The following is a 115343-nucleotide window of genomic DNA, read 5'->3' as shown; positions in this document are numbered from 1 at the left end:
GTCGCGCCATGGCATGACGGAGCGGAGGATGGGCTTGGCTCTGGCTTCATTCGGGAGGTCGGCAAAGACGACCCCAGCTGGCCGGTTTACGACAGGGGGGCTTCCAGAACGGCGGTTCCGGCGCGCACGCCAATGGTCAACATGTCCTGGATGATATCGGGGACCTCCGGATCGTCCGGGGGATACAGGGCGCACTGTTTCATGCATGCGCGCACGTTGGGGGTCTGGCCGAGGTATTCGAAAACGATCTGGGTCGCGGCCGGCGGGTGAGGGGCTCTGGCGGCGACGCCCGACAGGACGCCGCTCAGGTATCGAATGCGATTGTTGTAGCTCGGGTAGAGGATGATCTGCATGGCTTCATTGCGCGTGAGCATCTCCATCACCGTGAGGAAAATCCGGTCTCCCAGGACGAAACAGGCGCCTTCATACTTGCAGGTGAACTCCCGTTTGCCCTTCAGGCCGATCGACTCGACGGTCTTGGCGTTGACGCCGAACGGTGTTCGGTAGATGCGCGTCAATGAGCGCAGGAACAGGCCCGGGTGGGAGAGGGAATTGTAGTAGCTGAAGTAATAGCCGAGATAGGGATCGAGCTGTTGCACGGAGCTCAGGCGAATCTCTTCACCGACCGCCGTAATCACGTTTCTTTCGGCTCTCGCGCCCGATCTTTGCGGCTTCAGTGTCACGAGATTGGAAAACCGGCCCTTGGGCAACAGGATTTCCGACTCCTCGACGCCGAAGAAGTCGCAGATGCGTCGCATCGTCCTGAGCGAGGGAAAGGTTTCTCCGCTCAGATAGCGGTTGAACTGAGAGCGGTTGATGCCTAGCGCCTCGCAGACCTCTGCGATCGATCTGTGGTAGCTGCACAAGAGACGGAGATTGACGGCAAAGTCGCTGGACATGCGGCTGACCTTCGCTAGTTGACGCTACATATGTATCATGTGGTGCCACCCGTATGCGACCCCGCAAAGCGATTTCAGGAATTTAGATGTGTAAGGTTCTCGGGTCCGGCACTCGATGTATCCGTTGCACGGTTTACTTCGAAACAGCCTGAAAATTCGAATTGAGGGGAATAAAGCACAATGGAATTTATTGAAGCGTTCTTTGGCGTCATAGGCGATCTGACCTGGGGGTGGTCCCTGATCCCCATTCTCGTCGTCTTTGGCCTGTTCATTACGATTACGACCGGCTTTGTCCAATTCGAATTCTTCGGACGCATGTGGCGCGTTTTGTCCAGCAACAACAACGCGGCAGATCCGAATGCTATCTCGGCACGAGAAGCGCTTCTCGTTTCGGTGGGTGGGCGTGTCGGCGGCGGCAATATCGCCGGCGTTGCGGTTGCTATCACGCTTGGTGGTCCAGGTGCCGTGTTCTGGATGTGGGCGATTGCCCTTGTCGGCATGGCAACCAGTCTTGTTGAGTGCTCGCTGGCGCAGTTGTTCAAGAGGCGCACGGGTGAAAACGAATGCCGCGGCGGGCCTGCGCGCTCAATCATCCATGGCCTTGGAGCAGACTACAAATGGCTGGCAGTGATCTATGCCATCTGCCTGATTGCGGCCTTTGGTCTTGGCTTCAATGCCTTTCAGGGGAACACGGTTGCAGGGGCCGTTGAAGACAGCCTCGGGATCAGCCGTTTGTGGACCGGTATCGGCCTTGCCATCGTTGCCGGCTTCATCATTTTCGGCGGTATTCACCGGATCGCCAAGGCGGCTGATGTGGTCGTCCCGATCATGGCAATCGGATATCTCCTGATGGCCGCAGTCGTGATCCTGATCAACATCGCAGATGTTCCGGCCGTTTTCATGTCGATCGTCAGAAACGCCTTCGGTTTCGAGGAAGTCGTGACCGGCGGAATGGGTGCGGCAATCGCACAGGGTCTGCGCCGCGGCCTCTTCTCCAATGAGGCTGGTCTCGGCTCGGCGCCGAATGTCGCGGCAACCGCCGAAGTCCGTCACCCGATCAGCCAGGGCATCACCCAGGCATTCTCGGTCTTCATCGATACAATCCTGATCTGCTCCTGCACGGCGTTTGTCATCCTTCTGGGCGATGTCTACGTACCGGGCGCGGAAGGTATTGATGGCGTGGCATTGACGCAGCAGTCCATCGTCTCGCATCTGGGCGGCTGGGCGCAGTACTTCCTGACGGCGGCAATCCTGCTGTTTGCCTTCTCCTCGATCATCTACAACTACTATCTCGGCGAGAATGCCCTGACGGTGATGACCGAGAGCCCGATTGCGCTGAACGTTTTCCGTGTTGCGATCATGGGCATCGTTTTCCTGGGCGCTGTCGCCCCGGGCGCAACGGCGGTGTTCTTCTTCTCGGATCCGATGATGGGCATTCTGGCGCTCGTGAACCTGCTTGCGATCATGATGCTGTTCCCGGTCGCCATGCGGTTGCTGAAGGACTTCCGTCGTCAGCTCAAGGCCGGGGTGGCCCGTCCGGTGCTCAATCCGGATGACTACAAGGATCTGGATATCGATCTTGACGCCTGGAAGGGCACTGCGCCGGCCGAGGCCAGCTGATCCAGGCATGGCGGCGGACACTCGTCTGCCAGCCAAAGCAATCTGCAAGGGGCCGCCACTGGTGGCCCCTTCGCGTTTGAGTGCCAGTTAACTCTCTTTGGTGTCAGGCCTGAAAATGTGGTAAGCGCCAGCCAAACAACATCAGGAATGCACCAGTGAGCGAACTGACCGTGGCGGATGCGACGAACCGCATCTATGAATCACTCCAGGCGGACAATGAGGACATCGATCTTCATATTGCGGCTCTCAAGCCAGCGTTGAAGCGCGAAGGCTTGAAGGAAGTCGTTCTGGATCCGTCCCGGCTTGTCCAGAACAACCGGTCCGGCCGGAAGCTGCTGCAGGCCTACTTTCGCCAGCGCGGCGTGAAGGTGTCCTTCGCGTCTTCGTGAGGCTATCCCCACGCGCGCTTAGACCGTGGTTGGAGCTTCTTTCAGAGACTTTCGACCAGGTGATCGATGAATCTTCGCACGCGCGGCTCCAGGAGGCGGCGGTGAGGATAAAGCGCCACGATCGGCACATGGGCGATGTTGATGTCGGGAAGCACCCGTTCAAGGCGGCGCTCGGCCAGATCGACCTCAATCATGAGGCGCGGCAGAATGGCGATGCCCATGCCGGCAAGGGCCGCGTCGCGCAGCGCTTCGCCGCTTTCTAGACGCAGGCGCCCACGGCCCTGCACGCGCACCCAGGTGCCATCGGCCTCTTGCAGACGCCAGCCCTGGCGTTCGCCTCTGCTGGCAAACTCCAGCGTGTCATAAAGATCCAGCTGCTCGACCCGTTGAGGGCGTGAGCGGTCCTGGAAAAAGGTCGGCGCGGCGCAAAGAACCGGTTCGTCGGTGAGCAGGGTGCGGGCGATCAAACCATCGGGCGGTGAGGTGAGCCCCACCCGAATTGCCAGGTCGAAGCCTTCATCAACCAGATTGTCGACGCGGTCGGAAAAGCTGATTTCGATCTGGACCTTCGGCCATTGCTTCAGGAATGCGGGCACAACGGGGAGCAACAGGCGCCGGCCGATGGCATCGGGGGCCGTGATCCGCAAGGTGCCCTGGGGCACGCCGGGCTTTCCGGACATGGCCTCATCGGTTGCTTCCAGCGCCGTGCGCAGTGTCAGGCCTCGTTCGTACAGCGCTCGACCTTCCTCGGTGAGGCTGAGGGAGCGCGTTGTCCGATTGAGCAGCCTTGCGCCATAGTGGTCTTCGAGGCGCGCCACCGCCTTGCCGGCTGCGGAGCGCGAGAGGCCCAGGGTTTTGCCGCCGCCAGCAAAGCTGCTGGTTTCGACGACCATCAGGAACAGCAGGATGTCGTTGATTTTCGAACCGGCCATGCGTTCAGATTGTTTCCCATTGCGCGCCACTGAGACGATCTCTAGTCGCCATGACTATTGCCTAGGTTCTGGCAGCAGACAAGCAATGAAGGGACGATGCCATGACCAACACGATTGAACGCTTGAACCCGAGCGACCTGCCTGATGCAGGCCAGGTCGGCTATTCGCAGATTTCCATCGCGGAGCCGGGACGGCTGGCCTTTGTGTCCGGACAGGTTGCCTGGACCGCGGACGGGGGAGCTGTTCCAGGGTCAATCGCGGAGCAGACGAAGGTTGTCGTCGCCAATCTGGACCGCGCGCTGCAGGCGATTGGTGCAGGCACTGCCGATATCGTGCAGATGCGGATTTACGTGGTCGATCTGGACTCCGAGACACAAGGACAAGCGATGGGGCCTCTCCTGGCGTTTCTCGATGGGGCCAGGCCGAGCCTGACCGGTATCGGTGTCAGCGCATTGGCCGGCCCGGATCCGAAGATCGAAATCGAGATGGTTGTCAGGCTGCCGGATTGACGGCGGTCAGGACCTGCATTCACGCTGCCTTTTCAGACCCTGCGGCGACGATCTTGACCACGTCGGCCATGATGTCGGTGAGCTGGAAGTCCTTCGGCGTGTAGACGGCGGCGACGCCCATGGCTTTCAGGCTGGTGGCGTCCTCATCTGGGATGATGCCGCCGACCACGACCGGAATGTCGTCGGCGCCGGAGGCCCGCAGGCGGTCCAGGACATCCCGGACCAGGGCCAGATGCGAGCCGGACAGGATCGACAGGCCGATGACGTGGACATCTTCCTCGATCGCCGCATTGGCAATCTGGGCCGGGGTCAGGCGGATGCCTTCGTAAACCACTTCCATGCCGCAATCGCGGGCGCGCACCGCAATTTGTTCCGCGCCGTTGGAATGCCCGTCCAGCCCCGGCTTGCCGACAAGGAATTTCAGGCGGCGGCCAAGCCTGGACGAAACGGCTTCGACATCGGCGCGGACAGTGGCCAGATCTCCGGCGTCGTCGCGTGCGGCCTGTCCGACGCCGGTCGGCGCCCGGTATTCGCCAAAGACCTCGCGCAGGGTGCGGCCCCATTCGCCGGTGGTCACGCCTGCCTTGGCGGCGGCAATGGAGGGCTCCATGATGTTGCGGCCTTCGCTGGCGGCCTGTTTCAGCTCTGCAATCGCCGTGTCGACAGCCGTCTGATCGCGGTTGTCGCGCCAGGCCTTGATCTTTTCGATGGCCTCTTCCTCGAAGTGCTCGGGCACGGTCAGAATGCCGCCGTCCTCGCCTGAGGCCAGGGGGGAGGGTTCGCTCTCGGTCCATTTGTTGACGCCGACAACGATCTGCTCACCGGCTTCGATGGCGGCAAGGCGGGCGGAGTTGGATTCCACCAGCTTGCGCTTCATGTAGCTGGATTCAACCGCGGCGACGGCCCCGCCCATGTCGTCGATCCGGGCGAGTTCCTCGCGGGCTTCTTCCTTCAGGGCCTCGACCTTGCGGGTGATCTCGGACGATCCGTCGAAGATGTCGGCATATTCCAGAAGGTCGGTCTCATAGGCGACGATCTGCTGCATCCTGAGGGACCATTGCTGGTCGAAGGGACGTGGCAGGCCGAGGGCCTCGTTCCAGGCCGGCAGCTGAACGGCGCGGGCCCGGGCGTTCTTGGACAGGACCACGGCCAGCATCTCGATCAGGATGCGATAGACGTTGTTTTCCGGCTGCGGCTCGGTGAGGCCGAGCGAATTCACCTGAACGCCATAGCGGAAGCGCCGGTATTTTTCTTCCTCGACGCCATAGCGTTCCCGGCAGATCTCGTCCCAAAGCTCGGTGAAGGCGCGCATCTTGCACATCTCCGTGACAAAGCGCATGCCCGCGTTGACGAAGAAGGAGATGCGGCCGACGGCGCGCGAAAAATCGTCTTCCGGAATGGCGCCGGAGGCCTTCATGCTGTCGAGAATGGCAACCGCTGTGGCAAGGGCAAAAGACAGTTCCTGAACCGGCGTCGCACCAGCTTCCTGCAAATGATAGGAGCAGACGTTCATTGGGTTCCACTTGGGCATGTTGGAATAGGTCCAGGCGATCACATCCGTGGTCAGCGCCAGGGAGGGCGCCGGCGGGAACACGTAAGTGCCGCGGGACAGATATTCCTTGATGATGTCGTTCTGGGTCGTGCCGGACAGCAGCTTGCGATCCGCCCCCTGTTCGTCGGCGACCGCGACATACAGCGACAGCAGCCAGGGCGCGGTGGCGTTGATGGTCATGGAGGTGTTCATGCGCTCCAGGGGAATATCCTGGAAGAGCGCTCGCATGTCGCCAAGGTTCGATACGGGCACGCCGACCTTGCCGACCTCACCGCGGGCCAGAATGTCGTCGGGGTCATAGCCGGTCTGGGTTGGCAGGTCGAAGGCAACCGAGAGGCCGGTCTGCCCCTTCGTCAGATTGGTCCGGTAGAGCTTGTTGGATTCGGTCGCCGTGGAATGACCGGCATAGGTGCGGAAGATCCACGGGCGATCGCGCTCTGCAGCTGCCGTGGGCGCGGAATTGTCCGGCGTGCTCATTGTCGTGTCCCTCCTCCAGGCAGCTTCGACGCAATGTCTACAGGCATGAAAAATCACGCCTTCGCCGTCTGGTGCTTCCGTTAACGGAAATCATGCCTTTTTCTCGCGGGCGTGGAAAGCCCATTTATATGCAATGCAAAAAGCTCCTTGGCCCAAAACGCAAGTTAAGCAATAGTCGTATAGATATGATGCTCTTTTCGCATGATAGTTGCGCAAATGCGGTCTCGAGCCCGATTTTGCCTTTTGCGCTGCAGCGGCAGTGGGTTGGCGAAACATGGCGAAGATCAAGCGCGGGGCTGCCGCAAGGGAGGAAAACATGACAAGCGCGACAGCTGAGGCCAACGACAATCGAACGCCGGAGGCGGCACCGATGAAAGATCTTTACGAGCCGGGCGAGATCCCGCCGCTGGGCCATGTTCCCAAGAACATGTACGCCTGGGCGATCCGACGGGACCGTCACGGCCCGCCGGAAGAGGCCATGAAGCTGGAAGTGGTGCCGACATGGGAGCTGGACAGCCACGAAGTTCTGGTTCTCGTGATGGCCGCTGGCGTCAACTACAACGGCATCTGGGCCGGTCTCGGCGAGCCGATCAGCCCTTTTGACGTTCACAGGGCGGATTATCATGTCGCCGGTTCCGATGCGTCGGGCATCATCTGGGCCGTTGGCGACAAGGTGAAGCGCTGGAAAGTCGGCGACGAGGTTGTCATTCACTGTAACCAGGACGATGGCGACGATGAGGAGTGCAACGGCGGCGATCCGATGTATTCCCCGACCCAGCGTATCTGGGGCTATGAGACACATGACGGCTCCTTCGGCCAGTTCACCCGGGTGCAGGCGCAGCAGTTGATGCCGCGGCCACAGCATCTGACCTGGGAAGAAAGCGCCTGTTACACGCTGACGCTGGCAACGGCCTACCGCATGTTGTTCGGTCACCATCCGCATGAGCTGAAGCCGGGTCAGAATGTTCTTGTGTGGGGCGCATCCGGCGGGCTCGGCTCCTACGCGATCCAGCTGATCAACACGACAGGGGCCAATGCCATCGGCGTGATCTCCGACGAAGACAAGCGTGACTTCGTCATGGGCCTTGGCGCAAAGGGAGTGCTCAACCGCAAGGACTTCAACTGCTGGGGTCAGCTGCCGACGGTGAATTCGCCGGAGTACAACGAGTGGTTCAAGGAAGTTCGCAAGTTCGGCAAGGCGATCTGGGACATCACCGGCAAGGGCAACAACGTCGACATTGTCTTCGAGCATCCGGGCGAAGCGACGTTCCCGGTCTCGACCTTCGTCTGCAAGAAGGGCGGCATGGTCGTGATTTGCGCCGGAACCACAGGGTTCAACTGTACCTTTGACGTCCGCTACATGTGGATGCACCAGAAGCGGCTGCAGGGTTCGCATTTTGCCCATCTGAAGCAGGCGTCTTCGGCCAACAAGCTGATGATCGAGCGCCGCATCGACCCGTATATGTCTGAGGTGTTCCCGTGGGATCAGATCCCCAAGGCGCACACCAAGATGTGGAAGAACCAGCACGCGCCGGGCAACATGGCGGTGCTCGTCTGTGCGCCGACGACCGGGCTCCGGTCCTACGAAGATGTGCTCGAGGCAGCCAAGCGCTGATCCTCATTCAAGGCTCCCAGGAGCTCAAGTTTCTTGAGCGGCCTACCGATGACCAACCCGCCCCGGCGGGTTGGTCTTTTTTTTGACACGGAAGCTGACTAGCGCGTGTATCCTTCGTCGGAGTGTGACAGAACCGGCCTCATCTATCGCTTCTTATGCGGGGCGATCGTGTCGGGGACGCACAACAGGGACCGAGCTGCATCAATGGCACTGCTGCCCTTTTTCAGAATTGTCTGCCTTGTCGTTTTCACGGGTCTGGGCGTTGCTGCGGCCCCCGGGCAGGAAAACTACGGCGTTCTGGGCGAGAGTGGCGAAATTCTTCCCGGCGCAGAGAATTCGAAGGCGTCCGAACAGACGCCAGCCGAGGCTGATGCGCGCCGAATTAGCCCGCTGCAGACAAACCCTTCGACCATCCGGATCACGCCCAATGCGCTTTTGGATCTGGAAGAGCGCGATCGCGTTCAGGCTCGAATCGATGGCCTCTGGTCCCGGCTCAACACCATCGAGGCTGCCGTTGACCGCGGCGGCCTGAACGCGCCAACACTGCAGGGCCTGGAAAACCGGGTGAACGCCCTTCGAGATGCCGCCGATCAGCTCAGGGCGAGCATCAACACACCGCTGAGTTCGGTGGAGCGCAGCCTTCTTGACCTCGGGACGGCGGAGCAAGGTACCGTTGAGCCGGCGAGCCTGAGTGCCCAACGGGAGAAATATCAAGCGGCGCAGCAAGTCCTGTCCGGGCTGTCGCGGCAGGCGCGGATCGTCAGCGCGCAGGCGCAGGACCTTTCTAGCCGCATTGCGTTTCAACGCCGGGAAGTCCTGAGAGCCTCGCTGTTGCACCGGAACGACAGCATTTTATCACCGGATCTCTGGGCGCGCGCCATGACCGACCTGTCGACCGCGACCACGGCGCTCAAGGCTCAGTTTCAAAACTGGGTTGCGACGGTCGAGGCACAGCTTGGCGTTTTCGGCGTGCCGGCACTTATTGTCTACTTCTTTGCAAGCATTCCACTGATCTGGTGGTTGCGCCGCTGGCTCCTCGGCAAAGCGTCACGAGATCCGGACATTGAGAACCCTGACTGGGGGCTCAAGTCGCGTGCTGCCGTTTTGATCGTCATCTCTTCGGTGCTGGCTCCGTTGGCGATCGGAGTGACCTTCTTCTGGGTGGTTCAGCTGCTGGAGGTTTCCTCCGATCAGCTCAATGTTGCAATGATCGCGATCTTCGGCGGTATCTTGTTTGCAACCTTCACATTCGGCGTGTCGAGTGCGCTGCTCGCGCCGTTCCGGCCACAATGGCGGATCGCCGACATGAGTGATGAAGATGCCAACAGCGCCTATCGTTTTTCTCTTCTGGCGGCCGTGATCTATGCCGTCTTCGTGGCGTTCGTCATTGTCATAAAGGCTGTTCCCGAGTTCCGCAGTCTGAGCGCTGTTGTTGCCGGTGTTCTTTCCATCGGCGTCGCCGTTTGCACCTTCCAGATCCTGCGCAGCGTCAGCGAGGTTGAGCGGGAGGTCGAGAATGAGGACGTCATCAGCGTCGATGGGCTATGGTCCTGGGTGAAACCGGTGGTGTGGGTCGGAACGCTGGTGGCTTTCCTGGCGCCCTTTGCCGGCTTTTTCAGCCTTGGCGGGTTCGTGTCGACCCAGATCATCTGGACGATGCTCTCGCTTTTCACCTTGTCGCTTCTGCTTCGTTTCGTGGAAGACTGGTTTGCGCCCAATTTCGCCATCGACAAGTCGATCGGCAGCGTTTTGCACGACGCCCTTGGCCTTCGCGCCAGCACGCTGGAGCAAATTGGGGTCATTTTAAGCGGGATCGCCAAGCTGGGTCTTTTGCTGCTGGTGGCGGTCGGGCTTTTGCTGCCCTGGGGCTACACCACCGGTGATCTCCTCGGGTTTGCTGACCAGATCTTGTCAGGTCTCCAAATCGGCTCCGCCGCGATATCGCTCACGTCCGTCGTCGGCGCCATTTTGCTTTTCATCGGCATTGCCTTTTCGACAAAGGCCTCCCAGCGCTGGCTGGAGCGCAAGTATCTGCCGAAAACGCAGATGGACATCGGCCTGCAGACGTCGGTGACCACGGGCTTCGGCTATGTGGGCTATATCGTTGCCGGTCTGGTCGCCCTCGCATTTGCCGGCCTGAACCTGCAGAACATCGCGATTGTCGCCGGCGCGCTGTCCGTCGGCGTCGGCCTTGGCCTTCAGGGGATCGTGAACAACTTCGTGTCCGGCCTCGTCGTGCTGGCGGAACGGCCGGTCAAGGTCGGGGACTGGGTGATCATCGGCGCGGACCAGGGCTATGTGCGGCGGATCAACGTTCGGGCGACCGAAATCGAGACCTTCGACCGGTCCACGGTGATCATTCCGAACTCCAATCTGATCTCGGGTGTGGTCAAGAACTGGATGCACAACAATTCGACCGGCCGGATCACGGTGGCAGTTGGCGTGTCCTACGACAGCGACCCGGAACAGGTGCGCGAAATCCTTGCCGATTGCGCTGCAAGCCATCCGGGCGTGATGTCGTTTCCAGAGCCTCAGATCTATTTCATGGCCTTCGGCGACAGTTCGCTGAATTTCGAAATTCGATGCTATCTGCCGAATATCGAGCGTTCGCTACAGGTCGGTTCGGAGCTTCGATTTGCCGTGTTTCGGAAGCTGCGCGAAGCCGGGATTGAAATCCCGTTCCCGCAGCGCGATCTGCACATCCGGTCGGGGCTGCCCGCCGGCGGTTTTGACCGGGGCTCGAACAACGCCCTTCCTCCACAGACACCAGGCGACACGGTTGGTGACGCATAATGGGGACTTCATGAACAAGATCCGCTTGACGCCGCTTGTCGGCCTTTTGGCTGCGCTGCTGGTATCTGCCTGCGCGCCGAACAACGGTGAGGTGCCGGCCTTCTACAAGAGCATGGCGCGGCTGGACGCATCGGTCGACCAGGCTATCGCGGCGCAGATGATCTCCCAGTACAGGGTGAACAACGGTCTGCAGCCGCTGACAGTCGATCCGGCTCTCGGCGCGATTGCCTTGAGCCAGGCGCGGGCGATGGCCGCAGCCGGATCGGTCAGAACGTCCCTGGGCAAGGAGCAGAAACTGTCGGCGCGCATGGCATCGATCGGCGAGCCGGAGACCCATGCGGTTGAAAATGTCAGCGGCGGTTACCGGACACTGGCGGAGGCTTTTTCCGGATGGCGGGAATCGCCCAAGCACAACAAGGTCATGCTCGATCCGGCGGCCACACGTCTTGGCCTTGCCACTGCCTATTCCGCGCGGGCCAAGCACAAGGTGTTCTGGTCGCTCGTCATGGCCGGGCAAAAGCCTTGAGTTGACTTGCTCTTGGAACGGTCAACCCGGAAGCGTGATGACCTGAGGGCCGTTGCGTGTTGCGATGACCGTATGTTCGAACTGGACGGTTGGGGCCTGTGGCAGGCTGTAAAGGGTCCAGCCGTCTTTGCCTTCGTCTGCCCATTCGGCGCCTCGAGACAGGAAGGGTTCGATCGTGAAGACCAATCCTTCGTTCATCACCCGCCGTTCCGATTTGTTCGGCCATGTGGCAATTTCGGTCGGACATTCATGCAAGGATCGGCCGACACCGTGGCTGGCGAGGTTCTTGACCAGCGTGTACTTGTTTTTCTTTGCGAATTCCCCGACTGCCGCGCCAATCGAAGCTAGCGGCGCACCTGCTTTTACCTGACGGATGCCGGCCCACATTGCACGCCGGCCATCTCTGCACAGACGTTCGATGTGGGGTGCCACTGGAGGAACGGTGAAAGAGGCGCCTGTATCGGCGAAGAAGCCATTTTTTCCGCGGAGACATCAATATTGACGAGATCGCCGCTTTCAATTCTGCGGGGGCCGGGAATTCCATGAGCGATTTCCTCATTCACGCTGATGCAGGTCGCTCCGGGAAAATCGTAACATTTTTCCGGTGCTGATACGGCACCTGCCTCGGCGAGCACCCGCGCACCTATCCGGTCGAGTTCTTCTGTCGTGATGCCCGGTTCCAGTGCATGGCGCATGGTTTCAAGCGCATTGGCAACGATTTGCCCGATTTCTTTTAATGCGGTGAGTTCGTCTTCATTCGTGATGGTCATTGATCTCGGGTCTTTGAGAAAGAGGCAATTGGGTTGCGCGTTGTTCAAAGATATAAGGATATTGGAGGATGTGTCATCCTTACAGAAGCTTTCCGCCGGCATTGCAGACCAACCTTGCAATGCCCCAGATTCCCAACCATTCTCGCCGCAGAGTTGATACAGGGGGAATTTTGTAGTGCGATTGAATAGTCTTCTGCCGGTTTTGGGCGTTTTGATGCTTGCGTCCTCTGCAGCCGTGGTTCCGGCAAAGGAAGCAGAAGCCGCAGATCTGCATGCGGGCTACTATTATCCCGCTCCGCAGACACATGAGGTCTATGTTGCCAGCGTGCCGGTTGCCGATGACGCCGAAGAAACCTCACGGGCCGCTTTTGTGATCGGGCTTGCCGCCCAACAGCTCCAGCAAAATCATGCGCCGGGCTATCACCTCTTTGCCAAGGGCGAGAGGCTCGAGAAGATGATCATCGTCGCGACGGGGGATGGCCGTTACGATACGCTCTATCGCATGCGGGCGCTGCTGGCATCCCTGACCTCCATGGCCAGGGCGACGCCGCTGTTCACCCAATCGGCGGAGCCTTATGAGCTCAACTTCCTGGATTTCTGCAAGCTGCTTGGTTTCACCCAGGTGACCGTTAGCGACGGGCGGGCCATTGCGCACCAGATAAAGATACGCTGAGCCTGCACGTCGCAGAAGTTGGTCGAGGCTTATTCAGCCGCCGTAGGAGCGTCTTCTCGCTCCGGTGCAGGCGGCGCGTCATAGCCTTCAAGCCGGTCAAGCCAATCGAGACTCTGGAACCAATGGCTGCGCATGTCGCCAAGGGTGCCGTTGGCCGTGTTTTCCATCAGCCAGGCGTTCAGAAAGTTGACGAAACGCTCGCTGCCCGGGCGCACGGCCATGGCCTGCAGGGTTGACACCAGGGGTTCGGCTTCCGCGGCAAAGCGGTCAGGATCGCGCGACACGATGAACTCGGGATAGGGCGTGGGGACAATCACGCCTTGAACATCGCCGTCGAGAAAGGCGTCGCGCAGATCGCCGTTGTTGTCATAGCGCATGACTTCTGCCAGCTGAAACTCGCTCGATGCGGCATAGTCGGCGAGCGTGTCTCCGGCAACGCCGAGTTTCATGCCCTCGACATCGAAGCCGTTGTCTTCGGCGCCCTCCGGCAATGCGGTCTTGTCCACCACGACGCTGAAGTCCGTGCTGGAATAGGGGGCGGTGAAGAGCACTTCACGCGCGCGGTCCGCCGACACGGACATGCCTGAGATCACGACATCCAGCTGGCCGATGGTAAGGCCGCGCAGCAGCTGGTCGAAGGGCATCTCGACAAATTCCGGGGTGAGTTGAAGCGCGTCTGCCACGGACGTTGCGACGTCGATCTCGAAGCCCATGCGACCGCCGCTCTTGTCGTTAGCCAGCCAGGGAACGAAGTTTTCCTCGGCGATGCCGACGCGCAATGTGCCGCGGGAAAGGGCGTCCTGCATGGTGCCGGCGCTGGCTGGTGCATTCGAAACAGCAACGCCGATCAGTGCTGCGACGGCAAGTGATACAGGGAATTTCATGTCACAAATCCTTCCGGGTCTGGCCGGGAAACTTTAAGTCGGGCGGCTGGTCAGCGGCGGCGGCCACCGCTGGGCCGCGACGGACGTCCGCCACTTGGCCGTGACGGGCGCGCTCCGGGACGGGGACGATAGCTCGGCGGCCGCGCGCTGGGTGGTCTGGCGCTGGGCGGTCTTGCTCCCGGTGGCCGTGACCCGGGAGGTCTGGCGATCGGGTTGGATGGACGCGGCGGGCGAACACCCGGCGGCGGACGGTTTACAGGGGGGCGCGCGATCGGGGGTGTCGGCTTGGGCGGCCTGTATCCCGGTGGACGGTTTCCGGGAGGGCGGTTGCCCGGTGGCGGACGATAGCCCGGATCATAGGGCGGGCGCGGGCGGTAGATCGGATAGCTGTGCCAGATCAGCGGCAGGCCGATATAAACCCCTGACCGGTAGATCGGCTGGCCGTAATAGGTGCCGCTTCCTGCGTAGGCGAGATATTTGCCAGAGGCCCAGCCGCGCTGGCCGGCATAGTCGATATCACACCAGCCGTAGCCTTCCGTGCAATTGAACACGGTGACAATTCGGCCGTTGGGAATGGACCCGATGATCTCATAGTTGGTGCCCGGTCCGGCGCGGAAATTCAGATTGGTCGTGGCGCTCGCCTGATAGGAGGACTGAGCCGACGCGGCAGAGCAGATCGTTAGGAAAAACAGAGCCAAGGGGGCGGCAAGACGAAACCCTTTGCCAAATCCAAGCATCAAAACCTCCACGCGATAACTGATGTGGAGTATGGCACAGGTTGATGACATCGCAATGATCGATGTCATTCCCCGCTGGTGTTGGGGCCCGGCTGGCGTTCGGACCCGGGCCCGGCTTTGCTGCCGGGTATCGTCTCTCTAGCGCTCCAGCTCGCCCTTCAGCCATTTCCGGAACTGGGACTTGCTGCCGTAAAAGACATTCCGGTCGACGTTGCCGTCGATGCCCGGCACGTCGCCTTCGGCGGTGTACTGCCAGAAGTACCAGTCGTCGCGGTCCGTGTAGATGTGGTTCGGGTAGCTCGCCACCGAGCGCAGCCAGAATTGTTCGTCCTTGAATGCGCCGACCATACGGTCGCGGTGGAAGTCGACAGAAGAATAGATGACGGGCCGCTTGCCGTAGTGCTTTTCGACCTCGTCCAGGAAGTACTTCATGTCGCGGACGATTTCCGACCGTGGCGGGCGGATGCGGCAGGTCTTGGAATGGGCGTTCCACTCCATGTCGAGCACCAGCGGCAGGGCCGTCGGGTCTTTCGGCACGTTTTTAAACACCCAGTCCACCTGCTCGTGCACCGGGCGGCAGAAATAATAGAAGTGATAGGCCCCGCGGGGGACGCCCGCAGCCTTTGCACCGTACCAGTTGTCGAGGAAGCGCTCATCGGAATGGTCGCCGCCTTCCGTCGCCTTGATCCAGGCAAAGGCAACGCCGCCCCGCCGGGCTGCTGCCCAGTCGATGTCGCCCTGATACTTGGAAATATCAATGCCATGGACCGCATAGTCCTCGGGCGTGGGGTCCGGAAAATCGTAGCCGGAGCACGATGTCAGAAGGACGGCGCCAAGGATTGCGCAAAAATGACGGGTCAGATCGAGCACGAGAGATCTCGCTTGGTTAAGGGTGTGCGAACAATTCGGCTCAAAATGGCGCATTATTCCTAACGAAACATGGAGATCTCGAAACTGTGATCTGGTGTGGATGACGTTGGGAAAAGTTGAGTTCAGTTGCGCTGCGTCAAGGACTGGCGCCGGCTTGTCATGACCCAATTGCCGCCATGGATCATGCGCTCACATTCATTGGCCTTGGACTGCTTTTGCTGGTTGGAATGGCCGCCGACGAAATCGGCCATCGCACCCGCCTGCCGCGAGTTACCTTGCTCATTCTGTGTGGCGTCGCAGCGGGACCGTCCGGGTTCGATCTCTTTCCCGAAACCTTCTCTGCCCTTTATGAGCTGATGTCGGTCCTTGCGCTCAGCATGGTTGCCTTCCTTCTGGGCGGTAAGCTGACCAGGTTCAATCTGCAGAACAGCGGCAAGTCGATTGCCATTGTCTCCGTTGCGGTTGTTCTTGTGACAGGTCTGATTGTCGGTGCCGGACTGACCCTCATCGGGCTTGCCCTGGCGCCGGCCCTGGTTCTGGCCGCCATGGCGACGGCCACCGATCCGGCCGCCACCCAGGATGTCATGCGCCAGAGTGGCTCGAGGGGACACTTCACCAATGTGGTCACGGGCATCGTGGCGCTGGATGATGCATGGGGGCTGATTGTTTTTGCCTTCTGCCTGGTCTGGGCGCAAAGCGTCGAGGGGTTGGGCGCCGATGGGCACCTGCTGGCAGCGACAAGGGAAATCGTCGGTGCGGTGGCGATCGGCGTAGCGGTTGGCCTGCCGGCGGCCTTCCTGACGGGCCGGTTGCGGCCGGGCGATCCAACCCTTTCCGAAGCGCTGGGCGTGGTCTTTCTGGTCGCGGGGCTGGCGATCTGGTTCGAGGTCTCGTTTCTCTTGGCGGGAATGACCTGCGGTGTGGTGATCGCCAATTTCGCCAAGCATCATTCGCGCGCTTTCCACGAGATTGAACACGTGGAATGGCCGTTCATGACGCTGTTCTTCCTGCTGGCTGGCGGGATGCTTGACGTCGGCAGTTTGAGCGAGCTCGGCCTTCTGGGGTTCGGCTATGTTGCTTTGCGTCTTGTCGGACGGTTCATTGGTGGTTGGATTGGGGGTGCCTTCACTTCCTTGAAGAAGCCCGAAAGAGCCTGGATGGGGATGGCGCTGGTTCCGCAGGCCGGTGTTGCGCTCGGCATGGCGCTTGTGGGCGTCGAGGTGCTGCCGCATTGGCGGGATCAGATCCTCACCATTGCAATCGGTTCAACGGTTGTCTTCGAGCTGATCGGTCCGCCCATGACCCAATTTGCGCTGACGCGGGTCGGAGATGTGAAACGCTCCTGACTTGGGTGTAGTCAGAGCAGAGCGCATGAAATTTGGTCTGGTCGAGGGCCGGCAAAGCCCTTAAGACAGGTCATCTTCCCGTGCCGATTCTTCAAGGGTTCCGATGACCGATCGTCTGACAATTGCCACCTGGAACATCAACTCCGTGCGGCTGCGCATGCCGATTGTCGAGAAATTCCTCGAAGAAGTGCAGCCGGACGTGCTGTGCCTCCAGGAAACCAAATGTCCAGACGCCAACTTTCCCTTCGCTCCGCTGCGCAAGGCTGGCTATGAGCACATCGAGATCAACGGCCAGAAGGGCTATCACGGGGTTGCGACCGTCTCCCGGCTGCCACTTGCCAATGTGGAGAAGCGGGAATTCTGCCAGATGGGCGACAGCCGCCATGTGGCGGTTGATGTTCCGTTCAATGGCGGCGCAATGCGGGTGCATAATTTTTATGTGCCTGCGGGCGGTGATGAACCGAACCGGGAGATCAATCCGAAGTTCGGGCACAAGTTGGACTTCTTTGCCGAGATGAAGGGCTGGCTGCAGGGCGCCGAAACGGCAAAGCCAGCGGTTCTTGTGGGCGATCTGAACGTCGCGCCCTATGAGCACGATGTCTGGTCGCACAAGAAGCTGCTGAAGGTCGTCAGCCACACGCCGGTCGAAGTCGATCTCTTTGAAGATGTGCGCGAAAGCGGCGGCTGGATCGACGCCATGCGCCGTTTCACCCCGATGGAAGAGAAGATCTACACCTGGTGGAGCTATCGCGCCAAGGACTGGTCCGCCGCCGACAAGGGCCGCCGACTAGACCATGTCTGGGTGTCGAAAAGCCTGGATGACCACATCAAGGGCACCCGCGTCCTGCGGGATGCACGCGGCTGGGAAAAGCCCTCCGACCACGCACCGGTGATCGCAGAGTTTTCCATCTGATCTGTTATCTGAAGCGCGGGCCCTAAGGCGTCAGGATGATCTTGCCCTGAACCTTGCGTTCCGCAATTTCGGTGAGGGCTGTGGCGATCTCCTCAAGCGGATAGACCGCGTGAACATGCGGCTTCAAGGTGCCGTCCGCGACCCAATCAAGAAGTTGCGCCATATTTTCGCGGTGGCCTTCCGGATCGCGGACGACCGCTTCGCCCCAGAAAACACCCTGAACGTCGCAGCCCTTAAGCATGACGAGGTTGAGCGGGATTTTCGGAATGTCGCCCGCCGCAAAGCCAACCACAAGATACCGGCCTTCCCAGGCCGTGGCGCGAAGCGCCTGCTCGGACAGGCCTCCGCCAACCGGATCATAGACAACATCGACCCCCTCGCCGTTGGTCATGGTCTTGAGGGTTTCCTTCAAGGGGAGCTTTGAGTAGTCGAGGGTCTCTTGCGCGCCAAGGCGTCTGGCGAACGCAAGTTTTTCTTCCGACGAGGCGCAGGCGATGACCTGAGCGCCCATCAAAAGAGCGATTTCGACGGCCGCCTGGCCGACACCGCCCGAGGCCCCCAGGACCGCGACCGTCTCGCCGCTGGTCAGTTTTGCCCGGTCACGGAACGCATGAAGGGTGGTGCCATAGGTGACGGTCAGCCCGGCGGCATCCTCAAAGGAAATGCCGTCCGGCAGTCTGACCAGATCGTCTTCCGTTGCGATCACCAGTTCGCGGGCTGCGCCCCAGCGGATGTAGCCCATGACGCGGTCGCCAGCGGCAAACTCGCTCACGCCCTCGCCAATCGCCTCGACGACACCGGCGAACTCGGCGCCGGGAGAGAACGGCATCTCCGGCTTGTATTGATATTTGCCCTGAATGATCAGCGTATCGAAGAAGTTCAGGGCGCATGCCTTGACCCGCACAAGCACCTCGCCTTCGGCGGGCTTGGGGTCGGGCAGATTTTCGATGACGAGGTCGGATGCTTGTCCGGGGGCTTTGCAGAGGCAGGCTTTCAAGGAGGTCTCCCGAACAATGTATGCTTTAAATGGGAGGCTTTGGTAACACGGGTTTACGAACGGGGAAATGGGCCATGAGGCGAAATTGCAACCGGTCTTGAGCTTGAAGTTGCATGTCCTTGGCGGTTAGAAACGCCAAACGTTCGGCCGGGACAGGCCGGTTGAAAAAGGACAAGAAAAATGCGCGGTTATTTTGCCGTCGGCGCCGAGGGGCTGTCCAAGAGGATGAACCTTGGAAACCTGATGCGCTCTGCTCATGCCTTTGGCGCCAACTTCTTCTTCACCGTCGATGCGGAGAAGAACCTGCGCAAAGCGCCGCCGTCCGACACGTCAAAGAGTCCGGGCCACCTGCCGCTGTTTTCCTGGGACAGTGTCGAGACGATGGATCTGCCGCGCGGGTGTCAGGTCGTCGGGATTGAGTTGACAGATGATGCGGTGGATCTGCCGAGTTTCGGACATCCCCTGCAGGCAGCCTATGTGCTCGGTCCGGAACGCGGATCCCTGTCGACGGCGATGCTTGAGCGCTGCGATCACGTGGTGAAGATCCCGACCAAGTTTTGCATCAATGTGGCCATGGCTGGAGCCATCGTTCTTTATGACCGTCATCGTGCGCTCGGCCGCTATGCGGATCGCTCGCTGACGGCCGGCGGCCCGAGCGTTGAGGTTCCCAAACATGTCTCGGGCGGACCGATCAGCCGGACGGGGCGCGTGGTCCCCGGTCAAGACAAGTAGAGCCGGCGGAAGCTAGTCCACGTCGACCGCGTCATCGGCCTCGATGGCCTGGCGCAGACGGGCGAAGGCGAGGCGGATGCGGGATTTGACGGTCCCGAGCGGCAAGCCGGTCTCGTCTGAGATCTCGCTGTGGGACAGGCCGGTGAAAAACGCCAGCTTGATCACCTCTGCCTGCTCGTCCGGCAGGGCGGCGAGAGCGATCCGCACCCTTTGATCGCGCAGGCGTGCGTCCATTTCGACAGCGACATCGGGCACGCTTGCCGGCTGGAGTGCAGGCTCTTCCGGGTTGAGTTCGGCAGTCTTCCTGCGGCGCAGCCGGTCGATGCGCCGGTTGCGGGCAATGCGATAGAGCCAGGTGCTGGCGGAGGATTTGGCCGGATCGAAGAGATCGGCCTTGCGCCACAGGGTGACCATCACTTCCTGGGCAATTTCCTCAGCTGCCCCGCCGTCGGCGCCCTGCTGCATCAGATACCCTTTCAGCCTGGGCGCGAAATGATCGAACAATTCCGCAAATGCGGTTTTGTCCCTTTCATTCGCCACCTTGACGATCAGGTCCGAATAGTACTTGAGCTGCTCCACCGAACAGGAACTCCTTGTTTCCAACCTTCTTATCAGGTTCGACGGATTTCGGAAGTGCCCACGCCACACTCTCGCCTGATTTATCCCGCCAGCGTGCGGCCGAGGAAAGGGGCCTTAAAAACATGGAGCAGAAAAGCTCTTTTTTGAGCCTAAACCCTTTCGTAACCAGCTTTAAGTTATCATTAAAGCAAGGTTTATATGTCACTTGGCATTTGATTAGAATGCGACGGACATTCACAAGCATAGACGGTGTGAAGATGATGCAAGCAAAAACGCTGGTTATGGCCTTTCTCGGCCTTGTTCTTTCGAGTGCAGCGGCTTTCGCACAGACTCCAACGTTGCTGAAGCAGCACAAGGACTGGGCAGCCTATTCCCATGCGAGCGGCAGCGGAAAGGTCTGTTATGCGTTGACCAAGCCAACGCAGATGTTGCCCGGCGACAGGAACCACGGAGATGTTTTCTTCTTCGTGTCCTCGCGGCCGAGTGAAGGCGTCAGCGCCGAGCCGAGCCTGTTGGTCGGCTATCCGCTGAAGGATGGCTCCACGGTCACGGTCGATGTCGACGGCAAGATTTTCAACCTGTTCACCAAGAACGATGGTGCATGGGTCGAGAACGCGGCAACGGAAGCTCAACTGGTTGCGGCCATGAAGGCTGGGCGGCAGATGTCGATCAACGGCGAATCCAGCCGCGGGACCAAGACGTCCTACAAGTTCTCTCTGTCGGGCGTAACCGCTGCGATCGATACGGCAGGCAGCGCCTGTCGCTAAGTCCCGGCCGGTGTCTCGTAAGGGGCACTGAGGGCATTGCGTTTGAAAGGGCCGGCGTTTCGCCGGTCTTTTTGCATCTGTGCAAGGCACACATGCGCGGGCGAAACTTGATTTTTCGCCGTTTGTATGGTTTTGACACCACTTGATCAAAGCGCCGGCCCGAGCCGGACTTTCCAGACAAGGCCAATTGCCGAGAGGTTGATCCGATAAGGATCACGTGCGCGGCCATTTCTGGCCAAGAGACGCGACAGTCCGCAGCGGCTCCGAGCCCTCGGATGGAAATACAACGGACCAGACCATGGCAACGACGCTCGACATTGCGCGGGACAATCCGAATGCGCAGACGATTACGCCTTTGAGGCCTGTGGAGGTCATGGGCGAGGACAAGCCGACGCTTGTCGGCTTGAATCGTGAAGAGCTCGCCGAGGCCATGGCAAGCATCGGCATTGCGGAAAAGCAGCGCCGGATGCGCGCGTCCCAGCTGTGGCACTGGCTCTATGTGCGCGGCGTGTCGGACTTCTCCCTGATGACCAACATCGCCAAGGACCTGCGGGCGAAGCTGGCGGAGACCTTCTCCATCGCGCGTCCCGAGATGGTCGATGAGCAGATCTCGGTCGACGGTACGCGCAAATGGCTGTTCCGGTTTCCGCCGCGCGGCGCCGGCCGTCCGGTTGAGGTCGAAACCGTCTACATTCCCGAAGAAGGCCGCGGCACGCTCTGCATTTCCTCGCAGGTTGGCTGCACGCTGACCTGCACCTTCTGCCATACGGGCACGCAGAAGCTGGTTCGCAACCTGACATCGGAAGAGATCCTGTCCCAGATCCTGATGGCACGCGACCGTCTGGGCGATTTCCCCGATGCGACCACGCCTCAGGGCGCAGCTGTTCCCTCCGAGGGCCGGCTGGTGTCCAACATCGTCATGATGGGCATGGGCGAGCCGCTCTATAACTTCGAGAACGTCAAAAAGGCGCTTCTGATCGCTTCCGATGGCGACGGTCTGTCGCTGTCCAAGCGCCGCATTACCCTGTCGACCTCAGGCGTGGTGCCGGAAATCTTCCGCACTGGCGACGAGATCGGCTGCATGCTGGCGATTTCGCTGCATGCCGTGCGCGATGAAGACCGCGACATTCTGGTGCCGATCAACAAGAAGTGGAACATCGAGGCGCTTCTGGATGCCTGCCGGAATTACCCAGGCCTGTCGAACGCCAAGCGCATCACCTTTGAATATGTGATGCTCAAGGACATCAACGACAGCAATCAGGACGCGCTGGAACTGGTGCATCTGCTGAAGGGCATTCCGGCCAAGATCAATCTGATCCCGTTCAACCCCTGGCCGGGGTCGCAATACGGCTGTTCCGATTGGGAGCGGATCGAGGAGTTTGCGGACATCGTCAATCGGGCAGGTTATGCCTCGCCGATCAGGACGCCACGCGGCCGTGACATTTTCGCCGCCTGCGGTCAGCTGAAATCCGCTTCCGAGCGCATGCGCAAGAAAGACCGCGAAGCACTTGCAGCCGGATAGGTCGCGACCCGAAATGCGATGGGGTTTGACTGCCAACATCACGTTGGCGGCTATCGGCTACGTTGGTGCCGTCTTTGTATCTACGAACGTCTGCGCTGTGATCATGACGGTCCAGGAAGCGTTGGCACCGTCGACCGGCTCAGCCCCTCCAGAATTTTTTTACTACCCCGTCATTCTACTAGCGGTGGGCATGCCCCTTACCGGAGCGACTGCCTGGCCTGGATTTGTTTTGACGCTCCTGGTCGGCGCGCGGCATGGGATTGACCACCCCGCCTATTTCCTCGTGGCGGGAATTGCCACCGCCATTTTCGCGGTCGCTTTATGCGGCCTGCTTGGCGCGGAGCGTGAGATTATGGCAAATCTGTTGTTTCAGAACTTTTTCGTCTATGCCGGCGGTGCGGCTGGCGGGCTCGTATATGGGCTGTACGCGAGAAAGCTGAGTGTCTTCCTTCCTCGCTGACGAATTCCAGCTGATCGCATCGGGCTGCGGCTCAGGGCTTGTTCAAACCCTGCGCCAGCTGGTTCAGCTTTGGATGAAGGCAAGCAGGTCCGCATTGACACGATCGGGATGGGTCGCAAAGAACCCGTGTGACAGGCCCGGGTAGGTCTTCAACCTTCCATTCTTCAGCAGCTTGACGGCCTTGTGAGCGGAATTGGTGATCGGGACAACCTGATCGTCTTCGCCGTGCAGGACCAGTACCGGTACGTCGATGGCTTTCAGATCTTCGGTCTGATCGGTCTCCGAGAAGACTTCAATGCTCCGGTAGTGTGCCAATGCGCTGCCCATCATGCCCTGGCGCCACCAGTTCTGGATCAGGCCCTGACTGACTTCGGTGCCTGGCCGGTTGAAGCCGTAGAAGGGGCCAGAGGGAACATCCAGAAAGAACTGCGTGCGGTTGGCAGCAAGTCCGGCCCTGAGGCCGTCAAAGACCTCCTGCGGCACACCGTCCGGATTGGCAGAGGTCTTCAGCATCAGCGGCGGAATTGCGCCCAGGAGCGCTGCCTTGGCGACACGGCCAGGTTCTGCCCGGGCCACATAACGCGCCGCTTCGCCGCCACCGGTGGAATGACCGATGTGGATGGCGTTCCTGAGGTCGAGTTCACGAACAAGGTCTGCAACGTCGGCCGCAAACGTATCCATGTTGTGACCCTGATCGGTCTGCTCCGAGCGGCCATGGCCACGTCGGTCATGTGCGATCACGCGATAGCCCTTGGACAGGAAGAACAGCATCTGGTTGTCCCAGTCATCGCTGCTCAATGGCCAGCCGTGGTGAAAAACAATCGGCTGAGCGTTCTTCGGGCCCCAGTCCTTGTAGAAGATGCTGGTCCCGTCCGTTGTCTTGAAAGTTGCCATTTTAAAGTCTCCTTTGAGGTTTGATTGCGCTTGCGCGGTAGTGAGGCCCGGCAGGGTCGCCACGGCCAGCATTGCGGTGCCGGTCTGGAGCAGTTGACGCCGGTTCGGGGTCTGCCCGTTCAAATTCGTCATGGTCTTTGTCCTCTTGCCTTTGGTCTCTGCCGTGTTTCGACATGGACAGAGGTAGATCGTGCGCGATATAATTATGATTGGCGAAAATGACATCTTTCGAGGCAGAAGTGACAAAGCAGCAAAAAGGGTGCGTGGCCGAGGTTGCGTTGCTGATCTATCCGGAGTGTCAGCTGGCGGCGATCTACGGCCTGACGGATCTCTTCGGCATTGCGAGCCAATGGATCGGTGAGGAGCCGAAGCCCTGGATCCGCGTGACGCACTGGCAGATCCCGGATGGGGCGGGTGGGCGTCGAGGCGCGCCACACTGCGTCTGGGACAGTCATCCGGGCGAAGAACACCGGTTGGACTACGTCATTCTGCCGCCAAGTGTGGCGATGCCCGAGAAAATGCGCCCGATGCCCGAAGCTGCAGACTGGCTAAAGGTCCAGCATGGGTCGGGGACGCGGGTGTGCTCCGTTTGCGCGGGCGCATTTGTGTTGGCGGAAAGCGGCTTGATCGACGGGCGGCGGGTGACGACCCACTGGGCCTTTGCCGAGCAGCTCTCGGCACGCTTTCCGAAGATCGATGTGGCCGAAGAGCACATGGTCCTGGATGACGGCGACATCATCACCGCAGGCGGCATTCTCGCCTGGACAGACCTGGGGCTGACGCTTGTCGACCGGCTGATGGGCCCAAGCGCGATGCTGGCAACAGCGCGGTTTCTGCTGATCGATCCGCCGCGGCAATTGCAACGCCCGTTCAGCCAGTTCCTGCCGAAGTTCGACCATGGCGATGAGCCGATCCTGCGGGTCCAGCGCCATGTCCATGCCCGGATGGCAGAGCCGCATAGTCTTGAGGAACTTGCCGGAATTGCGGGCCTGGGCACGCGCACCTTCCTGCGCCGGTTTTCCAAGTCCACCGGGCTCAAACCGACCGAGTATGTTCAAAATGCGAGGGTGGCCAAGGCGCGCGAGATCCTGGAACTCACCGGCAGAACGGTTGAACAGATCACCTGGGAGGTTGGCTACACGGACCCGGCGGCTTTCCGAAAGGTGTTTCAGAAACTGACGGGGCTTACCCCAAACACCTATCGCCAGCGTTTCGGCGTCGGCCAGAACCGGACAGACCTGAGCTGAGGCCTTCGCTTTCCGGCCGAGCAACTTGGTCCGGTGCTGCAGAAAACAAAGAAACGGGCCCTGTGAAGGACCCGCCATTTGTCACTCAAACAGAACTGTCGAAGCTATTTGGCAGTGAGCTGCGCCATGACGGCCTTGGCAACGCCCGCGGAGGATGCCGGGTTCTGGCCGGTGGTCAGGTGGCCGTCGATGACCACGTGGCTGCCCCAGTCTTCACCCTTTTCATAAATCCCGCCACGCTCCTTGAGCATGTCCTCGACCAGGAACGGCACAATGTCGGTCAGGCCGACGGCGGCTTCCTCTGAGTTGGTGAAGCCCGTCACTTTCCGGCCCTCGACGAGCGGCTTGCCATCGACCGTCACGTCGCGCAGGGCGCCGGGCGCATGGCAGACCAGAGACACGGGCTTGTTCGCCTTGTAAAAGGCTTCGATCAGGGCTGCCGATGTCTTGTTGTTGGCGAGGTCCCAGAGAGGGCCATGGCCGCCTGGATAGAAAACGGCGTCGTAGTCTTCGTGAGACACGCTGTCGAGGGTCACGGTCGAGGCAAGGTCAGCCTTTGCGTCGGCGTCGTCCTTGAAGCGGCGGGTCGCGTCCGTCTCCGAGTTGGGATCGTCGCTGCGCGGATCCAGCGGTGGTTGTCCGCCCTTGGGAGACGCGAGGGTCACATCAGCGCCCGCATCGCGGAAAATATAGTAGGGAGCCGCGAATTCCTCGAGCCAGAAGCCGGTCTTCTCGCCGGTGTCGCCGAGTTTGTCGTGGGATGTCAGGACGAAGAGAATTTTCATTTCAGATCCTTTGGGTCACGTGCACGTTGTTTTTTCGGCCGCCGTCTTGCCGCCGATGTCGTTGTTTGAGTTGTCGTGAAAACGCGGAGCTGCGGCGTTCGTTCCGCCGGGATTTGCCCGCGGCTTTGTTTTTCGATCGCATTTGCGTGATCAAGGCGCGCTTGCAGCTTACGGTCATGTGATATGCGCGGAGCAGGTTTCAAACCCATATCGGTTTGTGCCGGAGGATTTTCTCCCTGTTGTTCTGCCGAACAGAACCTAAGGAACCCATTTCATGAGCATATCGACCACAAGCCCGTCCAGTTCCCTGTTTCCGCCATTGACCCTCGCGACGCTTTTAACGGCCGTCTTGGCCGGGTTTGCTGCCGACGTGACCTGGGAATTCTGGGCGCGCGTTCTGACGCCCTTTTGGGTCGGCGGCCCGCTTCAGCCCGCCGCACTGGTGCAGTCTGTCTTTGGTTTTCAGAACTGGCCCCTGGCCGAGGCGATTCATGCTTTCGTCGGCATCGTGGCCTATCCGCTCGGGTATCTGTTCGTCGCTCGTCCCATCGCCCGCGTTGTCACGCCGTTCCTGCCGTGGTGGGTGGTTGGTATCGGCTTCGGCACCGGCCTTTGGGTCTTCGCGCTCTATGTGATGGCTCACATTTTTGCAGGCTTGCCCCCTTTCCTCGGCTTCGGTCAACTGGCCTGGGCGTCTCTGGTGGGTCACGTTCTCTTCGGCATCGTCGCTGCCGGGGTTGTTCGCTGGCGCGGTGTATAAGCGCTGAGCCTGATCCGTTTTCGCAGACAAAAAGGCCGGGCACGTCGCCCGGCCTTTCCTGTTTTGGGAGCGTGTTTGATGACTAAGCCAGGTCGTGTTTCGACAGAGGCAGGTCGGTAATCCAGATGTCCTTTGCCGCGGCGATGGCATTTGCAACCGCCGGGCCAATCGGTGGTGTGCCGGGCTCGCCGGCGCCTGACGGGGCCTCTTCGGACGGCACGATGTGCACATCGATCTCGGGCATGTCGGTCATTCGGATCGGCAGATAGGTGTCGAAGTTCTCCTGATCCACAATGCCGTCGGTCAGGGTGATCTCGTTTCTGAGAACAGCGCCCAGACCATATCCGATGCCGCCTTCCATCTGCGCCCGGATATTGTCCGGGTTGACCGGAATGCCGCAGTCGACCGCGCAGGTGACCTTCTCGACCTTCACCGTTCCATCCTCGCGGAAGGAAATCTCGGCAACTTCCGCAACGAAGGAGCCGAAGGATTCCACGGCAGCGATGCCGCGATAGCGACCCTCTGGCAGAGGTTTGTCCCATCCGGCTTTTTCCGCCGCCAGCTTGAGAACGCCGGCGAGGCGGTCATGCTTGATGTGCTTCAGGCGGTAAGCAAGCGGATCTTCGCCGGCCTGTTTCGCGAGCCGGTCCATCATGGTCTCGGCGACATAGCCGGTGTGGGTGTGACCTACGGAGCGCCACCAAAGGACGGGAACCGCCGTCTCTGCGTTGTGCACTTCGGCCTGGAACGCCGGCATGCTGTAGGGCAGTTCGCCGATCCCTTCCACGGAGGTCGCGTCGACGCCATCCTTGACCATGAACTGCTCGAAGGACGTGCCCTTCATGATCGACTTGGTCGCGATGCGATGCTGCCAGCCGAGGACATTGCCGTCCTCATCGAAGCCAACACGGGCTTTATGGGCAACCATCGGGCGATAGTAGCCGCCCTTGATGTCGTCCTCGCGTGTCCAGACGACCTTGATCGGCTGAGGCGGGTTGCCAGCTTCAAGCCGGGCCTTTGCGATCAGAGCAGCTTCGGCGAAGTAGTGGCTGTCCGGCTGGGCGCGCCGGCCAAATGAGCCGCCGGCCCAGGTGGTGTTGATGGCGATCTTGTCCGGGGTCAACCCGAGGACGCCTGCCGTCACCATTTGGTCGATGGTCTGGAACTGCGAACCCGTCCAGAAGGTTGCCGTCTCACCATCGTAGAGAACCGTGATGTCGAGCGGTTCCATGGGTGCGTGGGCGAGGAACGGGAAGGCGTAGTCGACTTCGATGACATTGGCAGCCTGTGCCAGGGCGCCATCCGCATCGCCTTCGCCGCCGGGCACGGGCAGACCCTTTTCAGAGGTCATGGCCGCAAGCTCTTCGGCCATTTCCGCGGTGCTGCGGCTTTCTGCTACAGCTTCATCCCATGTCACCTCCAGAAGACCGCGGGCATTGATCGCCGGCCAGGTGCTGGTTGCAAGAACGGCAACGCCGCTGGGCACAGAGACAACATCGACTACGCCCTCGATCTTGCGCGCCTCGGCATCGTCAAAGCTGGTGGGAACCGCGCCAAACTTTGGCGGGCGGGCCAGGACGGCAACCAGCATGTTGTCGGCCTGGTGGTCCATGCCGTAGAGGCCGACGGCACCTGAAGATTTGGCCGGAACATCCACGCGGGCAAAGGACTTGCCGATGTAGATCCAGTCTTCCGGTTTTTTTAGCGCAGGTTCGGCGGGAACCTCCTGAGCGGCGGCAAGGCCGGCGAGCTCTCCGAAGGTTGCCGACTTGCCGCTGGCGTGGCTGACAACACCCCTGGAAACGGTGACCTCGGCGGCAGGAACATCCCATTCACCTGCAGCGGCAGCGACGAGCATGGCTTTTGCGGCTGCGCCTGCGGTTCGGTACTGCAGGAAGGAATTGGCGATGGCGGTTGAGCCGCCTGTTCCCTGGACGCCGAAGGCCAGGTTTTTGTAGAGGTCGACGTTGGCTGGGGCGAAGTCGGTTTCGATCTGAGCGGCATCCGCATCCAGTTCGTCAGCGACCAGAGTTGCAAGGCCGCTGGCCGTGCCCTGGCCCTTGTCCAGGTGCTTGATCAGCACAATGACCTTGTTGTCCGGGCGAATGTGGACAAAAGGCTGTGCAAAATCTCCGGCGTTGCTGGCGGCCCTGGCCGTGCCCGGCATGCGCAGGGCAAGCATGAGGCCGCCAAGTGCGCCGGCGGACATCTTCAGAAAACTACGGCGTGATGGCCTTGCCGCTTCGAGCGGCTTTTCAAGCAAATGCAACATGGATCAGGCCTCCATCTTGTCGGCGGCGACGTGGATTGCCTTGCGAATACGGGCGTAGGTCGCGCAGCGGCAGACGTTTCCGTCCATGGCATAGTCGATGTCTTCGTCAGTTGGTTTTGGCGTTTCTGTCAGCAGCGCTGTCGCCGCAAGTATCTGACCAGATTGACAATATCCGCATTGCGGAACATCGAGTTCGGACCATGCGGCCTTGACAGCCTCGGCAGCCTTGCCGTTCACGCCTTCGATGGTGGTGATGCTCGCGCCCTCGATGTCCTCGAGAAGGGTCTGGCAGGATCGGATGGGGTCTCCATCGAGATGGACCGTGCAGGCGCCGCACTGGGCAATTCCGCAACCAAACTTGGTCCCGGTCATTTTCAGGTCATCGCGCAGGACCCAGAGAAGCGGAGTTTCCGGATCCGCATCAATGGTCCGGGGCGTGCCGTTGAGCGTAAATGTAACAGACATCCTTGGCGAGGCTCCCTTGGCTGGTGTAGAGTGGCTAGAGGGTAAACACTTGAGTACAAGAAACCGTCCTGTCCGACGCAGCATTTCGGGCAGGTTGGGTAAACTACTCGGTTTACTTGGGGCGGGGGCCCTGCAAGGACAAGTGACTTGGAGGAATAAATTTGCGATGTCGCTGATGGAACAAAAGAACAAGCAAATAATACAAGCTGCAATCGCCGAATTTCAGGAACGCGGATTTGCCGGTGCCAGTATGGACCGGATTTCGGAGCGGGCACAAGTTTCCAAGCGTACGGTCTACAATCACTTCGAAAGCAAGGAAGTGCTGTTTCAGGCGATCAATCAATGCCTGCTGGAACAGCTGCAGCTGACGACGGATGTACCCTTTGACGCGAGTGCCCCCATCCGTGACGAGCTGATACGGCTCGGTTGGCAACAGGGGCGCCACCTGACCGACCCTTGCGCCATGAACATGGCGCGCATGGTCATGGGCGAGATCCTGAGGGATCCGAAACAAGCGGAAATGATGAACAAGCGCATGGACATGGTTCGCCAGGTCAAACGCTTTCTCGATGCCGCCGTTGCCGCCGGAAAATTGTCGGTCCCCGATACATGGGTTGCCGCGGAACAGTTCCTTGGCCTGATCAAAAGCCGCGGCTTTTTCCCCAAGCTCTTCGGCGAGGCTCTTGCGACCGAGCAGGAAGTTGCCGCGATCATTGATGACAGCGTTGACATGATGCTGAAGAGCTATGGCGTCGAGGGTGAGAAAGTTCAGGCGGCGGACGTCGCCTGATCTGCGTATTCGCGCTTACAAATCGAAGCCTTCTACCCCTTGCGTTGCGGTATTTACCGGCTAAATTGCGCCGGACTTAAATACGGCTGCCAAGCGGCCCCCACACAAGACTTCGAACGGATTTTCTTTCCATGGCGCATGGTGACATCAAGAAGGTCGTGCTCGCCTATTCCGGCGGCCTCGACACCTCCATCATCCTGAAATGGCTGCAGACCGAATATGGCTGCGAGGTGGTGACCTTCACCGCCGACCTGGGCCAGGGCGAGGAGCTTGAGCCTGCGCGCAAGAAAGCCGAGATGCTCGGCATCAAGGAAATCTACATCGATGACCTGCGCGAAGAGTTCATCCGCGACTTCGTGTTCCCGATGTTCCGCGCCAATGCCGTCTATGAGGGCGTCTATCTCCTCGGCACATCCATCGCGCGGCCGCTGATCTCCAAGCGTCTGATCGAAATCGCCGAGGAAACCGGCGCAGATGCAATCGCACACGGCGCGACCGGCAAGGGCAACGACCAGGTTCGCTTCGAGCTGTCCGCCTATGCCCTGAACCCGGACATCAAGGTCATCGCTCCGTGGCGTGACTGGACGTTCAAGTCGCGCACCGACCTGATCGAGTTTGCCGAACAGCACCAGATCCCGGTCGCCAAGGACAAGCGCGGAGAATCTCCGTTCTCGGTCGATGCCAACATGTTGCACTCGTCGTCTGAAGGGAAGGTCCTCGAGGACCCGAACGAAGAAGCGCCGGAGTATGTCTTCCAGCGGACAGTCGACCCGACCACGGCGCCTGACGTTGTCACCGAGATCGAAATCGGCTTCGAAAAGGGCGACATGGTTTCGCTCAATGGCGAAAAGCTGTCTCCGGCAACAATGTTTGCCGCGCTGAACGATCTTGGACGCGACAATGGCATTGGCCGTCTCGATCTGGTCGAGAACCGCTTCGTCGGCATGAAGAGCCGCGGCATCTATGAAACGCCGGGCGGCACGATCCTTCTGACCGCGCATCGTGCGATGGAGTCCATCACCCTTGATCGCGGTGCTGGCCACCTCAAGGATGAGCTGATGCCGCGCTATGCGGAGCTGATCTACAATGGCTTCTGGTTCTCGCCGGAACGCGAGATGCTGCAGGCCTTGATCGACAAGAGCCAGGAACATGTCACGGGCACGGTCAAGCTGAAGCTCTACAAGGGCAATGTCATGGTCGTCGGCCGTGCCTCGCCGTTCTCGCTCTATTCTGAAGAGCTGGTGACCTTCGAAGATGATGAAGGTGCCTACGATCAGAAAGATGCGGCTGGCTTCATCAAACTGAATGCTCTGCGCCTGCGGACCCTGGCCAAGCGCGACCGTCTCGGCTGAGTTCAGTCAAGTTGCTGACTTGAAGGGGCGCCGAAAGGCGCCCTTTTGCGTTTGACGCCCCTAGCGTCGACTTTTGGGCGTAGACTTTTGATGCTTCAAGAGCGAGTGCAACGCGAACCTGGAACCAAGCCAGTTTCCAGATGTTTGCCAAGACTTGCCAAACAACAGAGTGATACAGATGGAACGTTGGTTCGGTCTTGCCGTTTTTCTTTTCGCCGTCGTTGGTGGCGGGCTCCTGATTGGGGCAACCAACCTTCCGGGCGAGTGGTATCTCGCGCTGGAGAAGCCGGCCTTCACGCCACCTGGCTGGGTCTTCGGGCCTGCCTGGACGACGCTTTATCTCCTGATCGCGATTGCAGGATGGCGGACGTGGTCGCGCACTGGCCACAGCGCAGTCTTTTCTCTCTGGGTCCTGCAGATGGGGCTGAATTTCGTCTGGAGCCCGATAGTCTTCACCGCGCATGGCCTTGGCGCTGGCCTTGCCGTCATCCTGGTGATGCTGGTCACGATCCTGGCGTTCATCCGCATGAGCTGGGGCCCCGACAGGCTCGCAGCACTCTGCTTCGTGCCCTATGCGCTCTGGGTCGCCTTTGCGAGCTATCTCAACGCCGGGCTTTTTCTGCTCAACTAGATGTCTTGATGCCGCTAATCAGTCGGCGAGTTTCTCAACCCCATCCTGATCCGGGCAGGTTTCCAGCGCTTCCGCAGCCGTCTGTCCGCCGCCAATCGGCGCGTCCGGCCAGATTTCGGCAAGCGGGATGAGCACGAAGGCGCGCTCGCCCATGCGTGGATGCGGAACGGTGAGATTGTCCTCGTCCACGGTCTCTGTTCCGTAGATCAGGACATCGATATCGATGATGCGCGGACCCCAGCGAATATCCCGAATGCGGCCGAGCTCGCGCTCAACCTCCAGGCAACGCTCAAGCAGCGCGCGTGGCGACAGGGTCGTTTCGACGGTGATGCAGATGTTGCGATAGTCATCCTGCGGCACTGGGCCCCATGGCGGGGTGCGGTAGTCGGATGACCTCGCAGTGACCGAAATGCCCTGGCTGGCATTCAGCGATTCAACGGCCGCATCGAGATTGGCTTTGGTGTCGCCCATGTTGGAGCCAAGGCCAAGTGCTGCCCGAGTCGTCAAGGTCATTCAGCGTGTTCCTTCAAGGTGGCTTCCAGGATCCGGGCGGCGTCCGCGTGAGGACGGACGTCATGAACCCGGACGATCGCGGCGCCCTTTTGCATGGCCAGAAGATGGACCGCCATTGATCCGAAAAGCCGCTCGTCCGTTTCCACGTTCAGGACGGCACCGATCATCCGCTTGCGAGAGGCGCCCGCCAGAACGGGAAGACCGTGTTTCAGGAGGCTTTCGAAGCGGTTCAGGATCTGGAAGTTCTGGTCGATGGTCTTGCCGAAGCCAAAGCCCGGATCAAGGATCTGCTTTTCGCGGGGGATGCCGGCCTTGTCTGCGAGCTCCATAGAACGTTCGAAGCTGCGGTCGATGTCCGCCAGGATGTCGATCTGCGGATCGGCGACGTCGCGGTTGTGCATCATCACGACATGCGCCCCGGTCGCAGCTGCTGCATCGGGCATGGCGGGGTCTTTCTGCAAGCCCCAGACGTCATTGATGATCACCGCGCCATTTGCACAGGCCCGACGTGCGATTTCCGCCTTGTAGGTGTCGATCGAGACGGGAACGCCCAGATCGGCCACGGGCGCAAGGACCTGGGCGATGCGCGCCCATTCGTCTTTCAGGGAGACAGGCGCAGAGCCGGGCCGGGTGCTCTCGCCGCCAATGTCGACAATGTCCGCGCCTTCGTCGATCATCTGGCGGGCATGGGCCACAGCCTGATCCACGGCGTTGTGCCGGCCGCCATCGGAAAAGCTGTCCGGCGTCACGTTCAAAATGCCCATCACATGCGGACGGCCTGCGCCAACAAGATCGGGCAGGTGGTAGCTGGCAGCTCGAGACATCTTCGACGGCAATCCTTCTGTTCAATCGGCTGTGTGCCGGTTTAAACAGTCAGGGTCAAGGCGATAGCAGGGGGCAAAATTCTGGCCTAGTCGACAGCAGCCTGTGCGATCCGATGCCGTTGTCCGAGGATCAGGTACAGAAAGACGCCAATTGCGGGCATGGCGGGGATGATGGTTGCCATGCCGAACAGCGGATCTCCGGTCGCGGCGATGGCGAGACTGCCGAGAATTCCGCCGCCGAATTGCATGAAGCCGGTCAGTGAGGAGGCGGCGCCTGCGATCTGCGGGAAGTCCTGCATTGCGGAGGTCAGCGTCTCGGGGAGAATGAACGCCATAAAAAAGGCGAAGACGCCTACAGGTCCCATGACGCCCAGATAGGTGGGTTCCTGGAGCCTGAGGATGGTGGCCATCAAGACGGCTGCGAACAACATGCCGGCCATGCCGAAGGGCAGAAGTTTGCGTGCTTCTGTTTTCTTCAAGAGCCGTCCGGCCACGAGCGTGCCGGTGATGAAGCAGATCGACTGAAGCATCATGCCCAGGCCGAACTGCGCGGGCGTGAGGCCAACTTCATGAATGAGCACGAAGGGCTGAACCGTCGCCATGGCATAGAGGTTGCCGAGGCTGAAGGCGAGGAGCAGACTCGGGCGCATGAACCTGACGTCGCGCAGCAGGGTCAGGTAGTTGATCGCCAGCCGCTGCGGATGGATGTTGCTGATCGACTTGTAGGCATTGGTTTCGCGCTGAAACAGTGCAGCGCCAATCATCAACGCGACCCCATAGACAATCATGCAGATGAAGATCTCGCGCCAGCCGAAGAGTTCCAGGATCACGCCACCAAGGGTCGGGGAGACGGCGGGGCCGAGCGCCAGCATGCTGCCGATGGTGTTCATGATGCGCGCCGACTTCTGACCGGTGAACTGGTCGCGGACAATGGCGCGTGACGCTGAAATGCCCACCGCCGCGCCGACGCCCTGGATCGCTCGGGCCACCATCATCCAAGTGACATCGGGCGCGAATGTCGCGACGATTGTCGACACGAGGTAGAGCGTCAGAAACGCAAGGGTCACCGGTTTGCGCCCGAAGGCGTCCGAGAGGGGCCCGCACAGCAATTGCGTGATCGCAAAGCCGGCGAAATACGCGGTCAGGGTCAGCTTGATCATGGATTCGGTCGTGCCGAATTCAATGGCGAGCGTGGGCATGGCCGGTGTGTAAAGCGCCATGGTGATGGGGCCGATGGCGACAAGGGCAGCGCCCAGGATCGCCGTCCGGCGCTCCGTCATGACCGGTTCGGCAGCTCTTACTTCACGCACTTCCCGGCTTCCCCGTTCAACAGGTTGTCTTTCATGGTGCCCAGGATGGCTTCCATCTCGTCGCGCTGGCGTTCGCTCATGCCAGCCAGCGTTTCGGATCGCACCTCAATGATTGCATCCTCGATTTTGCCAATCACCGGATCGGCTGTATCGGTCAGCGTGATCAGCTTGGCGCGGCGATCGGCCGGATCAATGGTGCGCTTGATCAGGCCAGAGGTCTCAAGGGAATCCAGGTAGCCGACCAGGGTCATGGGCTCCACGCTCATCCGCTCGGCCAGCGCCGCCTGCCGCAGGCCCTGATGGCGCCAGATGAAGGTCAGAGTGCGTGCTTCGGCGACCGTCAGGCCGGTGTCGACATGCGTCAGGGCGATTTCAAAACGTTTGCGCAGCAGTCTTGCGATGTCCACGATCATCAACGTGACAACGCTTTGCGGAACCGGTGGCTTCATGGGGGTCTCTTTTGTAAGGATGCCTTACTATATAGAGGCCGGAGTAATCATGTCAATCACAGGCCATCTCTTCGCATTGCACATAAGGCCGCTTCAGACTATATAGAGCGCAAATTTCGGCCGTCGTGGCCGATTTCCGAACAAACGTGAGCCAAGACATCCGCTGCGGGCCCTCCGGCCCGCAAATGTCTTTTGGAGCCCTGAAATGAACTTGCGCAATATCGCCATCATCGCACACGTCGACCATGGCAAGACAACTCTCATCGACGTGCTGTTGAAGCAGTCCGGAGCATTCCGCGAAAATCAGCGCACGGAAGAGCGCATGATGGACTCCAACGACATCGAACGTGAGCGTGGTATCACCATTCTTGCGAAGGTGACGTCGCTGGTCTGGAAAGACACTCGCATCAACATCGTGGACACCCCGGGCCACGCCGATTTCGGCGGTGAAGTGGAGCGTATCCTTCACATGGTCGACGGCGTGATCCTGCTCGTGGATGCTGCCGAAGGCCCGATGCCGCAGACGAAGTTCGTGCTCGGCAAGGCCCTGAAGCTTGGTCTCAAGCCGATCGTTGCGATCAACAAGATCGACAAGCCCGAGCAGCGTGCCGACGAAGTTCTCGACGAAGTCTTCGATCTCTTCGCATCTCTGGATGCCAACGAAGATCAGCTCGACTTCCCGGTCCTCTACGGATCTGCCAAGCAGGAATGGATGGCGACCGAGCCGGAAGGACCTCAGGAAAACATGGACGCTCTTCTGGACATGGTTGTCGAGAAGGTTGCAGAGCCTGTTTCCGAGGAAGGCTCTTTCAAGATGCTGGCGACGACGATCCAGTCCGACCCCTTCCTGGGCCGCATCCTGACGGGCCGCATCGCTGCCGGAACGGCTCTCCCGAACATGGCTGTCAAGGCGCTGTCCCGGGATGGCAAGACGGTCGAGACCGGCCGTATTTCCAAGATCCAGGCTTTCCGTGGTCTTGAGCGCACGTCGATCGAACAGGGCGAAGCCGGCGATATCGTTTCCATCGCAGGCCTGACCAAGGCGACCGTTGCCGATACCATCTGTTCGCCGGATGTCACCGAGCCGATCCAGGCACAGCCGATTGATCCGCCCACGCTGTCGATGACCTTCCGGGTCAACAACAGCCCGCTGGCCGGCAATGAAGGCTCCAAGGTCCAGTCGCGCGTGATCCGCGAGCGCCTGATGAAGGAAGCCGAGGGCAACGTTGCTCTGAAGATCGAAGAGACAGATGAGCCGGATGCATTCATCGTTTCTGGCCGCGGCGAATTGCTTCTCGCGATCCTGATCGAAAACATGCGCCGTGAAGGCTTCGAGCTGGGCGTTGGCCGTCCGCGCGTTGTCTTCCAGAAAGACGAAGATGGAAAGCTGCTGGAGCCGATCGAAGAAGTCATCATCGATGTTGATGAGGAATTCTCCGGTGCCGTGGTTCAGAAGCTTCAGGAACGCAAGGCAGACCTGCTGGAAATGCGCTCTTCCGGCGCAAACCGCAGCCGCCTGGTCTTCCTGGCCCCGACACGTGGCCTGATCGGTTACCAGGCCGAGTTGATGTCCGATACGCGCGGATCTGCCATCTTCAACCGCCTGTTCCATGGATATGCGCCTCACAAGGGGCCGATCCAGGGCCGCCACACCGGCGTTCTGCTGTCGAACGGCAATGGTGAGGCCGTGGCCTTTGCACTGTACAACCTGGAAGACCGTGGTCCGATGATGATCGATCCGGGCACCAAGGTGTATCAGGGCATGATCGTCGGCGAACACACCCGTGGCAACGACCTCGAAGTCAACGTGCTGAAGGGCAAGCAGCTCACCAACATGCGTTCGTCCGGCAAGGATGACGCGGTCAAGCTGACGACGCCGATCCGTCTCAGCCTCGAGGCTGCACTGTCCTACATTGCTGATGACGAACTGGTCGAAGTGACGCCGGAATCCATCCGTCTGCGGAAGTTCCTGCTTGATCCGAACGATCGCAAGCGCGTCAGCCGTGCGGCCAACAAGGGTGCGGTTGCAAGCTAAGCCTGTGGCATCACCGGGAAAATTGAAAAGCGGGCCTCGGCCCGCTTTTTTTGTTTGAACACATGAGTCAGGATGGCACACAGTGTTTACGAAGCGTAAAGCTTTGTTAATCTTTTCTTGCCAGACTTTTTGACGGTGCTGCCAGAAGGGCGCATCGTAAAAGCTGGCCAGGAGGCCATTATGCCAACGACGATTGAAAGGCCACCTACGGCCCCCGTCGTGGCGCATGCGACAGAATACCCGCCGGACCGGGAGCGCCGGGACGACCCGCGGGATGAGCACAACAGTAAAGAGTCACGCGCGCAGCGCCATGATCCAGACAGCGGTTCCTCCGACGAGGCGCCGGCCGTTCTTGTTGATGCCGAACACCACGAAGATCACCGTCTTGACGGCGTTGCTGCCTATCGGGCAACGGCGCAGCATGTTCTCGACCCGAAAAAGACGACGGTGCGGCGCCCGAGTACGCTCGGTGTGCCGGAGCATCAGGCTCCGGAGACCGTGCGCCATGCCTATGAGGATCATGGCGGACAGGAAGAGAGACATAGTCTCAACGTTTCGACCTGAGCTGCCGTAGATCGGCCTGATCGGTTCAGAAGCCGCGGTGACGCTTCTGCTCGAAGCTTGCCGGGGCTTTCAGGGCTTGTGAGGGTGTCCGGTGTTCTTTATATGGGCGGGAGCTATGTAGTTTCCCGTATTCGCTGTTTCCGAAAGTGAGCGGGCTTTTGGGAAGAATGGCGTGCTGGATACCATCCTTAGCCTTGCGGCGACCAATCTGTTGTCGCCGATTATCCTGTTTTTCGTCCTCGGGCTGGTCGCTTCTTTCTTGCGATCCGACTTGTCTGTTCCAGAGGCCGCGGCGAAGGCCCTTTCGATCTATCTGCTCTTCGCCATCGGCTACAAGGGCGGTGTGAGCGTAAGTGATCACGGCATTGATGCCAGCCTGGTGCTGACGCTGATTGCCGGGCTTTTGCTTTCGTTTGTTCTGCCACTCGTTGCCTTTGGGCTCTTGAATGTCATGACCGGTCTTGGCCGCACGGACGCTGCTGCCGTGGCAGGGCACTATGGCTCGATTTCGATCGTGACCTTCGTGGCCGCAACATCGGTCCTGCAAAGTCAGGGCATCGCGACCGAAGGCTATATGGTGGCCGTTGCCGCAGGCATGGAGGCGCCCGCGATCTTGTCCGCACTTTGGCTGGCGACCAGAGGTCAGGCCCAAGAACAGGGAACGGAAAGCGGGCTTTGGCGGGAAATCCTTCTGAACGGCTCCATCGTGCTGTTGATCGGCTCCTTCCTGATCGGTTTCATAACCGGCCCGAAGGGACTTGCCGACATCGAGAGCTTCATCGTTTCACCGTTCAAGGGTGTCTTGTGCCTGTTTCTGCTGGATATGGGACTGGTCGCGGGTCGAGGTCTGCGGACGAGCGCGAGCGTCTTGCGTCCCGGTCTTGTCCTGTTCGGTGTGATCATGCCGCTGGTCGGCTCCGCCTTCGGACTTGCAGCGGCTGTTCTGCTGGGACTATCGCCCGGCGGAACGATGTTGCTGATGACCCTGTCGGCGTCTGCTTCCTATATCGCGGTTCCCGCAGCCATGCGTGTTGCCTTGCCGGAAGCAAACCCCTCGATTTATCTGACGCTGTCGTTGGGGATCACATTTCCGTTCAATCTGACGCTTGGCATTCCGCTGTATCTTACAATGGCGACAGCGTGGGGAGGGTAGGCTGATGGAAACAAGCACCGCAAAACGGGTCGAGATTATCATCGAAAGCCCGATGGAATCGCGTCTGACGGATGCCTTGAGCGAGGCGGGTGTCACCGGATACACGGTGCTGCCGGTTCTGGGCGGCAGTGGCCGGTCAGGCCGCTGGAGCCGTGAAGGGCAGGTGTCGCGTGCCGGCGGTATGGTCGCTGTCATCTGCATCATTCGGGAAGAGCTGCTGGATGGTCTTCTGGATGCGGCATTCAAGGTTGTACAACGGCACATCGGAGTGGTCAGCGTCACCGATTGCCAGGTTCTTAGAACCGAGCGATTTTAGCAAACAACCTGCTTGAAAGCCGGACGCCCGCCTGCCCGCTCCTGGAGGCGTGGACAGCTGGCGTTGACTGCATGTTGGCATCGCCGTCCTGTTTCTCATATAAGCGATCGAGTCTTGTCGATTGTCGCTTACGGAGGCCGAAGTTTTGACATTTCCTGAAAGTCTGTTGTCCGGTTACGGTCGATACTTTGAAAAGGGCTTTGTCCGCCACAAGGAAACCCACGAACACCTTGCCGTTTATGGCCAGAAGCCCGAGGTCATGGTCATTTCCTGCTGCGATAGCCGGGTGACGCCCGAAGGGATCTTCCATGCGGGACCGGGCGAGCTCTTCGTGCTGCGCAACGTTGCCAACCTAGTGCCGCCTTACGAGGAAACCGAGGGACAGCACGGCACGAGTGCGGCCCTGGAATATGCGGTGACGGCGCTGAAGGTTCAGCATGTGGTTGTCATGGGCCACGCCAAATGCGGTGGTGTTCAGGCGTTCCGGGAAAATGCCAATGCGCCTGCCCTGAAGGGGGACTTCATCGGCCGCTGGATCAAGCTCTTGGAACCGGCCGCCATCGCCATGGCCTGTATGCCGGTCGACAGGATCGATGATCCGCAGCTGGCCATGGAATATGCCGGTGTGCGCCAGTCTCTCAAGAACCTGCACACATTCTCATTCGTGGAAGATGCCGTCACCAAGGGTGAACTGAGTCTGCATGGGGCGTGGTTCGACATCGGCTCAGGCGAGCTGAGGGTGATGGATCCTCACACGGAAAAATTTGAAACGGCGGTTTCCGGCACGCCAACCGAGTGATTTTCGGGTCGCATCTCGAACAGGTTCCGGGCGGGCTTAAGAGCCCTCCCAGACGGCGTCGAAGAATGCCACTTCAAGCGCGCACATGTCCTTGAAGCATTGGGCGACCCGTTGTCGTTCGGCCTCGCTCAGCGCATTGCCGACGACATCCATCTCTTCACGCAGCCAGCCGACGAAGCTCTCAAAGCCGGGGACTGCATGAAGGTCGATCCATTCGGCGAGGTAGAAAGCCTCGGGGCGTGGTTTTTTGGCTTCGCGCAGTCCCCAGGTCAGATACACCCATTCGGCGCAAAGCAGGCAGGCAAGGCCTTCGGCATAGGTGCCCTTGCCCGATGAGGTCAGCAGCAGGTTAGAAAACTGGCGGGTGACTGGCCCCTGGGCTGCTGTCCGATAAGTTGTCTCGGGGACATTCAACGCTGCAAAAGAGCGCTCGAAATAGTCGTTTTCCTCGGATGTCAGCAGCGCGAGAAATGCGCTTAGCCTCGCCTTGGATCGCATGGTCGGCGCTTTGGCGACCAGATAGCCAAGGGTCGAGGCAAGATCTGTGATGAAGGTATAGTCTTCGATCAGATACCGCACATAGGCCGGGGCGGGCATGGTGCCGTCGCCGATGGCCTTGGTGAACTCATGCTCGGTTGCGGCAGCCCAATCCGAGCCGGCCTGGAAAACCAGCCAGTCGCTGAAACGGGCTGATGGCGCCTGGGCCTGATCGTCCTGGAAGGAGGCTGCTTGCGTGACGGCCACGGCGGCGTCTTTCGTATGACTGGGCATGTGACCTGGAAGCTCATTGGATCAAGCGCACTCTGGTGAACGCGCTTGATCCATGAAGTCGTTAGGCCGCTGCCTTTTTCGGCTGGATCAGGCCACGGTTGACCAGAACTTCGGCGATCTGAACCGTGTTCAGCGCCGCACCCTTGCGCAGGTTGTCAGAGACCACCCACAGGTTCAGGCCGTTTTCGACGGTCGCGTCTTCGCGGATGCGGGAGATGTAGGTCGCATCTTCGCCGGCGCTTTCGTATGGCGTCATGTAGCCGCCGTCTTCCTGCTTGTCGATAACCAGGCAGCCTGGTGCTTCGCGCAGAATGTTGCGTGCCTCGTCCGCAGAGATCTCGTTCTCGAACTCAATGTTGACGCTCTCGGAGTGACCGATAAAGACCGGGACGCGGACGGCTGTGCAGGTGACCTTGATCTTCGGGTCGAGCATCTTCTTGGTCTCGGCCAGAACCTTCCACTCTTCCTTCGTGTAGCCGTCTTCCATGAAGCTATCGATATGCGGAATGACGTTGAAGGCGATGCGCTTGGTGAACTTCTCCGGCTCGATCGGGTCATTCACGAAGACGGCGCGGGTCTGGTTGAACAACTCTTCCATGGCGTCTTTGCCACCGCCGGAGACCGACTGGTAGGTCGAGACGACAACGCGCTTGATCTTGGCGACCTCATGCAGGGGCTTCAGCGCGACGACCAGCTGCGCGGTCGAGCAGTTCGGATTGGCGATGATGTTCTTCTTGGAGAAGCCGGTGATCGCATCCGCATTGACCTCGGGAACGATCAGCGGCACGTCCGCGTCGTAGCGCCAGGCCGACGAGTTGTCGATCACGACGCAGCCCTTGGCTCCGATCCGGGGCGCCCATTCCTTGGCGACCGAACCGCCAGCAGACATCAGGCAGATGTCAGTGTCGGAGAAGTCGTAGTTCTCCATGGCCTGGACCTTCAAGGTCTTGTCGCCGAAGGAGACTTCCGTGCCCTGCGAGCGGCGCGAGGCCAGTGCAACGACTTCATCGGCTGGAAAGCCACGCTCGGCGAGAATGTCGAGCATTTCCCGCCCGACGTTGCCGGTGGCGCCCACGATTGCGATCTTGTAACCCATGTTGAAATTCCTCATCCGTCTCCCCGCTTCAGCCGGTGTCCCGGTCCCAGGACCAGCCGGCCTTTCAGCGCCCCCCATCCCCGGGGAGCGGGACGAGCGGCACCGTTAAGCGGTGGTGGTCGTAGTCGGTTTGACGGTGGTTGTCGGAGCAGGGGTTGCGCAGGCAAAAGCGGCGCCGGTGAAAACCGTCGTCTGCTTCTTCGCGATATCGGCGCTGCGCCGAACCATGCCTAAGCTCCAGTTGCAAATTACCGGTGACTTTTGGCGCGGAAAGAAACCGATGTCAACTGCCCGCTTTGCGCCGGCCGAGCGACAGGGCGCAAGGTAGGCGGCCGGAGCAGGTTCAGCCGGTGATGTCAGCCGTTGAACAGGCGGCCTGGCCCTACGTCCTTCGTGGGCAATCCGGCGCATTGCAGAATGTGCCAGGCCAGAGCCTGGTTGCTGGTGATGACCGGCTTGTTCAATGCGGCTTCACAGGCTTCGATAACATCAAAACTGCGCAGGTTCGTGCAGGAGGCAAAAACCGCGTCGACGTCATCGCTCGCGCCGATCTGGCAGATCGCTTCCTGAAGTGAGGCCTGGGAAATGCGCGCAACGACGGCTTCCTCTTCCTGTTCGAAGGAGCCAAGCGCCGCAATCTCGAGACCGGCGGCCTCTAGATTGTCCTGTAGGGTCCTGGAGACAGATCTTGTGTAGGGAGACACGAGCGCCGGGCGTTTGACGCCGAGATGGGCGCAGGCCGCCAGCACCGCGCTCATCGGATTGGTGACCTTGGCGGAAGGGTGCTTGCTTTGAACCGCTGCGGCGACGTTGTCAGGTCCGATCACCGCGGTGCCCGATGTGCAGCAATAGGCGATGACGTCCATTGGCTGGGCATCGGGAAGTAGACCGGCTGCGCGTGGCAGTTCTTCATGCATGGATTGCAGGGTTTGCGGCGTGACGTCATGGGCGCTGGGGATCCGGGAGTGATAAAAGGCAACCCCCTCAAGTCCGGAGAGGGAGCGAAACTCGACCTCCAGCGTTTCGTCCGACTGGAGGACGATCAGGCCGATGGCCGCGCGCGATGCGTTGCCTGCGTCAGCCTCGAACGGCAGGTGTCTGGATTGCAGTTCCCTGAAGGTCATTGTGCGGGCTTTCTATAAAATGGGGAGTTCGGGAGCTGCCCGCCGTGACAAGAGCTGGGCTGGTCCGTCCCGAATAACGATATTTTCCTCATGGACCATCATCTTTCCCTCAGGCAGGTCCATGCTTGGTTCAAGGGTGATGACCATGCCCTCTTGCAGGATCGTCTCGTCGAAATCGATCAGGGACGGCGCTTCGGTAAGCTGCATCCCGAGCCCGTGGCCAAGGCGACCGACGTTGCTGCCCGTGCCGCCGGTCCGGTCGTTCATGAGTTTGAACAGGTCCGCGCAGGTCATGCCGGGCCGCGCAGCCTCGATGGCGGCCTCCGTTGCGTCATGGAGGCGGGCATAGGCGTCTCTGGCCTCAGAGCTTGCGTGACCGATGGCGAAGTTTCGATCGAAGTCACAGAAATAGCCGTTCAGGGTCGCGCCCGTGTCGAGCATCAGGACATCGCCGGCTTCAAGTGGCTTGTCGCTCGGAGGCGAGATGACATCGCCATAGCCGCCGGGGCCTGCGCCGCCGACAAGATAGGGCACGTCATCAGCGCCGCGTTGCAGAAGTTCGATCCTGAAGGCTCGAAAGGTGTCCTTCAGGCTCTGGCCTTCGCGGAACAAATTGGGCGCGTTTTCGAAAGCCTCGGAGGCGACCGCGCATATCTTCGATATGACCTCGATCTCGAGCTCGGATTTGACCATGCGCAGGGCCTGAACGAGCTCCGTCGCGTCACAGAATTCGGTTGCAGGCAGAGCGTTACGGAGACGTGTGAGGTCGTTCAGCGGCATGCGCAGGGAGGTCTCACGGCCCATCGGCATGCCGACACGCGCCCTGCCGTGCAGGGCAGAGGTTAAGAGCGAAAGCCCGTCATCATCGGCATGAGGCGAGGAAAATGTCCGGATGTCATCGATCCAGGTGGTTGCCATGAGATTTTCGCCGATGGTCGGGATGACGGCGATCGGTTTGCCCTCTGCGGGCACGATCAGAAACCACGGACGGGTGGGGCTCTGCCAGAACAGCGTTCGGAACCCGGTGAAGTAGCGCAGCTCGGCTTCGGTTGTGAACAGGAGCGCGTCCAGACGATGCTCGCGCATCGCGCGCTGGGCCAGTTCGAGGCGCCGCTCGTATTCCCGGGCCGGGAAATCTGGTGTTGTCATGAAAGGTCTCTTCCCGCAGCCTGACCCGGTCTCAACGGATGTTAGTCCGGTCAAGGCGCGAAAGGAAAGAGGGAAGGGCTTTGATCGCTGGCGGGAGGGCTTCCGGCTGTCAAGAAAACTTCAAACGACTGTCACCAATCCGCCATGGGCCCCGCCGAGCTTCGCGCTCGAATCTGGGGGTGTTCGAGGCACCCCGGAAAGACGCACGCCACCACTGTTTTATGAGCGGGCGAACTAACACAGTCCGGTCCTCCCAAGACCGACCAAAGAAAACGCCCGGATGCTGATGCCTGCATCCGGGCGTTTTCGATTTTCAGATTTGCCAAATGATCAGTGCGCGCGCCTAAAGCGATGCCGCTCAGGCCGCTTCGCTTTGGTTTGCCCGCTCACTGATTTCGACGAGGCCTCTTGTGAAGCTCTGGACCACCTCCGAAAGCTCGGTGCTAACGTTGGAAAGTTCGCTGGAAGTCTGGTCCACGACCGCTGAGCTGTCCTTTGTGCGGGCGATTGCGTCGGCCAGGCCTTCCACATTGGATGAGGCATTCCCGCTGCCGGTGGCTGCAAGCGAGATACTGCTGCTGATGTCTCCGGTGGCGGCGCCCTGTTCCTCGACCGCGGAGGCGATTGCGGAGGTGACCTCCTGAACATCCTGCATGCGAGTGCCAATTGCTTTAATGGCCTCGACCGCGTTCTGGGTTGATGCCTGAACGCCGGCGACCTGCGCTGCAATTTCGTCCGTTGCCTTGGCTGTCTGGGTCGACAGCTCTTTGACTTCGGCAGCCACGACAGCGAAGCCCTTGCCGGCTTCACCCGCGCGTGCCGCCTCTATGGTCGCGTTGAGCGCGAGAAGATTGGTCTGCTCGGCGATTGCCCGGATAATCTCGATGACCTCGCCGATTTTGTCCGCGGCGCTTGCCAGAGATGTCACGTCCTCATCCGTCGCGCGGGCCACATCCGCTGCCTCATTGGTGATGTCGAGTGCCTTGCCGGTGTGCTGAGCTATGTCCTGAATCGAAGACGCCAATTGTTCGGCAGCTGATGCGGCTGCCTCAACATTGTGGGTCGCATCTCCAGATGCAGACAGGGCCGTGTTCGCGGCGCTGGAGGCTTCCTCGGCAATGCCGACCATCGATTTTGCGGTGTTTGACATCGATCCGGTGCGGTCTTCCAGTCTTGACTGGATTGATGAGATCGTCTGATTGAAGCTGGCCACAAGCTGGTGCACTTCTTCCTGACGAGCGCGTTCCGCCTGCCTTTTCTCGCCTGCATTGGCCTCCAGCACCTTGCGCGACCTTGCACTGTCGAGGAACACCTGGACGGCGCGGCCCATGTCACCGATTTCGTCTTCGCGGCCCGCTGTCCTGATTTCAGTTTCAAGCTTGTTTTCAGCAACATCGCGCATGTCCGTCACCAGGCTGCTGATCGGCCGTGTGAAGGAAAGAGCGATGAGATATCCGCCAATTGCTGCAAGGGCAAACAGGACGCCTCCTGCCATCAGCATCCAGTTGCGCAAGATTGCGAGCGGCTCGGCGGCTTCATCCTCGCCCTGCATGGCGACGATGACCCAGTTCACACCCTCAAATTCAAAGGGGACCGCGGCTTCCTGAAACGCCATGTCGCGGTAGCTGGAATTTGTGCCGGTACTTTCCTTGCCCTCAAAGCCTTGCGTGATGGCTGTGCTGTCAAGACTGGTGGCCAGGATGTCATTTTGGTCCGAGAAGCCCGAGTCATTGCGGAACAGACGATCTTCGCCAAGAATGATGGCTTCTCCAGTTGCTCCGAGGCCCTCGTTGCGAGTCATGATCGCATTGATGTTGTCGATCGGCATTTGATAGACAATCACACCGACCTTTTCACCGCTGCTGAAGACCGGCCTCGACATGAAGCTTGCTGGCGCGCCATGGCTTGGCGCATAGGGCTTGAAGTCATAGAAGTGGATGGAGCCTTGTTGTCCTGCGAGACCGTCTCGATAGGCGTTTCCCAGGTCAGTTGCTGCCCATTCGCCGCCTCCTGCAAGGAAGTTGGTGGCGTAGTCTTCTTCCTTGAAGACGGTGTAAATCAGGTTCCCTGCGGTATCGAACAGGAAGATATCGTAATAGCCGCGGCCCTCAAGAAGCTCGCGGAACCAGGGATGGTATTTCGCGTGGATGGCGTCATACGACGTGCCTGTGGCGGCCGTGTCGAGCTTATGCTTCTCGCCGAGTGGATTGGGGTTGTCCGCGATGTAAGCGGTTTTGAGGACTTCGGTATGAGACCCGTCGATCTCATTCCATGCGGACCCAAATTCGCGAATTGCTTCGGCTGTATAGGGGAGGTCTGCGATGATCTCGAGGTCTGTTTCGATTGACTTGAGGTAGGACTCCATGCTCGCGCGGCGATCCTTCGCCACGACCATCAATCGCTGTTCGGTCAATTCCTGTGTCTCGACCGCTGCGGAATAATAACTGGCGAAGCCAACACCTGCGCCAACCAGAACAGCAAACCCAACGATGGCCAGAGGGACCTTCGTCCTAATCGTCAATTTGTTCCACATGATCATACCCTTTTGTTAAGGGAAGGATCGTGCGCGAAAGTTAATTATTGTCTAAAATTGAATATTTCAAAATTCGTATCTTACTAATTCGGTAGTCTAAGATCATGAATACATTATGATAGAATTTTTTTCGTGTGAATTTGCTGCGAGTTCATTGATAAATTTACTTATACTAATTCTTTCTTGAGATTGAGCGCGTTCTTCGGTGGCGGGGGTCTTGGGCATTCTACTGTGCGCGTTTGTAGACCGAGACATTGGTGAAGCTGTCGACGTCGACGAGATGGACGACCTGGGTCACCGTCAGCGTCTGACGGTCTGTGGAGAGCTCGCGGGTGGCCTTCATGATGGTCAGGCCGCCGCGGCGCGCTTCGGACACCAGCTTGTCGTCGCCGTCGAAGACCAGGCGCATGGCGTCGACCAGACCGCTCTTGCCCAATTTGACTTCCGGACCGTCCGGCAAGGCTTCAAAGCTGTCATTGGTGACTTCGCCGTCTGCGCTGACCGTGTTCATCGAAAAGACGGCCATGCCGAAGTTGTCCTCGATCTTCAGCGTCGCGCTCTTGGGCGGATCGCCCTGTTCGAACTCGCTTTCAGCTGCATCGAGGATCCAGGTGCCGAGAAAGGGGCCGATCTTGTCGCTCATGGTCGGGGTCCTGTCATCATCAGGGATAAAGGGCTTTTGGCGCTTATAAAGAAAACGGCCGCCAGGAGGAAACCCACCCCGGCGGCCGTTTGTGAAATAAACGCCGATCAGGCGCTCAGGGCATCCAGTTCTGCGACGATGGCATCGCCCATCTCGGCGGTGGAGATGGTGGCTTCGCCAGCCGCTGCGATGTCCTTGGTGCGCAGGCCCTTGTCGAGGGTGTTGGCGATGGCCTTGTCGAGCATGTCGGCAGCCTCCACCAGCTCGAAGGAATAGCGCAGCGCCATGCCGAAGGAGGCGATCATGGCGATCGGGTTTGCAGCGCCCGTGCCGGAAATGTCCGGGGCAGAGCCGTGCACCGGCTCATACATGGCCTTGCGGCGCCCGGTCTTGGCATCCGGTGCGCCCAGCGATGCGGACGGCAGCATGCCGAGCGAACCGGTCAGCATGGCGGCAACATCCGACAGCATGTCGCCGAACAGGTTGTCGGTGACGATGACGTCGAACTGCTTTGGCCAGCGCACAAGCTGCATGCCGCCGGCGTCGGCCAGCATATGTTCGAGCTGGACGTCTTCGTAGCCGTTGTTGTGGGTGTCGGTGACAACCTCGTTCCAGAGCACGCCGGACTTCATCACGTTCCGCTTTTCCATGGACGTGACTTTGTTGTTGCGGGTGCGGGCCAGTTCGAAAGCGACCTTGGCGATGCGCTCGATTTCGTAGGTGTCATAGACCTGCGTGTCGACGCCGCGCTTCTGGCCGTTGCCCAGATCCGTGATTTCTTTCGGCTCGCCGAAATAGACGCCTCCGGTCAGCTCACGCACGATCAGGATGTCGAGGCCCTCGATGATGTCCTTCTTCAGGGAAGAGGCATCGGCAAGAGCGGGATAGCAGATGGCAGGACGCAGGTTGGCGAACAGCTCCATGTCCTTGCGCAGACGCAGGAGGCCGGCCTCAGGGCGGTGCTCATAAGCGACATCGTCCCACTTGGGGCCGCCGACGGCACCGAAGATCACGGCGTCCGACGCCATGGCCTTGGCCATGTCTTCTTCGGAGATGGCCTGACCGTGCGCATCATAGGCTGCGCCGCCGACGAGGCCTTCGTCGCTTTCGAATGTGTCACCGCCACGGGCGTTGAACCAGGAAATGACCTTCTTCACTTCGGTCATGATTTCCGGACCGATGCCGTCGCCCGGCAGGAGAAGCAGATTATGTGTCGCCATGGGTGTCCGTCCCGTGTGTTCTTATGGATGAGAAACCAGATGGCGATTGGGTTAGCGCCTCTCCCTGTATCTGGCAAGGGAGCGAGGCTTGCAAAGAGTTCAACGATGGCGATGCAAAAGGTCAATCAAGCCATGAGAAGCCGGACAGCTTGCCAGACAAGATTGAGTGCAAGCAGGGTCATGATCAGCTTGAAGCCCTTCTTGAAGGTGGCTTCGGGCATCTTGTTGAGCAGCTTGCTGCCGGCAAGGGTTCCCAGAAAGCCGCTGGCGATCATCATGATGACAAGCGGTGCCCAAGGCGCGAAGGCAAAGCCAAGGAGACCAAAGGTGAGCACCTTGAATATATGCATCACAAGGGCAGTCACGGCCTGATTGGCGACAAAACTGTGCCGGGACAGGCCTAGGGTGCCGAGAACACTGGCGCCGATGGGGCCCGTCGCTCCGAAGAACATGGAAAGAAGCGTTGCCGCGAAGCCGGCGGCAGCCATGGCAGGCCGGCCCGTTTTTCCGAAGCGCGGAGGTCGTCCCCAAACCGCCCAGAGAACGAAACAGGCAATTCCCAGACGCAGGTAGGGCGCAGGCAGATTGATCGCGATCGAGCCGCCGATGGCAGCGCCAAGCAGAGCGCCCACCGAAAACCAGGCGAGGATCAGCCAGTCGACATGCCGGATCTGGACCAGGGCACGGCCTGCGTTGGAGCCCAGTTGGACAATGCCATGAATGGGCACCAAAGCCGCGCTGGGCATAACGCTCGCCATGATGGCGATCAAGGCAATGCCGCCGCCAAGACCCAGTGCAGCCGTCAGCGCCGACATCACGAAACTCACGGCGATCAGGCCAAGGCTCACAAACAGGGAGAGTTCAGAGGGGAAAAGTGCGGGAAGGCTTTCGATCAAGGCTCAGGACCACCTGCTGCGCGCATAGTTGATCGCCTCGCGCACATCCAGCTGCCGTGTGGAATTGCCGCTTCTGACATAAAACAGCGAGGACCTGCCGTCGGCCAGATGGGCCGCACGGGGCGCTGGCCGGATGATCACCATGGCGACATCCTTTTCCTCGACCTTGGCGAAGACCGTGTGGATGAACGGGCAAAGATCGCCGCCCAGGCTCTTGGTGACGATGTCGTTGAGCGTTCTTTCGAAACTGTCGAGATCGGGCTGTTTCAAGGTCGACAGGTCGTTGTCGAGCCCAAGGGGTGTGCCGGTGTCATCCACGCCGATGACGAGATAGCCGCCCTGCGCGTTGAAAAAGCCGGCGATGGTCTTGGCGATGACCTTCTCCAGGCCCCGGTTGATCCGGTTCTCGTTGACGTCCCAGCGCACGGATGACTTGAACTCGACGCGCGCGCTTTCGCCCTGGCGAATGATGTCAGGGATGAGGGCGATCTGTTCCTCGCGTAAAGACTTGTAGGCTTTGGCGGTGTTGACGTAGTTGCGCGTGAAAAGCCCGAAGGCGACGCCGACGATGGCGCCCATGATGGCGTAGGCGACGACAATGTCGAAGTGACGCGGGAAAAGGATCAACCACAACCGGCCGCTCATGAATTCCCAGAAGGTGGGAGCCGTTTCGGAAAAGCGGGACAGCTCCCACCAGACAACGATGAGATTGAGCGGGTGGATGACAAAGACGCCAACAAGGGCGCCGAGCAACAGGTAGGCTGTCATCAGGGACAGGCGGCTGCTGGCGAAACGAACCATGTCGATGTGCTTTGCCTCCAGGAACAAGGCGCCGGTGCATCGGCGCCTTGTTCTTGCATAGCCGGATCAGGCGGCGGCAGGCAATGCCGTTTCGGCCAGGCGGACCCAATAGGAGCAGCCGTAGGGGATGGCATTGTCGTCGAAGTCATACATGGGATGATGCAGACCGGCACTGTCGCCGTTGCCGGCGAAGATGAAGGCGCCCGGCCGTTCTTCCAGCATGTAGGCGAAATCCTCACCGCCCATCATCGGCGGCAGGTCGCGGTTGACCTTGCCCTGTCCGGCGACTTCCTCGGCAATCTTCGCCGCGAAATCCGTTTCCTCGTCATGGTTCACGACAACCGGATAGCCGAGGATATAGTCGATCTCGGCAGTCGCGCCCATGCCTTCGGCAATGGCGGTCACGATGGCCTTGAAGCGCTCTTCGGCAAGCTCGCGAACGCCGGGGTCAAGGGTGCGCACGGTGCCGCGCAATGTGGCTTCCTGCGGAATGACGTTGAAGGCATTGCCGGCTTCGAAGACGGTGACTGAAACCACGACGGATTTCAGCGGATCGGCGTTGCGGCTCGCGATGGTCTGCAGAGCTGTCACGATCTGCGAACCTGCGACAATCGGGTCAATGGTTTCATGCGGCTTGGCGGCATGGCCGCCGCGGCCGGTGATCTTGACGTGAAATTCGTCGGTTGCTGCCATCAGCGCGCCCTTGCGGATCGCGAACTCGCCGACCGGCATGCCAGGGTAGTTATGCATGCCGTAGACTTCGTCGATGTTCCAGCGGGTCATCAGGCCGTCGTCGATCATCGCCTTGGCGCCAGCGCCGCCTTCTTCGGCAGGCTGGAAGATCACCACAACCGTTCCGTCGAAGTTGCGGGTTTCTGCCAGATATTTGGCAGCGCCGAGCAGCATCGAGGTGTGCCCATCGTGGCCACAGGCGTGCATTTTGCCTGGAGTCTTGGACGCATATTCCTTGCCGGTGATCTCGTTGATCGGCAGGGCGTCCATGTCGGCGCGCATGCCGATGGTCTTGCCGGCGCCGCCGTTCTTGCCCTTGATCACACCCACAACGCCGGTTTGCCCGATGCCGGTCACAACTTCATCGACGCCGAACCCCTTCAGCAGCTCGGCAACCTTCTCGGCGGTGCGAACAGTCTCATAAAGGATTTCAGGGTTCTCGTGGAAATCACGGCGCCAGGCGGTGATCTCATCGTGAAAATCGGCCAGACGATTGACGATTGGCATTTAAAACTCCTTGAAAACAGGAACTTGGAGGAAGGTGTCGGGCGCAGCCCATTGCGACCAGCCTACTCCAAATGATCAAAAGGAAAAGCACAAATTCGCTGAAAAAGAAGGCATGCCAACTTTTTTCGCTGCGATCAATCAGCGCAATGGCAGGAAGCGGTAAACGCTGGATTTCTTCACCTCTGCGTCTTCCAGCGCGCCAACGACGGGGACTGAATAGGTGGCGATATGCTCCAGGCGGTCCTTTGGCAGGTAGGAGCGGCCCGGATCGCCAATGAAAACCGGCGTTCCACGGATCAGTATTCTGTCGATGAAGGCGATGATGCCGTCGGCCATGTGCTTGTCGTAGAAGACATCGCCGCAAAAGACGACATCGGCCTCGGGAGCCGGGCCGGCTGTGATGTCGTCATTTTCAAAGTCGACGGCGACATCATTGAGCGTGGCGTTGAGGCGGCCAGCTTCCAGCGCGAAAGGGTCAATATCGACCGCTCTGCAATGCGTCGCGCCGGCCATCATCGCCGCGATCGCGACCAGGCCGGAGCCGCTGGCGAAATCGAGCACTGTCTTGCCGCGCGTGATGTCCGGATGATCGAGAATGTAACGGGCGAGGGCTTGTCCACCGGCCCAGGCAAAGGCCCAGAATGGAGGAGGCAGGCCGAGGGCGCCAAGCTCGTCCTCGGTCTTTTGCCAAAGCTCCATGGCCTCATCGGCGACGTGGAGCCGGATCTCTTCTGCGTGGGGTACGGGTTTGACGCGCGTCTGTTCGCAAATGAATGACCGAGGGTCCTTGATGCGGTTCAAATCCGTGCTCCGATCGTGTCAGGCCGGTTTGTCCAGCCCGCCCATTTCGCAAACGAGGTTCCACTCATCTTCCTTGACCGGCTGGACCGACAGACGCATCGAGGTGACGAGCGACATGTCGGCAAGCCGTGGCTCGGCCTTGACATCTGCCAGGGTGACGGGCTTGGGAATGTCGCAGACGGCTTTGAAGTCGACGCATTCCCAACGCGGGTCGTCCGTCTTCGGGTCCGGATGAATTTCACTGCAGACCTCGACGACGCCGACAACTTCCTTGCCGATGTTGGAATGATAGAAGAAAGCCTTGTCGCCGATTTCCATCGCCCGCATGTTGTTGCGCGCCTGGTAGTTGCGAATGCCGTCCCAGGGCTCGCCTTCTTCGCCCTTGGCCTTCTGCTGTTCCCAGGACCATTTGTCCGGCTCGGACTTGATTAGCCAGTACTGCACTTACTTTGTCTCCGGATTCTTGACCGCCCAGTTCCACGGACGGATCTCGACGCTTTCGAAAAGATCCGCATGCGCATAGGGGTCTTCTTGGGAAATGGCCAGGGCTTCGTCGCGGTTCGCGGCCTCGATCACGACCAGAGATCCGGTCATGTTGCCGTCGTCGTCCAGGAAGGGACCGGCTGCCTTGAGACCATCTCCGAGGCCGTTGAGAAACTCGAGATGAGCGGCGCGATTGTCGAGGCGGACTTGAAGTGCGCCCGGCTTGTCTGTGCAGATGAGAGCATAGAGCATTGAAGAGATCTCCTGTTTTCGGCGGAGGTTAGGTCTGACCCTGGCGAAACTCAATGGGGGGGTCGCCAAAACACCTGGTCAGTTTCGGCCGCTTTCGGCCTCATGCTTCAAGGGCCGGGACATGAGGGTGGTCAGCGCCTTGTCGATCGACAAGGAGCCGCTGATGATCGCCGCGACGACTTCGCAAATCGGCAATTCCACATCGTGGCGGCGGCCGAGCTCGACGGCAACCTTGGCTGTATGAGCACCTTCCGCCAATTTGCCGCCCTCTGCGATCAGATCGGCGGCTTTGCGGCCTTCGCCCAACTCGATGCCAAAACGGAAATTGCGCGATTGTGTCGAAGAACAGGTCAGAACAAGGTCGCCGAGGCCGGACAGTCCGGTGAGCGTCTCATTTTGAGCGCCGAGCGCTGATCCAAGTCGTGTCAGTTCAGCAAAGCCTCTGGCGGTGAGGGCAGCCTGCGCGCTGGCGCCGAGCTTCCGGCCCACGACGGCGCCGCAGGCGATTGCCAGCACATTCTTGAGCGCGCCGCCGATCTGCGCGCCGGTGACATCAGTTGATGCGTAAGGACGGAAGGACGGCGCGGCCATGGCAATTGCCAGCATTTCGGCTGCGTCGCTGTTTTCGCAGGCTACGGTGACCGCTGTCGGCAGGCCCTTTGCAACGTCATCGGCGAAACTGGGGCCGGACAGGACGGCTGGAATTGCATCCGGCAGTTCCTCGGAAAGGACCTGCGAAAGCAGCTTGCCAGAGCTTTGCTCGATCCCCTTGGCGCAGAGAACGATTGGAACGGCGAAGCTACCGATTTCAGCAAGTGCGCGCAGTGTTTCCCGGGTGGTTTGTGCGGGCGTCACCAGAAGCAGCGCATCGGCGGAACCGACGTCGCGCAAGTCGCTGGTTGCCTCGATCTTCTCGTCGAAGGTAATCCCGGGCAGATAACGCGGATTATGCTGGCGCGACCTGATCTCGGAGACGACGTTTGGATCCCTGGCCCAAAGGGTTACCTGCCGGCCGGCGCGGGCCGCGGTCAAGGCCAGAGCAGTGCCCCATGCGCCGCCGCCAAGAACGGCAGTCTTGTTGATCGACCTCATGATCTGGCTCCTTGAATGCGCTGGCGCAGTGGATCCAGTTGAGCGCCAAATTCGGCAAAGAAATTGCGGGGGTCCATTGCTCTTGGATCATGCAGATCCAGCCAGAACAAGCGGAAGCGGATCGGCGGCCCGCCGTTGCTGGGGCTCATTTCGAAATGCTCCCACTCTTCCTTCGGCGCCGTGTCGATCGTGGCGTGGTAGAGTTTGCGCAAGTGTCGGCCCTTGAGGGGCCTGTTGAGCGGTGCCTGGATTTCGCCATCGGCGGTCATGGTTTCAAACGGTAGATTCTGGTCCGCGAAATGCTCGAAAGCAGTGTCCAGCGTGAGGCCGGTTTCCTCGATGAACTCGCGGCGCGCACCGATCAGGTAGCTTTCGCCGGGATCAATGGTGCCGCCGGGCACCTGCAGACCAAGTTCAGGCGTATCCGGCTCATCAAAGACCAGCAGCCTGTTGCCACAGGTCAGATAGACATAGGCCTTGTGGTAGATGCGCATAATCGAATCCGGTGCCAGGAAAGATCACACTACCTATCAACTTCCCGGCGGCTGGGAAACCGCAAGCTTGCAGCCACGCACATTTGACCGATCAGACCTTTGCGCCCTTCTTGCCGGAGCCGAGCACGCCGCTCGCAGTTTGGTCCAGTGGCCACCGCGGGCGCGGGGAGGTTGCCATGTCGTCGACGGGCCCGAGGCGCATTTTTTCGATGCCGGCCCAGGCGATCATCGCCGCGTTGTCGGTGCAAAGCTGCAGGGGCGGCGCGACGAAACGTGCATTGGCTTCCGATGCCGTGCTCGTGAGTGCCGAGCGGATTTCCTTGTTCGCGGCAACGCCTCCAGCGACCACGACGACGGGCGGACGGCCGGGGAATCTGTCTTCGAACAAGGCGAGTGCCGATTTGGTCCGGCTGGCCAGAACGTCGGCCACGGCCCGCTGAAAACCTGCGCAAAGATCGGCGACCGTCTGGTCGTCGATGGGTTCCAGCTTTTTGGCCTGGGTCCGAAGTGCGGTCTTCAGACCCGCAAAGGACATATCGAGACCGGGCCGATCCAGAAGCGGCCGTGGCAGCTTGAAGCGGGAAACATCGCCCTGTGCCGCCATGCGCTCGACGGCAGGACCGCCAGGGTAGGGCAGGCCGAGGAGCTTGGCGGTCTTGTCGAAGGCTTCGCCAATCGCATCATCGATTGTCGTGCCGAGCCGCTCGTAGTCACCGACGCCCTTGACCAGGAGAAATTGACTGTGCCCGCCGGAGACCAGAAGCAGCAGAAACGGAAATTCAAGGTCGTCGGTCAGGCGCGCCGTCAGGGCGTGGCCTTCCAGATGGTTCACCGCGACCAGTGGTTTGCCGGCGGCCATGGCGATGGCTTTGGCGGTCATCAGGCCCACGATGACGCCGCCGATGAGACCAGGGCCGGCGGTCGCTGCCACGGCATCGATGTCATCCCAGCCGCAGCCGGCGTCTTTCATCGCCTCATCGACGATGCGATCCAGCACTTCGATGTGCGCGCGTGCGGCGATTTCGGGCACGACACCGCCGAATTCGGTGTGTTCATCGATCTGCGAGCGGACGACATTGGACAGAATTTCAGCATTTGCCGGTCCACGCACGATCGCTGCTGCGGTTTCATCGCAGCTGGTTTCAATGCCCAGGACTGTCAGCGACGGCATGTCGCAAGCGGAAATGTCTGAATTCATTGCTTCTGCTGCATTGGCCAATGGTACTCAACGGCCTATCATCTGACGACTTAGTTGTCTTTGCGTTTGTGACCCCAAGCGCGCCCTAACATCGGGATGCTGATCCTTGCAATCAAAACCTTTGCGTATCGGAACGCGTGGAAGCGCTCTCGCTCTTGCCCAGGCTCAGGAGACACGTGCTCGCCTGATGGCAGCACATGGGATCGACGAAGACGCCTTCGAGATCGTCGTCATCAAGACGTCCGGCGACCAGATCCAGGATCGGCCGCTTTCCGAAGTTGGCGGAAAAGGACTGTTTACGAAGGAAATCGAGGAAGCGCTGCTGGACGGGCGGATTGATCTTGCGGTTCATTCGTCCAAGGACATGCCGACCGTGTTGCCGGAAGGACTGGCGCTGACGGCTTTTCTGCCGCGTGAGGACGTGCGTGATGCGTTCATCTCGCACAAGGCCAAGACCTTGATGGATCTGCCGCAGAACGCGGTTGTCGGGTCCAGTTCACTGCGCCGGCAGGCGATGATCAAGCGCCTGCGCCCGGACATCGAAGTGGTTATGTATCGCGGCAATGTGCAGACGCGACTGAAAAAACTCGCCGAAGGTCAGGTCGATGCGACTCTCCTGGCCTATGCAGGGCTGAAGCGGCTTGGGCTTGGTGACGTGGTGACCAGCCTTCTGGAGACGGATGACTTTCTCCCCGCTGTCGGGCAAGGGGCTATCTGCATTGAAAGCCGTGAAAAGGACGCGCGGACCCTCGAACTGCTTGCTGCAATCCATGATCAGGAAACGCAGGTGCGGCTCGATGCGGAGCGGGCGTTTCTCGCAGTATTGGATGGTTCCTGCCGCACGCCGATCGGTGGTCTTGCGCTGGTCGAGGGTGACCGGATGACTTTCAAAGGCACAATCTTGAAGCCGGACGGGTCGGTCGTTCATGACATCGCCCGCGAGGGACTGGCAGCGGACGCCCTCACCCTTGGTCGTGACGCTGGAGAAGCGCTCAAAGCCATCGCCGGACCGAATTTCCTGGCCAGCTGATCCGATGCGCTTCCTTCTCACGCGCCCTGCACCAGATTGCGCCCGAAGTGCCGCACGGCTCAGAGCGCTGGGGCATGAGGCGGTGGAAGCGCCAATGCTGAAAATGGTGGCGACCGATCCAGGGGTATTGGATCTCGCCGGTGTGTCAGCCCTGGCTGTGACAAGCGGCCGGGTTGGCGGACTGCTTGCCGACCGCGGCGATCTTTCCACACTCCTGGAATTGCCCGTTTATACGGTGGGCAATCGAAGCGCCGAAGCGATGCGCGCTGTGGGCTTTGACCGTGTGCTGTCGGCAAATGGTGACTTTGCAGATCTGGTCAACCTCATCCTGGCAGAGGCGCCTTCGGGCCGCGTGTTATATCTTGCTGCGGCGGATCGGGCCGGGGATCTGGAAGGCCATCTGCGCCGCGGATCTGTGGCCTGCGAGTTGGTCGAAGTCTATCGGATGGACCCCGTCACGGATCTTGAACCGGCGGTTCTGGAGGTGCTTAAATCGGAGGACCTCGATGCGCTTCTGCTTTACTCGCGCCGAACGGCGGAGGCGCTGCTTGCAGCCTTGGCTGATCATGAGCTGATGGGGCTTTTGTCCAACTTGCGCGTTATTGCGATATCGCAGCAGGTTGCCTCGGTGTTGCCGGATACGGCTTGTGTTGAAGTTGCGGCGCACCCAACTGAAGAGGCACTGTTCGCGCAGGCTTTAACAGGTTGTTAACCGAAGCGGTGGAGTCGTTGTTTCCGCAGCGCGGCAAAACGCCCGCCGTTTCTCTACCGCTCCCGCAGCGGGTGTGTATAGTGGGTTTGACGGGCTTTGCGACGTGGCCCGTCGGACGGTGAGGAGACTAGCAAATGGCATCGGACAACGACACTTCCGGCAAGAAGCCTAGCGGAACGTCTTCCAGTTCTGGAACCGGTCCTGGCAGTTCTTCGACATCGGCAAAACCGACGTCAGCGACTTCTGCAACAAGCAGTGGAGCGGGAAAACGTCCCGTCACGATTGATCTGAAGCCTGAGAAGGTCGGATCAAAGACACCTGATCCTACTGCTGCCAGCACATCCAAGCCGACGACGCCGACTGCCTCCACCACTTCTGCGAGCAGCAGTACGACACCACCGAAACCCTCGTCTGTCCCACCGTCAAGCAGCGCGCGCTCTTCCAGCACAAGTACGTCGAGCACTGCTTCTTCGGCCACGGGAGCAGGCGCAAAGACGGCGCCGGGTGCGACGGCGGCAAAGCCCGCGACCGAGCCTTCCAAGCCACAAGCCTCCTCGGCGTCGACATCCAAACCGTCTTCCGCGAGCAGTTCTGCCGGTTCCAAGTCGTTTTCGCCGCCGCCTGCGCCTTCTGGCGAAAAGGGCGGTGTTGGCGCATTCGGCGTTCTGGTTGCGGCGCTCATCGGCGGTGCGGTGGTTCTCGGCGGCGCTTACGGCCTTCATGTCTCTGGCCTGTTGAAGTTGCAGCCCGAGCAATCAGCCTCCCTGAATTCTGACGTGAGCGATGCGCTTGATCGGCTGTCCGGGCTGGAGCAGAAAGTCGAGAGCCTGGCAAGCACGCCTGACGCAGGCGCTGGAGTTGCAGATCGTCTGGATGGTCTCGAACAGCGGATCGAAGGACTGGCCGCTGACGCGCCGGCTGCTGCATCTGCTGCGCTGGAGACGGAAGTCTCTGATCTGAAATCGGCCTTTGACACACTCTCCGCTCAGGTGACGAGCGCCGGCACAGGTGAGACGGGTGTCGCGCCAACGGCGCTGACGGATCTTGAAAAGCGCGTTGAGGCTGCGGAAAGCGCGGCTGCCAAGACCAGCGGGATTGAAACGCAGATCGAAGCGGTCTCCTCCAGCCTGACGGACATGACGACCCGGCTGGAAAATGTCGAGGCGACGGCAAAAGCTGCCCAGACGGCGGTGTCCACCTCTGACGTTTCCCTGAAGACCCTCGCTGACAGCCAGGCTCGGGCGAGCGAAACCCTTGCAACCCTGTCGTCCGATATCAGGACGGCTGGTGAAAAGCAGACTGCGGATCTGGCGAAGGTACGCGAAGAGCTCGATGCCTTGTCGAAGCGCCTTGCTGCGGTCGAGGCGACCATGGGCGATGCGACAGCGCGCGAAGTGGCAGCCCGTGCCCTGTCGGTCTCCGCGTTGAAATCTGCCGTGGATTCCGGACGGCCTTATGAAACAGAGCTGGCTGCGGTCAAGGCCGGCCTGCCCAAGGACACGGATCTTGCTGCACTTGAGGCACATGCGAAGAGCGGTGTGGCTCCGGTATCGGTGCTGATCGCCGAATTTCCTGAGGTTGCCCGTGCGATGTTTGCCAAGTTCTCGGAGCCTGCGCGCTCGGGCGACATGCTCGACAGCCTTCTGGCGGGCGCCAAGTCGATCATCGCGGTTCGCGGTCCGGGCGATGAAAGCGGAACCGGACCGGATGCGGTCCTGAGGCGGATGGAACGGGCGGTTGCCAAGGGTGATCTGGCCGCAGGTCTTGAAGCCTTTGCCGCCTTGCCGGACGAGGCGAAGGCCGTTGGTGCGGATTGGGCTCAGCGGGCTGAAGCGCGCGTGGCAATTGACCGCCTGACTGATGCAGCCTCCAGCGAAGTCCTCAACGCCCTGTCGCGCAAGGACAGCTGAGCCGAATTTTTCGCCCATGCATTTGGGCAGACAGCGAATGACCGGACTGTGCCCGGTTAAAGCCAAGGAGCTAACGGAATGATCCGGGTCCTGATCTTTTTTGCCATTCTTTTCGCCGTGACCATGGGGTTCGCATGGATGTCCGATCTGCCGGGCGTCGTGTCGATCAGCTGGCAAGGCTATGTCTGGGAAAAGCCTCCTGTGATCGTGGGGCTGGTCGCGGGATTGGCCCTGATCGCGTTTCTCCTGGCGGTCTGGATTGTGCTTACGGTGCTTCGCTCGCCGAAGATTGCCACACGCTTTTTCAAGCGCCGGCGGAAGGACAAGGGATACGAAGCCCTCTCCAGTGGCTTGATTGCGCTGGGCACGGGCAACGCCAAACAGGCGCGCCGTCACGGTCTGGATGCGGATCGGCTCTTGAACGATGAACCGGCAACCAAGCTGCTTCTGGCACAGACAGCACAGCTGGCCGGGCGCGATGAAGAAGCGCGTGAGCGCTTCGAGGCAATGCTGGAAGAAAAGCAGACGCGGGCACTCGGCCTGCATGGGCTCTTTATCGAGGCCGAGCGGCAACAGGAACCAGTTGCTGCGCGCCACTACGCTGAAGAAGCTGCCCGCGAAATGCCTGGCCTGGAATGGGCCGGAAAGGCGGTTCTTGGCTATCAGGCGGTCGCAAGCCATTGGGAAGAAGCGCTGAAAACGCTTGAGCGCAATTACACCGCCAAGATGCTCGACAAGAAAACCTATCGTCGGCACAGGGCTGTGGTGCTGACCGCGCTTGCCCAGAACCTTGAGAGCGGCGAGCCGGATCGGGCGTATTCGCTGGCGAAGGAAGCGCATGGTCTTGCGCTGGATCTGGTGCCGGCCGCTGCCCTTGCCGCGCGGCTTGCGACCCGCAAGGGCGAAATCCGCAAGGCTTCCAAGCTGATTGAATCCACCTGGCGGGTTTCGCCGCACCCGGATCTTGCGGAGGCCTATGCGCATGTCCGCAGCGGCGATTCGGCTGTGGACCGTCTGAAACGCGTGAAGTCTCTGGCAGGCCAGCGCGCGAACACCAATGTGGGTGCCATGGCCGTTGCCCGTGCAGCTCTCGACGCACGCGAATTCGATGAAGCGCGGGAGCAACTGAAAAAGGTCCTGCGCTCTGAACCGGTGCGCGGCGCCTTCCTGATGATGGCGGAGCTGGAAGAAGCCGAGCATGGAGACCGGGGACGCATGCGCGACTGGCTGTCGCGTGCCGTTCACGCTCCGCTCGACAAGGCGTGGATCGCAGACGGCGTCGTATCCCGCGAGTGGCAGGCGGTCTCTCCGATCACCGGCAAGCTCGATGCGTTTGAGTGGAAGACGCCCTCAGGCTTCGACGACGATGGTCGTGGTGATGTGATCGAAGACGCGATGTTTGATGCGCCCGCCTTGCCTGTGGTGTCGGCGACCACAGCAACGGCAACTGTCGAGCCGGCGATCATCGTTGCTGAAGAGACCCCACAAACTACAGCTTCAGCGAAAGAGGCCGAGCCCGAGGTGATCAAGGCGGAGGCTGGTGTCACAGCCGCCGTGCAGGAGGAACCTGCAAAGTCAGCGGCCTCCCCGGATGCCACGGCCGGCTATGAGGGCACGACGGATGATGTCGGCCACGCAAAGCGTCCACAGGACCTCGCAGACAGCTCCGATGGTGTTGTTGCGGCCACCGTCACGCCAGACGTCAGCAAGGCAGAGCCTGCGTCCGACAAGAGCGATATGGCTGAGAAGTCGCCCGCCAAGGCAGGGACCAGCGCCGAGACGGCCACTGCTGCGACCGTGGTCGATGAAACCGAGATCAGGGCGCCGGCTTCTGCGAACAAACAGGCTGCGGCTGATGAGGATCTGAAGATCCCGATCGAATTGCCTTTCGCCAGAATGCCGGATGATCCGGGACTTGATGACGATGAGGACGAGGACAAACCGAAACGTCCGCGTTTCTTCAACTGAATCGGGTTGTGACAAGAGGGTGAGCGCGTCATCAACAAGAAGGCAGATGCCTCTTGCATCTGCCTTCAGGCTCCGGTAATTAGCCCTCCATCCTGATGATGAAGATTATCAGTCTGCAGAGCTGTAAGCTCCGCAAGATTGGCCGCATTAGCTCAGTTGGTAGAGCACATCATTCGTAATGATGGGGTCAGGTGTTCGAGTCACCTATGCGGCACCACTTCTTTCCAAATCCCTGTTTGCGCGTCAAAGCGCGCTTGAGCGGTCAAAAGATCGTCGTCCAGCCTTCGGGCGCGGCCTGGTGTTTTTCGTAAACAACCTCATCGGCCAGCGTTCCATCCGGTGCCATGAGACGGATGGTTCCACCCTTGTTGGGCAGGCGTGGCTGGTCGGGCCTTTCCTCAAGGATGAAACGGTGGGCTTCGCCTGCGGGCAGGCGGCCGGAGAGATCCTGGTACCGATCCGCCTCGTCCATGATTTGCCAACCCGTCAGCATAAGATCTCCGTCGGTGCGGTTGAGAAGCGTTATGCTTTCGCGGCCGATTTCCCGTCCGGTCGGATTGATCATTGCGGCGACAATCGCGATGGGCGGGGCCAACGGATCGATGGTTTTGGGAGGGTTCTTGACATGCTGAGGGTGGCCTGTGCGGTCATGGGTGACCCAGGCCTGGCTTTGAAAGCCCAAGAATATTCCCGCCCAGCCGTCATTTGATCCGAAATGGATCAGCAAGGCGCCGTCCTGACCGACACCGTTGTTCGCGGCATGTCCGCCGCGTGATCCCTGGTTCATGTGGACTTCGTGGATACCGCTGCCTGGCCGGAAGCCGAAATACTTGTCCGCGCGCTTCGGCTCAGGTCCCCAACGTTCGCCAATGGCGTAAAAGGTGACGGAAGGGTCTTCGATGCCCGATTTGAGCAGTGGCTCGATGTAGTCGCGCAGGTCATTCTCGGGACCTTTCAGCTGGAAAGGAGCCTGGCGCATCTGGTTGCGGATGACCATCCCGCCGCGAATGTAGTCAATTTCAAATCGTGGCCGCACCCGCTTCAGGTCATGCATTCCAGCCGGCAGGGTTTTCAGCTGGGCAAGACCGGGATGCTCCAACGGCGAGACGAGCGCGTACAGAAGATCGTGCGGATGCTGGATCGAGCGCACGTTCAGAGCGATGCGATGGCTGTTGCTGCCGTCCTCAATTCGGATCTCGATGTGGGGATCATCGTCGTCGTCAAGGCAGTAGTCTGAAGGGCGGCCCTTCAAAAGCGTGTAATTTGTCAAAGGCATCAGGCGAACCGGTCTCTGCGTGTCGGTGGGACCGTAGCTGGAGCACGGACGCCATGAAAGCAAAATCCCCGGAGCAGGTATGCGTGACTATCCGGCAAAACTGGACATCTTGGTGCTGACTCTTGACCCGCGTGAGCGGAAGGATTCTGATAACGAATCACATCAATAGCGTGGCCGGCCCGACAGATCACGGAGATGGTTTTGGGACATTCTGCCAAACTGGAACTGTTTCGCCGTCTCGTGCCGCTTTTTCTCGCGGTTCTCGGGATCGTCGGTGCGCTGACATTTCTGAGCCCCTTGAGCGGCCTGCTCTGCGTCATTGCCGGGATCGGCATCTATTGCGCCATGCCGAAGCAGAAGGTGCCGACCGGCGCCGTTCGGCCGGCTGTTCAGCCCGGCGTCCTGGTGACAGACGCCATCGGCTACGTGATCGGTGTCCCGCTTTTTTGCCTGTCTCTGCTAGGTGCCGCCTATGGCACGGGCAGCGCGACCTCGCTGCTGTTTCTCACGCTTCTGATACCTGCAAGCTTTTCCATCCTGATCTTCATGACGGCGATCCGTCAGGAGACCTCGTGGATCCGCTTTTTCGGAAATGGCTTCGAGGTGACCCAACTGGGGCTGAAGGCACGGGTTCGTTACACCGACCTCAGCTCCATGCGTGTACGTCAGGTCAGGTTGTCGCGAGGCCTTGGCTGGTTCTTTGCGACGCTTGGATCGGGCACGCGGCGACGGATTGCCTTGCTGGGCGATGCGGAAGACAGCAAGACGCTGATTTTCGTGTCCAAGGGTGGAACGGAGTTCGCCGTTTCATCGGAAATGATCCCCGATCTGCAGAGGGTTCTGATCGGTATGGACCGCGCCGGGGTGGAGCTGCCCGAAGGCATCAGCGAGCGGGAACGCAAGAAAATCCGGCGGGTGCGCGAGCGGATGTATCGCAAGCCCGACGAGCCGAACATGGAACAGCTTGATGTCGCCCGCATCGCTGCAACGGTCCGCAAATACCAACAGCGAAACGCCTGACCCGACCCGACTGGAACAGGCTTTAGCTCTTCGTCACCCAGTTCGGTTTTCGCTTGTCGAAGAAGGCGCTGATGCCTTCCTGCGCTTCCGGGGTCTCCCAGGTGTCGGCTAGCCGGCCGATCGTGTCGTCGATTTCAGCATCCGAGATTACTGGTCCCAGAGAACGGGCGAGCGCTTTGGACGCGGCAACAGCGGCGGGTGCTGCGCCGAGGTAGGGCTTGATCTCTGCTTCAATGGCGGCATCGAGGTCGCCCGGCTCCACCACCTTTGCGACCAGATCCAGATCGCGGGCTTCCTCGGCTTCGAAAAGACGCGCGGACATGAGGACACGGCGCGCCTTGCCTTCCCCCATGCGCGCAAGAACATAGGGGCTGATGGTCGCCGGGATGAGGCCGAGGCGAGTCTCGGTCAGACCGAATTTCGCACCGTTGACGGCAACGGCGACATCGCAGACGCTCATCATGCCGATGCCACCGCCGAAGGCCTGACCTTGTACCTTGCCGACCAGCGGCTTTGGCAGTTCATTCAGATCCTTCAGCATCATGGCAAGCTTGCGGGCCTCAGCCATGCGGGTTTCCCGGTCGGCATGGAACTGTTCCCGCATCCAGCCCAGATCTCCGCCCGCGCAGAAGCTGTCTCCGGCGCCCGTCAGTACCACGACCCGAACCTTGTCATCCGCACCCAGCTGGGCGGCGGCAGCTGTCAGCTCGTCGATCATTCTGGCGGAGAGGGCGTTGTGCTTGTCTTCCCGATCCAGCGTCAGGGTCGCGACACCGCGGTCATCCGTCGAAATGGAGATGGTTTCAAAGCTCATGCGTCGTCACTCCGCAAAGACAGTGCAAAGTCGGAAGCAAGCTTCAGCTTGTCCATGTTGAGGCCGGTTTCAAAACCCTTGCGATGCAAGAGCTCGGCCACGGCCTCTGTCGCCACGTTGCCTTTTGCGCCCGGCGCATAGGGGCAGCCGCCGAGGCCGCCAATTGCGGCGTCGAACACGCGCACGTCCTTTTCGAGGCTTGCTTCGATGTTGTCGACGGCCCGTCCCTTGGTGTCGTGATAGTGACCGGCAAGCTTGTCGGCCGGAACAACGCTCAAGACAGCCTCCAGCATCGTGGAGATGGTTTCCGGCGTGCCGCTGCCGATGGTGTCTCCGAGGGAAATCTCGTAGCAGCCAAGGTCCATGAACAACCCGGCAACGCGAGCGACCTCTTCCGGAGGCGTTGCGCCGTCATAGGGGCAATCGGTGACGCAGGAAATGTACCCGCGCACCGGCATGCTGTCCTCATGGGCCTTTTCGACCAGGGGCTTGAAGCGTTCGATGCTTTCGGCGACGGAACAGTTGATGTTCTTTTTCGAAAAGCCTTCGGACGCCGAGCCGAAGATGGCGACTTCATCCGCGGAGGCTTTCTTGGCGGCGTTGTAGCCTTTCACGTTGGGCGTCAGCGCTGTGTAGAAAATGCTTGGATGCCGGTAGATGCCTTCCAGCACTTCCTTTGCATCCGCCATTTGCGGAACCCACTTCGGGCTGACGAAGCTGGTCACCTCAATCTTGCGGAAGCCGCAGTCCGAGAGCATGTCGACCAGCTTGATCTTGTCTTCGGTGGGAACGAAAACAGCTTCGTTCTGGAGCCCGTCGCGCGGTCCCATTTCGAAGATGGTGACGAATTCACTCATTGTGTGTCTCTCATTTCGAAGTGGCGATGCCATCGTCGGGCATCGACCGCAGTTCACGCCGGATGACCTTGCCGGTGGTTGTCATGGGAAGCGTGTCGACGAAGGCGATCTCACGCGGATACTCGTGGGCGGCGAGCTGTGTCTTCACGAATTTCGCGATCTCCGCCGCTAGGTCGTTCGTTCCCTCGATGCCTTGTTTGAGAACGATGAACGCTTTGACGATTTCCGTGCGTTGCGGATCAGGCTTGCCGACAACGCCAGTCAGCGCGACGGCAGGATGTCTCAACAGGCAATCCTCGATCTCGCCGGGGCCGATCCGGTAGCCGGAAGAGGTGATGACATCGTCATCGCGGCCGACGAAGGTGATCCAGCCGTCCGCATCCCGGGTGCCCTTGTCACCGGTCAAAAGCCAGTCACCGGCGAATTTGGCCCTGGTGGCCTGCTCGTTGTCCCAGTAGCCGAGGAACATGACCGGATCTGGCGACTTCACGGCTATGTTCCCCAGCGTGTCCTCTGGCAGGATCTTGCCGTCAAGATCGACCACATTGACGTCATGGCCAGGCACAGCGCGCCCCATGATGCCCGCGCGGGCCTCCATGACCGATGCGCAGCTCGAGACGATCATGTTGCATTCGGTCTGGCCGTAGAATTCGTTGATCGTCAGTCCGAAAGTCTTTTGGCCCCAGGCGATGAGTTCCGCGCCGAGGGTCTCACCACCGGACGCAATGGAGCGCATGTTGAGGGTCCAGCGTTTCTCCGGATCAGGGACCTGGCGCATCATCTTCAGCGCGGTGGGCGGCAGAAAGGCGTTGCGGATCTTCTGCTGTTCGATCAGTTCGAACGCAGCTTCCGCAGTGAACTTCTTGAAGCGGCAGGCAACAACCGGGACGCCGAGATACAGCGCGGGCATCAGGACATCGAGAAGGCCGCCGATCCAGGCCCAGTCGGCCGGCGTCCATATGCGGTCGCCGGGTTGTCCAAGAAAGTCATGGCTCATCTCGACGCCTGGCAGGTGTCCAAGCAGGACCCGGTGGCCATGCAGCGCGCCCTTGGGCTGGCCGGTGGTGCCGGACGTATAGATGATGATCGCGGGGTCGCCTGGCTTGGTGGCAAGCGGCGCGAACCGTTCGGACCGGCCCTCCATTTCTGCAGCAAGATCAAGCGCGCCGAAACGGGCGCCATCCGTGCACAGCACGGTTTCAAGATCGGGCAGTTCATGGCGGATGCGCTCGATCTTTTCCGCACCGGCGGCATCGGTGACAACGATTTTCGCACCTGAATTGCCAAGACGGTATTGAAGTGCCTCATCCCCGAACAGGGTGAAAAGCGGGATCGTGATTGCTCCGCTTTTGAGAGCCGCTATATGGGTAAAGGCTGTTTCAGGGCGCTGTGGCAAGAGTACGCCGACACGGTCGCCCCGTACCAGCCCCCGGCCGTGAAAGAGCGATGCCAGCTGGTTCGACAGGCGTTTCAGATCGCCGTAGCTGTAACTTTGCGCTGTCCCGTCCGCATCGATAAAGACGAGCGCTTCGCGTTCCGGCTCACGGTCCGCCCAGGCATCGCAGATCGCGGACCCGATATTGAACGTCTCGGGGATCTGCCATTCGAAGCGTTCAACCAGTTCTTCGTATGTGTGCGCCTCAGGCAGCATCTGCGTCTTCCTCGGCAAGGGCCACGAGCACCGTTCCATCCTGCACCTGCTCACCTTCGGCCGCCATGACTTCAGCGACAACGCCGTCGCGCGGGGCCTTCAGTGTGTGCTCCATTTTCATGGCTTCCAGAACGACGAGCGGCTGGCCCTTGGCGACCGTATCGCCGACCTTGGCGTTCAGGATTTTGACGAGTCCTGGCATGGGAGCAATGACCTGGTCCCCGGCGCTGGCGGCTTCATCCTCATCTGCAAGACGATCCGGCAGACCGATCCGATGGGCGTGGCCATCAAAGAAGACGGTCACCGCATCCCGTGCAAGGGCAATGGCGGCGCGTTTGCGAACGCCGTCGCAGTCAAAGACGATGGCGCCGTCTTCCAGACTGACGAGCTGGAAATCCCGCGGCGTGCCGTCGAGATGGACGGAGAAGCGCCGGTTGCCAAGGGCGTGAACTTCGACGTCCTGACGCTCGTCGGCGATGTCCAGTAGCGCATATTGGCGCGACGCGCTCCACATGCGCCAGCCGGCCAGTCTGTCCCAGGCATCGGTGCCATGGCGCTCTTCGGCAAGACCCAGCGCGGCCAGGGCGGCCAGGCCGATGACTTCAGCCGGGGCCGGAACCTCGGCGATCAACTCTTCCAGATCCCGGTCGATCAGCCCAGTGTCGACATCTCCGTTGGCAAAACCCTTGTGACGGCAGAGGTTCGCCAGGAACCCGGCATTGGTCACGCAGCCGGCTACCTGGGTGTCTTCGAGCGTGCCGAGCAATTTGCCCAGGGCTGCTTCGCGGGTCGGTCCATGGACGATCACTTTCGCAATCATCGGATCATAGAAGGGCGTGATCTCGTCGCCAGAGCGCACGCCGCTGTCGATGCGGGCATAAGTGTCTGGCAAATGCAGGTGGCTCAGGGTTCCGATCGCAGGCAGGAAGCCTTTCGGTGCATCTTCGGCGTAAAGACGCGCTTCGAGCGCCCAGCCGGAAAAGCTGAGTTCATTCTGGGCTTTCGGCAATGGCGCGCCGGCTGCGACCTGCAGCTGCCATTCAACCAGATCCTCTCCGGTGATCATTTCCGTCACCGGATGCTCCACCTGAAGGCGGGTGTTCATTTCCATGAAATAGAAACGGTCGGAGTTCAGGCCTTCGGACACATCGGCGATGAATTCGATGGTGCCCGCGCCGGCATAGTCGATGGCCTTGGCCGCCTTGACCGCGGCTTCACCCATGGCCTTGCGCATGGCTTCCGGCATGTCCGGGGCAGGGGCTTCCTCGATGACCTTCTGGTGGCGGCGCTGGAGAGAGCAGTCACGCTCAAACAGATGCACCGCATTGCCATGCTTGTCGCCGAAAACCTGGATTTCGATATGGCGCGGCTTGGTCAGATATTTCTCGATCAGGACACGGCCGTCGCCGAAGCTGGCCTCGCCTTCCCGGGAGGCGCCGTCGAGTGCATCCTTGAAGTCCGCCGGGTCGTCCACGCGGCGCATGCCCTTGCCGCCGCCGCCCGCACGGGCCTTGATCAGAACCGGATAGCCTATCTTCTCAGCCTCTGCCGCCAGGAAGTCTGGGTCTTGCTCCTGGCCGTGATAGCCGGGGACCACAGGCACTCCTGCCTCGACCATCAGCGCCTTCGCGGCATCCTTCAGGCCCATGGCCCGGATGGACGCGGCACTCGGACCGATGAAGGCGATGCCTGCTTTATCCAGCGCGTCCACAAAGGCCGGGTTTTCCGACAGGAAGCCGTAGCCTGGATGCACGGCTTCAGCACCGGATGTCTTGCAGACCTCGATGATCTTTCCGATCTGCAGATAGCTTTCGGCAACCGGGGCCGGCCCGATGCGATAGGCTTCATCGGCCATGGCCACGTGTTTTGCGCCGGCATCTGCGTCCGAATAGACCGCCACGGTCTTGATGCCGAGCTTCTTGGCGGTTTCCATGACCCGGCAGGCGATTTCGCCACGATTGGCAATGAGGACCTTCTTGAACATTGTCAGTCGCCTTCCGTCTTCAGGTCTTCGATCAGTTTGAAGCGCTCGCAGATGAGCATCATTTCGGGATCAAATCCGCCGTTCCGCTCGAAGAATTTCTGATGGTCGTGCTGCCATCCTTCGAGCGTGTCATTCTCGCCCTCGGCAAGTGCGAAGTCGGTTTCGACATCACAGAAGCGGGCCTGCTCCACCTGAATGGTCTCAATGACCAGGGCTGGCGAACTATCCCAGTTCAGGACGATGTTCCTGCGGCCTTCCTTGGGCAGCGGTTCCCCGCCATCTCCAAAATCCCGTAGCGCGCCGCAGGTGGCTGTCTTTTTGCCGGACCGCACGAGCGCGACCAGTTGGGCACTTAACTCCGGTCCATCGCCGAACTTGAAGGCGATCGCATCCGGATATCTTTGCTTGAGATCTTCCAGTTTCATCAGATCACATCCGGAACAGGCCGAAGCGGGTGTCTTCGATCGGTGCATTCAGCGCAGCCGAAAGTGACAGACCGAGGATGTCGCGCGTCTTGCGCGGATCCACGATGCCGTCATCCCAGAGGCGCGCCGAGGCATAGAGCGGATGTCCCTGTTGTTCAAACTGGTCGACAATGGGCTGTTTGAACGCCTGTTCCTCGTCTTGCGACCAGGATCCGCCCTTTCGTTCGATGCCATCGCGGCGGACGGTTGCCAGAACGCCTGCTGCCTGTTCGCCGCCCATTACCGAGATGCGCGAATTCGGCCAGGTCCAGAGGAAGCGTGGATCGAAGGCGCGGCCACACATGCCGTAGTTGCCGGCACCGAAAGACCCGCCGACCAGCATGGTGACCTTGGGCACCTTGGCTGTGGCAACGGCGGTCACCAGCTTTGCGCCATCCTTGGCGATGCCGCCAGATTCATAGGTCCGTCCGACCATGAAACCGGTGATGTTTTGAAGGAAGACCAGCGGCACCTTACGCTGGCAACAGAGCTCGACGAAATGGGCGCCCTTGACGGCGCTTTCGGAGAACAGAACGCCGTTGTTGGCGATGATGCCGACCGGAATGCCGTGGATATGGGCGAAGCCACAGACGAGCGTCGTGCCGTAACGAGCCTTGAATTCATCGAAACGGGACCCGTCGACCGTGCGGGCGATGACTTCTCGGATGTCGTAGGGCGTCTTCAGATCTGCCGGGACCACACCAAGGATTTCCTCGGGGTCATAGAGCGGGTCTTCCGGCGTCTGCATGGCGACCTGAAACTGCTTGGAGCGGTTGAGGCTGGCGATGGAGCGGCGGGCGAGTGCAAGCGCATGAGCGTCGTCGCGGGCCAGATGATCGGCGACACCGGACAGGCGGGTGTGAACGTCGCCGCCGCCGAGATCTTCGGCGCTGACTTCTTCACCGGTAGCCGCCTTCACGAGGGGCGGGCCTGCGAGGAAGATGGTGCCCTGGTTCTTGACGATGATGGTCTCGTCGGACATGGCCGGAACATAGGCGCCACCGGCGGTGCAGGACCCCATGACCACGGCAATCTGGGAAATGCCTTTCGACGACATGTTGGCCTGGTTGAAGAAGATGCGGCCGAAGTGATCGCGATCGGGGAAAACCTCATCCTGGTTCGGCAGGTTCGCGCCCCCTGAATCGACCAGATAGACGCAGGGCAGATTGTTCTGCTCGGCGATCTCCTGGGCGCGCAGATGCTTCTTCACGGTCATCGGATAGTAGGTGCCGCCTTTGACGGTAGCGTCATTGGCAATGATCATGACTTCCTGGCCTTCGACACGGCCGATGCCGGCGATCATGCCTGCAGCCGGAGCGGCGTTGTCATACATCTCGTGGGCGGCCAGAGTGCCGACCTCCAGGAAAGGAGAGCCCGGATCAAGCAGGCGGGAGACACGCTCACGCGGCAGGATCTTGCCACGGGAGACATGGCGCTGACGGGCGTTTTCGCCGCCGCCGTCGAAAGCGCGCGCGGCGGCAGCCTGGATTTCTGCCATGGCAGCTTCATGGGCGGCCTTGTTGGCTGAGAACTCCGGGCTGCGCGATGACAGGTTTGATTTCAAGACGGTCATGTCAGTCGCTTTCGATACTGGCGGTCAGGGGTGTGGCGGCAACGCTGCCGCGGACCATTTCGAGATAGATTTCTTCGATTTTATCCGCCGAAAGAGGGCCGTTTTCCCGGTACCAATTGGGAATGCCGGTGAGCATCGCGATGATGGCGCGGGCGGCGACGCCGGTATCGGCAATGCGATAGGCACCGCTCTTTTGGCCGTCTTCGAGAATTGCCTTCAGGATTGACTCATAACGGCGCCGTTCTGCTTCAACCTCGGCGAAGCTTTCTGGCTCAAGATTGCGAAGCTCCATGTAGGAAATGAAGACTTCCTCCCGGCGCTGCAGGTGATAGCGGATGTGGAAGCGGACAAAGACATCGAGGGGATCTGCCGACTGGCCTGCTTCGTCTGCGAAAGGGGGCCATGCGTCCAGAAGGTCACGCATGTGCGACAGCATCAGGTCTTTGAGAATGTCCTGCTTGGTCGGGAAATGGTTGTAGAGCGCGCTCGGTTGGACGCCGACATCCGATGCGATCTGGCGCATGGAGACGGCTGCGTAGCCATGGCGGGCGAAGAGCTTCAGCGCAGACGCGCGCACACGTGCCGCCGTACGCGATCCCTTGCGCGGTGACGGTTCGCGTTCTGCCATTGGCATGATGTCTTCATCTGCGTGCATTCTTCCTCCCAAGAAGAAAAGTAAATGAACGATCATTCATTTTCAATCAAAAAGCTGTTTTGCCGCTGAAATGACCCCGTGTGTCATTGGACAAGTGCCGAACTGTCAAAAAACGGTTACAGACTCAAGATTGACAGTTGTCTGGTGTGAGCCGTCGGTCGGCGCACATATTTGGTGGATTTGAGAAGGACAATCAGATGAGCGATGACAGCGCCCGCACCTGGGTTGAAGCCGAATGGCAGGACAGCCTGGACGAAGAGCTGGAAATGGAAATCGACGATCATCTGATCGCCAAGGAACTGGCCTTTATTTCCGATCTCAAGCACAAGTCGGATCTGGATCGCACGACCTATTTCCACGAGTTGCTCCGGTTGCAGGCGGAGCTGGTGAAGCTTCAGGACTGGGTACAGCACACCGGTCAGAAGCTCGTGGTCGTTTTTGAAGGCCGTGATGCGGCCGGCAAGGGTGGTGTCATCAAGCGGATCACCCAGCGTCTGAACCCACGCGTTGCCCGGGTCGTGGCCTTGCCTGCGCCAACGGAGCGCGAGAAAAGCCAGTGGTACTTCCAGCGCTATGTCCCGCATCTTCCAGCTGCCGGCGAAATGGTTCTGTTCGACCGGTCCTGGTACAATCGTTCCGGCGTGGAACGCGTGATGGAATTTGCCACCGAAGACCAGGTCGAAGCCTTCTTCAACGACGTCTCCGAGTTCGAGCGCATGCTGGTGCGCTCCGGCATCGTGCTGGTGAAATACTGGTTCTCCATCACCGATCAGGAGCAGCAGCTGCGCTTCCTCATGCGCATTCATGATCCGCTGAAACAGTGGAAGCTGAGCCCGATGGATCTGGAATCCCGCAAGCGCTGGGAAGATTACACCAAGGCGAAAGAAGAGACACTGGAGCGCACGAACATCCCCGAGGCGCCATGGTTCATCGTTGAGGGCAACGACAAGAAGAAGGCGCGGTTGAACTGTATCAATCATCTGCTTTCGATGATGCCCTACGAGGATGTGCCGCACGATCCGATCCATCTACCGGAGCGTGTTTTCAATCCGGACTATGAGCGCAAGGTGCTTCCGGACGAGCTTTACGTGCCTCAAAAGTTCTAAGGGCCCAGTCTGACGGCCATTGACGGGTGAGTGGACCGGTGGGCGCAAGCCGCGCCGGTCTTTTCATTTGGGTGCGCGCATTCGGGGGGCTGGTCAATACCGGCAAATGCTGTCAATTTCCCGGTTCTTTCCAAAATGATCCGACGGTCCAAGTCGGAGGTTTGCCAATTCGTGGGTGATGCCGCGACGTTCAAACATCAAAAATGAGGTGCGTTCATCATGACCAAGGACCAGAATCCGATCCGGTGGGGAATCCTCTCGACCGCAAAGATCGGCGCCGAAAAGGTTATTCCGGGCATCCAGCACTCGAAAACCGGTGTGGCGGCTGCAATGGCGTCGCGCGGGCTTGAGCGCGCGCAGGCAGCGGCATCCGGACTTGGCATTGAAAAGGCTTACGGGTCCTACGAAGAGCTGCTGGCCGATCCCGACATTGATGCGATCTACAATCCGCTGCCAAATCATCTTCATGTGCCGATGACGTTGAAGGCGGTCGAGGCGGGCAAACATGTGCTGTGCGAAAAGCCGGTTGCGCTGAATGCAGAAGAAGCACGCCAGCTTCTGGATCTGCCGAAAGACCGGCTTGTCGCCGAGGGCTTCATGGTCCGGGCCCATCCGCAATGGATCCGGGCGCGCGAGATCATACGCTCGGGCGCATTGGGCGAGCTGCGCGCGATCCAGTCGTTTTTCAGCTACTTCAACGCAGATCCCGGCAACATTCGAAACAAGGCCGACATTGGCGGTGGAGCCCTGCTTGATATTGGCTGCTATCCGATGGTCGCCGGCCGTTATTTCTTCGAGGACGAGCCAAAACGTGTGTTGTCTCTGATCGATCGGGATCCCGACTTCGGGACCGACCGCCTGACAAGCGCGTTGCTGGATTTCGGCCAGGGCCGTCGGCTCGATTTTACGGTTTCAACCCAGCTCGTACCCTATCAGCGAGTCAATCTCTTTGGGTCCAAGGCGCGGCTTGAGATCATGGTGCCTTTCAATGCGCTGCAAGAGAGTGAAACCACTTTGCGCATTGACGATGGCAGCGGTTTTGCCGATGTTTCGGCCACCACGGAAACCGTGCCGCCAAGCGATCAATATGCCGAGTTGGTCGATGTGTTCGGCCGGGCCATCAAGGGTGAGATCGACTTGCCCTACGGACCTGCTGATGCGGTTCAGAACATGGCCATTCTCGACGCTATGTTTGAATCCGAGAAACAGGACGGCTGGGTGTCGCTGTCCTAAGGGTCGGGAGCTGACGCTGCAGCGCAAATAAAAAACCCCGCCAGTTTGGCGGGGTTTTTGTTTTAACCGTTCAGGTGGTTCGCAGCTCGATCATTTGATCGGCGCGAGGACCATCACCATCTGGCGGCCTTCCAGGCGCGGTGTGGACTCGACCTTCGCAATTTCGGTCGTCTCATCACGAACCTTGTGCAGCAATTTCATGCCCAGGTCCTGGTGAGCCATTTCACGTCCGCGGAAACGCAGCGTGACCTTGACCTTGTCGCCATCATTGAAGAACCGAAGCATGTTGCGCATCTTCACCTCATAGTCATGGGTGTCGATGTTCGGACGCATCTTGATCTCCTTGATCTCGACGGTCTTTTGCTTCTTGCGAGCCTCAGCAGCTTTCTTCTGGTTCTGATACTTGTGACGCCCATAGTCCATGATCTTACAGACTGGCGGCTGGGCATTGGGCTGGATCTCAACGAGGTCAAGGCCAGCTTCCATGGCGATGCCCATGGCTTCTTCTGTGAGAATAATCCCGCGGTTGGAGCCTTCGTGATCGATCAACTGGACTTCGCGGACGCGAATTTCGTGATTGGTGCGCGGGCCATCCTTGCTTGGAGGCGGGGCGCGGAACGGACGGCGAATGGTCGCAATCTCCTGTGTTGTTGAACTTGCTGTCTTTCATTCCAATCGTGCTTTATGCACAAACATCCCCGTGCACGGATGCCGAGGATACACTGCTACAGCGCAGTCGTGGAATTCCCTCGAAAATCCCGTGAAACCAGCCAAAAGTCAACTGAAATCAATCACGCACTTATCTGAAAGCGGCCAAAGGATTGAATTCGTGGGCTCCTGACGCTGGTTGCCGGCACTCGGAGAACCGAGTGCATTTCGGTGTTTCAGGCCTTATATGGGGACCGGAACAAGATTGTTAAGCAGCCTATCGAGTGAAAACAGACCTGCCATGGCAGGCCAGCGGAGTATGACAAGGGATGGTTGATGGCGGAAAGCTCCTGTTTCAGCTGGTCAAAAGCACTGTCGGGTTCATTGCGGCCGTTTTGTCTTGCGGGCTCTTCCTTGCCTGGGGCTTTTTTCAAGATGCCGGCACTGCGCAGGATCCAGTCGCCTTCGCCGCGATGATTGGCACAGGCCTTGTCACAGCGAGTGTCCTGGGTGGTTTTGCGATGATCCCCGGCCTGATCGTGATTGCAGTCGCTGAACTCCTGAGCTGGCGTGGGGTCGTCTACCATGTCGGGGCGGCGGGGCTGATCGCTCTTGGCGTCTGGACACTGGATCCGGATGCAGCAGCGACGGCGATCCGTCCGGGAACCACCATTGCCTTGGCAGCAGGGTTTCTCGCGGGTTTTGTCTACTGGGTGATTGCGGGCAGAACGTCGGGCAGCTGGCGTGTGACGAGCGACTAGTCTTTGAGCTCGCCGGTTTCGAGCGTTTCCCGGGCAGCGTCTATGTGTTCCGGGCGAATGTGGCTCCGGATCATCGAGATCGTGGTCATCAGGATCGCGGCATCGTCGCCAAAGCCGACGCCAAGCAGGAAGTCGGGAATCACATCGATGGGAAGCACGAAATAGGCGAGGGCCGCGAGAGCGGCCGCGCGAATTTTCGTCGGCGTTGCCGGGTCTAGTGCGCAGTAGTAGCCGGCGACGACGTCTTCCATGAAGGGCATTTGCCTGGCCGCCTTTCGCGTCGTGCGAAGCAGCTTTTCGCGCAGGCTTCGCCGCTGCTCCTCTTCGGGGCCCAGGATCTCAGGATCAAAATCGATGTCGTCGAATGGCGATTTCATACAAAGAAAGTGGGGGTGCGGGCAGACAAGGTCAATGCCAACCCGCATTTTCTCGCAATTGAGCGCTTAGTTGACACCGCGCGTTTCCAGGATACGGCGGGCGATCACCTGGGCCTGAATCTCGCCAGCTCCCTCAAAGATGTTCAAGATTCGCGCATCGCACAGGACCCGTGACACCGGGTATTCCAAGGCAAAACCATTGCCGCCGTGGATCTGAAGTGCGTTGTCCGCGGCCGCCCAGGCAACGCGCGCGCCGAGAAGCTTGGCCATGCCAGCTTCCAGATCACAGCGGCGCCCGGAATCCTTTTCCCAAGCTGAGAAATAGGTCAACTGCCGGGCAATCATCACTTCCACGGCCATCATGGCGAGCTTGTCAGAAACGCGCGGGAAGGCGATAAGCGGCTTGCCGAACTGGATGCGTTCTTCCGCATAGCGCAAGCCAAGATCCAGGGCGGCTTGCGCGACGCCAAGGGCGCGTGCCGCGGTCTGGATCCGCGCGCCTTCGAAGGTTTGCATCAGCTGCTTGAAGCCTTGCCCTTCCTCTCCGCCAAGAAGGTTTTCGGCTTTGACCTCAAATCCGTCGAAGGCGATTTCATATTCCTTCATGCCGCGGTAGCCAAGGACCTCGATTTCGCCGCCGCTCATTCCCTCAGCCGGGAAGGGATCTTCGTCGGTGCCGCGCGGCTTTTCGGCCAGGAGCATGGACAGGCCCTTGTAACCGGCTTGATCCGGGTCGGTGCGCACCAGCAATGTCATGACGTCTGCACGGACCGGATGGGTGATCCAGGTCTTGTTGCCGGAGACCTTCCACACGTCGCCCTCACGAACCGCACGCGTCTTCAACGACGCAAGGTCCGAGCCGGTGTTTGGCTCGGTGAAGACCGCCGTTGGCAGGGTTTCGCCAGAGGCAATCAACGGCAGCCATTTTTCCTTCTGCTCCTGCGTGCCGCCGCAGAGGATCAGCTCGGCTGCAATTTCCGAGCGGGTGCCGAGGGACCCGACGCCGATGTAGGCGCGGGAAAGCTCTTCGGACACAACGCACATGGATTCCTTGCCGAGGCCGAGCCCGCCGTATTCTTCCGGAATCGTCAGTCCGAAGACGCCAAGTTCAGCCATCTGCGAGATGATTTCGAGCGGAATATAGTCGTTCTTCAGATGCCACTCATGCGCAAAAGGCGTGACATTGTCCTCGGCGAACCGGCGCATTTCATTGCGGATCTGCTCGTAGGTTTCTTCAAGGCCGCAATCGCCGAAGGTGGATTGGCCTGCCTGATGCCGAATGAGTTCGGTGAGCTTGAGGCGCGTTTCGGCCGTGTTGCCGCTCGCAATGAGCTCTTCTATGTCATCGGTACGCCCGGCCGCGATGTCAGACGTGCTGAGGCCTAGGTCCGACAGTCTCACGAATTCGCCCTGGTTCATGGGCATGCCGCCGAAGACCTGGGCCAGATACTCACCGAAGCCGAGACGAACGATGAGTTCCTCAAGTTCGCCATATCGGCCCTGTTCGCTCAACCGGCTGGCATAGGCATCAAGTTGGCGGAGGGATTCAACGTAGGTCGCGAACCATGCGAGGCCGTGGGTCGCACGCTGCTCGGCCTCCATCAAAGTTGACGAAATGCGTTCGCCATCCAAGACGAGTGAACGCACATTGCGCGAGGCCTTGTCCAGGAGAAGGTCCAGCGTCGCGACAGCACTAGCAGTCAGCGCAGCGAGGCCCGTTGTTTGTTCTGTTGACGGCATGGCTGCGGTCGACATCGGCGTCTCCGTATTCTTTTGTTGCTTAAAACGTTGCCTTCTTGCATCTATGTTGCGCCGCAGCAGGTGCTTTGTCGAGCTGTTATTTCTTCGTCTTTCGGCGCATTGACCAAGCGTCAGGCTTCCCCACCCTTGACCTTTTCACGCATCCCGACTCTGATCCGAATATGTCTTTTCGCTTGTTTGCCCGCTCCGGTTACCAGGTCCTTCGCGACGCGCTTGGCCACTTCAACCGGGATGATGGTTTCGCCATGGCCAGCCATGTTGCCCTGTCCGCCCTGCTGGCGATTTTTCCGCTGCTGATCTTCATCGCTGCGCTTGCTGGCTACTTTGGCCTGGAAGGAACGGCGGACCAGGTCTCCGACCTTGTGTTTGACACATGGCCGGACCGGGTTGCCGCACCGGTGGTCCGGGAAATTCATCAGGTGCTGACCGTTCCTCGCGGTGACGTTCTGACCTTTGGTGTCGTTGCCGCCATCTGGTTCGCCTCAAATGGCATCGAAGCCATGAGGACCGCGCTGAACCGGGCCTATCGCCAGCGGGAAACCCGTTCTTTCGTCCTGCTGCGGCTTCAGTCGCTCGCGCTTGTCGTTCTCGGCGCGGTGATCCTGATTGCCTATACGTTTCTGGTGGTTCTCGCGCCTTTGGTGATCGCCGCGATCACGGCATGGGTTCCCGTCGCACAGGATCTCCTGGCGTCCTTTGAAATCGCCCGTTATTCGCTGGCGGGCTCTTTGCTTGTGGTCGGACTTTTGATGGTCCATTGGCTCTTACCGGCTGGAAAGCGAAGCTTTCTGGCCATGCTGCCGGGCGTTCTCGCCACACTGGTGCTCTGGATGGTCTCGGGCATGGCGTTCGGAGCCTATCTCGCAAGCTTTGCCAACTACGTCTCCACCTACGGCGGGTTGGCCGGCATCATGACCGCGCTCGTCTTTCTCTATATCTGCTCGTTGTTTTTTATCTTGGGCGGAGAACTGAACGCTGCACTTATTCGCCAGCGGACACTCACCCGGAAGCCGTCTTGAGCGGCTCGGACTTACGCAGGCGCAAGCGAATCAAAAGCACTGCGCAGACGACGAGTGCCATGCCGAGCATCTGCAGCAAGGTGAGCGTTTCGCCGAATAGAAAATAGCCTTCGATCGCGGTCGCAACCGGGACAAGGTAGAAAAGCGAGGCTACTTCGGAAACGGCGCCCTGGCGGATTAACACCATCAGCAACAAGATGGCGCCGATCGAAAGCACGAACGTCAGCCACAAGAGCGCGAAGACAAACTCGCCCGACCAGACAACCGTCCAATCTTCAAGGAAGGCCAGCGGAACGGTCACGAAGAGGGCGCCTATGTATTGCCAGAGTGTGGCGGCGAGCAGATCGGTCTGCGGCACGAAGCGCTTCTGGTATACCGTGCCAAGGCTGATCGCGACCACGGCGGCGAGGACCGAGGCGATGGTGACTGCATCGATGCCCGAGCCTGCCTGGCCGAGCTTTGGTGAGAGCACGAGAACCAGGCCGAGCCCGCCGATAGCAAGACCGAGCATGTGCTTCGGCAGGATGCGCTCGCCAAGAATCAAGGCAGCGGTCAATGTGGTGAGCACAGGCTGCAACCCGACGATGATCGCGCTCGAGCCTGCCGGCATACCTTGGTCAATGGCCCAGAAGACCCCTCCGAGATAGATGCCGTGAACCAGCATGCCGGTCACGATGCAATGGGCAATCATCTTCGGGGATCGTGGCCAGTCAGCCTTGGCGAAAAAGCCGATCAATCCTAGGAACGGCAAAACGAGGAGAAAGCGCAGGCTCAGGAACACCATTGGCTCGGCATATGGCGCGCCCAACTTTGACCCGATGAAGCCTGTCGACCAGAGCAGAACGAAGAAAATGGGCGCACAGATTATTAGTATTTTTTGCAAGGATCTGTTCCAAGGGTCTGGATTGCCGTAGCGATTTGAATGTTTTGTGAGCGTGCGCGCGTTTTGGGCATTCTTATGGGTTCAATTCAACTTAAAAGCGACGTTTCATTAACCAATCGTGCTGAACTATGCAGTTTAGGGATCACCCAGTTTCAGCTACGGGGACGGTTAGACCGGCTATGTCCAAAGCGCAATCAACTTTGTTTGGCTTATCAAATTTGTCCGTAAGGGCGCGCATTTCATTTTTGAGTGTTTTGACTGCGATTGGCGTGCTTCTCATTGGAGGCATCTTCTGGTGGAGCCAAAATCAGATCGCTGCCGCATTTCAGGGCCTCGAGCAAAGCGCCGAGCTGTCTCGCAAGGTGGCGGACCTTTCCGATCACGCCGCAACCATGCAGGTCATCGAAAAGGGCTATTTGGCGGCGCCTGATGCACACGCCCATGCGGGGTTCAATCGTGAGCTTGCCACGGCGCAGTCGATCGTTGAAGAGATTTCTTCCCTGTCGGTCGCCGCGGAACTCAAGCCGCAAATCGCGGATGTCCTTGACACGTTCGAGGGCACGGCTGGCGCATTTGAAATGCTGGACTCCGTACAGAAGAAAATCGGCTACTCATTCAACGATGGTCTTCTGGGTGTCCTGACGCAAACAGCCGGTGACGCCCAGCTTCGACTGAAAGAGGAAATGAAGTTTGGCGGTGGGCCGGATTTCGAGAAGCTGCTGCGTGCTGTCTTTGCGGTCCAGCTGGCGGAAAAAGAGTTCATCCTGAACCAGACCGAAGCGTATCTGGAGAACTTCACGGTTGCCTTCACGACCTTTGAGGGGCTGTTGAAGAAGGCCTATATGCCCAATGAAATCAAGGCTGACATGGGCGAGAAAATGTCGGCTTATAAAGTCGCGTTCGAAGCCTATACGGTCGCGATTGCAGAGCGGGCAAAGTCCGCGGACCTGCTGGCGTCGCTGTTTTCCCTCGTGCCGCCACACGTTGAAGCCCTGAATGCCGCGGCCCAGGCCGCGCAGGTCAGCGCTGAAAAGGAACTCTCGGAGATCCGTGCCCTTTCAGGAACGGTCGTAGGGGCGGTGATCCTTGCCATGCTCATTGGCCTATCCGTGCTTGCAATCGTCATCGGCCGTTCCGTTTCGGTGCCGCTTGCCAGCCTGCAGAAGGCCATGGTTCGCCTGGCCAGTGGCAGCTCAGATGTGGAGTTGCCTGACGTCGGCGGTCGAAACGAGATCTCCGAGATGTCAAAAACGGTTGCCGTTTTCCGCGAAAATGCGATCGAGCGGGTGCGTTTGGCCGAGCAGCAGCAGCAGGAGAACATGGACCGCGATGGCCGTGTCGCGCGGCTTGAAAGCCTGATCGGAGACTTCGAGACGTCCCTTGGCGCGGCGCTCAAGAAGCTTGACGGGTCTACCGATGAATTGATGCAGACCTCCTCTGCGGTGGAAGCAGCGGCAGATGATGTGGCCGGACAGGCGTCCCAGGCTTCTTCGGCTGTTCGTGTCGCGGCCGAGAACGTGAATTCCGCCGCAACTGCGAGTGAAGCTCTGGCCAGCTCGATCAATGAGATCTCCGGACAGGCGAACCGCTCCACCGATGTTGCAAAACAGGCGGTGGAGAGCGCCAAGGGCACGTATCGCACGATGGACGAACTGTCCAAGGCAGCGATGCGCATTGGCGAAGTCATGGGGTTGATCCGCGAGATTGCCGATCAGACCAACCTTCTGGCCCTGAACGCGACCATTGAGGCCGCACGTGCCGGAGAAGCCGGCAAAGGTTTTGCGGTGGTGGCAGCGGAAGTGAAGCAGCTTGCTGACCAGACCTCCAAGGCAACTGGCGACATCGGTGTCCAGGTTGAAGCGATCCAGGGATCCTCGAACCAGGCCATGTCCGCGATCGAGGACGTCACACGGATCATTTCCGACATGGAAGGCCTTGCGTCTTCTGTTGCAACGGCAGTGATTCAGCAGGACGAGGCTGTTCAGTCGATCGCTCGCAATGTCTCCGATGCCTCCCACCGCTCCGACGAAGGTGCCGAGCTGATGGAGAATGTCGGGGCTGCGACCGAGCACTCACGTGCGACAGGCGCCGAGGTGGAGCGCGTCGCTTCGTCTCTGTCAGAACAGGCCGCTCTGATCAGGGCGGAGGCGTCGCGGTTCCTTGAAGGCGTTCGCGCGGCCTGAACGTTCATATACCGATTGAGTTCTTACAACGCCGCGAGCCCCGTCGCGGCGTTGTGTCTGTCTGGCGGACGGAGGCGCCACATGCTAGGTGATGAAGTCACATAGCTTTTGTCTAGATGGTGGATGTGGAATGCAGGATACGGTCGTCATTATCGGAGCGGGCCAGGCTGGGGCTCAGGTCGCGCAATCCCTTCGTCAGGGTGGCTTCGAAGGGCCGATCCGCCTGATCGGTGACGAGGTAACTCCGCCGTACCAGCGACCGCCGCTGTCAAAGAAGTATCTTCTGGGCGAAATCGGCTCCGAGGCGCTGTTGCTTCGCCCGCCTGCTTTCTACACGACGCAAAATATTGACCTTATCCCGGGCACAAGCGTTTCCTCGATTGACCGAGGGGCACAGCGCCTTTCTCTCGAAAACGGCGATACCATCGGCTACGACAAGCTGGTCATTGCGACGGGTACGCGTGCGCGTCATGCGCCAATCCCGGGAGCAGATCTGGCAGGTGTCGTGACGCTGCGGACCATTGCCGATGTCGACGGCATCCGCGAGAGATTGCTGGCGGGTCAGAAGATTGCCATCGTCGGTGCCGGATACATCGGCCTCGAGGTCGCTGCCGTTGCCAATCAGCTCGGCAAGGATGTGACTGTAATCGAGGCGCAGGACCGGCCCATGAAGCGGGTCGTTTCGCCGTTCATCTCCGAATTCTATTCTGCGCTACACCGGGAAAAGGGTGTTGAACTTCGGCTCGGAACCGGGGTTGAAGCGATTGTGGGCCAAGATGCGGTGTCTGGCGTCAAGGTTGCAGGCGGAGAGATCGTGCCCGCGGATCTCGTGCTTGTGGCCATTGGCGCAGAACCCAATGATGATCTGGCCGGTGCGGCTGGTCTTGAGACCGACAATGGCATCATCGTTGACGGTGCGGGATTGACCAGCGACGACAAAATCTATGCTGCTGGCGATTGCACGCGGTTTTATTCCAACCGCTATGGTCGATCCGTCCGGATGGAGAGCGTCCAGAACGCCATCGATCAGGCGAAGATTGTGGCGCAGTCGATTCTTGGCGAAGACGTGGACTACGACCCTCTTCCTTGGTTCTGGTCGGATCAATACGACATCAAGCTTCAGATCGCGGGCCTGTCGGATGGTTACGACGAAACGCGGACAATCGGCGAACCCAAGGACAACAAGTTCTATGTCGCCTATCTGAAGGACGGGCGTCTGATTGCCGTCGACAGCATCAATTCGCCGCGCTCCCACATGATGGCTCGCCGCGTGATTGGCGAGAGCTGGCGTGACGACCTTTTGCCAGCGGCGTGAGGCGTGGCTTGATTGAGCTTTTCTAGGGCGTTCCGAATTTGGCTTCCAGGTGCTCAGCCACTCCCGAATGGCGGTCGTAGTGGTGCACGACTGCAAAGGGGGCTCCGCCGCGCGTCGTAACTATGCCGTCCTTGAAGACGGGCAAGGTTGCAGGGTCAGCAAAATTCCCGGGGCTTTCAGAGGGCTCCATCAGCGTGCAGGCATGGAGTGTCCAGGGCGTGTTCCAGTCTGTCACCACGGTCAGCTGTCGCCAGGCCTTGAAACTCAACAGCTGGTTCATCGCGACCTGATCGCCGATCCGCTTGCTTTGATCGAAATAGTAATTCGCCAGCATGAAATCGAGCATCGGTTCGAAACGCCCGGCAAAATAGCCGCAACAGATGACAGGTGCGTCCGCAACGCGCCGCAAGGCATGTTTGCCAAAGACCTTGATCATCATGCGGCTGTTCCAGGGATCGCGGTGTGTGATGCCTTCCACTGACACGGCAACATCCTTGTCGTCTGCCAATTCGGCTTCCAGCCAGTCAAACGGGTTTGACTGAAACGCAACGTCGCGCGCATCGGAAAACGCCAGAAAGCGGAAGGTCTCGCCCGTTTTCTCGCAATGCGCGCGCAAGAGCTCGCTGGCGTGGAAAAAGCGCCGATCATGCACCTTGTCCTTGAAGCGCAAGATCCGGCGGATCCAGGTCCAGCGGCTGTCGACCCGCAGTTTGCCCGCGTCGGTATGATCTTCGATTTCTTCCGCAAGCTGAGAATAGCTGTAGCGGCGTTTCTTTGGGTCATGCTGGAAGGTCAGGACGGTTGCGCCTTGTCCTTCCATATAGGTCACCAGCTCTTCGCTCACGTCATAGGCGATGACGAAGATCCGTCCATCAAAGGATGTCGCCTTCAGTGAGTTGAACCAAACGGCCATGTGTTTGGGTTCATATCCGGAGACCGCAGTGACAATCGCGTCGACAGGCTTTTGTGCGGTGGGAGTGGTCATTCAGGCTCCAGAATTGCTCTTGCTATCGCGGCGAGTAGCTCAATGTTGGCGCGGTCTTACCAAGCTTGCCGCCAATGGCAAAATGGAATCGCGCGCGGGCACTCAGCAGCTCTGCCTCTTGGTGGAAATCAGGCCGACTGTGCGTTTTGAAGGATCAACCGAACGACGTCCTGGGGGATCTCAAGATGCGGCATGTGGCCGACCCTTTCGAAAATATGGGTCGCAATTATGCCAGGCAGCTTGTGGGACTGCCGGGTCGGCAAGACACGATCCTGGGTGCCCCAAATCACCTTGATCGGCATGGGCAGCTCGGCCATTTCCTTACGTGGCAGGGTCTTTTGCACCGAGCCGTCAATGATTTCCTCGGCGATTGCCGTCAAGGTCTCGACCGCGCCCGGTCTGGCACGGCCTTCGGCAGCTGTTTTGGCCAGGAACTTTGGCAATTTGAACTCCCAGCCGAAAAACTGCTCGAGCAGCATTTCCATTTCTGCCGGATCGGTCGCGGCGGCATAGCGGCGAAGAAGCTTGTGGTTGATCTCTGGGCCAAAGCCGCCGGGCGCGAGGAGTGTCAGGCTCGCCACTTTCTCAATGTCTTTCAGGGCCACCAGGGATGCGACCGCGCCGCCCATGGAATGGCCGACGAGATGGACCCGCTCCAGCTCAAGTGTCTCAAGCGATTGAGCGACGGCTTTTGCCGCGACGCCAGCATGTCCGATCCTGGGCCAGTCCAGCGCCTGTCCATGGCCTGGAAGGTCGAACGCAATCGATTTTCTGGAGGGCGAGAGCGCCGTTTGAATGTTGACCCAGGTCTGCCGGTCTCCACCAAAGCCATGAAGAAGCACAATGGGCGCGGCGTCGCTGCCGTCTACGGGGGGCTGCTCATTGAAAGGCAGGTGCTTGCTTGAGGAGACTTGGAGACTGGTCATGTCATTCCCTGATCATTGTTCTTGCGGATCCATGGGTGCCATGAATTTTGCGGCAGCACCATCGACAATCTGTCGCGTGCAGACTGTGCCGGATGGTACCTCGGCCAATCCAGGCAAATTGGAAAATACTCTAGCGGGTGGAAAGTGCGAAAAGCGGGCGCTCGACCGCGAAACCGTCAAGTGCGAACGCTCCGACCGGCTCTGCACGATGGCTGGCCAAGGCTGCAATTTCCGCTGTCATCAGAATATCCCGGTGAACCTTTTTCGTGAGGGTTTCCATCCGGGCCGCCGCGTGAACCGTTTGCCCTATGACGGAAAATGTCAGCCTGTTGGCGACGCCGATGTTGCCGAACATCACCTCGCCTACGGACAGGGCCAGACCAACAGTCAAATGTGGATCGTTGCTCTCGCTGCCGTTCAGCGCGGCGATGCGTTCGCGCAATTCGTCTGCAGCTGCGAGCGCACGCTCGACCGCCGTTCCGAGATCTTTCCCGGCGATTGGAAAGACACCAAGCACCGCATCGCCGATGAAATCGAGAATTTCGCCGCCGTGGGCAAGCACCGGGCCTCCGGTTGCCTCGAAATAGGTGTTCAGGAACTTCAGATAGCGTTCCGGCCCGAGATCTTCGGCAATGCATGTCGAGTTTCTCATGTCGCAATAGAAAATGACTGCATTGATGGTCTGGCCATCGCCGTGGCGGATCTGGCCATTGAGGACGCGTGATCCCGCCCACTGCCCGAGATAGGTCTCTGCGATGGTTTGCGTGACCTGCGCTTCGAGATTGGCGCGCGCGGCGAGCGCGAGGCGTTTTTGAATGTAGTGGATCGCGGCCACTTCATCATCGGAGAAACCTCCGGCTTTTTGAGTCGCCCAACTGACAATGATGCCGGTGTTGCCTTTCATGTCGCTGATGGCAGGCATATCGAACCCGGTCGTGATGACCATGTAGTCGGTGTAGCCCTTGGCTGAGAGCTCGACACAGAGCTGATAGTCGAGTTCAGCGTTGCCGCCCTCAAGACGTCGCCTGAGGAAATCCTTTCTTTCCATCAGCGCGCTGCGCATGGGGCTCTTCAGCCAGTCTTCCTGTTCTTCTTCGGTGTGAGTGAACTGCTGATGCTCAATCCCGACCTGCGCTTCCCAAAAGGCGGTTTCCGCCTCGATGAGGGGATGCAGCGTTGCCCAGGCGAGGAGCGCGCGACTGATCGGGACCTCGCATTCCGCAAGCTTTTCGCAAAGCTCCCCGAACATCTTCGGCATGTCGGGTGAATGCAGTGCCTGGCCAATCAGCCAGTCCTCAACGCGGTCTATTTCGGACATGTCGATCATGGCTCGACGATACGCCGTGCTCTGTGACCAACCAAGTGCCAAATGGGTCGTACGGGCTTAGCGAATGGGTTTTTCAGCGACTTTACCGGGAGGGATAAGGGCCCAGTTGATTTGGATCGGTGGGATGCTGCCGTAGACAAATGCAGGAAAGGTCTGCGTTCCATCGCGAACGACGCCTGGATAGAATTTCGCCAGCTCATCCGGCAGTGTTGCTCGGTCTCCACGCCAGACCAGCATCACGCCCTTGCGTTGGACGTCGTCGAGATTGATCCAGGGGCTAAGGGCTCTGTCATGCTGATAGAACATCGATGGGCGTTCGCCGGCATGGAGGGCCACATTGGCAGCTGACCACATGTCACCGGCGACATAGGGAAGATCTGTTCCCATCTCCTCGCGCCATTTCGAAGAGAGCATGAGGGCGATGTCATGGCCGGGATAGTGCATGCGTGTGTGCTTGGTCTTCCAGAGAGGCTCGAGCAGAGCCTGGCCTGAAATCACCCCCAGAAAAATGGCTTGAATGACGATCGCTGCGATCAGGGCCCCTCGAGGATGGGCCCAGTTGTCAGGCAGGTTCAGGAAACGCACAGCGACGATCCCTGACAGAACAAACAGGGGCGTCCCCCACATGTGCTCGAATTCGCCTCCGGTGACCGCGGAGAGCAGAAGAACGACGCATAGGGGTAGGGCCGCAAACCATATGAGGAAGAATGCTTCTCTTTTGGCGGTCTCGCCGGCGTCTTGCGCCCTGAGCTTTGTACGAAGCACCTTGATGCCGGCGATGCCAAAGCCTGAAATCAATGTGATGAATAGCCCTGCATGATTTGCGATCTGGGCGCCCAGAAAATTGACCGGGTTTGTCACATGCTCAAGCCAGGAGACCGCGCTCCGGCTTCTGCTTGCTGCATATTTGAATGTCAGGAAGTCGGTTTCGACAAGCCAGAGGATATGCGGAACCAAAAGTGCGACGCAGGTTGCGGCGGTGATCCATGGTCCGGGGGTCAAGAGGTGCCTGCGGGCCTTAGGCCGAACGAGGGTATAAAGGCCGATTGCTCCGATCAGCAGCGCGACGAAATACTTGGTGTAAAGGCCGAAGGCCGCGATTACTCCGAGTAAAAGCCAATCGAGCAGCTGGCCGCGCTCAAGAGCTCGATGAAAGACCAATATCATTCCGGCCCAGACCGGAATCTGCAGAATGTTCGGGTTGAACTCCGGCGCCGGCAGGGTGAAATAAAATGTGGCGCTGGTCAGGACGATTGACCAGAAAGCCTGCCAGCTCGTCAATCCAAGCCGCTTTGCAAGATGCCAGATGCACCAATAGCCAAGCGCGATTGAAATCTGGCTCAGCCAGTAGCCGCCAAAAGTTCCGCCGCCGGTGATGCGATAGGTCAGCTCCAGCAACCAGGCCTGCATCGGCGGGTGCTTGGTGTAGCCCAACGCGAGCTCGCGGCCCCAGGCGTAGCCCTCCACCACATCCAGAGGCGGGTTTGGAAAGAACAGCGTGGGGATGAGGGCCCAGAGGAGCGAAAGGCTTGCGACGTAAACGAACGCGGCGCGGGAGGCTGTCACGGGTTATCAGCTCTTGTCTTGAACGGGGGCGTCCGGTTTGGCCGAAAAAGCCCAGAGACGCGCGCCGAGAAATGTGAGCGCGGGAACGACGGCAATGGAGAACAGAATGCCGAGGCTCTCGGGCCAGGAGGTCAGACCAAGCCAACCGGCCAGGACGCTGGAATTTAACGCGAAACCAGCGAGAGCTAGCAGAAAGAATCGGCGCATTCGCCGGCCTGCTTCTGCGCCGCTGTTTTCCGTTCTGAAGCTCCAGTGATGATGGCCCAGGAAAGACACCGCAAACGCGATCACGAAACCGCCGGTATTTGCCAGGAATGCAGGGAGCAACCCACTTTGCAGCAGCAGCAAGGCAACCCCGGCATGGGTGAGCGTGGCCACCCCGCCGACGATCGCGAACCGGACTGCCGTGCCTGCTTCCGCCTTGGCACGATCCTGATAGGAACGCGTATCACTTGTCATCTGCGGATGTCTCCCGCGCGGTCGATGCACCTTCAATGACATCCTGAACGAGGTAGACAGGGCGTTGTTTCGCTTCGTTGAAGAGCCGCGCCACATATTCGCCGATCATGCCGACTGACAGCAGCTGGACGCCTGAGAAGAACAACAAGCCGACCATCAATGACGCGTAGCCTGGAACATCAATGCCGTAAGCCATGACGCGGATGATCAGATAGGCGGCGTAGGCGAAAGACATGGTCGCCACCAAAGCGCCGCCGTAGAGCCAGATGCGCAGAGGCATGGTGGTGAAACCGGTCAGGCCATCGATCGCGAAGTTCCACAGCTTCCAGTAATTCCACTTGCCGTTGCCAGCCCTGCGCTCGGGCCGCTCATAGGGCAACGCCATGGACGGGAAGCCGACCCAGGCAAAAAGGCCTTTCATGAAGCGATTGCTTTCCGGCAAGCGCATAAGCGCCTCGACAACGGTTCGGTCAATGAGCCGGAAGTCGCCTGCATTTGCGGGCATGTCGATGTTGGATAGCTGGTTGAACAGGCGGTAAAACAGCTCGGCCGACCGGCGCTTTAAGAGCGTGTCCGACGACCGGTCAACGCGCAACCCGTAGACGACGTCATATCCGGCGCGCCAGCCATCGATCATCTGCGGGATCAATTCGGGCGGGTCTTGAAGATCTGCGTCAATGACCACGACGACATCGCCTTTCGCATGGGCGAGGCCGGCCGTCAGGGCCGCTTCCTTGCCGAAGTTGCGAGACAGGGCCACGAGCCGGCCGGGCAGGCCGCCTGCCAAATGCGAAGCGATGATGCTTGCCGTTTCATCGCGACTGCCGTCATCAATGAAAACATATTCATAAGGAAGACCCATGGGATCCAGAACGGCGCGGGTGTCGGTCAGGAAATGATCCAGAACCTCCGCTTCGTTATAGGCAGGCACGACGATGCTGATCAGAGGTGTTGCAGGCCGGGCCTCGGCTCGCCGTCCTATGTAAATCTGGCCTTCATTTGAAGCTTGCATCAATCACCCTGCGCTTTGCGCGCAAACTGCCGCAATTCATCAAAAAAGGCCAGCCCTCTGAGAGAACTGGCCTTTCCTGATGTCTGTCTGGGAAGAAACTACGTCAGCGCGCCATGGCAATGCTTGTATTTCTTGCCCGAACCGCAGGGGCAGGGTTCGTTCCGTCCGACCTTGCCCCAGGTTTCCGGCTTTTCCGGATCGCGTGGCTCTGCCATTTCATCTTCACCCGTCACGGGGTCGATGTGATGGGCATGCATTTCCGGCAGTTCCGGCTGTGCAGGCGGCTGTTCCGTCACCAGCTCGACACGCATGAGCTGGGCTGTTGTGATCTGGCGCAGCTGAGCCAGCATGTTCTCAAACAGTGTGAAGGATTCAGTCTTGTATTCCTGCAGCGGGTCGCGCTGGGCGTAGCCGCGGAAGGCAACGGCGGAGCGCAGGTGGTCGAGGTTTGACAGATGCTCGCGCCACAGATTGTCGAGGGTCTGCAGGAGAACAGCCTTTTCGACCTGACGCATGATGTCAGGGCTGTATTTGGCTGCCTTGTCTGCCATGGCCTCGTCGGCGGCCCGGCGCAGGCGTTCCTTGACTTCTTCGTCGGCGATGCCTTCTTCGTCAGCCCATTCCTTGACCGGAAGATCCATGTTCAGGATCGTGCGGACTTCTTCCAGCAGGCCATCCGTGTCCCACTGTTCGGGATAGGCGCGTTCAGGAATGTGACGGGTGACGAGGTCCTCGATCACATCGTGGCGCATGTCGGCCACGGTTTCCTGGATGGTGTCTCCGTCCATCAAATCGATGCGCTGCTCGAAGACGACCTTGCGCTGGTCGTTCATCACGTCATCGAACTTGAGAAGGTTCTTACGCACGTCGAAGTTACGCGCTTCGACCTTTTGCTGCGCTTTTTCCAGAGCCTTGTTGATCCAGGGATGGATGATGGCTTCACCTTCTTCCAGGCCGAGCTTTTGCAACATGGAATCCATGCGCTCGGACCCGAAGATCCGCATCAGGTCGTCCTGCAGCGAGAGGAAGAACTTGGAATGCCCGGGATCGCCCTGACGGCCGGAACGGCCGCGCAGCTGATTGTCGATCCGGCGGCTTTCGTGGCGCTCAGTGCCGATGACGTACAAACCGCCAGCAGCCAGGGCCTTTTGCTTGAGCTCTTCGGCTTCTGCCTTGATTTCGGCCTCGCGCGCGGCGCGTTTTTCGCCTTCCGGCATCTCGCCCACCTCGATGTCCAGGCGCATGTCCACATTACCGCCGAGCTGAATGTCGGTACCGCGGCCTGCCATATTGGTGGCGATGGTGACGGCGCCGGGAAGACCGGCCTGACTGATGATCAGGGCTTCCTGCTCGTGGTAGCGGGCGTTGAGAACCGCAAAGACTTTCGCCTTGCCGCCTTCCTGCTGCTGGGCAGCGATGAAGCTTGCTGGGTCGGTCACATCGATCTGCTTGTAACCGTGCTTTTTCAACAGCTCGGCCAGATACTCGGATTTCTCGATCGAGGTCGTGCCGACCAGGATCGGCTGTCCGCGCTCCTTGCAATCATCGATCAGCTTGACGATTGCGAGGAATTTCTCCTCGACCGTGCGATAGACTTCGTCATCGTCGTCTATGCGGCTGACATCCCTGTTGGTCGGAATTTCGACGACTTCCAGAGAGTAGATGTCGGCAAATTCGTCCGCTTCCGTTGCCGCGGTACCGGTCATACCTGCGAGCTTGTTGTACATGCGGAAGTAATTCTGGAACGTGATCGATGCGAGCGTCTGGTTTTCCGGCTGGATGCTGACGTGTTCGCGGGCTTCAAGGGCCTGGTGCAGCCCTTCCGAGAAGCGGCGGCCCGGCATCATGCGGCCTGTGAACTCGTCGATGATCACCACTTCGTCATTGCGGACGATGTAGTCCTTGTCGCGCTGGAAGAGCTTGTGGGCCTTCAACGCCTGCTGCAGGTGATGAACCACTGCGACGTTGTCCACGTCATAGAGATGATCACCCTTGAGCAGGCCGGCTTCACTCAAAATGCCTTCGAGTTTTTCGTTTCCGGCTTCGGTGAAGGACACTGAGCGGGCTTTCTCGTCCAGCTCATAGTCTTCTTCGGTCAGATGCGGAATGAAGGTGTCGACTGTGTTGTAGAAATCGGAGCGATCCTCCAGCGGACCGGAAATGATGAGCGGTGTGCGTGCCTCGTCAACCAGGATCGAGTCGACCTCATCGACGATTGCATAATTGTGCTCGCGCTGAACCATGGCTTCACGCTCATGTTTCATGTTGTCGCGCAGATAGTCGAAGCCGAATTCGTTGTTCGTGCCGTAGGTGACATCTGCTGCGTAGGCCGCGCGCCGTTCATCGTCCGAAAGACCATGGGTGATGCAGCCGACGGTCAGTCCCAGGAAGCGGTAGACCTGCCCCATCCAGTCGCTGTCGCGCTGGGCGAGGTAGTCGTTGACCGTGACGACGTGAACGCCCTTGCCGGTCAATGCGTTCAGATACACCGGCGCGGTCGCAACCAGTGTCTTGCCCTCACCGGTTCGCATTTCCGCGATCTGGCCCGAGTTCAGAACCATTCCGCCAATCAGCTGCACGTCATAGTGCCGCTGACCGAGGGCCCGCTTGGCGGCTTCACGAACTGTGGCGAAAGCCGGAGCCAGGATATCGTCCAGCGAGGCGCCGTTCTTCAACTGCTCGCGGAACTGTTCAGTCCGTGCCCGAAGATCCTCGTCCGAGAGCGCCTGAACTTCGGGCTCTAGGGCTGTTATCTCAGCCACCTTTGCTTTGAATGCCTTTACCTTGCGGTCGTTGGCGGAACCAAAAATCTTACGTGCTAAAGCGCCAAGGCCAGCCATGTGGCGGTCCTTCCCCTGTAGAGCGGCGCCGGTTCGAACGGCATGGCGCCTGCCCATGAAATCGTCTCAATTGCTGTCCACGCTCTCCGACCAGCGACGAAGCGCAAGCGGAAACCCGAGGCAAAGGTGCCATCCATATCCGAAGACAGGACGCTCGACAGATAAGAGGGGGTCCAAAGCTTGTCAACGGCGCTGCTTTCAGCAAAGTTGCCCCGTCCTGGTGGTCAGGGCGGCTAGAATTCATGTCCCAAGTACAAAGGACTTCCAATGTTCCGTTTTTCCATGCGTCGGCAAGCCCGCTCGCTTCTGGTTCCTGCTCTTGCCTTGACGTTGGGGACTTCTGCGGTTTTCGCGGCCGAGCCGGACGACGTCGTGGCCACGGTTGGCACCTCTGAAATTACCGAAGCGGACCTGGCTTTTGCGGCCCAGGACCTTGGGCAGGAGCTGCAAAGATTTCCGCCGGCACAGTGGCGCGCAATCCTTCTCGACGTTCTTGTCGACATGGAATTGCTGGCTCAGGCCGCGAAAACGGCTGAAATCGACAAGGATGCCGACTTTCAGAAACAGGTCGATTTCCTAACACTGCGGGCGCTGCGCAACGCTTACCTGGCACAGAAAATTGATGGTGCCGTTAGCGACGATGATCTGAAGGCGGCCTATGAAAAGGAATATGCCGACTTTGAAGGTCCTGAAGAAATGAAGGCCCGGCATATTTTGGTCAAGGAAAAGGCCGAGGCAGAAGCTGTGATCGAACAGCTCGAAGGCGGTGCGGATTTCGCAGAACTTGCCAAAGAGAAGTCGACCGGTCCGTCAGGTCCGAACGGCGGCGATCTGGGTTTCTTTGCCAAGGGACAAATGGTCCCGGCGTTCGAGGAAGCTGCTCTCAAGCTCGAAACCGGTTCTTTCACGGCCGAACCGGTCGAGACGCAATTCGGATGGCACGTTATCTTGCTCGAAGAAAAGCGCCGCCAGGAAAAGCCGACCTTTGAAGCGGTCTCGGCAAACCTGCGCCAGCAGTTGATTCGTGACCTCTACACCAAGACCATGGATGAGCTGAAAGCCGAGCATCCTGTCGAGATTCTCGATGAGGATCTGGCAAAGGCCGATCCTGCCGCTCAGTAGGATCTTCAGCGGCCTTCGGGCCCGCGCAAATAGTCCCTTTACGAGACCGCTCCGGCGAAGGCATAAGAGCCGGAACCGGAGCGGTTTTTTTACGCTCAGCTGCAACAGGAGTTAGGCCTATGGCCTCGACAGTGTCCCCGCTCGCCCCAAAGTCCTATCCCGACATGCCGGACCTCGACGGTGTTCGTTTCGCAACTGCGGAAGCTGGCATCAAATACAAGGGACGGACCGACGTTCTTCTGGCGTCGCTTGACGAGGGAACAGCCGTTGCAGGTGTTTTCACCCGATCGAAGTGTTCGTCGGCGCCGGTTGACTGGTGCAAGTCGATCCTTTCGAACGGCCGCGCGCGCGCGCTTCTGGTGAACTCGGGAAATGCCAACGCCTTCACCGGCAAGAAGGGAAAGTCGGCGGTCGAGCTCTCGGCAAAGATCGCGGCAAGAGCGCTTGCATGTGATCCTGCAGATGTTTTCCTGGCGTCGACCGGGGTTATCGGTGAACCGCTTGATGCCGAGAAGTTCGAGGATGTGATTGACGAGCTTGCAGCGGCCGAAAAGCCCGCCAGCTGGCTGGACGCCGCCAAGGCGATCATGACTACGGATACATTTCCTAAGGTGGCGACGGCGAGCGTCGACATTGACGGTGAGACCATCACCATCAACGGCATGGCAAAGGGCGCCGGAATGATCGCGCCTGACATGGCCACCATGCTGTCCTTCATTTTCACGGATGCTGCGATTTCGCCTCCCGTGCTGCAATCGCTCTTGTCGGGCGAAACGGATGACAGCTTCAATTCGGTGACCGTCGATAGCGACACGTCGACGTCCGACACGGTTTTGCTGTTTGCGACGGGAGCTGCCGAAAAGCGTGGAATTTCGAAGCTGGACGCGCTGGATGACCCACGCCTTGCGACCGTTCGTGCCGCCTTGGGCGACTTGATGCAAAATCTGGCTCAGCAGATCGCGCGTGATGGCGAAGGCGCACGCAAATTCGTTGAAGTGCAGGTCGAGGGCGCCGAAACCGACACATCAGCGCGGACGATTGCTCTTTCGATCGCAAACTCGCCTCTGGTGAAGACTGCGGTTGCGGGAGAAGATGCCAATTGGGGCCGCGTCGTCATGGCCGTCGGCAAGGCCGGGGAACCGGCCGACAGGGACAAGCTGGCGATCTGGTTTGGAGACGTGCGCGTTGCCGTCGACGGAGAGCGTGATGCCGACTACAGCGAAGAAGCTGCTTCCGCCGTCATGAAAGAAGAAGACATCGTCATTCGCGTTGATCTCGGACTTGGCGAGGGGCAGGCACGTGTGTGGACCTGCGACCTCACCAAGGAATATGTCGCGATCAATGGCGACTATCGCAGCTGAGGTAAGCAAGCTTCGCGATGACTTTTACCCATTTGACTAAAGCTCTCCGCAATATGGTGAACCAACCGTTATTGCGATGTCTTGCAGTGGAACAGCCCTCATGAGCCGCATTGTACTCGTTGCCGCATGTGCCCTGGTCGATGCGGACGGACGCATCCTTCTCGCGCAGCGTCCGGAGGGGAAATCAATGGCGGGTTTGTGGGAGTTTCCAGGCGGAAAAATCGAGGCCGGCGAGCGGCCAGAGGAGACACTCATCCGCGAGCTGGACGAGGAGCTCGGCCTTAGTGTTAACGAAGCGTGCCTCGCCCCTTTGACCTTCGCGAGCCACGCTTATGAAGATTTTCATCTTCTGATGCCACTTTTCATCTGTCGTCGGTGGGAAGGAACTCCGGTCGGCCGGGAAGGGCAGGCCTTGAAGTGGGTCAGACCGGTTCGGTTGCGAGACTACCCGATGCCGGCGGCAGATGAACCCTTGATCCCATTCCTGCTGGATCTCGTGCCTGCCTAAACCGCTGTTTGAGCTGAAAGGACCCTTCCATGACCGTCTATGATCGCACTGACAGGTCAATTATCGGGAAGGCCAAGACCAGCTTCAGAGCATTTGCAGCCGATGAATCCGGAAACACGATGATCGAATACGGTCTTCTTCTGGGCATGATAAGTGTCGCAATTCTGACCACACTTGGTGCGATCGGCGGGACGATCCGAGACGATGTGTTTGGTGCAATCTCCGACGCACTCAGCGGATCAACGGCAGACAGCGACAGCTGACTTCAGATCGTTCGACATTTCCTCGCCTAGATCCCAATAAGCTATCACTCCGCCTTTAAGGGTGTTTCGCTTGCCCCAAGAGCGTCGGCCAGTCGTGTCTTGGCTGATCCGGGTTTCAGCGGCTGTTGCTGGCTTTCATGCGGTGCCCAGCCTGAGAGTGAGACAAGGGAAAACGTCGCGCGAATGCGGCCGTCCGGATCGCTGTAATCCTGGGCATAAAGCTCTGCGGCTCTGAGGAGGATCGTTTTGGTCAGCGGCTTCCTGCTTCGCTCGCTCAGAATTGACGTCGCTCCCATGGCGCGCAAATCCTTCATCAGATCGAACATGTTGGAATATCTGACGGTCAATCGATCCATATCGGTGACCGGCAGGGCGAACCCTGCGCGCTGGAGCAAGCTGCCGAGATCCCTCGTGTCCGCAAAAGGAGAGACGCGCGGCGCCGCGCCGCCCGTGCTCTCCAGCTCGGCTCGCATCAGGGCGTCTCTCAGCTCGTGCAGTGTGTCGCTGCCCAAAAGCACGCCCATGAACAATCCGTCCGGCTTCAAGCTCTTGCGAATTTGGACCAACGTGCCGGGAAGATCGTTGACCCAGTGAAGGGACAGCGCCGATGCAATGAAGCCGACGCTTGCCTCTTTCAAAGGGGGCAGGGTGTCATCAAAGATGAAGTCGGGGGCGGCAAGCGAAGGATCCTCACACAGGAGATCTCCCCGCAAGACATGGTCGATCTTGCCGCTGGCCTTGAGAGCCGAAGTGATCAGGCCCGTATGACCACCAAGGTCCACACCGGTCTCGAACGTGCGGCTGATTGTTGCCAATCGGTCGGCGAGATCTTCTGCGACAACGCGCATCAAAAAGTCGCTTCCGGGCGTCGCCGAACGGAGGGCGCGGCGGCGACGCGCTTTCAGCAATGGGCGGTCGAAGAGGTCAGGTTGTGTCATTGAGGGTCCGTATGCGTCTCTTGCCGCTACATATGGGCTTTTCAGCTGTTCGCGTCAAAACATGATAGGCTCGCGGGGGGAAAGGATGGTTGCTGAACTCATGCCGGGCTTTGCGGATAACACTGTTCTGGAGCGCACCTCGCGTGCCGGGTCTCTGGTCGCCGGAACCGTTCTCGATCTTCTGCTGCCGCCGCGCTGCGTCTGCTGTCAGGCGCGTGTTTCCTTGCCAGGCAATTTGTGTGGTGTTTGCTGGCGCGAAATGCCATTTATCGGCGCGCCGGTTTGCGCGCGCTATGGAACGCCTTTCACACATGACATCGGAGAAGGTGGCCTGAGCGCACGGGCGCTGACCGATCCGCCACTTTTTGAGCGATTGCGATCAGTTGCCACTTATCAGGGCATCGCCCGTGACCTGGTCCTGGCGCTGAAGTTCAACCGGCGGAGGGATCTTGCCGAGCCTATGGGGCGGTGGATGGTTCATGCCGGGCGGGAGCTGATCTCCCCTGACACCGTCGTCATGCCCGTTCCGCTGCACCGGCTTCGCTTGTTGCAGCGGCGTTTCAATCAATCTGCGGATCTTGCCCGGGTGATCGCGCGCGAGGCGTCGATAGACTGGGATCCGATGCTGCTGCGACGCGCGCGCCGGACCCGACAACAGGTCGGGCTGGATTCCTCTGAACGGCAAAAGAATGTGCGTGGCGCCTTCGAATTGCGGCAAGGCTGGTCGAATACGCTCCATGGCCGCCCCGTGCTTTTGGTCGACGACGTTCTGACGACGGGCTCGACTGTGACGGCCTGCACCAAGGTTCTTAAAGCTGCGGGCGCAAGCTCGGTAGACGTGCTGACATTCGCGATTGCGGTCGGTGATGAAGCTCATGACTAAAGTTTGAACACAGCTTCGTGCTTGTGCAGATCGGGTCCGGGCCCATATAAACGTCTCCAAATCGCGGAAGCTCCGCACCAATGAACAGGGTTCTCAAATGGCCGATGTTGTTATCTACACCCGACAGCTTTGCGGGTTTTGTACCGCTGCAAAGCGGTTGCTGCAGAAGAAGGGCGTCTCGTTCGTGGAGTATGACGCCACCTTTGATCCGAAGCTGAAGAAGGAAATGGTGCAAAAGGCCAATGGCCGCTCCACCTTCCCGCAGATCTTTGTCGGCGCAACGCATGTGGGCGGCTGCGACGAGCTTCACGATCTGGAGCGTGCCGGCAAGCTGGACGCCTTGTTGGCTGCCTGAACAAATAGACGAACGGACCGGAGACGTCAGAGATGAGTGAATTCACAGCCGCATGTGTGCAGTTGCGTTGCGGCAAGAGCGTTGTGGCAAATCTTGAGCAGTCCGAGGGACTGATCCGGGAAGCGGCAGGCGCGGGGGCTCACTACATCCAGACGCCGGAAATGACCAATGTTCTGGTTCGCAGCCGGGACGAGTTGTTCGAGCGTATCGGCAGCGAGGATGCGGATCTGACCGTCGCCCGCTTCAAGGCGATTGCCGATGAGCTCAAGGTCTGGATCCACGCTGGTTCCCTGGCAATCCTTTTGCCGGATGGGAAAGTCGCAAACCGCGGGCTGTTGATCTCCCCCGAGGGCCGAATTGCTGCGCGCTATGACAAGATCCACATGTTCGATGTGGATTTGCCAAATGGCGAAAGTTGGCGAGAGTCGGCAACCTATGAACCGGGATCCAAGACACTGCTGGCGGATCTGCCCTGGATCAAAATGGGCATGGCTGTCTGCTATGATGTTCGCTTTCCGGCAATCTTCCGAACCCAGGCCCGGATGGGAGCTGGTCTGCTGACCATGCCGGCGGCATTCACGCGCCAGACCGGCGAGGCCCATTGGCATGTGCTGCAGCGGGCACGCGCGATTGAAAATGGCGCCTATGTGGTTTCGGCTGCGCAGGGTGGTCTGCATGAAGACGGCCGGGAAACCTACGGTCACAGCCTTATGGTTGATCCCTGGGGACGTGTGATTGGTGAAATCGATGGCGATCAACCAGGCTTCGTCACGGCCGTGATCCGTCCGGAGGAAGTGGCAAAGGCACGTCAGCGGATTCCAGCGATTGCGAATGAGCGAGACTTTGCCGCGAGCCATGCACAGGAAGAGCGGGAGATCCCCGCGTGATCCGATACGCTCTAAGTTGTGACGCAGGCCATGCTTTTGACGGCTGGTTTCGAAACTCGGATGACTTTGACCAGCAATGCCAGCGCGAACTGGTGTCCTGTCCATTTTGCGGGTCAGCACATGTTCAAAAGACGCTGATGGCGCCGGCTGTCTCGACAGCCCGGTCCAAGGAGGGCCGCCTGCAAGGCGAGAGCATTCAGGCGGTGCCTCAATCCGAGCCCGTACAAGAGGCCAAGCCTGGCAGCGAGGCTGCGGTGACCGGATCTCCACCCGCGCAACAACCGGCCCTGATGCCGGTCGACGCGAAGCATCGTGAGTTGATCGAAGGGCTCAGGGCGTTGCGCCGTAAGGTGGTTGAGAGCTCGGACTACGTCGGCAAGGAATTTGCCGAGGAAGCCCGGAAGATCCACTATGGCGAGACCGAAGAGCGGAACATCTATGGCGAAACCTCGAAAGAGGACGCCGAGGCGCTTCTGGATGAAGGCATCGCCGTCGTCCCTCTACCTGCTCTGCCGGATGAACAGAACTGACGAAACTCGAACAGCGACCGTGATCTGGTTCCCAGATCACGGCCTGCCGATGCGCGCGTTCATCTAAGCTGAGGTGCTTTTCGTCCTGCGCCGCGTAGGTGCGGGCGCCTGTTTTTCTTCCTCGATGGTTTCTTCTGCGGCCTTGCTGAGCTCGGTCGCTGTTTCCAGCGCGGTCTCACCGAGTTCTTCTGCCGTTTCGATGCCCTCGTTCACCGTGTCGCGGAACAGGTCCATCTGGTGACGCAAGTGTGCCTGATACTCGTCGGCCATGCGGGTGTAAAAGGACTGAAGCATCGTCAGGGCTTCGTCAGGCATCCGGCAGTCAGCAAGCGCCTTGGCGCATTCAAAGTCTTCATGCAGACGATGGCTGACGAAGGTCATATGGTCATCAAGGGTCTTTTCAGCCCGATCCCAGGCAGTTTTGTTCAAGCGCTGCATTCCGGCGAATGTACGCTCTTCCAATTCGTCTTCCCGTTCCGCAAAGGCCCAGTTCGAGAAATTGGGCTTTGGCCATTTCGGCAACATCGTTTGCATGAAATCGAAGGGAGTGGCGCTGGAGTTATCGGTCATGTCGAGCCTCCTGAGGGTTTCGCGTGGACAGTCACGCAGACTGCCAAACGGCAAGTCCGAACCTTAAATCGCAGCGATATTATCAGCCGCGTGACCGATCCTATTTGATCCTGATCATGGAAATATGGCGATTTCGCCCGATGCTGGCAGGAACGAACTTTTACATCTCGCAATGGGAGCGTTTCATGCCCTCGAAGTCAGCCCTGCCAGTGCCTTCGAACCAGCCCGTGCGGCCAGCGGTTCCAGCCCTTGCCTATACATTCTTGCCAAGTGCTCATTCCGATGATGCTGCCGACAGCTATTCCGTTACGGCTTTTGCGGAAGTTCTGGATCGGGCGACGAGGGCAATGATTGCGCGAGGCACGCTTGGGATTTCTCCCGGAGCCTTGGCACGAGCCTACTTTGATTGGGCCCTGCATTTGGCAATCTCGCCGGGAAAGCAGGGACGCCTGGCCGAAAAGGCGATGACGAAGAACCTGCGGCTCGCGCGATTTCTCACAAGTTGCGCGGTGAGCCGTGGCAAAGGTGATGCCTGCATTGATCCCTTGCCCCAGGACCATCGTTTCGAGCACCCGGGTTGGAAGCTCTTTCCATTCAATTATTATTCTCAGCAGTTTCTCCTGTCACAACAATGGTGGTTCAATGCCATGACGGGTGTGCGTGGTGTTTCTGCCCACCATGAAAAGGTTGTCGATTTCGTTACCCGTCAGTTCCTCGACTTTCTGTCTCCATCCAACTTTTTCTGGACCAACCCGGAAGTCATCGAAAAGACCCTTGAAGAAGGCGGCATGAATCTCGTTCGCGGGTTTGATCACCTGATTCAGGATGTAGATCGGTATGCCCGTCAGATGCCTCCCTCAGGGGCCGAGGATTTCATTGTTGGAGAAGATCTCGCAGCAACGCCTGGAAAAGTGGTCTATCGTAATCGTTTGATTGAACTGATCCAGTATGAGCCGACAACGCCCAATGTCCGGCCGGAACCGATCGTGATCGTTCCTGCCTGGATCATGAAGTATTACATTCTGGATCTGTCGGAGCAGAATTCCCTGGTGCGCTATCTGGTCAATCAGGGATTCACGGTCTTCATGGTGTCGTGGAAGAACCCGGGGCGTGAGGATCGCGATCTCGGCATGTCCGATTATCGCAAGCTCGGCGTAGAGGCCGCGCTGGAAGCTGCGCTTGCGATCACCGGCGCACCACAGGCTCATATGGCAGGCTATTGTCTCGGCGGTACGCTGCTGTCCATCGCGCTTGCCGGGATGATGCACGAAGGCGACGAGAGGGTCGCCAGCCTCTCGCTCTTTGCCGCTCAAACGGATTTCACTGAGGCAGGGGAACTGACGCTTTTCATTGACGAGAGCGAGGTTTCCTTTCTCGAGGACATGATGTGGGAGCAGGGGTTCCTCGACACGCGCCAGATGGCCGGGGCTTTTCAGCTGCTGCGCTCCAACGATCTGATCTGGTCCAAAGCCGTGCGAGAATATCTGCTCGGTGAGCGCGCGCCGATGTTTGATCTGATGGCATGGAATGCAGATGGCACGCGCATGCCGTACAAGATGCATTCGGAATATCTCACGCGTCTGTTCCTCAACAATGATTTTGCAGAGGGGCGGTGGAAGGTCGATGGCGTTCCGGTCTCAGTGGAAGATATTCAGCTGCCGATTTTCGCGGTTGGCACGGAGCATGATCACGTGGCTCCCTGGAAATCCGTTTTCAAGATCGCGCATCTCGCCGATAGCCAGGTCACATTTGTTCTGACGTCTGGTGGGCACAACGCCGGGATTGTCAGCGAACCCGGTCATCCGCATCGTCACTACCGGATCATGACGATGCCGGAGCATGACGGATATATCGACCCAGAGACCTGGCAGGAAACTGCGAAATATAGCGAGGGGTCCTGGTGGGAAGCCTGGGGCGACTGGCTGGATGTCCGCTCTGGCAAGCCAGGCTCGCTGCCGTCCATGGGCAATGAGGCTGCCGGATACCCGGTTCTGAGTGCCGCTCCCGGCAGCTACGTGATGATGCCCTGAAGAGGCTTGCTCACAGGAAGGGCAAGGTCTTTTCCGCGTTCAGCGCGGGGAATGCATGGAGGTGCTGCCGATCCAGCGTTTCAACTCCGCCGTGACCGCGTCGGGAGCTTCGAGCGTTGCCAGGTGACCGCAGCCTTCGATGATCGCCAACCGGCTGTCCGGAATACCAGCGTGGATCTCACGGGAAAGATCGGGTGGTGTCAGCGTGTCGCCGTCGCCGACAAGCACGAGCGTTGGGCAGGTGATGTCCGGCAGGCCGGGACGGGAATCGATCCGCCCGATGACCGCTTTCATCTGGCGGATGAAGGCCTCGGCCCCGGTTTCATTCGCCATTTCCACAACGGTTGCCTTCATGGCCTCATCATTCTCGAGGTCCGCATGGACAAAGCCCGGATAGAGAAGATGCGGGATCTTGGTGAAGCCCTTTTTCTCCGTCAGCTTGATCAGGAATTCACGGCGTTTGATCTGGTCCGGCGTGTCCGGACGCGGATTTGTGTCCAGGAGCGCCAGTCTGGAAACGCGCTCAGGTGCGACCCGCATGATTTCCATCGCAATGTAACCGCCCATGGAGAGCCCAACGAGGGCGAACCGTTCCTGGGCGTTCTCAAGGATGCTGGCGGCAATTGCGGCAATGCTGTCGTGCTGACGGTGGTCAGCCACGAGCAGAGGGCGATCGGCAAAAGCGACGATCTGCGGCGCGAAGAGGATCTCGGTACACAGCAGGCCGGGAATGAAAACAATCGGCTCCATGGAGCGCTTGCTCCTAGTTGGCAGCCCGTTCGGCGAGAAGCATGTAGTTGACGTCCATATCCCGGGATTGGTTCCAGGTGTCGGTCAGCGGGTTGAAGCTGACGCCGCAACGATCCGAAATTTGCATACCCGCACTGGAAAGCGGTCCTTCGATCTCGTCCGGCCTGACGAGCTTTTCATAGGAATGCGTGCCCTTCGGCAACCAGCGCAAGACATACTCGGCGCCGACAATGGCCAAAGCATAGGCCTTGAGCGTCCGGTTGATCGTGGCGACAAACATCAGGCCGCCCGGTCGGACCATCTGAGCGGTCTCGCTGAGGAATAGGGGAACATCGGCCACGTGCTCGACAACTTCCATGTTGAGCACAACGTCGAAGGTTTCACCGACTGCAGCAAGCTGCTCGGCGGTCTCTGCCCGGTAGTCGATTTCGAGACCGGACTTCTGCATGTGCAGCTTTGCAATTTCGATGTTGACGGTCGACGGATCAGCGCCGACGACCTCTGCGCCGAGGCGCACCATGGGTTCGCTCAAAAGGCCGCCACCGCAGCCGATGTCCAGAAAGCGAAGGCCCTTAAACGCATCCGGTGCCTTCGGATCGCGATCAAAGCGCGCGCAGACTTTTTCCTTGATATAGGAGAGTCGAACCGGGCTGAACTTGTGCAGCGGCTTGAACTTGCCGGTCGGGTCCCACCATTCGGCAGCCATTGCCGAAAACCGGGCGACTTCCGCGTCATCGACGGTTCCAGTCGTGGTGCTGTTTGCCTCGGCCATTTCGGTTCCTTTCCCTGGGAGTGATGAATATAGGCGCGCTCCCGATTTGATCCAGTGTCCTTTAATCTCCTGCCTCTTTTGTCAAGGGACGCTGTTGCGGCAATTGCGCTGTGCCTGTATGGATGGCGCCCGATCCGCCGGGTGCATCATGTGCCCTCGTCACTCGATGAAAAGAATACGACAGCAATGGCGCGACTGGTTTTGAAATTTGGCGGTACTTCGGTTGCCGACCTTGACCGCATCCGAAATGTGGCCCGCCACGTCAAACGTGAAGTGGAAGCCGGGCATGAGGTGGCGGTCGTCGTGTCCGCCATGGCCGGGCAAACAAACAAGCTTGTGGAGTTCTGCCGTGAGGCTTCTGCCCTGCACGATGCGCGCGAGTATGACGCCGTCGTCGCTTCCGGGGAACAGGTGACCTCCGGTCTGCTTGCCATCGTCCTTCAGGACATGGGCGTCAACGCCCGCTCCTGGCAAGGCTGGCAGGTGCCGATCAAGACAGACGAGAACCATGGTGCGGCCCGCATCAAGGAAATTGACGGCAGTCTGCTGATTGAACGCCTGTCGCAAGGACAAGTGGCGGTCATGGCTGGTTTCCAGGGCATTTCCCCGGACAACCGCATCGCGACACTTGGCCGTGGCGGCTCGGATACGAGCGCTGTGGCCATTGCAGCTGCGATCAAGGCCGACCGCTGCGATATCTACACCGATGTCGACGGCGTTTACACGACGGACCCGCGGATCGTGCCCAAAGCGCGCCGTCTTGACCGCGTGTCTTTTGAAGAAATGCTTGAAATGGCCTCGCTTGGCGCGAAAGTACTTCAGGTACGGTCAGTCGAGATGGCTATGGTCCATGGTGTTCGGACATTCGTCCGTTCCAGCTTTGACGACCCAGAAGCCCCGCAGGTTGGCGATGACAACCTTCCCATTGGAACCCTTATCTGCGACGAGGACGAACTCGTGGAACAGCAAGTTGTCACCGGCATCGCATTTGCCAAAGACGAAGCCCAGATCTCCATCCGCGATGTGGCTGACAAGCCAGGTGTCGCGCAGTCTGTTTTTGGTCCGCTGGCGGATGCCAACATCAATGTGGACATGATTGTCCAGAACATTTCTCCGGACGGAAAAACCACCGACATCACCTTTACCGTGCCTGAAACCGACTATGAGCGCGCGATCAAGGTTCTTGAGGATAACCGTGGCGACATCGGTTTCCAGAATCTCGAAGGTGCGACGGATGTGGTCAAAGTCTCGGTGATCGGCATCGGGATGCGGTCTCACGCAGGTATTGCAGCCCAGTGTTTCCGCGGCCTCGCGGAGAAGGGCATCAACATCCGCGCGATTACCACTTCGGAAATCAAGATTTCGGTTCTGATCGATTCTGCCTATACGGAACTTGCAGTGCGGACTCTCCATTCGCTATACGGGTTGGACGGATAGAACTCCGACTCGCCCCGGCCAGGCCCGCCAAGGACCCTGCGGTGGGCGTCCGGGACATGATGGGGTAAGCGATGCGCAGCAACCTGGCGGGTCCGCGCCTGTTGCTCCGCCGGCTTCGCGAAGTCATGGCGGAGCCGATCAAGGCGCAGGAACGGCTCGACAAGATTGTGGTCCTGATTGCGTCCAATGTGGTCGCAGAGGTCTGCTCCGTTTATATTCTCAGGGCCGACGGGGTTCTGGAGCTTTACGCAACCGAAGGCCTTAACAGGGAAGCTGTTCACCAAGCGTCCCTGCGAGTCGGACAAGGGCTTGTCGGTCTGATCGCCGCGGAAGCCAGGCCACTGAACCTTCCCAATGCGCGTGCCCATCCGGGCTTTGCCTATCTGCCTGAAACGGGCGAAGAAGCCTATAACTCCTTCCTTGGTGTGCCGATCCTGCGGGCCGGACGGACGCTTGGCGTTCTGGTCGTCCAGAATCAATCTCACCGGACTTATCTGGAAGATGAGGTCGAAGCGCTTCAGACCACGGCGATGGTCATTGCCGAGATGGTCGCCGCTGGTGAGCTTGAGGCGATTGCCCAGAAAGACACCGGGCTCGACATGTCGCGGCCGATCCACGCCAATGGCGTGGCGTTGGCGGAGGGTGTTGGTCTTGGCCATGTGGTTCTGCACGAACCGCGGGTCGTCGTTACAAACCTGATTTCAGAAGATACGGACGCGGAGAAGACGCGCCTCGATGGCGCGATCAACCGTCTGCGCCTGTCGATCGATGACCTGCTTGCCAGCGGTGACATCGCGGCTATGGGAGAGCACAGGGATGTGCTCGAGGCCTATCGGATGTTTGCCTATGATCGCGGCTGGATCCGGAAGATCGAGGAAGCCATCCGCAACGGCCTGACCGCTGAAGCTGCGGTGGAAAAGGTTCAAAGCGACATGCGCGCGCGCATGTTACGGCAGACCGACCCCTATTTACGCGAGCGGCTGCACGATCTTGATGACCTCGCGCACAGGCTGATCCGGGAGCTCATGGGGCGTGGGCATGGGCCGACGCCGGCCGAGCTGCCGCAAGATGCGATCATCGTGGCGCGCAACATGGGGGCCGCCGAACTGCTCGATTACGGCCGAGACCGCATTCGTGCGCTTGTCCTCGAAGAAGGCGGTCCGACCAGCCATGTGACCATAGTCGGGCGTGCGCTCGGCATTCCGATGGTCGGTCAGGTCGACGACATTGTCAGCCTCGCAGACGCAGGCGACGGCATCATCGTTGACGGTGATGCTGGCGAAGTTCACTTGCGGCCGGCACAGGACGTCGAAAACGCCTATGCAGAGAAGGTCCGGTTCCGGGCGCGTCGCCAGGCGCAGTACCGCAGGCTCCGCAACAAACCGTCGGTCACCAAGGATGGTGTCGAGTTTTCCCTGCAGATGAATGCGGGTCTGCTCGTCGATTTGCCTCACCTGGCAGAGGCTGGCGCAGCTGGGGTTGGGCTCTTCCGCACCGAACTGCAGTTCATGGTTGCCTCGTCGTTCCCACGCATGCGCGAGCAGCAGGCTCAATATGAGCAGGTTTTGGATGCTGCCGACGGCAAGCCGGTGACCTTTCGCTCGCTCGATATCGGCGGAGACAAGGTTCTTCCGTATCTGAGGTCAATTCAGGAAGAAAACCCGGCCATGGGTTGGCGGGCGCTTCGACTTGGCCTCGACAGACCCGGGCTTTTGCGAACACAGATCCGGGCGTTGCTGAAGGCTGCCGCTGGGCGGGATCTGAAGCTGATGTTCCCGATGGTCGCGGATGTCAGTGAGTTCATGCGTGCGCGTGAGCTTGTGGAGAAGGAACTCAAGCATCTGCGCCGCCACAATCATGCGGTTCCGGAAAAGATCCGACTTGGGGTCATGGTCGAGGTACCGTCCCTGCTTTTTCAGCTTGATGAGCTTTTGGCCCAGGTGGACTTTGTCTCTGTCGGATCCAACGACCTGTTTCAGTTCTTCTGTGCCGTCGACCGTGGCAACACGCGCGTTGCCGACCGGTTCGACACGCTGAACATCGGCTTTCTGAGGGCCCTGAAGCGGATTGTCGACAAGGCCAACAAGGCACATGTTCCGGTGACCTTGTGCGGTGAGCTGGCGGGGCGGCCTCTCGAGGCAATGGCCCTGGTAGGTCTTGGCTATCGGGACCTTTCCATGTCTCCTGCCTCGCTGGGGCCCATCAAGGCCATGTTGCGGTCTCTTGACGCCGGGCGCCTGTCGGCAAGATTGCTCCCAAGGCTTGAGCCTGGGCATCCGGAAGCCAATATCCGTGACTTCCTCAAGCGCTATGCGTCCGAAATGGACGTGGCGCTCTAGCTACTGAACCCTTTTCCTTCGGGACCTTTTAGGAGATCTGCGCTCATGCTGGCGCGTGCCAAGCTCGATACGTTGCTCGACCGTTTTGCCGAGATCGAATACAGGATGTCGGCAAACCCGGATCCGGCGACCTATGTGAAATTGTCCCGTGAATATGCTGGGCTGGAACCCCTGGTCGCGAAAGTTCGTGTGCTCCTGAAAGCCCAGGACGATCTGGCAGAAGCGGACGCGCTTTTGAATGACCCAGCGACAGATGCTGACATGCGTGAGCTGGCGGAAGCGGAACGTGAGGAGCTTTCCGAGAGTCTTGAAGCGCTAACACAGGATGTGCGCATCGGCCTTCTGCCCAAAGATGATGCTGATGCGAATGATGCCATTTTGGAAGTCCGTGCAGGAACCGGCGGTGATGAAGCGTCTCTTTTTGCCGGAGATCTGTTTCGCATGTATCAGCGGTTCGCCGAACTTCAGGGCTGGAAAGTCGAAGTGCTTTCCGCCAGCGAAGGGGAAGTCGGCGGCTTCAAGGAGATCATAGCCTCGATCTCTGGCGAGAACGTCTTCGCCAAATTGAAATTCGAGTCCGGTGTGCATCGGGTGCAGCGGGTGCCGGCGACCGAATCAGGTGGCCGCATCCATACGTCAGCGGCAACGGTGGCTGTGTTGCCGCAAGCTGAAGACGTCGATGTGGATGTTCAGGACAGTGATCTGCGCATCGATACCTTCCGCGCATCGGGTGCTGGTGGTCAGCACGTGAATACAACGGACTCGGCTGTTCGGATTACCCACATACCGACCGGCATCGTGGTTGCGGTGCAGGATGAGCGGTCGCAGCACAAGAACAAGGCGCGGGCCATGCAGTTGCTTCGCGCGCGTATCTACGACGAAGAGCGCGAGCGCGCCGCCAGTGAACGGACGGAAGCGCGGCGTTTGCAGGTTGGATCGGGCGACAGGTCGGAGCGCATTCGGACCTACAATTTCCCGCAGGGCCGGGTGACGGATCACCGGATTGGCCTGACATTGTACAAGCTGGACCAGATCATTGCCGGCGAGGCGCTTGGTGAGGTCGTTGAAGCATTGACGCTTGATCACCAGGCTTCTCTTCTTGCGGCAGAAGGTGTCTGACGTGACGACCTTCGGCGACCTTTACCGCGATGTGCGGAAGAGGTTCCGGGAGGCGAATCTCGAGACGCCGGATCTGGATGCCCGTCTTCTCATGGCGGCTGCTCTGGAAGTCTCGCCGTCGGATCTGATCTTGCGGGAAGATGACAAGGTTGGAGACGAACAGCGGCTGCTTGCCCTGAAGTACGCGGATCAGCGCCTGATTGGCTTGCCCGTCGGCCGCATCCTTGGAGAACGCGAATTCTGGGGGCTCCGCTTCCGTCTGAATGAGGAAACACTGGAGCCTCGACCCGATACGGAAACACTGGTCCAGGCCGTTCTGGATCGTGTGTCTTGCGAAGGGTCACTGGTCCTGGCGGATATCGGGACAGGGACGGGTGCAATCGCTGTGGCGCTTCTGACTGAGCTGCCCAATGCGGTTTGCGCTGCAATCGACATTTCTGAACGCGCTCTGGAGTGCGCGCGCGGCAATGCAGCCCGGCATGGCGTTGCGGAGCGTTTGCTCCCTGTCAGGTCTGACTACGCGTCATCTCTTGGGGCCGGTGTCGATTGGGTCTTGAGCAATCCCCCCTATATCCGGACAAAGGTCGTAGAGGGGCTCTCGAGGGAAGTTCGCGAGCATGATCCTGGACGTGCTCTTGATGGTGGTACTGACGGATTGGATGCATATCGTGAAATTGTGCCCCAGGCCCTCCAATGCCTTTCGCCAGATGGGCGAATCGCTTTGGAAATTGGCTTTGATCAGGAACAGGAAGTCAGTGAGCTTTTGCGCCAATGCGGCTTTCTTCATATTGAAATCATTCAGGATCTGGCCGGAAATGACCGGGTTGTTCTCGCAATGCGGCGTGAATCGGGTGCGTTTTAAGCCTGTTGTGAAAAAGCGCTTGGAAAACCAAGAATAACCGGTTAGTTTCACCTCGCCGAGACCGGAGTATCGTGATCAGCGTTTAGCGGGGCATGCCTATCCGGCAACGTGGGGCCAAACGCAAATATCGCGGCTTGGAGATCGTTGTTTAACGGACCATCCGGACTTTCGGACTGTCGCAGAATTTGGCGATTGCATCTGCCGCTTGGCGGTACGATGGAATTCGTAACGGCTTTTGCAAGATGACAGCCGCTGACCTTCACGGTTGGTTTCGGTAGCTATTTCGTATCGGTATTAGGCAATTCCGATGTTGGGCCAGCTTTAGCTGGTCGCCGTTCCTTAAGAGAAAACGGCAGGATGAGACCAGGAAATCAAAGCAACAAGCGCATGCGTGGTCGGACCCGGAAGGGACCGAATCCGCTAAGCCGGACCTACGAATCGAACGGTCCGGACGTCAAAATTCGTGGCACCGCTCTGCATGTCGCAGAAAAGTACCAACAGCTTGCTCGCGATGCCCAGGCATCCGGCGATCGGATCATGTCTGAGAACTATTTCCAGCATGCCGAGCATTATCTTCGCATCGTTGCTGCCGCACAGCCACAAGGCCAGCCTGCGGCTCATACCGGACGTGGCGAAGGTGATGAGACAGAGCAGGAAGCTGCAGCACAACCACAAGGCCAGAACGAGCGCCGTCAACGTCCGGATCGCGCTGAGCGCTCCGAGCGTCCGGAGCGGCCAGAGCGTGGCGATCGTCCGGAGCGCCATCAGCGCGCTGCCAAGACGGAGCAGCCAGGTGAGTATGTCGAAGAGGACAGCCCACAGCCGTTCATCGAAAACATGCCCGTCATTGATGAAGCAGGCCAACTGAACGATGGTGCTGCCAAGTCGGTTGAGGCTGCTTCTGAAGGTGACGATGATGACGCGAAGCCTCGCCGTCGTGTTCGTGGGACCCGCGGCCGTGGCGTGAAACGCACTTCGAGTGATGGGGGTGATGCGGAGACCGAAGCGTCCCCAGAGCCGTCTGAAGAGGCCCCAGCTGCTTCTGCAGCCGACGTGGAGGATGCGCCGAAACCAAAGCCGCGTCGTGCACCGCGCACACGCCGCCCCAAAGCGACAGAAGAAGCCCCAGAGGCGGAAGCTGTGCCTGCGGGCGAGTAAGTCAGTCTCGGACAAGCTCATTTTGATCTCGTGAACGGCGCCCCAGGGGCGCCGTTTTGCGTTCCTGAAGGATGCGTGTTTTTCCGGAATTTTCGGCACCCCTCTTTTGTTGTCATTATGCAACACTATATTGGGTGAGCGATGCTCCAAGAGATCGCTCGGGTGCTCACTTATCGGGCTCGATATCCGAAAAACCGGCCATGCTTCGGGTGGCGCGGTGGTCTGGAGGTTCTAATGAACGTAGAAAAATACACAGAGCGTGCGCGTGGGTTTGTTCAATCAGCTCAGACGTTTGCTCTTGGGCAGGGGCATCAGCAGTTTGCTCCGGAACATATTGTCAAAGTCCTTCTTGATGACACGGAAGGGATGGCGGCTGGCCTGATCGAAAAAGCTGGCGGTGATCCGAAAATCGCTAAGTCTGAAATTGAGCGTTTGCTTGGCAAGATGCCGAAAGTATCAGGCGGCAATGGTCAGCTTTACCTGTCCCAGGCGACGGCGCGTGTCTTCGAACAAGCGGAAAAAATTGCGGAAAAAGCGGGCGACAGTTTTGTAACTGTCGAGCGGCTTCTGCTCGCCCTCGTGATGGATGCGGAAGGTGACGTCGGCAAGCTTTTTGCCAAAGCGGGCGTTACGGCAAACGGCCTAAACGAGGCGATCAACGCCCTGCGGCAAGGTCGTACGGCGGACAGTGCGACTGCGGAAAGCCAGTACGACGCGCTTAAGAAATACGCCCGGGATCTGACGCAGGTTGCCCGTGACGGCAAACTCGATCCCGTGATCGGTCGCGACGAGGAAATTCGACGCACGATCCAGGTCCTGTCGCGCCGGACCAAGAACAACCCGGTTCTGATCGGTGAACCTGGCGTCGGCAAGACGGCGATCGCCGAGGGCCTTGCCCTGCGCATCGTCAATGGCGATGTGCCCGAGTCATTGAAAGACAAGAAGCTCCTGGCGCTCGATATGGGAGCCCTGATTGCTGGCGCGAAGTATCGCGGTGAGTTCGAAGAGCGTCTTAAGGCGATCCTGTCGGAAGTCGAGGCGGCCGCCGGCGGCATCGTTCTGTTCATAGATGAAATGCATACGCTCGTAGGCGCGGGCAAGGCCGAAGGCGCCATGGATGCGTCTAACCTCTTGAAGCCCGCGCTGGCGCGCGGAGAGCTGCATTGTGTCGGTGCCACCACTCTGGATGAATACCGCAAGCATGTTGAAAAAGATGCAGCACTCGCGCGTCGTTTCCAGCCTGTTTTCGTGAGTGAACCGACGGTCGAAGATACAATCTCGATCCTGCGCGGGATCAAGGAGAAGTATGAGCTGCATCATGGGGTGCGGATCACGGATTCTGCGATCGTGTCCGCGGCGACAATGTCCAATCGCTACATCACGGACAGGTTCCTGCCTGACAAGGCGATCGACCTTGTGGATGAGGCGGCCAGCCGGTTGCGCATGCAGGTGGACTCCAAGCCTGAAGAACTGGACGAGCTCGACAGACGGATCATTCAGCTCAAGATCGAGCGTGAAGCTCTGAAGAAAGAGGACGATCCGGCGGCCCTGGACCGGCTTGGAAAACTGGAAAAAGAGCTTTCCGATCTTGAGGAGGAGTCAGATGTTCTCACCCGCCGCTGGCAGGGTGAAAAGGACAAGCTGAACCTTGAACAAAAGGTCAAGGAGCAGCTTGATCAGGCCCGTATCGACCTGGAAATCGCACAGCGTCGCGGTGATCTTGCCAAGGCGGGTGAGCTTGCCTACGGCTTGATCCCTGAGCTTGAGCGGCAGCTGGAGGAAGCGGTCGCAAGCGGGGACGCCGATGCGATGGTTGAAGAGGCGGTAACGTCGTCTCATGTCGCCCAGGTCGTCTCCAAATGGACCGGTATTCCGGTCGACCGGATGCTGGAAGGGGAGCGGGACAAGCTTCTGCGCATGGAAGATGTGCTTGCAAGTCGCGTCATCGGTCAGGCCGAGGCGATCCATGCGGTGTCGACGGCGGTGCGCCGTGCCCGTGCGGGTCTGCAGGATCCGAACCGGCCGATTGGCTCGTTCATGTTCCTTGGGCCAACGGGTGTCGGCAAAACCGAGCTGACGAAAGCGCTGGCGCGGTTCCTCTTTGATGACGATACGGCGATGGTTCGGATCGACATGTCGGAGTTCATGGAAAAGCACTCCGTTTCCCGCTTGATCGGTGCGCCTCCGGGCTACGTTGGTTATGAGGAAGGTGGAGCGCTTACGGAAGCGGTGCGCAGGCGGCCCTATCAGGTTGTCCTGTTCGACGAGATCGAGAAAGCCCATGGGGATGTCTTCAATGTCCTCTTGCAGGTCCTTGACGATGGACGTCTGACGGACGGCCAGGGGCGGACCGTGGACTTCCGCAACACGCTTATCATCATGACCTCTAACCTGGGCGCCGAGTATCTGGTCAACCAGCCGGAGGGCGAGGATACGGATGTCGTTCGCGATCAGGTGATGGGAACCGTTCGTGGACACTTCCGTCCCGAGTTCTTGAACCGGCTCGACGAAATCGTGCTGTTCCACCGTCTGCAACGGTCACAGATGTCCGATATCGTTGCGATCCAGCTCGAGCGGCTTCGGGGGCTTCTGGCGGATCGAAAGATCTCGCTTTCTCTGGATGACAGCGCGATTGGCTGGCTGGCGCAAAAAGGCTACGACCCTGCCTATGGGGCTCGTCCGCTCAAGCGCGTGATCCAAAAGGAAGTGCAGGATCCGCTTGCCGAGAAACTGCTTGCGGGTGATGTGGTGGATGGTCAGGCCGTTCAGGTTTCTGCTGGTGGCGACAGACTGGTTTTTTCGGTCGGGCAGGGTGCTGCCGAAGCTGCCTAGAGGCAACGTGAGAAGCTAGAACGGTATGAACAAAAGAAAAAGCCGGCCCTCGTGGCCGGCTTTTTTGCTGTTGCCCATGTGCTCGCTAGCGACCGAGCTTATAGCGCGGATGCGACCCGTGAAGGCCGGCGCGCGCGATCGAGCAGGGTGTCGATCCGCAGCCGCTCGGCTTCGAATTTCGCCAGCATGTCCCCTTCAAGAACGCGGCCGCGCGGCAAGCGAATGCGCATTGGATCCACATAGCGCTTGTTGACCATCACCTCGTAGTGAAGGTGTGGTCCGGTCGAAAGTCCGGTTGACCCGACATAGCCGATGATCTGGCCCTGGCGCACCGAGGTGCCTTCGCTCATTCCCTTGGCGAAGGCCGACATGTGGTTGTAGGTCGTCGTATAGCCGTTGGCGTGACGCACTTCGATGCGGCGGCCGTAGCCCGAGCTCCAGCCGGCCTTGATGATGGTTCCGTTGCCGGCCACCATGATCGGCGTGCCGCGCGGCGCGGCCCAATCAACGCCTGTGTGCATCTTGCTGTACTTGTGGATCGGGTGGCGGCGCATGCCAAAGCCCGACCTGAAGCGGCCGTCCGACACGGGCTTGCGCATGAGGAATTTCTTCGCGCTCTGGCCGTTGGCGTCATAAAAATCCACCGCGCCATCATCCGGGGTGCGGAACCTGTAGAAGCGCCGGGTGCTTGAACCGGTGTTCAACGAGGCGAACAGGACTTCGGAGGCCGTGCTGCCGTCATTGTCCGCATAGAAGACCTCAAGAGCATCGCCTGGCTGGACCCGCGCATTGAAGTCGACGTCAAAGGAGAAGATCCTGATCAGCTCATCAATGAGCGGCGGGGCCATCTCCTGCTCAAGAGCGGTCTGGTAAAGGCTGTCATAGAGAACGGGTGTCTGGCCGCCATAGGAAATGCGGTCTGCTTCTGCAAAGGCGTCAGCAAGGAAATTGGTCGGTGCCTTGGCTGCCACGTAGGCGCCGGTATCAGAGCGGGCTACAGTCGCCTGGTGCACTGTGTCGGAATAGAGGCTCACCCGTTCGGGACGCATGCGACCGGATCCGTCGGTGGCAGGGGCGTACGCGATGCGAAGCCGGTGGCCGGACTGGAGCGCCTGCAATCCATAGTGATCGGTAAAGGCCTTGCGAATGAGTTCGGCTTCGCTTGGGTCGGCGTCGTTGTCGAGCAGGACATCCATGACATCCGTCTGATCGGCGATCGGCACGATCTTCTCGTCCATGCCGGTGTAACGAACCTCGTCGTCCTGCTTGGAGATAAAGGAGACGTTTTCCGGGGTGATGCGGACTGCGAGCCGGGTAAACTCTGACTGACGGGCGAGATTGAAATCAAAACGGGCCGGATCGACCAGGGTTCTCGCGGCTGTTTCGACCGTATTGACCGCCAGGAAACGTGCCGATTGACGAACTGTCTGCTCGATTGCCTCTTCAGACGGGGTCTGAACCGGATCAATCAATGGACTGTTCGAGGGAAAACTGGTGAGCGAAATACTGACCTCGCCCTCGACCTTTGCGCCATAGATGGAGTTTGTAAAGACTGTGTCGGGCGCCAACCGTTCAGGCACATTTTGAACATCCGAGAACATGTTGAGCGGGTTGAAGGCCGGGATCTCGGGTGTGAGTTGCTGGTTCTTTCGGGTGGCGAGGCTGGAGGTTACCAGCGTGTAGTCCCGCACCTTGATGTGTTCGCGGTCGCCGACCTTGGTCACGACGTTGACCGGAATGATCTGCTTGTTGGCAAATTCGGCGGCCGGCCGGGAGATCTTGTCGCCCTTGGCGCCGCTGCTCTTTGTGGCATCGGCGTCAAGCGTCAGCGCACCGCTTGCCGGGCCGGTTGCCGCGGAAACACTATATTGGCCATCGAGCGCGGCCAGAAGGGCGCCGCCCATAAGCACGACCGAGGTGATGCCGGTCAAGACGGTGCCGGTCAGCCACCTGACGGAGACGCGTCTGCGATCAGGAAGCCCGTTCCTTTCATCCTGCACGACCAGTGGATCCTCGTCGCCGAGAGACACTGTTATCTGTTGGGAGGAATGAAAAGGCCCGAAGTGCATATAGACGTTACCTGATTGGTCATTTCTTCTGCTGGCGCGAAAATGCCGGTTTAAAACGAAAAGGTCAAACCAAAGCAGCATCGGAGCAGCCGGAATTCTTTGCAGCGATAATCGGGCAGGAGTGGGGCAGAGCGTTGTTTGATCTCAATGCCTTTTACAAAGGCCAGATCGTTGGCTCCGCTCCTTGTCAATCAGTCCCTATAGGGAAGAGCCCCTTTTGGTGCAGGGAAAAGCCGATAACGAGGCTCCAAAATCGGCCTGTGAGCGGTCGGAAGACAATGAGCAGAAAAGAGGCTCGCTTAAAAAGATGGCAGATTGCTGGAAAATGCCAATTGTGGGGTGGAAACAGCGTCTTAGGGGATGGTTTTCATAAGCCTAGGGCTAGTGAAAAGCGCAGAAATGCGAGGGATTTATCGCTTGTCCGGCTTGTGTGAATCTTTTTTGACAATGCTTGTTGACTCATATGGGGGTGCTGCGTATAAACCGCTCCATCGACGGCGGCGCTGACAACAAACGGCGCCAGCGGCCGGCGGTTTTACCGGAAAAACAGAGACGGGCACTCGACTGAGTGGTCTGTCACGTTTTCCTCCTCGTCGCAAGATGAGTGTTCTTTGACAATTTGTATTGAAGGAAGGGAAGCGTGGACGGCGTTGTTCTTGCGGATGCTTGGTTGCTTATGTTGCTGAGTGTTTTAAGTGAGAGTTACGCAGGTACGCTGATCTTTTAGACA

The 115343-nt window shown here is 59.5% G+C and carries 107 protein-coding genes, 1 tRNA gene and 1 pseudogene; 50 read left to right on the top strand and 59 right to left on the bottom strand.

What is annotated here, in order from left to right:
- Positions 1-86: 86 nt before the first annotated feature.
- A complete protein-coding gene (locus IG617_RS13515) occupies positions 87-899 on the bottom strand; it encodes a helix-turn-helix transcriptional regulator (RefSeq protein ID WP_192109748.1) in 813 nt (270 codons plus the stop codon).
- 180 nt (positions 900-1079) lie between these two features.
- Between IG617_RS13515 and IG617_RS13510 the strand changes: the two genes are divergently transcribed.
- Positions 1080-2519 carry an alanine/glycine:cation symporter family protein gene (locus IG617_RS13510; RefSeq protein ID WP_192109747.1) on the top strand — a complete coding sequence of 480 codons (1440 nt, stop codon included), beginning with the start codon at positions 1080-1082 and terminating at the stop codon, positions 2517-2519.
- A 155-nt stretch (positions 2520-2674) separates the two neighbouring features.
- The gene (locus IG617_RS13505; protein ID WP_153771395.1) at positions 2675-2908 is read left to right on the top strand and encodes a hypothetical protein; all 234 of its coding nucleotides are present in this window, start codon (positions 2675-2677) and stop codon (positions 2906-2908) included.
- A 41-nt stretch (positions 2909-2949) separates the two neighbouring features.
- Here the strand turns inward: IG617_RS13505 and IG617_RS13500 are convergent, their stop codons facing one another.
- The gene (locus IG617_RS13500; protein ID WP_192109746.1) at positions 2950-3840 is read right to left on the bottom strand and encodes a LysR family transcriptional regulator; all 891 of its coding nucleotides are present in this window, start codon (positions 3838-3840) and stop codon (positions 2950-2952) included.
- Positions 3841-3941: 101 nt separating this feature from the next.
- Between IG617_RS13500 and IG617_RS13495 the strand changes: the two genes are divergently transcribed.
- Positions 3942-4349, top strand: coding sequence for a RidA family protein (locus IG617_RS13495; protein WP_192109745.1), 408 nt, complete (start codon positions 3942-3944; stop codon positions 4347-4349).
- Between the two features lie 19 nt (positions 4350-4368).
- Here the strand turns inward: IG617_RS13495 and IG617_RS13490 are convergent, their stop codons facing one another.
- Positions 4369-6378 (bottom strand): protein meaA, encoded by a 2010-nt coding sequence (locus IG617_RS13490; protein WP_192109744.1) that lies wholly within the window; start codon positions 6376-6378, stop codon positions 4369-4371.
- Positions 6379-6694: 316 nt separating this feature from the next.
- Here IG617_RS13490 and ccrA point away from each other — a divergent pair, with 316 nt between their 5' ends.
- From ccrA to IG617_RS13475, 3 genes are all read left to right on the top strand, one after another.
- Complete coding sequence (gene ccrA, locus IG617_RS13485; RefSeq protein WP_192109743.1) at positions 6695-7993, top strand: crotonyl-CoA carboxylase/reductase; 1299 nt, start codon at positions 6695-6697, stop codon at positions 7991-7993.
- A gap of 204 nt (positions 7994-8197) precedes the next feature.
- Positions 8198-10786, top strand: a complete 2589-nt coding sequence (locus IG617_RS13480; protein ID WP_192109742.1) for a DUF3772 domain-containing protein — start codon at positions 8198-8200, stop codon at positions 10784-10786.
- Between the two features lie 10 nt (positions 10787-10796).
- The gene (locus IG617_RS13475; RefSeq protein WP_192109741.1) at positions 10797-11312 is read left to right on the top strand and encodes a CAP domain-containing protein; all 516 of its coding nucleotides are present in this window, start codon (positions 10797-10799) and stop codon (positions 11310-11312) included.
- A 21-nt stretch (positions 11313-11333) separates the two neighbouring features.
- Here IG617_RS13475 and map read toward each other — a convergent pair.
- A pseudogene (gene map / locus IG617_RS13470) lies at positions 11334-12082 on the bottom strand (type I methionyl aminopeptidase).
- Positions 12083-12257: 175 nt separating this feature from the next.
- Here map and IG617_RS13465 point away from each other — a divergent pair.
- The gene (locus tag IG617_RS13465) at positions 12258-12755 is read left to right on the top strand and encodes a hypothetical protein (protein ID WP_209008476.1); all 498 of its coding nucleotides are present in this window, start codon (positions 12258-12260) and stop codon (positions 12753-12755) included.
- 29 nt (positions 12756-12784) lie between these two features.
- Here the strand turns inward: IG617_RS13465 and IG617_RS13460 are convergent, their stop codons facing one another.
- The 3 genes from IG617_RS13460 to IG617_RS13450 all read right to left on the bottom strand — a co-directional run bounded on the left by IG617_RS13460 (position 12785) and on the right by IG617_RS13450 (position 15246).
- Positions 12785-13639 carry an ABC transporter substrate-binding protein gene (locus tag IG617_RS13460; protein ID WP_192109740.1) on the bottom strand — a complete coding sequence of 285 codons (855 nt, stop codon included), beginning with the start codon at positions 13637-13639 and terminating at the stop codon, positions 12785-12787.
- 50 nt (positions 13640-13689) lie between these two features.
- Entirely contained in the window at positions 13690-14376 is a 687-nt protein-coding gene (locus tag IG617_RS13455; RefSeq protein ID WP_192109739.1) for an SH3 domain-containing protein, read from the bottom strand.
- Positions 14377-14514: 138 nt separating this feature from the next.
- Positions 14515-15246: a glycoside hydrolase family 25 protein gene (locus IG617_RS13450; RefSeq protein ID WP_338109975.1), complete on the bottom strand. Its 732-nt coding sequence runs from the start codon at positions 15244-15246 to the stop codon at positions 14515-14517.
- A 176-nt stretch (positions 15247-15422) separates the two neighbouring features.
- Here IG617_RS13450 and IG617_RS13445 point away from each other — a divergent pair, with 176 nt between their 5' ends.
- Both IG617_RS13445 and xth read left to right on the top strand, forming a co-directional pair.
- The gene (locus IG617_RS13445) at positions 15423-16592 is read left to right on the top strand and encodes a cation:proton antiporter (RefSeq protein ID WP_192110195.1); all 1170 of its coding nucleotides are present in this window, start codon (positions 15423-15425) and stop codon (positions 16590-16592) included.
- Positions 16593-16695: 103 nt separating this feature from the next.
- Complete coding sequence (gene xth / locus IG617_RS13440; RefSeq protein WP_192109737.1) at positions 16696-17505, top strand: exodeoxyribonuclease III; 810 nt, start codon at positions 16696-16698, stop codon at positions 17503-17505.
- A 22-nt stretch (positions 17506-17527) separates the two neighbouring features.
- Here xth and IG617_RS13435 read toward each other — a convergent pair whose 3' ends face one another.
- Entirely contained in the window at positions 17528-18502 is a 975-nt protein-coding gene (locus IG617_RS13435) for an NADPH:quinone oxidoreductase family protein (protein ID WP_192109736.1), read from the bottom strand.
- Positions 18503-18682: 180 nt separating this feature from the next.
- Here IG617_RS13435 and IG617_RS13430 point away from each other — a divergent pair, with 180 nt between their 5' ends.
- A complete protein-coding gene (locus IG617_RS13430) occupies positions 18683-19234 on the top strand; it encodes an RNA methyltransferase (RefSeq protein ID WP_192109735.1) in 552 nt (183 codons plus the stop codon).
- Positions 19235-19246: 12 nt separating this feature from the next.
- Here the strand turns inward: IG617_RS13430 and IG617_RS13425 are convergent, their stop codons facing one another.
- Complete coding sequence (locus tag IG617_RS13425; RefSeq protein ID WP_192109734.1) at positions 19247-19813, bottom strand: sigma-70 family RNA polymerase sigma factor; 567 nt, start codon at positions 19811-19813, stop codon at positions 19247-19249.
- Between the two features lie 260 nt (positions 19814-20073).
- On the opposite strand from IG617_RS13425, the gene IG617_RS13420 reads away from it, so the two are divergent.
- The 3 genes from IG617_RS13420 (at position 20074) to IG617_RS13410 (ending at position 22562) form a co-directional block, all read left to right on the top strand.
- On the top strand, positions 20074-20580 hold the full coding sequence (locus IG617_RS13420) for an invasion associated locus B family protein (RefSeq protein WP_192110194.1): 507 nt from the start codon (positions 20074-20076) through the stop codon (positions 20578-20580).
- 373 nt (positions 20581-20953) lie between these two features.
- Positions 20954-22102 (top strand): dual-specificity RNA methyltransferase RlmN, encoded by a 1149-nt coding sequence (gene rlmN, locus IG617_RS13415; RefSeq protein ID WP_420826153.1) that lies wholly within the window; start codon positions 20954-20956, stop codon positions 22100-22102.
- Positions 22103-22127: 25 nt separating this feature from the next.
- On the top strand, positions 22128-22562 hold the full coding sequence (locus tag IG617_RS13410) for a hypothetical protein (RefSeq protein ID WP_192109732.1): 435 nt from the start codon (positions 22128-22130) through the stop codon (positions 22560-22562).
- Positions 22563-22625: 63 nt separating this feature from the next.
- Here the strand turns inward: IG617_RS13410 and IG617_RS13405 are convergent, their stop codons facing one another.
- A complete protein-coding gene (locus IG617_RS13405; protein ID WP_209008524.1) occupies positions 22626-23456 on the bottom strand; it encodes an alpha/beta fold hydrolase in 831 nt (276 codons plus the stop codon).
- A gap of 218 nt (positions 23457-23674) precedes the next feature.
- Here IG617_RS13405 and IG617_RS13400 point away from each other — a divergent pair, with 218 nt between their 5' ends.
- Positions 23675-24703 carry a GlxA family transcriptional regulator gene (locus IG617_RS13400; RefSeq protein WP_192109730.1) on the top strand — a complete coding sequence of 343 codons (1029 nt, stop codon included), beginning with the start codon at positions 23675-23677 and terminating at the stop codon, positions 24701-24703.
- Between the two features lie 104 nt (positions 24704-24807).
- Here the strand turns inward: IG617_RS13400 and IG617_RS13395 are convergent, their stop codons facing one another.
- On the bottom strand, positions 24808-25488 hold the full coding sequence (locus tag IG617_RS13395) for a type 1 glutamine amidotransferase domain-containing protein (RefSeq protein ID WP_192109729.1): 681 nt from the start codon (positions 25486-25488) through the stop codon (positions 24808-24810).
- 274 nt (positions 25489-25762) lie between these two features.
- Between IG617_RS13395 and IG617_RS13390 the strand changes: the two genes are divergently transcribed.
- A complete protein-coding gene (locus IG617_RS13390; protein ID WP_192109728.1) occupies positions 25763-26248 on the top strand; it encodes a hypothetical protein in 486 nt (161 codons plus the stop codon).
- A gap of 82 nt (positions 26249-26330) precedes the next feature.
- On the opposite strand, the gene IG617_RS13385 is transcribed toward IG617_RS13390, so the two are convergent.
- A complete protein-coding gene (locus tag IG617_RS13385) occupies positions 26331-28520 on the bottom strand; it encodes a xanthine dehydrogenase family protein molybdopterin-binding subunit (protein WP_192109727.1) in 2190 nt (729 codons plus the stop codon).
- 3 nt (positions 28521-28523) lie between these two features.
- The gene (locus IG617_RS13380; RefSeq protein WP_192109726.1) at positions 28524-28985 is read right to left on the bottom strand and encodes a (2Fe-2S)-binding protein; all 462 of its coding nucleotides are present in this window, start codon (positions 28983-28985) and stop codon (positions 28524-28526) included.
- A 166-nt stretch (positions 28986-29151) separates the two neighbouring features.
- On the opposite strand from IG617_RS13380, the gene IG617_RS13375 reads away from it, so the two are divergent.
- The 3 genes from IG617_RS13375 (at position 29152) to IG617_RS13365 (ending at position 31758) form a co-directional block, all read left to right on the top strand.
- A complete protein-coding gene (locus IG617_RS13375; protein ID WP_192109725.1) occupies positions 29152-29775 on the top strand; it encodes a TetR/AcrR family transcriptional regulator in 624 nt (207 codons plus the stop codon).
- A 131-nt stretch (positions 29776-29906) separates the two neighbouring features.
- Complete coding sequence (locus IG617_RS13370; RefSeq protein WP_192109724.1) at positions 29907-31127, top strand: argininosuccinate synthase; 1221 nt, start codon at positions 29907-29909, stop codon at positions 31125-31127.
- 178 nt (positions 31128-31305) lie between these two features.
- Entirely contained in the window at positions 31306-31758 is a 453-nt protein-coding gene (locus tag IG617_RS13365) for a TspO/MBR family protein (protein WP_192109723.1), read from the top strand.
- Between the two features lie 18 nt (positions 31759-31776).
- Here the strand turns inward: IG617_RS13365 and folK are convergent, their stop codons facing one another.
- The 4 genes from folK to IG617_RS13345 all read right to left on the bottom strand — a co-directional run bounded on the left by folK (position 31777) and on the right by IG617_RS13345 (position 34854).
- Entirely contained in the window at positions 31777-32271 is a 495-nt protein-coding gene (gene folK, locus IG617_RS13360; RefSeq protein WP_192109722.1) for a 2-amino-4-hydroxy-6-hydroxymethyldihydropteridine diphosphokinase, read from the bottom strand.
- A complete protein-coding gene (gene folP / locus IG617_RS13355) occupies positions 32268-33095 on the bottom strand; it encodes a dihydropteroate synthase (RefSeq protein ID WP_209008475.1) in 828 nt (275 codons plus the stop codon). Before folP ends, folK begins: the two co-directional genes overlap by 4 nt.
- Before the next feature lie 86 nt (positions 33096-33181).
- Positions 33182-34405 carry a multidrug effflux MFS transporter gene (locus IG617_RS13350; RefSeq protein WP_209008474.1) on the bottom strand — a complete coding sequence of 408 codons (1224 nt, stop codon included), beginning with the start codon at positions 34403-34405 and terminating at the stop codon, positions 33182-33184.
- Positions 34393-34854 carry a MarR family winged helix-turn-helix transcriptional regulator gene (locus IG617_RS13345; protein WP_192109721.1) on the bottom strand — a complete coding sequence of 154 codons (462 nt, stop codon included), beginning with the start codon at positions 34852-34854 and terminating at the stop codon, positions 34393-34395. Before IG617_RS13345 ends, IG617_RS13350 begins: the two co-directional genes overlap by 13 nt.
- 205 nt (positions 34855-35059) lie before the next feature.
- Here IG617_RS13345 and typA point away from each other — a divergent pair, with 205 nt between their 5' ends.
- The 5 genes from typA (at position 35060) to IG617_RS13320 (ending at position 39721) form a co-directional block, all read left to right on the top strand.
- Positions 35060-36889: a translational GTPase TypA gene (gene typA / locus IG617_RS13340; RefSeq protein ID WP_192109720.1), complete on the top strand. Its 1830-nt coding sequence runs from the start codon at positions 35060-35062 to the stop codon at positions 36887-36889.
- Between the two features lie 180 nt (positions 36890-37069).
- On the top strand, positions 37070-37453 hold the full coding sequence (locus IG617_RS13335) for a hypothetical protein (RefSeq protein ID WP_192109719.1): 384 nt from the start codon (positions 37070-37072) through the stop codon (positions 37451-37453).
- Between the two features lie 172 nt (positions 37454-37625).
- Positions 37626-38606 (top strand): sodium-dependent bicarbonate transport family permease, encoded by a 981-nt coding sequence (locus IG617_RS13330; RefSeq protein WP_338052231.1) that lies wholly within the window; start codon positions 37626-37628, stop codon positions 38604-38606.
- A 4-nt stretch (positions 38607-38610) separates the two neighbouring features.
- Positions 38611-38922 (top strand): DUF3240 family protein, encoded by a 312-nt coding sequence (locus IG617_RS13325; protein WP_192109718.1) that lies wholly within the window; start codon positions 38611-38613, stop codon positions 38920-38922.
- 145 nt (positions 38923-39067) lie between these two features.
- A complete protein-coding gene (locus tag IG617_RS13320; RefSeq protein ID WP_254170555.1) occupies positions 39068-39721 on the top strand; it encodes a carbonic anhydrase in 654 nt (217 codons plus the stop codon).
- Positions 39722-39757: 36 nt separating this feature from the next.
- On the opposite strand, the gene IG617_RS13315 is transcribed toward IG617_RS13320, so the two are convergent.
- The 17 genes from IG617_RS13315 to tsaD form a co-directional block, all read right to left on the bottom strand.
- A complete protein-coding gene (locus IG617_RS13315; protein WP_192109717.1) occupies positions 39758-40492 on the bottom strand; it encodes a TenA family protein in 735 nt (244 codons plus the stop codon).
- A 61-nt stretch (positions 40493-40553) separates the two neighbouring features.
- A complete protein-coding gene (locus IG617_RS13310) occupies positions 40554-41588 on the bottom strand; it encodes an aspartate-semialdehyde dehydrogenase (RefSeq protein ID WP_192109716.1) in 1035 nt (344 codons plus the stop codon).
- A gap of 105 nt (positions 41589-41693) precedes the next feature.
- Positions 41694-41816 (bottom strand): hypothetical protein, encoded by a 123-nt coding sequence (locus IG617_RS21820; protein ID WP_276529828.1) that lies wholly within the window; start codon positions 41814-41816, stop codon positions 41694-41696.
- A gap of 128 nt (positions 41817-41944) precedes the next feature.
- Positions 41945-42712 carry a maleate cis-trans isomerase family protein gene (locus tag IG617_RS13305; protein WP_192109715.1) on the bottom strand — a complete coding sequence of 256 codons (768 nt, stop codon included), beginning with the start codon at positions 42710-42712 and terminating at the stop codon, positions 41945-41947.
- A 12-nt stretch (positions 42713-42724) separates the two neighbouring features.
- On the bottom strand, positions 42725-43861 hold the full coding sequence (locus IG617_RS13300; RefSeq protein ID WP_192109714.1) for a M24 family metallopeptidase: 1137 nt from the start codon (positions 43859-43861) through the stop codon (positions 42725-42727).
- Between the two features lie 358 nt (positions 43862-44219).
- Positions 44220-46394 carry a methyl-accepting chemotaxis protein gene (locus tag IG617_RS13295; RefSeq protein ID WP_192109713.1) on the bottom strand — a complete coding sequence of 725 codons (2175 nt, stop codon included), beginning with the start codon at positions 46392-46394 and terminating at the stop codon, positions 44220-44222.
- A gap of 226 nt (positions 46395-46620) precedes the next feature.
- Positions 46621-47037 (bottom strand): hypothetical protein, encoded by a 417-nt coding sequence (locus IG617_RS13290; RefSeq protein WP_192109712.1) that lies wholly within the window; start codon positions 47035-47037, stop codon positions 46621-46623.
- Between the two features lie 107 nt (positions 47038-47144).
- Positions 47145-48257, bottom strand: coding sequence for a 3-isopropylmalate dehydrogenase (gene leuB, locus IG617_RS13285; RefSeq protein WP_192109711.1), 1113 nt, complete (start codon positions 48255-48257; stop codon positions 47145-47147).
- 125 nt (positions 48258-48382) lie between these two features.
- Positions 48383-49153: a sulfite exporter TauE/SafE family protein gene (locus IG617_RS13280; RefSeq protein ID WP_209008473.1), complete on the bottom strand. Its 771-nt coding sequence runs from the start codon at positions 49151-49153 to the stop codon at positions 48383-48385.
- A 3-nt stretch (positions 49154-49156) separates the two neighbouring features.
- Positions 49157-49954: an AlbA family DNA-binding domain-containing protein gene (locus IG617_RS13275; protein WP_192109710.1), complete on the bottom strand. Its 798-nt coding sequence runs from the start codon at positions 49952-49954 to the stop codon at positions 49157-49159.
- A gap of 66 nt (positions 49955-50020) precedes the next feature.
- Entirely contained in the window at positions 50021-51193 is a 1173-nt protein-coding gene (locus IG617_RS13270; RefSeq protein ID WP_192109709.1) for a M20 aminoacylase family protein, read from the bottom strand.
- Between the two features lie 138 nt (positions 51194-51331).
- The gene (locus IG617_RS13265; protein WP_246542330.1) at positions 51332-51994 is read right to left on the bottom strand and encodes a class I SAM-dependent methyltransferase; all 663 of its coding nucleotides are present in this window, start codon (positions 51992-51994) and stop codon (positions 51332-51334) included.
- An 18-nt stretch (positions 51995-52012) separates the two neighbouring features.
- Entirely contained in the window at positions 52013-52438 is a 426-nt protein-coding gene (locus IG617_RS13260; RefSeq protein ID WP_153771357.1) for an EVE domain-containing protein, read from the bottom strand.
- Positions 52439-52729, bottom strand: coding sequence for a YciI-like protein (locus tag IG617_RS13255; RefSeq protein WP_192109708.1), 291 nt, complete (start codon positions 52727-52729; stop codon positions 52439-52441). It abuts the gene before it with no gap.
- Between the two features lie 78 nt (positions 52730-52807).
- Complete coding sequence (locus tag IG617_RS13250) at positions 52808-53821, bottom strand: NAD(P)H-dependent glycerol-3-phosphate dehydrogenase (protein WP_192109707.1); 1014 nt, start codon at positions 53819-53821, stop codon at positions 52808-52810.
- Entirely contained in the window at positions 53818-54315 is a 498-nt protein-coding gene (locus tag IG617_RS13245; RefSeq protein WP_192109706.1) for an NUDIX hydrolase, read from the bottom strand. The genes IG617_RS13250 and IG617_RS13245 overlap by 4 nt, the downstream gene beginning before the upstream one ends.
- Positions 54316-54406: 91 nt before the next feature.
- Positions 54407-55477 (bottom strand): tRNA (adenosine(37)-N6)-threonylcarbamoyltransferase complex transferase subunit TsaD, encoded by a 1071-nt coding sequence (tsaD, locus tag IG617_RS13240; RefSeq protein ID WP_192110187.1) that lies wholly within the window; start codon positions 55475-55477, stop codon positions 54407-54409.
- A 142-nt stretch (positions 55478-55619) separates the two neighbouring features.
- On the opposite strand from tsaD, the gene hemC reads away from it, so the two are divergent.
- Together hemC and IG617_RS13230 are read left to right on the top strand one after the other, a co-directional pair.
- The gene (gene hemC / locus IG617_RS13235) at positions 55620-56543 is read left to right on the top strand and encodes a hydroxymethylbilane synthase (protein ID WP_192109705.1); all 924 of its coding nucleotides are present in this window, start codon (positions 55620-55622) and stop codon (positions 56541-56543) included.
- A complete protein-coding gene (locus IG617_RS13230) occupies positions 56440-57255 on the top strand; it encodes a uroporphyrinogen-III synthase (RefSeq protein ID WP_338109974.1) in 816 nt (271 codons plus the stop codon). The genes hemC and IG617_RS13230 overlap by 104 nt, the downstream gene beginning before the upstream one ends.
- Positions 57256-57382: 127 nt before the next feature.
- On the opposite strand, the gene IG617_RS13225 is transcribed toward IG617_RS13230, so the two are convergent.
- Positions 57383-57937 carry a hypothetical protein gene (locus IG617_RS13225; RefSeq protein ID WP_192110232.1) on the bottom strand — a complete coding sequence of 185 codons (555 nt, stop codon included), beginning with the start codon at positions 57935-57937 and terminating at the stop codon, positions 57383-57385.
- 10 nt (positions 57938-57947) lie between these two features.
- On the opposite strand from IG617_RS13225, the gene IG617_RS13220 reads away from it, so the two are divergent.
- The 3 genes from IG617_RS13220 (at position 57948) to IG617_RS13210 (ending at position 61350) form a co-directional block, all read left to right on the top strand.
- Entirely contained in the window at positions 57948-59165 is a 1218-nt protein-coding gene (locus IG617_RS13220; protein WP_209008472.1) for a COG4223 family protein, read from the top strand.
- Positions 59166-59243: 78 nt separating this feature from the next.
- On the top strand, positions 59244-61133 hold the full coding sequence (locus tag IG617_RS13215; protein ID WP_192109703.1) for a heme biosynthesis protein HemY: 1890 nt from the start codon (positions 59244-59246) through the stop codon (positions 61131-61133).
- Between the two features lie 141 nt (positions 61134-61274).
- Positions 61275-61350: transfer RNA gene (locus tag IG617_RS13210), tRNA-Thr, on the top strand.
- Positions 61351-61395: 45 nt separating this feature from the next.
- Here IG617_RS13210 and IG617_RS13205 read toward each other — a convergent pair.
- Entirely contained in the window at positions 61396-62409 is a 1014-nt protein-coding gene (locus tag IG617_RS13205) for a DUF2278 family protein (RefSeq protein WP_192109702.1), read from the bottom strand.
- A gap of 201 nt (positions 62410-62610) precedes the next feature.
- Here IG617_RS13205 and IG617_RS13200 point away from each other — a divergent pair, with 201 nt between their 5' ends.
- Entirely contained in the window at positions 62611-63429 is an 819-nt protein-coding gene (locus IG617_RS13200) for a hypothetical protein (protein ID WP_209008471.1), read from the top strand.
- 22 nt (positions 63430-63451) lie between these two features.
- Here the strand turns inward: IG617_RS13200 and IG617_RS13195 are convergent, their stop codons facing one another.
- From IG617_RS13195 to IG617_RS13165, 7 genes are read right to left on the bottom strand one after another with little or no spacing between them, the layout of a single operon-like run.
- Positions 63452-64243, bottom strand: coding sequence for a crotonase/enoyl-CoA hydratase family protein (locus IG617_RS13195; RefSeq protein WP_192109701.1), 792 nt, complete (start codon positions 64241-64243; stop codon positions 63452-63454).
- Positions 64240-65100: a hydroxymethylglutaryl-CoA lyase gene (locus tag IG617_RS13190; RefSeq protein ID WP_192109700.1), complete on the bottom strand. Its 861-nt coding sequence runs from the start codon at positions 65098-65100 to the stop codon at positions 64240-64242. Before IG617_RS13190 ends, IG617_RS13195 begins: the two co-directional genes overlap by 4 nt.
- 10 nt (positions 65101-65110) lie before the next feature.
- Entirely contained in the window at positions 65111-66751 is a 1641-nt protein-coding gene (locus IG617_RS13185) for an acyl-CoA synthetase (RefSeq protein ID WP_192109699.1), read from the bottom strand.
- Complete coding sequence (locus IG617_RS13180) at positions 66741-68735, bottom strand: acetyl/propionyl/methylcrotonyl-CoA carboxylase subunit alpha (protein ID WP_192109698.1); 1995 nt, start codon at positions 68733-68735, stop codon at positions 66741-66743. Before IG617_RS13180 ends, IG617_RS13185 begins: the two co-directional genes overlap by 11 nt.
- Positions 68736-68737: 2 nt before the next feature.
- Entirely contained in the window at positions 68738-69160 is a 423-nt protein-coding gene (locus IG617_RS13175) for an ASCH domain-containing protein (RefSeq protein WP_192109697.1), read from the bottom strand.
- Between the two features lie 4 nt (positions 69161-69164).
- Positions 69165-70772, bottom strand: a complete 1608-nt coding sequence (locus IG617_RS13170) for a carboxyl transferase domain-containing protein (RefSeq protein ID WP_192109696.1) — start codon at positions 70770-70772, stop codon at positions 69165-69167.
- Between the two features lies 1 nt (position 70773).
- Positions 70774-71427 carry a TetR/AcrR family transcriptional regulator gene (locus tag IG617_RS13165; RefSeq protein ID WP_254170553.1) on the bottom strand — a complete coding sequence of 218 codons (654 nt, stop codon included), beginning with the start codon at positions 71425-71427 and terminating at the stop codon, positions 70774-70776.
- A gap of 197 nt (positions 71428-71624) precedes the next feature.
- On the opposite strand from IG617_RS13165, the gene ppk2 reads away from it, so the two are divergent.
- Both ppk2 and IG617_RS13155 read left to right on the top strand, forming a co-directional pair.
- Complete coding sequence (gene ppk2, locus IG617_RS13160; protein ID WP_153771343.1) at positions 71625-72533, top strand: polyphosphate kinase 2; 909 nt, start codon at positions 71625-71627, stop codon at positions 72531-72533.
- A 219-nt stretch (positions 72534-72752) separates the two neighbouring features.
- Complete coding sequence (locus IG617_RS13155; RefSeq protein WP_192109695.1) at positions 72753-73766, top strand: Gfo/Idh/MocA family protein; 1014 nt, start codon at positions 72753-72755, stop codon at positions 73764-73766.
- Between the two features lie 90 nt (positions 73767-73856).
- Here the strand turns inward: IG617_RS13155 and infC are convergent, their stop codons facing one another.
- Positions 73857-74396, bottom strand: a complete 540-nt coding sequence (gene infC / locus IG617_RS13150; RefSeq protein ID WP_153771341.1) for a translation initiation factor IF-3 — start codon at positions 74394-74396, stop codon at positions 73857-73859.
- 347 nt (positions 74397-74743) lie between these two features.
- Here infC and IG617_RS13145 point away from each other — a divergent pair, with 347 nt between their 5' ends.
- Entirely contained in the window at positions 74744-75175 is a 432-nt protein-coding gene (locus IG617_RS13145; protein ID WP_192109694.1) for a translation initiation factor IF-3, read from the top strand.
- Here IG617_RS13145 and IG617_RS13140 read toward each other — a convergent pair.
- Together IG617_RS13140 and IG617_RS13135 are read right to left on the bottom strand one after the other, a co-directional pair.
- Positions 75172-75552: a YkvA family protein gene (locus tag IG617_RS13140; RefSeq protein WP_192109693.1), complete on the bottom strand. Its 381-nt coding sequence runs from the start codon at positions 75550-75552 to the stop codon at positions 75172-75174. The genes IG617_RS13145 and IG617_RS13140 overlap by 4 nt on opposite strands.
- Before the next feature lie 66 nt (positions 75553-75618).
- Positions 75619-77307, bottom strand: coding sequence for an acyl-CoA dehydrogenase family protein (locus IG617_RS13135; protein ID WP_192109692.1), 1689 nt, complete (start codon positions 77305-77307; stop codon positions 75619-75621).
- A gap of 167 nt (positions 77308-77474) precedes the next feature.
- Here IG617_RS13135 and IG617_RS13130 point away from each other — a divergent pair, with 167 nt between their 5' ends.
- Positions 77475-78332 carry a YihY/virulence factor BrkB family protein gene (locus tag IG617_RS13130; RefSeq protein ID WP_192109691.1) on the top strand — a complete coding sequence of 286 codons (858 nt, stop codon included), beginning with the start codon at positions 77475-77477 and terminating at the stop codon, positions 78330-78332.
- Here IG617_RS13130 and IG617_RS13125 read toward each other — a convergent pair.
- Positions 78313-79215, bottom strand: a complete 903-nt coding sequence (locus IG617_RS13125) for a DMT family transporter (RefSeq protein ID WP_192109690.1) — start codon at positions 79213-79215, stop codon at positions 78313-78315. The genes IG617_RS13130 and IG617_RS13125 overlap by 20 nt on opposite strands.
- Before the next feature lie 245 nt (positions 79216-79460).
- Between IG617_RS13125 and IG617_RS13120 the strand changes: the two genes are divergently transcribed.
- Together IG617_RS13120 and IG617_RS13115 are read left to right on the top strand one after the other, a co-directional pair.
- Entirely contained in the window at positions 79461-81398 is a 1938-nt protein-coding gene (locus IG617_RS13120; protein WP_209008470.1) for a methyl-accepting chemotaxis protein, read from the top strand.
- Positions 81399-81528: 130 nt separating this feature from the next.
- On the top strand, positions 81529-82713 hold the full coding sequence (locus IG617_RS13115) for an NAD(P)/FAD-dependent oxidoreductase (RefSeq protein ID WP_192109688.1): 1185 nt from the start codon (positions 81529-81531) through the stop codon (positions 82711-82713).
- Between the two features lie 22 nt (positions 82714-82735).
- On the opposite strand, the gene IG617_RS13110 is transcribed toward IG617_RS13115, so the two are convergent.
- The 7 genes from IG617_RS13110 to secA form a co-directional block, all read right to left on the bottom strand.
- Positions 82736-83698 carry a hypothetical protein gene (locus IG617_RS13110; RefSeq protein ID WP_192109687.1) on the bottom strand — a complete coding sequence of 321 codons (963 nt, stop codon included), beginning with the start codon at positions 83696-83698 and terminating at the stop codon, positions 82736-82738.
- 128 nt (positions 83699-83826) lie between these two features.
- Entirely contained in the window at positions 83827-84624 is a 798-nt protein-coding gene (locus IG617_RS13105) for an alpha/beta fold hydrolase (RefSeq protein WP_192109686.1), read from the bottom strand.
- A 130-nt stretch (positions 84625-84754) separates the two neighbouring features.
- Complete coding sequence (locus IG617_RS13100) at positions 84755-85942, bottom strand: adenylate/guanylate cyclase domain-containing protein (RefSeq protein WP_209008469.1); 1188 nt, start codon at positions 85940-85942, stop codon at positions 84755-84757.
- Between the two features lie 66 nt (positions 85943-86008).
- Complete coding sequence (locus IG617_RS13095; protein ID WP_192109684.1) at positions 86009-87517, bottom strand: glycosyltransferase family 39 protein; 1509 nt, start codon at positions 87515-87517, stop codon at positions 86009-86011.
- A gap of 6 nt (positions 87518-87523) precedes the next feature.
- Entirely contained in the window at positions 87524-87976 is a 453-nt protein-coding gene (locus tag IG617_RS13090; protein ID WP_192109683.1) for a GtrA family protein, read from the bottom strand.
- Complete coding sequence (locus tag IG617_RS13085) at positions 87966-88988, bottom strand: glycosyltransferase family 2 protein (protein WP_192109682.1); 1023 nt, start codon at positions 88986-88988, stop codon at positions 87966-87968. The genes IG617_RS13090 and IG617_RS13085 overlap by 11 nt, the downstream gene beginning before the upstream one ends.
- A gap of 98 nt (positions 88989-89086) precedes the next feature.
- A complete protein-coding gene (gene secA, locus IG617_RS13080) occupies positions 89087-91828 on the bottom strand; it encodes a preprotein translocase subunit SecA (protein ID WP_192109681.1) in 2742 nt (913 codons plus the stop codon).
- 267 nt (positions 91829-92095) lie between these two features.
- On the opposite strand from secA, the gene IG617_RS13075 reads away from it, so the two are divergent.
- The 4 genes from IG617_RS13075 (at position 92096) to IG617_RS13060 (ending at position 95082) form a co-directional block, all read left to right on the top strand.
- Positions 92096-92950, top strand: a complete 855-nt coding sequence (locus IG617_RS13075) for a peptidylprolyl isomerase (RefSeq protein WP_192109680.1) — start codon at positions 92096-92098, stop codon at positions 92948-92950.
- A gap of 119 nt (positions 92951-93069) precedes the next feature.
- On the top strand, positions 93070-94311 hold the full coding sequence (gene argJ / locus IG617_RS13070; RefSeq protein WP_192109679.1) for a bifunctional glutamate N-acetyltransferase/amino-acid acetyltransferase ArgJ: 1242 nt from the start codon (positions 93070-93072) through the stop codon (positions 94309-94311).
- Between the two features lie 100 nt (positions 94312-94411).
- A complete protein-coding gene (locus tag IG617_RS13065) occupies positions 94412-94819 on the top strand; it encodes a (deoxy)nucleoside triphosphate pyrophosphohydrolase (RefSeq protein ID WP_420826151.1) in 408 nt (135 codons plus the stop codon).
- A gap of 29 nt (positions 94820-94848) precedes the next feature.
- Positions 94849-95082, top strand: a complete 234-nt coding sequence (locus tag IG617_RS13060; protein ID WP_192109677.1) for a Flp family type IVb pilin — start codon at positions 94849-94851, stop codon at positions 95080-95082.
- A 44-nt stretch (positions 95083-95126) separates the two neighbouring features.
- Here the strand turns inward: IG617_RS13060 and IG617_RS13055 are convergent, their stop codons facing one another.
- Complete coding sequence (locus tag IG617_RS13055) at positions 95127-96020, bottom strand: methyltransferase domain-containing protein (RefSeq protein ID WP_192109676.1); 894 nt, start codon at positions 96018-96020, stop codon at positions 95127-95129.
- Positions 96021-96105: 85 nt separating this feature from the next.
- On the opposite strand from IG617_RS13055, the gene IG617_RS13050 reads away from it, so the two are divergent.
- The 4 genes from IG617_RS13050 to IG617_RS13035 all read left to right on the top strand — a co-directional run bounded on the left by IG617_RS13050 (position 96106) and on the right by IG617_RS13035 (position 98675).
- Entirely contained in the window at positions 96106-96903 is a 798-nt protein-coding gene (locus tag IG617_RS13050; RefSeq protein ID WP_254170552.1) for a ComF family protein, read from the top strand.
- 97 nt (positions 96904-97000) lie between these two features.
- Complete coding sequence (gene grxC / locus IG617_RS13045) at positions 97001-97258, top strand: glutaredoxin 3 (RefSeq protein ID WP_153771323.1); 258 nt, start codon at positions 97001-97003, stop codon at positions 97256-97258.
- Between the two features lie 32 nt (positions 97259-97290).
- On the top strand, positions 97291-98145 hold the full coding sequence (locus tag IG617_RS13040; protein ID WP_192109675.1) for a carbon-nitrogen hydrolase family protein: 855 nt from the start codon (positions 97291-97293) through the stop codon (positions 98143-98145).
- Positions 98142-98675: a DUF1178 family protein gene (locus IG617_RS13035; RefSeq protein WP_192109674.1), complete on the top strand. Its 534-nt coding sequence runs from the start codon at positions 98142-98144 to the stop codon at positions 98673-98675. The genes IG617_RS13040 and IG617_RS13035 overlap by 4 nt, the downstream gene beginning before the upstream one ends.
- Positions 98676-98738: 63 nt before the next feature.
- On the opposite strand, the gene IG617_RS13030 is transcribed toward IG617_RS13035, so the two are convergent.
- Positions 98739-99245, bottom strand: a complete 507-nt coding sequence (locus IG617_RS13030) for a phasin family protein (protein WP_209008468.1) — start codon at positions 99243-99245, stop codon at positions 98739-98741.
- 185 nt (positions 99246-99430) lie between these two features.
- Here IG617_RS13030 and IG617_RS13025 point away from each other — a divergent pair, with 185 nt between their 5' ends.
- Positions 99431-101275: a PHA/PHB synthase family protein gene (locus IG617_RS13025; protein WP_192109673.1), complete on the top strand. Its 1845-nt coding sequence runs from the start codon at positions 99431-99433 to the stop codon at positions 101273-101275.
- Positions 101276-101314: 39 nt separating this feature from the next.
- On the opposite strand, the gene IG617_RS13020 is transcribed toward IG617_RS13025, so the two are convergent.
- Together IG617_RS13020 and ubiG are read right to left on the bottom strand one after the other, a co-directional pair.
- Entirely contained in the window at positions 101315-102025 is a 711-nt protein-coding gene (locus IG617_RS13020) for an alpha/beta fold hydrolase (protein WP_192109672.1), read from the bottom strand.
- A 13-nt stretch (positions 102026-102038) separates the two neighbouring features.
- A complete protein-coding gene (gene ubiG, locus IG617_RS13015; protein ID WP_192109671.1) occupies positions 102039-102797 on the bottom strand; it encodes a bifunctional 2-polyprenyl-6-hydroxyphenol methylase/3-demethylubiquinol 3-O-methyltransferase UbiG in 759 nt (252 codons plus the stop codon).
- Between the two features lie 186 nt (positions 102798-102983).
- Between ubiG and IG617_RS13010 the strand changes: the two genes are divergently transcribed.
- The 6 genes from IG617_RS13010 (at position 102984) to clpB (ending at position 112544) form a co-directional block, all read left to right on the top strand.
- Complete coding sequence (locus IG617_RS13010; RefSeq protein ID WP_192109670.1) at positions 102984-104234, top strand: aspartate kinase; 1251 nt, start codon at positions 102984-102986, stop codon at positions 104232-104234.
- A 71-nt stretch (positions 104235-104305) separates the two neighbouring features.
- Positions 104306-106573, top strand: a complete 2268-nt coding sequence (gene ptsP, locus IG617_RS13005) for a phosphoenolpyruvate--protein phosphotransferase (RefSeq protein ID WP_192109669.1) — start codon at positions 104306-104308, stop codon at positions 106571-106573.
- Positions 106574-106618: 45 nt separating this feature from the next.
- Positions 106619-107692, top strand: a complete 1074-nt coding sequence (gene prfA / locus IG617_RS13000; protein ID WP_192109668.1) for a peptide chain release factor 1 — start codon at positions 106619-106621, stop codon at positions 107690-107692.
- Position 107693: 1 nt separating this feature from the next.
- On the top strand, positions 107694-108554 hold the full coding sequence (prmC, locus tag IG617_RS12995) for a peptide chain release factor N(5)-glutamine methyltransferase (RefSeq protein ID WP_209008467.1): 861 nt from the start codon (positions 107694-107696) through the stop codon (positions 108552-108554).
- A 357-nt stretch (positions 108555-108911) separates the two neighbouring features.
- Positions 108912-109712 carry a DUF4167 domain-containing protein gene (locus IG617_RS12990; protein WP_192109667.1) on the top strand — a complete coding sequence of 267 codons (801 nt, stop codon included), beginning with the start codon at positions 108912-108914 and terminating at the stop codon, positions 109710-109712.
- 234 nt (positions 109713-109946) lie between these two features.
- Positions 109947-112544 (top strand): ATP-dependent chaperone ClpB, encoded by a 2598-nt coding sequence (gene clpB, locus IG617_RS12985; protein ID WP_192109666.1) that lies wholly within the window; start codon positions 109947-109949, stop codon positions 112542-112544.
- Between the two features lie 98 nt (positions 112545-112642).
- Here clpB and IG617_RS12980 read toward each other — a convergent pair whose 3' ends face one another.
- Positions 112643-114544 carry a peptidoglycan DD-metalloendopeptidase family protein gene (locus IG617_RS12980; protein WP_209008466.1) on the bottom strand — a complete coding sequence of 634 codons (1902 nt, stop codon included), beginning with the start codon at positions 114542-114544 and terminating at the stop codon, positions 112643-112645.
- Between the last annotated feature and the right edge of the window lie 799 nt (positions 114545-115343).

Origin of the sequence: Roseibium polysiphoniae, assembly GCF_014842925.1 — a bacterium.
Lineage (GTDB): Bacteria > Pseudomonadota > Alphaproteobacteria > Rhizobiales > Stappiaceae > Roseibium > Roseibium polysiphoniae.
This window is presented reverse-complemented; position numbering and strand designations above follow the sequence as displayed.

Coding starts and splice junctions, on each gene's coding strand:
- IG617_RS13515 (WP_192109748.1), bottom strand. CDS start 899: ATGTCCAGCGACTTTGCCGTCAATCTCCGTCTCTTGTGCAGCTACCAC.
- IG617_RS13510 (WP_192109747.1), top strand. CDS start 1,080: ATGGAATTTATTGAAGCGTTCTTTGGCGTCATAGGCGATCTGACCTGG.
- IG617_RS13500 (WP_192109746.1), bottom strand. CDS start 3,840: ATGGCCGGTTCGAAAATCAACGACATCCTGCTGTTCCTGATGGTCGTC.
- IG617_RS13495 (WP_192109745.1), top strand. CDS start 3,942: ATGACCAACACGATTGAACGCTTGAACCCGAGCGACCTGCCTGATGCA.
- IG617_RS13490 (WP_192109744.1), bottom strand. CDS start 6,378: ATGAGCACGCCGGACAATTCCGCGCCCACGGCAGCTGCAGAGCGCGAT.
- ccrA (WP_192109743.1), top strand. CDS start 6,695: ATGACAAGCGCGACAGCTGAGGCCAACGACAATCGAACGCCGGAGGCG.
- IG617_RS13480 (WP_192109742.1), top strand. CDS start 8,198: ATGGCACTGCTGCCCTTTTTCAGAATTGTCTGCCTTGTCGTTTTCACG.
- IG617_RS13475 (WP_192109741.1), top strand. CDS start 10,797: ATGAACAAGATCCGCTTGACGCCGCTTGTCGGCCTTTTGGCTGCGCTG.
- IG617_RS13460 (WP_192109740.1), bottom strand. CDS start 13,639: ATGAAATTCCCTGTATCACTTGCCGTCGCAGCACTGATCGGCGTTGCT.
- IG617_RS13455 (WP_192109739.1), bottom strand. CDS start 14,376: ATGCTTGGATTTGGCAAAGGGTTTCGTCTTGCCGCCCCCTTGGCTCTG.
- IG617_RS13445 (WP_192110195.1), top strand. CDS start 15,423: ATGGATCATGCGCTCACATTCATTGGCCTTGGACTGCTTTTGCTGGTT.
- xth (WP_192109737.1), top strand. CDS start 16,696: ATGACCGATCGTCTGACAATTGCCACCTGGAACATCAACTCCGTGCGG.
- IG617_RS13430 (WP_192109735.1), top strand. CDS start 18,683: ATGCGCGGTTATTTTGCCGTCGGCGCCGAGGGGCTGTCCAAGAGGATG.
- IG617_RS13420 (WP_192110194.1), top strand. CDS start 20,074: ATGCAAGCAAAAACGCTGGTTATGGCCTTTCTCGGCCTTGTTCTTTCG.
- rlmN (WP_420826153.1), top strand. CDS start 20,954: ATGGGCGAGGACAAGCCGACGCTTGTCGGCTTGAATCGTGAAGAGCTC.
- IG617_RS13405 (WP_209008524.1), bottom strand. CDS start 23,456: ATGGCAACTTTCAAGACAACGGACGGGACCAGCATCTTCTACAAGGAC.
- IG617_RS13400 (WP_192109730.1), top strand. CDS start 23,675: ATGACATCTTTCGAGGCAGAAGTGACAAAGCAGCAAAAAGGGTGCGTG.
- IG617_RS13395 (WP_192109729.1), bottom strand. CDS start 25,488: ATGAAAATTCTCTTCGTCCTGACATCCCACGACAAACTCGGCGACACC.
- IG617_RS13390 (WP_192109728.1), top strand. CDS start 25,763: ATGAGCATATCGACCACAAGCCCGTCCAGTTCCCTGTTTCCGCCATTG.
- IG617_RS13385 (WP_192109727.1), bottom strand. CDS start 28,520: ATGTTGCATTTGCTTGAAAAGCCGCTCGAAGCGGCAAGGCCATCACGC.
- IG617_RS13380 (WP_192109726.1), bottom strand. CDS start 28,985: ATGTCTGTTACATTTACGCTCAACGGCACGCCCCGGACCATTGATGCG.
- IG617_RS13375 (WP_192109725.1), top strand. CDS start 29,152: ATGTCGCTGATGGAACAAAAGAACAAGCAAATAATACAAGCTGCAATC.
- IG617_RS13370 (WP_192109724.1), top strand. CDS start 29,907: ATGGCGCATGGTGACATCAAGAAGGTCGTGCTCGCCTATTCCGGCGGC.
- IG617_RS13365 (WP_192109723.1), top strand. CDS start 31,306: ATGGAACGTTGGTTCGGTCTTGCCGTTTTTCTTTTCGCCGTCGTTGGT.
- folK (WP_192109722.1), bottom strand. CDS start 32,271: ATGACCTTGACGACTCGGGCAGCACTTGGCCTTGGCTCCAACATGGGC.
- folP (WP_209008475.1), bottom strand. CDS start 33,095: ATGTCTCGAGCTGCCAGCTACCACCTGCCCGATCTTGTTGGCGCAGGC.
- IG617_RS13345 (WP_192109721.1), bottom strand. CDS start 34,854: ATGAAGCCACCGGTTCCGCAAAGCGTTGTCACGTTGATGATCGTGGAC.
- typA (WP_192109720.1), top strand. CDS start 35,060: ATGAACTTGCGCAATATCGCCATCATCGCACACGTCGACCATGGCAAG.
- IG617_RS13335 (WP_192109719.1), top strand. CDS start 37,070: ATGCCAACGACGATTGAAAGGCCACCTACGGCCCCCGTCGTGGCGCAT.
- IG617_RS13325 (WP_192109718.1), top strand. CDS start 38,611: ATGGAAACAAGCACCGCAAAACGGGTCGAGATTATCATCGAAAGCCCG.
- IG617_RS13315 (WP_192109717.1), bottom strand. CDS start 40,492: ATGCCCAGTCATACGAAAGACGCCGCCGTGGCCGTCACGCAAGCAGCC.
- IG617_RS13310 (WP_192109716.1), bottom strand. CDS start 41,588: ATGGGTTACAAGATCGCAATCGTGGGCGCCACCGGCAACGTCGGGCGG.
- IG617_RS21820 (WP_276529828.1), bottom strand. CDS start 41,816: ATGGTTCGGCGCAGCGCCGATATCGCGAAGAAGCAGACGACGGTTTTC.
- IG617_RS13305 (WP_192109715.1), bottom strand. CDS start 42,712: ATGACCTTCAGGGAACTGCAATCCAGACACCTGCCGTTCGAGGCTGAC.
- IG617_RS13300 (WP_192109714.1), bottom strand. CDS start 43,861: ATGACAACACCAGATTTCCCGGCCCGGGAATACGAGCGGCGCCTCGAA.
- IG617_RS13295 (WP_192109713.1), bottom strand. CDS start 46,394: ATGTGGAACAAATTGACGATTAGGACGAAGGTCCCTCTGGCCATCGTT.
- IG617_RS13290 (WP_192109712.1), bottom strand. CDS start 47,037: ATGAGCGACAAGATCGGCCCCTTTCTCGGCACCTGGATCCTCGATGCA.
- leuB (WP_192109711.1), bottom strand. CDS start 48,257: ATGGCGACACATAATCTGCTTCTCCTGCCGGGCGACGGCATCGGTCCG.
- IG617_RS13275 (WP_192109710.1), bottom strand. CDS start 49,954: ATGGTTCGTTTCGCCAGCAGCCGCCTGTCCCTGATGACAGCCTACCTG.
- IG617_RS13270 (WP_192109709.1), bottom strand. CDS start 51,193: ATGCCAATCGTCAATCGTCTGGCCGATTTTCACGATGAGATCACCGCC.
- IG617_RS13255 (WP_192109708.1), bottom strand. CDS start 52,729: ATGCTCTATGCTCTCATCTGCACAGACAAGCCGGGCGCACTTCAAGTC.
- IG617_RS13250 (WP_192109707.1), bottom strand. CDS start 53,821: ATGAGGTCGATCAACAAGACTGCCGTTCTTGGCGGCGGCGCATGGGGC.
- IG617_RS13245 (WP_192109706.1), bottom strand. CDS start 54,315: ATGCGCATCTACCACAAGGCCTATGTCTATCTGACCTGTGGCAACAGG.
- IG617_RS13230 (WP_338109974.1), top strand. CDS start 56,440: ATGACATCGCCCGCGAGGGACTGGCAGCGGACGCCCTCACCCTTGGTC.
- IG617_RS13225 (WP_192110232.1), bottom strand. CDS start 57,937: ATGAGCGCCGCAACCAGAACGCCGAATGCGCCAACACCGCCCTTTTCG.
- IG617_RS13215 (WP_192109703.1), top strand. CDS start 59,244: ATGATCCGGGTCCTGATCTTTTTTGCCATTCTTTTCGCCGTGACCATG.
- IG617_RS13205 (WP_192109702.1), bottom strand. CDS start 62,409: ATGCCTTTGACAAATTACACGCTTTTGAAGGGCCGCCCTTCAGACTAC.
- IG617_RS13195 (WP_192109701.1), bottom strand. CDS start 64,243: ATGAGCTTTGAAACCATCTCCATTTCGACGGATGACCGCGGTGTCGCG.
- IG617_RS13190 (WP_192109700.1), bottom strand. CDS start 65,100: ATGAGTGAATTCGTCACCATCTTCGAAATGGGACCGCGCGACGGGCTC.
- IG617_RS13185 (WP_192109699.1), bottom strand. CDS start 66,751: ATGCTGCCTGAGGCGCACACATACGAAGAACTGGTTGAACGCTTCGAA.
- IG617_RS13180 (WP_192109698.1), bottom strand. CDS start 68,735: ATGTTCAAGAAGGTCCTCATTGCCAATCGTGGCGAAATCGCCTGCCGG.
- IG617_RS13175 (WP_192109697.1), bottom strand. CDS start 69,160: ATGAAACTGGAAGATCTCAAGCAAAGATATCCGGATGCGATCGCCTTC.
- IG617_RS13170 (WP_192109696.1), bottom strand. CDS start 70,772: ATGACCGTCTTGAAATCAAACCTGTCATCGCGCAGCCCGGAGTTCTCA.
- IG617_RS13165 (WP_254170553.1), bottom strand. CDS start 71,427: ATGCACGCAGATGAAGACATCATGCCAATGGCAGAACGCGAACCGTCA.
- ppk2 (WP_153771343.1), top strand. CDS start 71,625: ATGAGCGATGACAGCGCCCGCACCTGGGTTGAAGCCGAATGGCAGGAC.
- IG617_RS13155 (WP_192109695.1), top strand. CDS start 72,753: ATGACCAAGGACCAGAATCCGATCCGGTGGGGAATCCTCTCGACCGCA.
- IG617_RS13145 (WP_192109694.1), top strand. CDS start 74,744: ATGGTTGATGGCGGAAAGCTCCTGTTTCAGCTGGTCAAAAGCACTGTC.
- IG617_RS13140 (WP_192109693.1), bottom strand. CDS start 75,552: ATGAAATCGCCATTCGACGACATCGATTTTGATCCTGAGATCCTGGGC.
- IG617_RS13135 (WP_192109692.1), bottom strand. CDS start 77,307: ATGTCGACCGCAGCCATGCCGTCAACAGAACAAACAACGGGCCTCGCT.
- IG617_RS13130 (WP_192109691.1), top strand. CDS start 77,475: ATGTCTTTTCGCTTGTTTGCCCGCTCCGGTTACCAGGTCCTTCGCGAC.
- IG617_RS13115 (WP_192109688.1), top strand. CDS start 81,529: ATGCAGGATACGGTCGTCATTATCGGAGCGGGCCAGGCTGGGGCTCAG.
- IG617_RS13110 (WP_192109687.1), bottom strand. CDS start 83,698: ATGACCACTCCCACCGCACAAAAGCCTGTCGACGCGATTGTCACTGCG.
- IG617_RS13105 (WP_192109686.1), bottom strand. CDS start 84,624: ATGACCAGTCTCCAAGTCTCCTCAAGCAAGCACCTGCCTTTCAATGAG.
- IG617_RS13100 (WP_209008469.1), bottom strand. CDS start 85,942: ATGTCCGAAATAGACCGCGTTGAGGACTGGCTGATTGGCCAGGCACTG.
- IG617_RS13090 (WP_192109683.1), bottom strand. CDS start 87,976: ATGACAAGTGATACGCGTTCCTATCAGGATCGTGCCAAGGCGGAAGCA.
- IG617_RS13085 (WP_192109682.1), bottom strand. CDS start 88,988: ATGCAAGCTTCAAATGAAGGCCAGATTTACATAGGACGGCGAGCCGAG.
- secA (WP_192109681.1), bottom strand. CDS start 91,828: ATGGCTGGCCTTGGCGCTTTAGCACGTAAGATTTTTGGTTCCGCCAAC.
- IG617_RS13075 (WP_192109680.1), top strand. CDS start 92,096: ATGTTCCGTTTTTCCATGCGTCGGCAAGCCCGCTCGCTTCTGGTTCCT.
- argJ (WP_192109679.1), top strand. CDS start 93,070: ATGGCCTCGACAGTGTCCCCGCTCGCCCCAAAGTCCTATCCCGACATG.
- IG617_RS13065 (WP_420826151.1), top strand. CDS start 94,412: ATGAGCCGCATTGTACTCGTTGCCGCATGTGCCCTGGTCGATGCGGAC.
- IG617_RS13060 (WP_192109677.1), top strand. CDS start 94,849: ATGACCGTCTATGATCGCACTGACAGGTCAATTATCGGGAAGGCCAAG.
- IG617_RS13055 (WP_192109676.1), bottom strand. CDS start 96,020: ATGACACAACCTGACCTCTTCGACCGCCCATTGCTGAAAGCGCGTCGC.
- IG617_RS13050 (WP_254170552.1), top strand. CDS start 96,106: ATGGTTGCTGAACTCATGCCGGGCTTTGCGGATAACACTGTTCTGGAG.
- grxC (WP_153771323.1), top strand. CDS start 97,001: ATGGCCGATGTTGTTATCTACACCCGACAGCTTTGCGGGTTTTGTACC.
- IG617_RS13040 (WP_192109675.1), top strand. CDS start 97,291: ATGAGTGAATTCACAGCCGCATGTGTGCAGTTGCGTTGCGGCAAGAGC.
- IG617_RS13030 (WP_209008468.1), bottom strand. CDS start 99,245: ATGACCGATAACTCCAGCGCCACTCCCTTCGATTTCATGCAAACGATG.
- IG617_RS13025 (WP_192109673.1), top strand. CDS start 99,431: ATGCCCTCGAAGTCAGCCCTGCCAGTGCCTTCGAACCAGCCCGTGCGG.
- IG617_RS13020 (WP_192109672.1), bottom strand. CDS start 102,025: ATGGAGCCGATTGTTTTCATTCCCGGCCTGCTGTGTACCGAGATCCTC.
- ubiG (WP_192109671.1), bottom strand. CDS start 102,797: ATGGCCGAGGCAAACAGCACCACGACTGGAACCGTCGATGACGCGGAA.
- IG617_RS13010 (WP_192109670.1), top strand. CDS start 102,984: ATGGCGCGACTGGTTTTGAAATTTGGCGGTACTTCGGTTGCCGACCTT.
- ptsP (WP_192109669.1), top strand. CDS start 104,306: ATGCGCAGCAACCTGGCGGGTCCGCGCCTGTTGCTCCGCCGGCTTCGC.
- prfA (WP_192109668.1), top strand. CDS start 106,619: ATGCTGGCGCGTGCCAAGCTCGATACGTTGCTCGACCGTTTTGCCGAG.
- IG617_RS12990 (WP_192109667.1), top strand. CDS start 108,912: ATGAGACCAGGAAATCAAAGCAACAAGCGCATGCGTGGTCGGACCCGG.
- clpB (WP_192109666.1), top strand. CDS start 109,947: ATGAACGTAGAAAAATACACAGAGCGTGCGCGTGGGTTTGTTCAATCA.